The following is a 113,865-nucleotide window of genomic DNA, read 5'->3' on the forward strand; positions in this document are numbered from 1 at the left end:
CGGGCTTGGATCCTGCATCCACGCACCGAAACACACGCCGCGCGTGTCCGGAGTCCCGGCCACACGCGGCTTTTACACGTCTTACATAAGGAGAACCGAAAGTGCTGATTTCCAATGCCTTCGCTCAGACGGCAGGCGCCGCGAGCCCGACCAGCAACCTGATGAGCTTCCTGCCGCTCGTGCTGATGTTCGTGGTGCTGTACTTCATCATGATCCGTCCGCAAATGAAGCGTCAGAAAGAAACGCGCAACATGCTGGCGGCGCTCGCCAAGGGCGACGAAGTCGTGACCTCGGGCGGTCTGGCCGGTCGTATCACGAAGGTCGGCGAGACCTTCCTGACCGTGGAGATCGCCGAGAACGTCGAAATCAACGTGCAGAAGGGCGCCGTCACCACCCTGCTGCCGAAGGGCACCATCAAGGCGCTCTGAGCCTTCGCGCCACCGTACGCGGCCGCCCACCGGCGGCCGCTGTGCATGGCGACGCCGGTCGTGGCGACCCTCGTTGCCATGCACAGCCGGTCTGAAGCACGGTTTGCCACATGGCATCACCCTAGCCCGCTGCTATGAATCGCTATCCTCTCTGGAAGTACATCCTCATTCTGGTGGCGCTTGCCATCGGGGTGTTCTATACGCTGCCCAACCTGTTCGGTGAAACACCGGCAGTACAGATTTCCAGCGTCAAGGCGACCGTCAAGGTCGATGCCTCGACGCTCGCGCGCGCCGAAGACGCGCTCAAGGCGCAGAACATCGCCTACCAAGGCGCCGTGTTCGACAGCACGGGCAACAACCCGAGCGTGCGCATTCGCTTCGCCGACACCGATACGCAATTGCGCGCCAAGGACATGCTCCAGACGGCGCTGAACAGCGACCCGACGGACCCGACCTACGTCGTCGCGCTCAACCTGCTCTCGGCCTCGCCGGAATGGCTCACCCGAATCCACGCGCTGCCGATGTATCTCGGTCTCGACCTGCGTGGCGGGGTGCACTTCCTGCTGCAAGTCGACATGGCCGGCGCCATCACCAAGCGCCTGGACGCGAGCGCCGCCGATGCCCGCACGCTGCTGCGCGACAAGAACATCCGCCACAGCGGCGTGACGCGCACGGACACTGGCATCGAAGCCGTCTTCAGCGACCAGAACGACGCCGAGCGCGCCCGCGGTGCCCTGACCGACGGCCTGCCCGATCTGTCCTACACCACGCAAGCCGGCCCGAACGGAACGTTCAAGGTCGTGGGCGCCTTCACGGAAGCCGCCCGTCGTGCGGTACAGGACAACGCCGTCAAGCAGAACATCGTCACGCTGCATAACCGGGTGAACGAACTCGGTGTGGCCGAGCCGGTGATTCAGCAGGAAGGCCCGGACCGCATCGTCGTGCAGTTGCCCGGCGTGCAGGACACCGCCAAGGCGAAGGACATCATCGGCCGCACGGCAACGCTCGAAGCGCGTCTGGTCGATCCGGACGCCCCCCGCCTCATCACGGCCGACACACCGGTGCCGCCGCAGGACGAATTGTTCCTGCACGGCAACGGCGCGCCGGTGATGCTCAAGCGTCAGGTGATCTTCAGCGGCGATCGCATCACCAGCGCGTCCGCGGGCTTCGACGATCACCAGCAACCGTCGGTCAGCATCAAGCTCGACGCCGCCGGCGGCCGTGTGCTGCGCGACGTCTCGCGCGACAACATCGGCAAGCCGATGGCCATCGTGCTGTTCGAAAAGGGCAAGGGCGAAGTGCTGACGGTGGCGAACATCCGCAGCGAACTGGGCCAGAACTTCCAGATCACCGGCATGGGCTCGGCGCAGGGCGCCAACGACCTGGCACTTCTGCTGCGCGCCGGTTCGCTGGCCGCCCCGATGGAGATCATCGAAGAACGCACGATCGGTCCGAGCCTGGGTGCCGATAACGTACACAAGGGGGTCGACTCGGTGATGTACGGCCTGATCGCCATCGCGTTGTTCATGATGGCGTACTACATGCTGTTCGGCGTGTTCTCGGTGATCGCCCTGCTGTTCAACCTGTTGCTGCTGGTGGCCGTGCTCTCGATGATGCAAGCCACGCTCACGCTGCCCGGGATTGCGGCGATCGCGCTCACGCTCGGTATGGCCATTGACGCCAACGTGCTGATCAACGAACGCATTCGCGAAGAACTGCGCGCCGGTGCGTCGGCACAGAAGGCGATTTCGCTGGGCTTCGAGCATGCCTGGGCGACGATTCTGGACTCGAACGTGACCACGCTCATCGCCGGTCTGGCGCTGCTGGCGTTCGGTTCGGGCCCGGTGCGCGCATTTGCCGTGGTGCACTGCCTGGGTATTCTGACCTCGATGTTCTCGGCCGTGTTCTTCTCGCGCGGTCTGGTCAACCTGTGGTACGGCAGCCGTCGCAAGCTCAAGACGCTGGCGATCGGTCAGGTCTGGCGCCCGGACGGTGCGAAAAACGCACCCGACGCAGGCGAGCAATAACCGCAGGCGCGAGAGGAAACAGTCATGGAATTTTTCCGCATCAAGAAAGACGTGCCGTTCATGCGGCACGCCCTGATCTTCAACATTATCTCGGCGCTCACGTTCGTGGCGGCGGTGTTCTTCCTGCTCACGCGGGGCCTGCACATGTCGATCGAGTTCACCGGCGGTACGGTCATGGAAGTGGCCTACTCGCAGGCGGCCGATCTCGAGAAGATTCGAGGCGAAGTCGGCAAGCTCGGCTATCGCGACGTGCAGGTGCAGAGCTTCGGCACCTCGCGCGACGTGATGATCCGCCTGCCGATTCAGAACGGCTCTGACGGCAAGCAGGTCACCAGCGCGCAGCAAAGCGACGCCGTGATGTCCGCCCTGAAGGCCGACGCCCCCGACGTGCAGTTGCGTCGCGTGGAGTTCGTCGGTCCGCAGATTGGCCACGAGCTATTCACGGATGGCCTGCTGGCGCTGACCTTCGTGGTCATCGGCATCATCATCTACCTGTCGTTCCGCTTCGAATGGAAGTTCGCCGTGGCCGGCGTGATCGCCAACCTGCACGACGTGGTGATCATTCTAGGCTTCTTCGCCTACTTCCAGTGGGAGTTCTCGCTGGCCGTGCTCGCGGGGGTGCTGGCGGTGCTCGGCTACTCGGTGAACGAATCGGTCGTGATCTTCGACCGGATTCGCGAGACCTTCCGAAAGATGCGCAAGGCGACGGTGCGTGAAGTCATCGACCACGCCATCACGACGACCATGTCGCGTACGATCATCACGCACGCGAGCACGGAAATGATGGTGCTGTCGATGTTCTTCTTCGGCGGACAGACGCTGCACTACTTCGCCCTCGCCCTGACCGTGGGTATTCTGTTCGGTATCTACTCGTCGGTGTTCGTGGCTGCGGCCATCGCGATGTGGCTCGGCGTGAAGCGCGAAGACCTCATCAAGCACAGCAACAAGGATGGTGAGGAAGGCGTCGATCGCAACGACCCGAACTTCGGCGCGCGAGTCTGACGGGCTCACCGCGTTCCATCAGGAAGACCGCCGGCATGTCCGGCGGTTTTTTTTCGCGTGCGCGTCGTGCGAACACCGTGTTCCTGTCGCCCTGGTCATCGCAGAGCGCGTTGCCACGGCCGCAGCTCCCGCCGCCGCGATCGATGCGGCCCTCACCATGCAAAACGGGCCGCAGAAGCGGCCCGTTTTGTTGTGTCATTGAGGCGATGAAAGCGCGCTTGAGGCCCTACGCCCTCAAACGCCTTCAACCGTCGTCAAACGCGCTTGGCGAGCGACTCGGCGATACCGACGTAGTTCGCGGGCGTCATTTGCAGCAGACGGGCCTTCGCGTCTTCCGGAATGGCCAGTTGCTTGATGAAGTCCTGCAGCGCCTCACGCGTGATGCCCTTGCCGCGCGTCAGCTCCTTGAGCTGCTCGTACGGGTTGGGAACGCCGAAGCGGCGCATCACGGTCTGCACCGGCTCGGCCAGCACTTCCCACGTGTTGTCGAGGTCTTCGTTCAGACGCTGCGGGTTGACTTCGAGCTTGTCCAGACCGCGCTTGCACGAATCGTACGCGAGCAGGCTGTAGCCGAACGCCACGCCGATGTTGCGTAGCACGGTCGAGTCGGTCAGGTCGCGCTGCCAGCGCGAGACCGGCAGCTTGTCGGCCAGGTGGCGCAGCACGGCGTTGGCCAGACCGAGGTTGCCTTCCGAATTCTCGAAATCGATCGGGTTGACCTTGTGCGGCATGGTCGACGAACCGATTTCGCCGGCCTTCGTCTTCTGCTTGAAGTAGCCCACCGAGATATAGCCCCAGATGTCGCGGTTCAGATCGAGCAGGATGGTGTTGGCGCGCGAGACGGCGTCGAACAGCTCGGCCATGTAGTCGTGCGGCTCGATCTGGATCGTGTACGGGTTGAACGTCAGGCCCAGGCGCTGTTCGATCACGGCCTTCGAGAAAGCTTCCCAGTCGTAGTCCGGGTAGGCCGAGAGGTGAGCGTTGTAGTTCCCGACCGCGCCGTTCATCTTGGCGAGCAGTTCGACACGGCGAACGCGCTCCAGCGCGCGTGCCAGACGCACGGCGACGTTGGCCAGTTCCTTGCCGAGCGTGGTCGGCGACGCCGGCTGACCGTGCGTGCGCGAGAGCATCGGCTGGGCGGCGTGCTCGCGGGCCAGTTCGCCGAGTTTGGCGACCAGCGATTCGAGCGCGGGCACGACGACCTTGTCGCGCGCACCCTTGATCATCAGGCCGTGCGAGGTGTTGTTGATGTCTTCCGACGTGCAGGCGAAGTGGATGAATTCACTCGCCTTCTCGAGTTCCGCCTGGCCCTGCACCTTCTCCTTGAGCCAGTACTCGACGGCCTTCACGTCGTGGTTCGTGACCTTTTCGATGTCCTTGATGCGCTGCGCATCGGCGTTCGAGAACTGGGTGGCCAGGTTCAGCAGGAACGTCTCCGCATCGGCCGAGAATGGCGCGATTTCCGCGAAACCGGCCTTGGACAGGGCGATCAGCCAATGGATTTCGACCGTCACGCGGTGGCGCATGAATGCCGCCTCGGACAGCCACGGACGCAGGGCGTCGGTCTTGCTGGCATAACGGCCGTCGAGCGGGGAAAGCGCGGTCAATGGGGAGAATTCGTCGGACATGGCACTGGGCACCGAAAAAGAAAATCGGGGGAGCCGGCGAGCCGCCAACTCGGAAAGGCCAGTATTTTACCATTCTCGGCCTCGCCCATCCCGGCGCGGATCCACGTCGTCGCAATTCCGGCCTCGCTCGCCCTGTGCTGAGGCATTCGCAACACGCGCACGCGACACCCCGGAGCGCACGTTATACTCTCCCCCGCGCTACCGCGATTTATCAAGGATTCACATGAAGTTGATCGGCGCCCTCGCCAGTCCCTACGTTCGCAAAGTCCGCATTGTGCTGGCTGAGAAGAAGCTCGACTACAAACTCGAGCTGGAGAACGTGTGGGCAGACGACACCCGTATCCAGCAGTCCAACCCGCTGGGCAAAGTGCCGTGTCTGGTCATGGAAGACGGCGAAGCCGTGTTCGACTCGCGCGTGATCTGCGAGTACCTCGACACGCTCTCCCCGGTAGGCAAGCTCATTCCGCCCTCGGGCCGCGAACGCGCCGAAGTGCGCTGCTGGGAAGCGCTCGCCGACGGCCTGACGGACGCCGCCGTGCAGATTCGCGTCGAAGCGATGTTTCACGACGAGGCCTCGCGCTCGCAGGCGCTCATCGACCGCCAGCGCAGCAAGATCGACGAAGGGCTGCGGGCGATGGCACGCGGACTCGACGAACGCCAATGGTGCGCGAGCAACCGCCTGACGCTGGCCGACGTGGCCTTGGTCTGCGCGCTCGGCTATCTCGATTTCCGGTATCCGGAGATCGCTTGGCGCGACACGCACCCCAATCTTGCGGACCACTTCGAGCGCATGTCCGCGCGCCCGTCGGTCGCCGACACCGTCCCCACCCTGTAGTCCACCTGTCCGCCGATCGCCGATACCGCCCCCGCGAGGTAGTCCACCCTATCCGCAGGTCGCTGACACCGTCCCCACGCGGTAGTCCACCCTATCCGCCGGTCGCCGACATCGTCTCCGCGAGGTAGTCCACCCTATCCGCCGATCGCCGACATCGTCTCCGCGAGGTAGTCCACCCTATCCGCCGGTCGCTGGGCCAGCGCTGCGCTCTTGCCCGCGCGCGGGCATGACGACCGCTGGCCGGTCGCGTCCGTGGCCGCCGGCGGCTTCCGCCGACGGGCTGCGCGTGAGCAGCGCCCCTACCCCTCGCAGCAAGCGCCAGGCGCGCGCCGTCGCGGCCGCGTCCGAGGCGCCATCGCCGCGTTCCGAGGCCGGCCGTGTCCTGCCGGACGAACGGGTGTCGTTGTTCGTGTCGACAAGCACGGTGGCTGGCTGCATGGGCTGCATGGGCTGTGTCGACGGTGTGGGCTGCATGAAATGTGTGGGACGCGCGGTCTGAACGGTCTGAACGGTCTGAACGGTCCGAACGGTCTGCATGGACTGCATGGGTTCCGTGGACTGTGCGGACTGCGTGGGCTGCCCGGACGGCACGGGTCGGATGCGCGGCGTGCTCTCGCCAGGCCGCATAGGCGGTGCGGACACGACAGGCGCTGAGTTCGCCTCGCGCAGACGCGTGTACCCGGCCATCACTTTGCGCACGTAATTCTGCGTCTCCGGGAACGGCGGGATCTGACGCCCGTAACGCAGCACGGCGCCCTCCCCCGCGTTGTAGGCCGCCAGGGCCAGCGTCAGATCGTCATCGAAGCGCGACAGCAGCCAGCGGATGTAGGACGCCCCGGCTCGCACATTTTCCGCGGGATCTTCGAGACGTCTTACGCCGAAGCGCTCACCGGTGCGCGGCAGCACCTGCATCAACCCGATCGCGCCCCGCACTGAGACCGCCTGCGGGTCATATCCCGACTCGGTATCGATAATGGCGTGCAGCAGCGCGGCGTCGACCGACGCCACCTGCGCCGCGCGTTGTACCAGCGAGTCGAAAGGCAGCGCGGGCTCGGCAGACGTCAGTGCCGCCGTGTCGCGAGGGCTGGCGATGACGGAGGTCGGTGCCCCCGTGTCGCGGGGGCTGGCGACGACAGACGTTGGCGCCATCGTGTCGCGGGGGCTGGCGACGATAGACGTCTGTGCCGCCGTGTCGCGCGGGCTAGCCACGACTGGCGCTTGCGCGGGTCGCGCCAACGCCTCTGGCGTGGCGCGCGGCACGGGCACCACAAGCTGTGCCTCAGCCACTCGCGGGTGACGCGGCAGCAATCGCGCGTCCATCGCCCAGGCCGACATTGACGGCCCCAGCACGCTCAACACACTCAGTACGCCGCCCGCGAGCCGAGCGTTCCACCAGCGAGAATTCCGAATCGAACGCCCACTCATGCGCCGTCTCCCGAGGTCGAGCACGTGGGCGCGTCCTGCGTGTCGCGTCCGATGCAACCGTCCTGCGGCATCCCATCGGCATCCAGTGTGGCTTTCGCCGCTTGCACTTCATACGGCAGGTCGAGCGCGAGCCGCAGAATCGCGGCCACCGCATCGAACAGATCGGCGGGAATCGGGCCATCGATCTCGACGTCGTCCATCAGCCGACGCGCCACCGGCACATGCTCGACCACCGGCACGCCTTCGCGCTCGGCGAGGCGCACGATGGTTCGCGCGCGCGCGTTGCGACCCTTCTCGATCACGAGCGGCACGGGCGTCTCGCCGGGCACATAGCGCAGGCAAATGGCCAGTCGCGTCGGGTTGCGCACCACCGCCGTCGAGCGCTTCACGTTGTCGGACAGACTGCCGCTCTCGATCGTCTCGCGGTGAATGTCGCGCCGCTTGTTCTTGATCTCCCGGTCGCCCTCGACCTCCTTGGATTCCCGCTTGATCTCGTCATGAGACATCATCAATTGCTTGCGCAGTTGATACTTCTGATAAGCGAAGTCGAGCCCGCCAAACACCACATAGGCAACGACCAGCACCGCCATCAGCCAAAACAGCAACCGGGCCGTGAGAGCAAGGCCGCACGACGGCCCGCACTGCGGCAGCGCGGCCAGCGACGGCGTGTACTGTCGGATGAGATAGAAAAAGACCACGGCCAGTACCGCCACCTTGACGAGCGACTTGCCGAACTCGAAGAACGACTGCATCGAGAACAACTGCTTGGCCTTGGCGATGGGGTCGATACGCTCGTACTTGGGACGAACGCTCTCGGGCGCCACGAGCATGCCCACCTGCAGCACCATCGCGAGCCACGTGGTCACGATCAACAGCACGGCGAGTCCGCCGGCGAAACGCACGAAGAGCAGCAGCGATGGGCCGAGCATGCCGTGCACGGCATCTTCCACCGGATCGTTGAGCCCTCCCAGCATGCGCGATACAAGGGCTTGCAACGCGTCGTACAGCGCCGGGCCTTCGAAGGTCAGCCACGCCAACACCACACCGAGCTGCATGCACACGGCAAGATCGGCACTCTTCGCGACGCGCCCCTTCTTGCGCTCGTCCTCGATTTTCTTGGGGGTAGGCGGCTGGCTCTTTTCGCTCATGTCGACCTCACGACGCGGGCAGCGCCAACGCGGCCCAGGCGCGAAACACGTCGGGCAGGCGATACCAGCTCTGCAGCGGCACGGCGATGGCGAACGGCAGGCTGGCCACCGTCACCAGCAGCGCCATCGCGCTTTTCACGGGCATGGCAAGAAAGAACACGTTGAGCTGCTGCGCGGCGCGGTTGATAAAGCCCATCGACATATCGACGAGCACCATCACGACCATCGCAGGCAACGCCACCGCCACGCACATCACCTGCATCGCCTGCCAGAGCGCGAGCAGCCAGGCAACGCTGTCGTCATGCCATTGCCACGGCTGGCCGACCGGCAGTGCGGCGTAGGAGTCATAGAGCGCGGTGAGTAATGCCTGCGCCGCCGGGGTGACAAAGAACAACACACAAAGCATTTGGGTAAGCGCAATGCCGAACACCGACGACTGCGCCCCCATCAGCGGATTGAGCACACTCGCCATGGACGCGCCGCGCATCGTGTCGATCACGTACCCCGCCATATCGACGGCCCAGAAAGGCAGCGCTGCGGCAAATCCCAACAGGCCGCCAATGCACAGCTCGCGCAAAATCATCATGCCCCACGCGCCCCAGTGCGACGGCATGTCCGGGCTCGCATGCACGAGCGACACGACCGGCAACGCAAGCGCCAGCACCAGCGCATTGCGCAGCATGCCGGCGCCAAGCATGCCCACGGAGAACACGGGCAGCAGCATCGCGATGCCCAGCGGGCGGAGCATCGCCACGCCCCACGCCACCAACCAGCCGTACAGGTCGGCCCACAACGGCGAAAGCAAGGTGTCGACGCCAGGCGCCATGCCCGGCACGAGGGAGGACGTCATGGCACTCACCGCATCCGGCTGATCTGCTCGAACGCGTTACCCGCGTAATGCAGCAGCACGTGACCCATCCACGCGTAGGTGGCGGCCAGCGTGACCGACACCGCGATGAGTTTGATAAGGAACTGCACGGTCTGGTCCTGCACCTGCGTGAGCGCCTGGACCAGCGAGACCAGCACGCCGACCGCCGCCGCCACCGCCACGGTGGGCAGCGACATCAGCAGCGTGAGCCAAAGCATCTCGCTCGTGAGATTGACGACGATGGCTTCGCTCATGGACGCGCTCCGTGATCCGTCATGCGTAGGAGAGCATCAGCTGACGCACCAACTGCTCCCAACCGTTCATCATCACGAAGATCAGCAGCTTGAACGGCAGCGCAATGGTCATGGGCGAGACCATCATCATGCCCATCGCCAGCAGGATGTTCGAGATCACCAGATCGATCACGACGAACGGCAGGTACAGCAGCAGCCCGATCTTGAAGGCTTCGGCCAATTGGCTCAGCGCGAATGCCGGCATCAGCACGAGCAGGGAATCGCTTCCCAGTCGGTCGCGATGCGCCTGCGGCCACGTCTCGCGGCCAACGCTCGCGAAGAAGTCGCGTTGTCTCGCATCGGTGTGACGGGTGAGAAACGCGCGGTAGGGCGACAGGATGCTCGCATCGACATCGGCCACGAAATCCTTGGACGACAGCGACACGGGACGCGCCTCGAGATTGGCCTCGATGTCGAAGGCTACCGGGGCCATGATGAAACACGTGAGCACGAGCGACAGGCCGTAAATGGCAATATTGGGTGGGATCTGCTGCGTGCCGAGCGCATTGCGCAACAAGGCAAACACGACCGCCAGCTTCAGAAATGCAGTCCCCAGCACCACCAGCAATGGCATGATCGAGAGCAGCGACAGCAGGACGATGAGCTGCACCGGGTGGTCGAGCAGGGACATGCAAACTCCAATGAGCGTCGTTGACTGCCGGGCTAGGTCTTCGGTCAGCGCTGACAAGGCAGAACGGGGACGGGCGACGCACCCTGCGCCAAACGCAAACCAAATGCCGACGAACGCCGACGAATGATGTCGCCGGAAGGGTTCACCGCGCACCCGGTCGGCGTTGCGCAACGCAAGCGACGCGCGCACGCCACAACCTTCCGTCGAAGGATGTTAGGTCGTCTCCGAATGCACGCCCATCCGGTCACGACCCGAAATATCGCTGGGAAAATCGTCGCAAATGGGCATGCCGTGTTCGGGTGGCGCGGCGTCGATCGCGCCGTCGGCGGTGGGCGCGCCGATCATGCCGTCGATGCACACCGCGAGTCCCCCGTCTTCGAAACGCAGCAAGCGTCCGGTGGCCCACGGGGCATCGTCGCGCTGGAGCGTGATTCGATCGGCAGGCAGCGCGCAGGCGGTGGCCTCGCTTTGGGAAACCGCATCGTTGCCTGAACGCCAGGCGGTCAGCCACGGAATGGGAAATTGCCTCTCGGCGACAAGGGCAGCCAACCGCACGATGACGGCTTCGGGGTGCGATGCAGCGCCTGTCGACACGGTGTCGCCGGAAGGGTCGGCGTCAGTGCCATCGAGGTGAACGACGCGATGATCCAGCGGCGATCCACCGCGCATGGCGATGGCGCGGTCACCGTCCACCAGCCAGTACTCACCACTCGCGATGTCGGCCGCCACGTCGAGGAGCACGGCATCTCCCACCTGGAGCCGCTCGCATTGCGCGCGGGGCAGTGTCGCCCATCCAGCCACCAGCGCACATCGACGCGCCGGCAATCCCGACGGATCGAGCGCGGTGTCGCGGGGCGTCGCCCGTCGGCAGCGCTCTCGCAACCACGACGTTGCGCCATCGACGTACATCAACACCAACCGCCGCCCGTCTCGCCGCAACACCATGCCCACGCGCCACGCCGTGTCCACCTGTGCAGGCGCGACGGCTGTCGCGCGCGGCCATGACGCGGTGTCGGAGGCGGCGTCCGTGGCATCGGTCACGTATGCGCCGTTGCCCGCGCGCTCCGTGTCGCCCGCATTTCCCGCATTTCCGGCATCTCCCACCCCCCAGACAGTGCCCTCACCTCCCTCACTTCCCTCACTTCCCTCACTTCCCTCACTTTCCTCACTTTCCTCACTTTCCTCACTTTCCTCACTTTCCTCACTTGCAGCACGTCCAGCACGTCCCTCACCCCGCGCGCCGCCCGCAGTATCGGACAACGTGTCCGTACGCTCCTCGCTCACCGCCAGCGTGAGCGATGCCGCACTCGCCTGCCACGCAGGCGGCAACGCGTCCCACGACGGTACCGGCAAGCTCGGCGCGAGCCAGTCGCACCACTGCTGTGCGTCGCACCAGAAGCGCGTCTCGCCGACGACACCGTCGTCGACACGCGCCGTCACCATGAGCCCCTCCCCGCCCGAACGAAGCCAGCCGACGCAGACTTGGGTATCGCCTTCGACAAACGCCACGCAGGCAACGCCCGCGAGCGCGTCGTCCAGCGGCCCCGGCCGTGGTGTGACCTCGACGTCTGGCTCAAGGCGCATAGCGCGCCTCGACTTCGATCATGACGGGCAACTTCAGCCGCGACGTCAGCGCGCGCTCGAGCCGGCCGCGATGCGCGAGCAAGCGACGGTACATCGTGAGCTGCACACATAGCAAACTCACCGTGACGCCCTGCCGTCCCCGCCGCGCTTCGACGACCAACGTATCGAGCGCGCCGCCATGCACCAAGACACGCAACGAACTGCCGCCGTCCCAGTTGGCCTCCTGACGCGCGTGCCAGACGCGCAGCCAGCGCAGCACATCGGCGGGACCGGACACGCACGCAGCAGGCTCGCACGCCAGGCTGAATGTCCGTTCGCGACGGTTGTCGCTTCGACGAACGCCGGGCGTCGTGGTATCACGTCGAGGCGAGGACGATCGGTCGCCCGCGCTGACGAACGCATCGGCCGACAGGCCACTTCGGTGAAGGGTACGCATCGTGAAGTCCTCTTGATGGCAAACGTGATGAGCGCGTTTCGTTCGACATGGGCGCGCAATCCCCTTGATTCCCTTGATTCCCCTGGCGACGGGCAATGACGCCGGGCGTCGCTCGCGCCCTGCAGCGCATTCACCGACGGTAAAGCGTCAGCAACTCCCGCAACTTCTCCTGCTTGCGTGCATTCGCCTGTAGGCGCTCGCGCTGCTGGCGCACTTCGGCGTCGGCGAGCTGCGCATGCGCGAGCGCGGCGCTGTGACGGTTGCGCGCCTCGCCCAGCGCCGCGCGTAGTGCTTCCACCGCACTCGGTGCGCCGGCGGCTTCGCGTCGTCCGTAGACGCCACCACGCGACAACGCGTCCTGCCACACGCGACGTTGCGCGTCGCACGCCTGCTCGCACGCCGTGACCACCGCCTCTGCCTCGCGCGCGGCGACCGTCATGCGGGCCAATGCGGCGCGCAGGCCGGCTTCGCGGCGTCGAGCGAGAGCGGCCAGCGCGGCGAGGCGCTCGCCCGCTTTCAGTTCGCCAGATGTTCGAGCCATGCGCGTGTGTCGTCGAATGGCGCCACGTCATGCCGCGCCTGGCAAAGAAAGGCGCGGATGTCCGGGGCGCGGGCCAGCGCGTCATCGGTCTCGGGATCGTGGCCTGGCTGATACTCGCCAACGCGAACCAGCAACTCGACCTCCGCCGCGAGCGCCATCGCGCGTCTGACGCGCGCTGCCGCGTCAACATGCGGCGCGTCGGTCACCGCCGCCATCACGCGCGAGAGGCTCTTCGCGACGTCGATGGCGGGATAGTGATTTTCCTGCGCGAGACGCCGCGACAGCACGATGTGGCCGTCGACGATCGAGCGCACCTCGTCGGCCAGCGGCTCATCCAGGTTGTCGCCTTCGACGAGCACCGTGTAGAACGCGGTGATGCTGCCGCGCGCTCCGGTCCCTGCGCGCTCCAGCAACCGCGGCAGACGCGCATAGAAACTCGGCGGCAGGCCGCTCGTCGCCCCAAGCGGCTCACCCGCCGCCATCCCGATATCGCGCACGGCGCGACCGAAGCGCGTCAGAGAGTCCATGAGCAACAACACGTCCTTGCCGTCGTCGCGAAGCGCCTCGGCGATGGCCGTCGCGGTGTAGGCCGCTTTCATCCGTTCCAGGGCGGGACGATCGGACGTCGCCACGACACACACGGTTCGTGCGCGTGCCTCGGGGGTGAGGGCCGTCTCGAGAAACTCTCGCACCTCGCGCCCGCGCTCGCCGATCAGGGCGACGACGATGACATCGGCCTGCGCCCCCTGGCACATCATTGCCAGCAGCGTGCTCTTGCCGCCGCCCGCCGCGGCGAAGATGCCCAAGCGCTGGCCGCGCCCGCAGGTGAGCATGCCGTCGATAGCGCGAATGCCGATGGGCAGGCACGTGGTCACGAGCGCACGCGTCATGGCCGGCGGCGGCTCGCCGTCCAGGGACCGCCATGCAACGCCGGACATCGGCCCCTCACCGGTTGCCGTCGCGGCTTCGGTTGCGGTTGCGGTTGCGGTTGCGGTTGCGGTTGCGGTTGCGGTTGCGGGAACCAATGGTCGCCCCAGCCCGTCGAGCACCTCGCCGATGAGGTGATCGCCCACGGCCACGCGCGAGGACGTTCCCAGCGCCTGCACCAGCGCACCATTGGCTACGCCGTTCGGCTCGGCATACGGCGCGAGCCAGACGTGCCGCCCTTCCACCGCGATGACCTCGGCGTCCAGCGACGGCGAGACCACGCGGCATTGCTCGCCGAGCGCCGCGCCCGGCAAGCGGGCGCGCATTGCGTTGGGGGTGATCTTGTCGATGCGCCCAAAGCGCCCTTCGCCACCCGACGTCGCACGCCACGCGTCACACGCCTTGCGCCGGGCATCGAGCGTTCGGCCAAGCCCGTTGGCGATGCGGGCGGCGTCCGGGCGACGCATCTCAGTACGCTCCCTGCATGTCGATGGTGCCCAGCACGCGCACGTGCGGTTCGTCGGCCACTTCCTGGAACGACAACACCGCCAGATCGGCGCGCTCGCGCTCGACGAGCTTGCGCAGAAAGCGGCGCACGTCCATCGCGGTGAACAGCACCGCCGGCGTGCCGTCATGCGGGGCCAGGGCGGCGTCGATGGCGTTCAGAATCGCGTCGGTCTGCGTGGGGTTCAGATCGGCGTAGGAGCCCGACGCCGTTTGCCGCACGGCAGCGCGCACCGTATCTTCGATACCGCGCCCCACGTTCCATCCCGTGATGTGCTCGGCGCCACGGCGAAAGCGTCGCGTGATGTGGCGCCGCAGGCTGAGCCGCACGTGCTCGGTCAACATGATCTGATCGCGCTCGCGCGGCGCCCATTCGATCAGGGCCTCGAAGACGCGCCGCAGATCGCGGATCGACACCCCTTCGGCGACCAGCCGCTGCAAGACTTCGGCCGTGCGGCTGATGGGCAATTGACGTTGCAGTTCCTTGACGAGTTCGGCGTAGCGATCCTCCATCGCATCCATCAGGAAACGCGCCTCCTGAACGCCGAGGAAATCGGCGGCATGCGCGTCAATGACCAGCGACACGCAGTGCGCCACGCGATCTGCGCCCTCGATCACGGTGCCGCCTTGCGTCTGCCACGCCTGGCGTTGGGCGTCGTCCAGCCAGAACAGGATCTGCCCGCCGAACGGCAATGCCGTCTCACGCGGCGCGCCGGCATCGAGCCGACGCAGGGCGGGAATCGGATGCGCCGCATCAGGGTGTGCCAACGCGGCGTCAGGGGCCACATCGATCGTCATCACGCTCTCGTGATAGAGCTGAATGTCCAGCGCGTCGCCAGCGAGGGCGGTGTCGACGACCACCTGCACCTCGGGCATCGGCACGCCGAACTGCTCGAACTTCCGTTCGCGCAAGGCATCGATGCGCGTGGCCAGCGCCGCGGTGCCGCCCCCCGCCTCGGCCAGCGCGGCACCCACGCGCGCCTGCAGTGGCTGTGCGCCCGGGCGTCCCGGTTTCGCCTTCGCGCCGCCGGCCTCGCCCTTTGCGCCGTCCTTGTCCGCGTTGCCCTCGCGTGCGGCGCGCCCCACCCACCACGCGGCGACCCCTGCCAGCGCTGCGAGCAGCAGGAAGTAATGCATCGGGAAGCCGGGAATCAGGCCGAAGAGCACGAGCACCACAGCGGCCAAGGTCAGCGAGCGCGGCTGAGCGGCGAGTTGATCGGTGAGTTCGCGTGCCAGATTGCGTCGCTGTTCGCCAGGCACCCGTGTGACGATGATGCCCGCCGTCACGGAAATGAGCAGCGCGGGAATTTGCGACACCAGTCCGTCGCCAATGGAGAGAATCGCGTAGATCGCCGCGGCATCGCCCGCGCTCATGCCGCGCATGAAGACGCCCACCCCGATGCCTCCCAACAAGTTCACCACGATGATGACGAGGCCGGCGATGGCATCGCCCTTGACGAACTTCATCGCCCCGTCCATCGCCCCGTAGAACCGACTTTCCTTCTGTACGATGCGGCGCAGGCGCTTGGCCTCGGCCGCGTCGATGGTGCCCGCGCGCAAATCGCCGTCGATGCTCATCTGCTTGCCCGGCATGCCGTCGAGCGAGAACCGGGCGCCGACTTCGGCCACGCGCTCCGAGCCCTTCGTGATGACGATGAAGTTGACAACGGTGATGATCAGAAACACGATCATGCCGACGACAATGTTCCCGCCCGCCGCAAAGTCGCCGAACGTGTAGACGATGTCGCCCGCGTCGGCGCGCAGCAAAATCAGGCGGCTGGTGCTGATCGTGAGTCCCAACCGGAACAGCGTGGTCATCAGCAGCACGGATGGGAATGCCGAGAAATCGAGAGGCTCATTGATGTAGAGCGCCACCATCAGCAGCAGCAGCGACACGCCGAGATTGAGCGCGATGAGCAGATCCATCACCGACGGCGGCATCGGGATGATGATCATCAGCACCGTGATGAGCAGCAGTGCGGCCAACACGATGTCTTGCCGGCCGGCAGCGGCGCGAAGCCAGGGCAGGAGTCGCGTCACGGGCGGACCTCCCGCGTTTGCTGTGCATCGATCCTTTCCAGCAGGCGACGCATGCGGGCGAGGCAAGCCAACCAATCGACCGCCTGTGAATGGCCGCTCGCCGGCGGCGTGGCGATCAGCATCGGCCGCCCCTGCGCCACACACGCGCGCACGGGAATGCCGAGACTCCACTCCGGCGCGCAGGCCTGCAACATCATGGGCAAACACTGCTGCGCGCGGGCGACGCGATCCATCAGCGTCAACACCAGCGTGACGCCCTGCGCATCGACCTCGATCATCAGGACGCAGGGCGCGAGCGCCAATCGCATGCGATCGGCGACGCGCTGCGGCGGCAGCGCCAGCAATTCGAAGAGCTGCTCGAGCTTGCGTTGGGTCTGGGTGTCCATCGGCGATCTTGCGTTGGGAACGTGCGCGCCAAGCACGCGAGGCGCGGAGGGCGTTCGGGAAGCGGCAGCGGGCATCGTCGCGCATTCACGGCCGCGGCGGCTATCCGGCGCAGACCTGAATTTCACGGCGGATGTGCCGGCGAGGCGCCGCCATCGTCACAGCATCATGCGCAGGCGATGCGCCCAGTTCACAATGTCGGCCACGTTGTGCGCATCGAGCTTGCGCATCATGTTCAGCCGGTGGGTCTCGACCGTCTTCACACTGATCGACAACAGTTGTGCGATGTCGCGGTTGCGTTGTCCTTCCGCGACCAGTTTGAGCACCTGGCGCTCACGCAGCGTCAGCAGCCGCTCGGGCATCTCGACCGCGCATGGGCGGGGCACATGCCGCGCGCCCCCCGGATCGTGCATACCGCCGAACACGGCCGGATCGACGAAACGCTCGCCGCGGATGACCTGGTACGACGCGTGGATCAACGTTGTGCGCGGGCTGCTCTTGAGCACGTACGCGGCTGCCCCGGCCTCCAGCGACTGGCGTGCCCGCTCGCTGTCGTCGCTGGCCGAGTTGACGACGATGCGCAGATCCCGCCAGCGCTGGGCGCATTGGCGTATCACATCCACGCCGTCCATGCCGGGCAGGCCAAGATCCAGCATCATCAGGGCGGGTCGATGCACCACGCAGGCCCGGTAGACGTCGAGCCCGTTGACGACCCGAGCCAGCACGCGCCACCCGAGATCTTGCTCGATCAGCAAGCAGAGTCCGTCGGCCAGCAACTCGTGATCTTCGACAACGACGACACCGATACACCCCGTCATTCCCAGCTCCTCGACAGTTGGTCATAAGCACTCACGCAAGCACTCATACGGATTTTTGTTCACTCTTTATCGACTTCGGGCCACTTGCGCGAATCTTGTGCCTTCGCCTGACACCCGACGTGGGAAAACAACCCGAACCACACCGCCCAAGCGTCACTTCAGGTCTGCGCCGGATTGTGCCGGCATCACAGCGCTTGATAATGACAAACCTTGTGTGCCGCCGTGTCGATCGACGGCGACCCCGTGATGGCGTGTGCCGCCGATGCCGCATGCGCTTCGTTCCCCGTGCCCGTGCACTGCCTCCTTCAGATACCTATGCGTTTGCCATTTGCGCTTGCCGCGCTCGACTGGATTGCCCCGCGCGACGTACAGGGCGCGCGCATTGCACTGGATCTCGACGGCCAGCGCGGCTGGACGTGTCCGGTCGTCGGCGGCTATGTCGTCGCGACGGCGCTGACATTGCCGACCGCGCATCGCCAGACACACGCGCATGTGCCATCGCGCTTCACTTCGTTCTCCACCTCGCGCGCCTCCTCGCTGATTGCCGCGCTCGGCGACGATCCGGCACTCGCCCGCTGGATCACGCGGCTATCGCTGGTGCTGGCCGGTCAGCCCGCGTTGCGCGACGACAACCTGTGCCTGGCGAACGAGACCCTCTGGTGGGTTCACCGCTTCGACGCCAGCGAGCCGACGGCGTGCGTGGAAGCGCAACTTCGCCGCCAACTGCTGGCCTGCACGATGGTGACGTCGCAAGGCCTCCATGCCGCCGCGCCCGCGTCTGATCGGTCCCACACGGCCGGTCATCCTGCCGGGCCGGCAGACGTCAGCCGCCGTCTTCAAGCACTGCGCCGCGGCTGACCATGCGGTCGCTCTTCACGCCGCGCGCCACCGCCCTGCTTGCCGGGTGTCTGTGCGCCACACCTGTCGTCGCGCCGTCTGCCGCACCCCTGGCCGAACGCGCGCCGCTGGCGTCGCCCGTGGCGCCCGTGTGGCGCGGCGGCCCCTTCGTTTTTCAGAGCGCCGGCACGCCCCTTGCGGAGTTGTTGCGCGACTTCGGCGCGCACCACAGCATTCCGACCGTCGTCAGTCCACTCGTCGACGATCGCTTCGTCGGCACGCTACCTGCGGGCACCGCTCAGGCGACCCTCGACGCACTATCGGAACGTTATCGGCTTTCGTGGTACTTCAACGGCCAGACACTGAACGTCTACAAATCCAGCGAGGCAACGCGGCGCATCATGTCCGTGCGCTACGCCTCGCCCGGCGACCTGCTCGGGCACCTGCGCGACGCCGGTGTGTTGCACCCGCGGCACTGCGTGGCACGGGCGATTCCGACCACGCATGCGCTCGAGATCGCGGGCGTGCCCGCCTGCATCGAGACCGTCGTCATGCTCGCCGACTACCTCGAACGCGACGCTCGCGATCAGCAGGAGAGCGAAGAGACCATCAAGATATTTCCCCTGAAATTCGCGACAGCGGACGACACGAGGTACTTTTATCGCGGGCAGGAAGTCGTTGTGCCGGGCGTTGTCAGCGTACTGAAGGATTTGATTCTCGGCGCCGGGCCGCTCGGTGCCACGGCGGGCACGTCAGCCGGCGCCGGCATCGATGCCACCCGCTCGCTGGCGACCAGCACGGGAACTGGTGCGGGAAGCGGCACGCCACGCTTCTCGGCCGATCCCCGTCGCAATGCGGTCATCGTGCGCGAGCGTCGACGCAATCTGCCGATCTATGGCGACTTGATCGCGCAGCTCGACATCCGGCCCCGTCTGGTCGACATTTCGGTGGCGATCATCGACGTCAATGCCAGCGATATCGCCGAGCTTGGCGTCGACTTCTCCGGCAGTGCGCGTCTGGGCGGCTTCGGCGCCGTGTCACTGAACTCGCAGACGCAAAGCGGAGACACCGGCACGTTCACGACACTGGTCGGCGACACCAACAAGTTCATGCTCAACCTGAGTGCGCTCGAGCGTAACTCCAAGGCCCGCGTGCTGTCCCGGCCGTCCATCGTCACGCTCGACAACATGCAGGCTGTGCTCGATCGCAGCGTGACGTTCTACACCAAGGTCTCCGGCGAGAAGGTCGCCAAACTGGAGAGCGTGACGTCGGGATCGCTGCTGCGCGTCACACCGCGACTCGTCCCCCAGGAAGGGGGCAGCGACGCTCGCGAGCAGGTGATGCTCACCCTCAATATCGAAGACGGCGGCGAGGTACGCAGCGAGCGCAACAGCCGCAACGAGGTGCCGACCATCCGCAACTCCTCGATTGCCACACACGCCACGCTGCAAGCCGGGCAGAGCCTGCTGCTGGGCGGCTTCGTGCAGGACGCGCAGCACGAGCAGGAGCGCAAGATTCCGCTGCTCGGGGATCTGCCGCTTATCGGTCGGCTGTTCAGTTCGACGAGCAACCGGAGCGACAGCGTCATGCGCCTGTTTCTGATCAAGGCCGAGCCCGCGGCCGACCTGCCGAGCGCATGAGCATGTTGACGCTGACCCTGCTCGACGGCCCGCTTGCTGGACGGCCCATGCCGCTGCCTCCGGGCGCGCTCACGATCGGCGACGGCGATTCCGACATCGCGATGGCGCTCGACCATGATGCGCCGATCATGCTGGGCGTCGACGACGACGGCGTGCGACTGCTCACCCCGGCGCCCGTCTGGGTCGACGGCATGCCCTTCGCCGCGTCGAGCGATCGCGCGGCCGACCCGCTCAGGCTCCCGCTGCACTCTGCGATCGACCTAGCGGGTCTCGGCATCTGGCTCGGCGACGGCAGCGAACGCGTGCCCGTGCCGATACCCAAACGCCCCGAGCGGCGAGCCGAGCACGCACCATCGCCCTATTCAGCGCAGGCGACTCCGGACAGCCATGCGCTTGCGAGGCCCACGCGCCGAGCGCGATCCCGGCGCACCTGGATCGCCGCCACGGGCCTGTCCTTGTTGATCGCGGCGACCGGCGTGGCGATCTGGCGCACCGGGACCGCCAACGTCATCGCTGCGCCCCCACCGCCCGATTCGCTCAAAGCGCTCGCCGCGCACCTCGCGCCCGGTGTCGTGCTGCATCCCAGCGGCAACGCACTGCGTCTGTCCGGCGGCTGCATCGACGACGACGCGCTCGCCCGGCTGCGGGCCGAAGCCCGCTGGCTCGGCAAAGCATTGAGCGACGACACCTGGTGTCCCGCGAAATCGATACAGACCGTCAGCACGCTGCTGCGGCTGCACGGCTTCGGCACCGCACAGGTGAGCGTCACGCCGGATGGCGAGGTGATCATCGGCGCGCCGAGCGTCGCCGACGCCCGCTGGCGCGCAGCGGCCAACGCCCTCGATGCGTTGGCGCTGCCGCATGGCTGGCGCGTGGCTGAAGGCACGGCCAACAGCTTCGAGCGGCTGTTGAAGACGCTGCGCGACGCCGGCCAGCTGCGCGGCATCGAGATATCCCGCGATCGCAACGGATGGCGGCTCACCGGGGCGCTCCCCGTGGGTCGTCACGCGTCGTTGAAGGGGATTGCCGACACATGGAATACCGGCGCCAACGCGATGCCCGTGCGCATCGAGCCGCTGCCGCCCCAGATCCCGACACTTGCCGAAACGGGCTTTTCCGCACCGCTCGTGAGCATCGGTGGCTCGCCCGACGCCCCACAGATCACCCTCGCCGACGGCACGCGTCTGGTGCAAGGGGCGCGCCTGCCCGGCGGCACACGCGTGATCGCCATTCATACGGACGGCGTGTCGATCGGCTCGCACGACCGACTCTTCTACTTACCCCTGTCTCCGGAGACGCTGCATGACGATTCGCCTGACCCGGCTTGAAGACCGCCTCGCCGACTCGCCCGAGGCCGCCGCGCATGACATCGGCGCACAGCTCGATGCCGCACGTCGCGCGCTGCAACAGGCGCTGCATACGCCGCTGACGCCCGCCCAGCACGCGCTCGCGCAAACGCAAATGCAAGCCGTGCAAGCCGCCCAAGCAATTCTCGACAACGTTGCGCGACGGTACGACACGTCTTATGGGCGTTCGTCGTCACCTTCGTCGCCATAACGAACGCGAGCGACGATGAACGGCATCGAGGCTCGCGCGTGCGCAGAAGCGACAACTCGGCTCGCGCGACCAAAGTCTGCGCGGCCCAATCGTGGGAACCTTCGGCATCGCGCGCCCCGCGCGAGCCGCTTTCGTGGCCGCGTTGTCGCCGCGTTGTCGCATGACGCTGGCTTGGGGCGCGTCGTCGATTTCTTCCACTCTCCACGCATATCATGCCAAGTTACGACCTAGCGCAAACTCTCGTCGAAGCTCTGAAGTTGATCGGCTGCGACCCGGGCAAGATCGATGCCGTCGACAATCACTCGCCTATCGAGCTGACGTTCACCGCCTCGCCCAGCATCATCGTGGAAACGCTGAAAAACCAGGCGTGCGGTATCCACGCCGTCGTGGCCACTGACGAAGCCGCGCGTCTGCATCGCGCCAACAGCGAGCGACTTCTGCAGTTTCTTATCGAACCGGCCGAATGGGCCGTCACCGGGCACGTGCAGTTGCGTGAGCGCAACCGTCGTCTGATTCTTCACGCCCTGGTAACCGAGGAAGCCGCCGCCGAACCTGAGCCATTCGCGCAAGCGCTCACCGACTTCTACGATCGCATCAAGCTCTGCCGGGAGCATCTGCGCGCCTGAACCACGCCCGCGCCCGCCTTCCCTTCGGCCCACGCATTATGTGCAAGCCCCGCCCCCCGACCCTCACTGCCCCGCTTCCACGCTTCCTCTCGCCCCCCTCTTTCCCTCATCCCCACTACGCCCCGGCCGCCTCCCCCTCGTGGGCGATCTCGGCACGCCAGACATCGAGCGCCTCACCCAGCGTCTCGCGTTGGGTCTCGTCGCGAAAGCAGCCCTCATGCGCTGCCTGCACCAGACGCGTCAGTTCGCGCGCAAACGCGTAGCGCGCGTCGATCGTCACCATGCCAAGATAGGCAGCGCGTTGCGCGAGCCATTGCGCGCCCACCCACGGCTGATCCAGCAATGTCAGCATCTCGGCGATCATCGCGTCCGTCTCGAACGCACGAACGCCCGCCGCGCGCAGCGTCTGTGCCGATTGTTCGCACGCCGACTCCAACGTGAGAAACAGTGTCACCCGACGAAGGTCGTCGACGACGGCGACCAGTCGCTGGACGTCCGCGTCGGTCTGCTGCGCTCCCAGTTCCAACCCCAACGCCTGCAGCAAGGCGCGCAACCGCGCGCGACGCTGCGGGAGTCGTCGGCATTCGTCGAACCATTGCGTCAACGAACGCTGCGGTCCCTGCGACTGCCGGAACAGCGACTTGAGTTGTTGCATCAACGCCATGCCCGGGTTTTGCCCGCCCCCGCATTCCAGCGCCGCGAAGGCTTCGATCGCCCATGTCTCGGACGATGTCAGTTCGTCCAGCGTCCGGCGCAAGCGGGTGCGCGTTGCGCTGTCGAGTCCCTCGTCGGCCAACCAGGCGGCAACGACGAGCGCGGCGTGCCCGGCCGACATATGCGCCTGCCGAATCAAGGCGTGCGGGTCGGGAACGAACGGAAGATCACGCAACTGCCCTCGCATCCGCTCGAATTGCGCCGCGCTCACGCGCGCCAACCGATGCATCTGCTGCTCGAACAGGGCACGCGCACGTTGTTTGTCGTCGCGCACGTCGCGCTCGCCCGTTCGGCGGAATCGCACGCCGAGGGCGAAGCTGAGATTCTCCTGCGATTCGGCGACCGCCGCCTCTTCGTTCTGCGCGAGGGTCGCTTCGATGAGCGCGATGTGCCCCGGCACGTCGGCGGGCAACGCGCGCGCCGCGCTTGCCTCGCCATCGAGCGGCAGCCATTCGTGCGCGAGTCGGCGCTCGAGCGTCAGGTTGTCTTGCGGTGCCCGACCCGCCGAGGTGCCGGACGATGGCAGGCGCTCAACCATAAGCAACCTCCCGATCGGGACTGAGATGCAGGCGCGCGATGATCGCCGCGAGATCCGCGTCGAGGTCCAGGCAGACGGTCACCCATTCGCTTTCGATGCGCGCCTGTCGGCCGACCAGCGTGGTGTCGGCGGTGCAGGCCAGCACGACATCGGCGGTGCGCAGGGCGTCGGCCACGCTGTCGCGATGCGCGGGGGGCACCCGCAACACAAGCGCCCCCTCGCGCACCAGGGTGGGCAATGCACGGCCGACGCGTTGCGCGAAGCGCTCGCCGACATCGAGCGGGTCGACGAAGTTCGACAGTGCGGCGCTCAGGGCGTCGGCTACGCGACGCTCCAGCGAGCGAACGATTTCGCGCTCGAGCGAGGCCTCGTCGACGAGCCATGCGACCGCCTTGGCCACGGCCTCGCGACGGGCCGCCTCCGCCAGCGCCGCCGCCTCCTGCCCGGCCTGCTCGCGGGCAGCGGCTTGCCACGCGTCGCGCTGCGCTTGCGCGTCGATGCGCGCCTGTTCACGTTCGGCCAACGCGGCGTCGCGCTCGGCCTGTGCGTGCGCCATCCAGCGCGCGCGCAGGCTCGCCTGTTCGCGAAGCCGCTCGAGCGTCTGGCGCGAAATCACCGGCCCCGCGGGCGCGGGACCATCCATCGTCTCGATGGTCGTCAAGGCAAAGTCGACGACATACATAGCATCTTCTCCAGCGCTGCGAGCCGCAGCCAGATGTCCTCGTTCATCTCGCGCGCCCCCAGTGAGCACGACGCGACGTCGGTGGGCGGGGGCAACAGGATTCGGGCGGCCTTGCCCACCGTCGCCACGTCGACGCACGGCGCTTCGGGCGCGCCATCCAGGCACGTGCCGGTGGCGGCCAGCGCCGCCCGAACGACCTGCTCGGGCGACAACGTGGAACGGGCGGGCCAGTCTCGGCGCGTGAGCATCAGGCGATCGCAGTGCCAGGGATCGAGCCATGGCGACAGCACACGACGATACCTGCCGAGCAACAGATAGTCAGGACATCCCATTACGCGCAAGCCGTGGGCCAACGAAACGCGTCGCAGGCTTGGCAACAGCTTCAGCCTCGCATACGCGGTGTCGCTCTGCGGCGGTGCGCAGTCGGCCGCCGCCGGGCCAGGGCGGCTCGGCCATCCGCGGCGCGCGATCAGCAAGCGGTCGATTGGCGCACGGCACACGGCGTGCCGCCGATAAGGCGCTTGCCACGGCATCATGTCGAAAGCGCGCCACCAACCGTCGTCCATGTGCAAGCCGGGCCGCCAGATCAGGCGCGCGAGTTGGGTGGCCCCCTCGTTGCGCGCAGGCGTCACGATGCCTTCGATACGCGCTCGCGCAAGCGCCGCACCCACGATGCGCGCCGGCGCCACGCCACGACGCCGGCAGCGACGAGGCCGACGCATGCCACCGCGACCATACCCCAGCCCAGCGCGGGCGCCCACCGTCTGCCGGCAGCAGACGCGCTTGCCTGCCCGCCTGAGGACGCGTCGATGGACGCCCGGGGCAAGCGATAATCGGCGGGCTGCAACACGATGCTGATGCGCTCGGGCGCCACGCCCGGCACGCTGTCGTGCACCAGACTGCGAATGTCAGTCATGCGCTGCGTCATGTTGATCTCGGGGCTGTACTTCACGAAGACGGCCACGCCGGGCGGCAGGGTCGCGCGCCCGGCCGAATCCGTCGGCACTTGCGCGATGGAGACCTCGGCCACCATCACGCCGTCGAGCGAGGTGAGCATGCGCTCCAGGCGTTGCTCCTTGAGATAGACGAGCTTCGCCTGCTCCTGCACGGGCGAGCTGACGAGTTGTCCGGGCGGAAAGACATCCTCGACCGACGCGCGCTTCTGGCGCGGCAAGCCGTGCTGACGAAGCACCTCGACACCCCGCACGAAATCGCCGCGCTCGATGCGAACCGTCATGCCGGTGGTGTCGGCACGCTTGTCGGCCTGCAGCCCGGAGACGAGCAACAGCGCCAGCATCTGGTTGGCCTCTGTCTCGCTGAGCGAGCGGTGCAATTCGATCTTGCATCCGGCAAGCGAGATCACAAGCACGCCACCAAGCAGCCATCGGCCCCGCCAGCGACCTGGAACGATGGACGTTGCGCGACTCGCCGATCCGGTCACGGCGCGAGCGCTACGACGGCCGCACCTCATTGCATGTGCACCAACTTGTTCACGCCTTGCGTGGTAGCGCCCGCGGCCTTCGCCACGAATTCCAGCGCCAGCACGCGTTCGGTCAGGATGCGCTGCGCCGCGAGCATGCGAGTAGGATTGTCCAGCGTGCGCTCGTCGATGGCCACCCGTTCGACCAGACGTTCGGTGTTACCCGCGAGCTTGCCCGCTGCGCTGAGCAAATGATGCTCCGGTAGCGACGGCGCACTTGCGAGGGCTTGATCGAAACGAACGGCGGCATCGCGCTCGCTGGCAGTGGCCGGCGCGAGCGTGGCTTTCGCGGGCGTCGCCATGGCAGACGCCTGCGCGACAATATCGGGAATCTGGGAAATCGTCATGACGAGGGAGGGCGAGAGCGGGAGGAAGACGAGGCGGAAGACGCCGCGGGAAGCGCCTTAGGTGCGGCCAGCGCGACAGGCGCAATGGACTGACAGGTGTCCATCGCGTCGAGCCAGCGGGCGAGCACGTCGGCCGTCGGGTTGCCGCCATGCCCGGCCGGCCCGATCTCGGCAATCTCGGCAAGATGGGCGCGCGCCGCGCGCGTGTCGCCAAGCGCGATGAGCAACGCTGCGTGCAGCCACTGACACGTCTGGCGATCCGTCACGAGCGACGGCAATGCCTGAAGGATCACGCGGGCTTGCGAATACATGCCGTGATGCGCGCCCGCCAGTGCCAGCTCGACGACGACTTGCCGGACCGGCGCATCCAGCCATTGACCGACGGCGGCGCACGGTGTGGGTTCCGCGCGCGTCATGCGATCTTGGCGATGATGCCCATCAGCGTGTCCTTGATGAGCTTGATCGCGGCGCTATGCAGCCCGACCATCGTCGAGAATTGCTGCAACTTGAATTGGACATCGAGCATATGCCGGGGATCGTTGACTTCCCGTGCGCGGACCGCTTGCGTAGCCTCGTCCGACATGTGCCGCACGCCTTCGGCCATGCCGCGGTGAATCTCTTCGACGTTCATTGCATGCCTCCCTCGGTAAGGGCACCGTGCCCGGCGACCAGATCCGCACGCATGGCCGCGTAGGCATCCGCTTGCGGCATGGCGACACGACGACTACCGCGCTGCGGCGGCGTGCCCATCCGGATTTCGGTCGGCGCGCAATCGAAGCGTTTGCGGAAGGTATCGGTGAAATGCGCGTGGTTGGTGAAACCGCATTCGAGTGCGATGTCGAGCACCTTGTGGCGTGTGGACAGCAGCAGATCGCGTGCGAGCCGCAGTCGTCGCTCCAAAAGCCACTGCTTCGCCGGCATGCCATACGTCTGCTGGAACAGGTAGCGAAACTTGCGCAGCGGCATGCCGAACTCTTCGGCGAGCCGTCCGACCGGCCACGGCCGATGAAAATTCGCTTCCACGAAATCGAACAGCGAATGGCTGCCCGCGATGGTCTGACGCAACATGGCCGAGAAATACCGCTGATCGCGACACAGGCAATAGACGTAGAAGAAGCGCAGCATCGCCATGCGGTCGACGCTCTGCAGCGTCATGGCCACATCCACCATGCTCGGTTCGAGAATCAACGTGCGCGCTGCCTGGCGATGGAAGACGCCGAGCGGTCGGCGGTCGAGCAGATCCACGACATCGGGGTACAGCGCCTGCAGATCGCAGGCGTGAAAGTCGTGCGACATCACCGGCCCCGGGGCATCGATCGTCGCGTCCGAATGGGTCGCGGTCATGCCACCGGCGGGCAGCGTGTGCACGAGACCGTTCACATTCAGCTTGACGTCGTGGTGGCTGATCAGAAATCGCACCGTACTCATAGGCTCCTCCTCTGACGACGCTCGGCCGACGGGATGACAAAGTCGAAGGCCACACCTTAGGCGAGTCCGCGCGCGAGCATCATCCGGTGGAGACCTTAATGTGCGACGCCGCCCCGCGGCATTGTCGAATTTAGGAAGAAGACTGTCGGAAGCCGTAAAAAAACCCGGCGCATCATCGCGCCGGGTTGTCGTGGGAGGCCCTTGCCTTGCGCCGGTCGATCAGGCAACTTCGGCCGGAGAGAAACTGTCGGCGCGGGCCATCGGCCAGTACTTCTCGTAGAGCTGGTAGCGGAACTGCCCGCGCAGCAGATCACCCGGGGCGAGGAACTTGAGCGACTCGGACATCAGGCGAATCTCGTTGGACGACACACGCTTGACGATGTGATGCGCACGCAGGTCCGACGGGTGCGACAACCCTGCCGCCTGAATCAATTCCTGCAACGCGTGCAACGTATGCGCATGGAACTGCTGCACGCGCTGCGCCTTGTCCGGCACCACCAGCGCGCGTTGACGCAACGCATCCTGCGTTGCCACGCCGGTCGGGCAGCGGTCGGTGTGGCATTTCTGCGACTGGATGCAGCCGATGGCAAACATGAAACCGCGTGCGGAATTGCACCAGTCGGCGCCAATGGCCAGCGTTCGGGCGATATCGAATGCGGTGACGATCTTGCCCGACGCACCGATGCGGATCTTGTCGCGCAGCCCGGCCCCCACGAGCGTGTTGTGCACGAGCAGAAGCCCTTCCTGCAGCGGCGCGCCCACGTGGTCGGTGAACTCCAGCGGCGCGGCGCCGGTGCCGCCTTCCGAGCCGTCCACGACGATGAAGTCGGGCAGGATGCCGCTGTCGAGCATCGCCTTCACGATGCCGAAGAATTCCCACGGATGACCGATGCACAGCTTGAAGCCGGTCGGCTTGCCGCCCGAGAGCGTGCGCAGACGTTCGATGAATTGCAGCAAGCCGAGCGGCGTCGAGAACTCACTGTGGCGCGACGGCGAAATGCAGTCCTGCCCCATCGGCACCCCGCGCGTGGCGGAGATTTCCGGCGTGATCTTCGCTGCGGGCAACACGCCGCCGTGTCCCGGCTTCGCGCCTTGCGAGAGCTTCACCTCGATCATCTTCACCTGCGGTGTCGTCGCCTGCGCCGCGAACTTCTCGGCGCTGAAGGTGCCGTCGTCGTTGCGGCAACCGAAGTAGCCCGAGGCCACCTCCCAGATCAGGTCCCCGCCCTGCTCGCGGTGATGCGGCGAGATCGACCCCTCGCCGGTGTCGTGGATGAAGTTGCCAAGCTTCGCCCCGCGATTGAGCGCGCGGATCGCATTCGCCGACAAGGCGCCGAAGCTCATGGCCGAAATATTGAAGATCGATGCCGAATACGGTTGTGCGCGATCCGCACCGATGGTGATGCGAAAGTCGTGATCCTTCAGGACGGTCGGCGCAAGCGAGTGGGCGATCCATTCGTAGCCGGTCGCCTTGACGTCGATCTCGGTGCCGAACGGGCGACTGTCGACGTCGCCCTTGGCACGCTGATAGACGATGCTGCGCTGGGCGCGCGAGAACGGCGTCTCGGAAGTATCGTCCTCCACGAAATACTGGCGGATCTCGGGCCGGATGAACTCGAACAGAAACCGGAAATGTCCCCACAGTGGGTAGTTGCGCAGCACGGCGTGACGCTGCTGCACGACATCCCACACGCCGAGCGCCACCAGCGCCGCGAACGGCAACGGCCAGAGCGGATGCCAACCGTCGAGCAGCACGCCCGCCAGCGTTGCCACGAGCAACGCCACAACGAGCCACAGAGCCAGGAATCGGCGCGAGAACATGTTACCTCCTTGCTTTAGGGGGACACTCGCCGGCACGCTGCCGGGTGTCCCCCGGCGAGCGCCGGCGGCTTCAATGCGTGTTGAGGATGGCGTGCTTGGCGGCCGCGTCGGCCTGGGGGTTGGAGGTGACGTTGGCGCTGCCGGCGACGGCCGGCGTCGTGGCGGCGATGATGCCGCCACCCAGACAGACCTCGCCGTCATACAAGACGGCCGACTGCCCCGGCGTGACCGCCCACTGTGCATCGGAGAACGACAGCGTGAGCGCGCCGGCGTCGGCGCGCTCCACTTCGCAAGCGGCATCGGCCTGGCGGTAGCGGGTCTTGGCGCCGCAGCGCGTGCCCTCGGCCGGCGGCTCGCCCGCGACCCACGACAGGTCTTCGGCATCGAGCGTGCCCGAGAGCAGCCACGGATGATCGTGGCCCTGAACGACGTACAGCGTGTTGCTCGCCATGTCCTTGCGCGCCACGAACCACGGCTCGCCGGAGCCGTCGCGGCTGCCCCCGAGACCGATACCCTTGCGCTGACCCAGCGTATAGAACGCCAGGCCCACGTGCTCACCCACGACGGTGCCGTCCGGCGTCTTCATCGGCCCCGGCTGGGTCGGCAGATAGCGATTGAGGAAGTCGCGAAACGGCCGCTCACCGATGAAGCAGATCCCGGTCGAGTCCTTCTTCTTTGCGTTCGGCAAGCCGATCTGGGCCGCGATCTCGCGCACCTTTGTCTTGGGCATGTCGCCGAGCGGGAACATCGTGCGCGAGAGCTGCTGCTGGTTCAGCCGGTGCAGGAAATAGCTCTGATCCTTGGTGTGATCGAATGCCTTGAGCAGCTCGAAGCGCCCTTCGCGCTCGCGCACGCGGGCGTAGTGACCGGTGGCGATGGTCTCGCCCCCCAGCGCCACGGCGTGATCGAGAAACGCCTTGAACTTGATCTCGGCGTTGCACAGCACGTCCGGATTGGGCGTGCGGCCCGCCGAATACTCGCGCAGGAACTCCGCGAACACGCGGTCCTTGTACTCGGCGGCAAAGTTTACGGCTTCGACGTCGATGCCGATCAGATCGGCGACCGAGACCACGTCGATCCAGTCCTGCCGGGTCGAACAGTATTCGCTGTCGTCGTCGTCTTCCCAGTTCTTCATGAACAGACCGACGACGTCGTAGCCTTGTTGTTTGAGCAGCCATGCCGTGACCGACGAATCCACGCCGCCCGACATGCCCACCACTACGCGTTTTTGACTCATGTGTTGCCTTGCCCGCCGGCGATCGCCGGATGGGTCAGAAGTAGGGCGAGGTCATAACGTACGCCCCGCAGATAATCGTCCATGCAGCGCTCGAGAATGGGCGACCGGTGCCGCGCGCGCTGGGCGCGCACGTCGTCCGGCGTCAGCCAGACGGTGCCGACAATGCCGTCGTCGAGCGTGCGCGACGCGTCGAAATCGCCCAGCGTGCCGGTGAACGCGAAGCGCAGATAAGCGATGTCGTCCGGGCCGGGGGCGAGATAGATGCCGAGCAGATGCTGCGGCACGAACCCATAGGCCGTCTCTTCCAGCACTTCACGGCGCACCGCGTCGACAATCGACTCACCCGGCTCGAGGTGACCGGCCGGTTGGTTGATCAACAGGCCCTCACGCTTTTGCTCTTCGACAAACAGAAAACGGCCATCGCGCTCGATGACCGCGGCAACCGTCACGTTGGGCTTCCAGCGTGCATTCATGGCACATCCTTGCAGGACACGGAACCCGATGGCCCCCATGGACCTTGGCGCGGCACGTCGGCCTGTGCGGTCGGTCCGGAACGTCACCCCGATAAAACCGACATTTTACCGTCTGGCGGGGTTTGGCGCTGACGACGGGCGGCCGTGGTGACCGTGGTGACCGTGGTGACCGTGGTGACCGTCGTGGCCGTGGTGGCCGTGGTGGCCGTGGTGGCCGTCGTGGCCGTGGCGGCCCAGATGACCGACCGGTCGGTCGGCCGCAATGGCGGATATCCGTGCCCATCGGCATATTCATATGCCGTTTCGTGCAATAGGCGCGTCTGTCATCTTCGGGTAAGCTTCCAGCACCAGCAATGTGCAGCATGCAGTGGCAGTACCGCATCACCGGTTTGTGCAGTAGTTCGTTTGCAGTGGTTTGTGCAGGACTAATGTCATCAGCGGCGAAACAGGTAATGCGCCTGCCCCGGCAGCGCACGCGCTGCGGCTCCTTGGCCGCTGATGAGATCAGTTCACAAACCCAAGGAGAGACGTAATGAGAATCGGCATCCCCGCCGAGACGCTTACCGGCGAATCCCGTGTCGCGGCCACGCCCGAGACGGTGAAGAAGCTGGTCGCGTCAGGACATCAGATCGTGGTCGGCCGCGGTGCAGGCGACGCCGCCAGCGTCCCCGACGCGGCCTTCGAGGCCGCCGGCGCTACACTGGGCAACGCCGCCGACGCGCTGGGCGCAGAACTCGTACTCAAGGTACGCGCCCCGTCGCCGGACGAACTCGCGCTCATCCCGCGTGGCAGTGTGGTGGTCGGCATGCTCAATCCGTTCGATGCCGAGAACAACGCGCGCATGGCGGCCGCTGGCATTACGGCGTTCGCCCTCGAAGCCGCGCCGCGAACCACCCGCGCGCAAAGCATGGACGTCTTGTCCTCGCAGGCCAACATCGCCGGCTACAAGGCCGTGATGCTTGCCGCCAATCTGTATCAGCGTTTCATGCCGATGCTCATGACAGCGGCCGGGACGGTCAAGGCCGCGCGTCTGGTCGTGCTGGGCGCCGGGGTCGCCGGGTTGCAGGCGATTGCCACGGCCAAGCGTCTCGGTGCCGTCATCGAAGCCTCGGACGTGCGTCCCGCCGTGCGCGAGCAGATCGAGTCGCTCGGCGCCAAGTTCATCGACGTGCCCTTCGAGACCGACGAGGAACGCGAGATCGCCAAGGGCGTGGGCGGTTATGCGCGTCCGATGCCCGCGGCTTGGCTCGCGCGTCAGGCGCAGCTCGTGCATACGCGTCTCACGCAAGCGGACATCGTCATCTCCACCGCGCTGATTCCGGGACGTGCCGCGCCCACGTTGATCGCCGAAGACACCGTCAAGGCCATGAAGCCCGGCTCGGTGATCATCGATCTGGCCGCAGGGCGCGGTGCGAACGGTGGTGGCAACTGCCCGCTGTCGGTGGCCGACGAGGTCGTCAAGGTGCATGGCGTGACGATTGCCGGCTACACCAACCTCGCGGGCATGGTGGCGGCCGACGCCTCCGCGCTATACGCACGTAACGTGCTCGACTTCCTGAAGCTGGTGATCGACAAGGAAGGCAAGCTCGTCATCGATACCAACGACGACATCGTTGCCGCGTGCCTGATGTGCCGCGACGGTCAAGTGCTGCGTGCGGCATAAGGGGGAGACACGACCATGGAAATGATCAATCACACGGTGATCAATCTGATCATCTTCGTGCTGGCGGTGTACGTCGGCTACCACGTGGTGTGGAACGTCACCCCGGCGCTGCACACGCCGCTCATGGCGGTAACGAACGCGATCTCGGCCATCGTGATCGTGGGCGCGATGCTCGCGGCGGGCCTGACCGAAGGTGCGCTCGGCAAGACGATGGGCGTCGTGGCCGTGGCGCTGGCCGCGGTGAACGTGTTCGGGGGCTTCCTCGTCACGCAACGCATGCTCGAAATGTTCAAGAAGAAAGACAAGCCGGCGAAGGCGGAAGGGGACAAGCAATGAGCATGAATCTCGTCACGCTGCTGTATCTGGTCGCGTCGATCTGTTTCATTCAGGCGCTCAAGGGGCTGTCGAATCCGAAGATGGCGCGGCGCGGCAACGCGTTCGGCATGATCGGGATGGCGATTGCGGCGCTCACCACGCTTGCGCTGATCTACGAACTGCGTCGTCTGATGGGCGGCGGCTATTCGGGCCTCGGGCTGATTCTCGCGGGCCTCGTGGTCGGCGGCGGCATCGGTGCGTTTGTCGCCCGCAAGGTCGAGATGACCAAGATGCCCGAACTGGTCGCGGCCATGCACTCGCTGATCGGTCTCGCGGCGGTGTGTATCGCGGTGGCCGCCGTGGCCGAGCCGGCCGCGTTCGGCATCGTGCCGGCCGGGGAAACGGTACTGCCGCCTGGCAACCGCATCGAACTATTCATCGGCACGTTCGTCGGTGCGATCACGTTCTCGGGGTCGGTCATCGCCTTCGGCAAGCTCTCGGGCAAGTACAAGTTCCGTCTGTTCCAGGGCGCGCCGGTCCAGTTCACGGGCCAGCACACGATCAACCTGCTGCTCGCCATCGCAATGCTCGGCTTCGGCGTCATCTTCTTCCTGTCGCAAAGCTGGCTGCCGTTCGTTCTGATGACGGCCATCGCGTTCGTGCTCGGCGTGCTCATCATCATCCCGATCGGCGGTGCCGACATGCCGGTCGTCGTGTCGATGCTGAACTCGTACTCGGGCTGGGCGGCCGCCGGGATCGGCTTCTCGCTGAACAACCCGATGCTCATCATCGCGGGCTCGCTCGTGGGGTCGTCAGGCGCAATCCTGTCGTACATCATGTGCAAAGCCATGAACCGCTCGTTCTTCAACGTGATTCTTGGCGGGTTCGGTGCGACACCCGGTGCCAGTGCGGCTGGTGGCGAGCAACAGCAACGTCCGGTGAAGTCGGGCTCGCCTGACGACGCGGCGTTCCTGATGAGCAACGCCGAATCGCTGGTGATCGTGCCGGGTTATGGTCTGGCCGTCGCCCGTGCGCAGCACGCGCTCAAGGAGTTGGCCGACAAGCTCTCCGAGAAAGGCGTGAATGTGCGCTACGCCATTCACCCGGTGGCCGGTCGCATGCCGGGTCACATGAACGTGCTGCTCGCCGAAGCCGAAGTGCCGTACGACCAGGTGCTCGAGATGGACGAGATCAACGGCGAATTCGGTCAGACCGACGTGGTGCTGGTGCTCGGTGCGAACGACGTGGTGAACCCGGCAGCGAAGAACGATCCGACTTCGCCGATCGCCGGCATGCCGATTCTCGAGGCGTACAAGGCCAAGACAATCATCGTCAACAAGCGTTCGATGGCCGCGGGCTATGCGGGGCTGGATAACGAGCTGTTCTATCTCGACAAGACCATGATGGTGTTCGGCGACGCGAAGAAGGTCGTCGAAGAGATGGTCAAGGCCGTCGAATAAGGCGACGCGCAGGCGTCACCGGCGAAGCGGGGCTGCATCGCACGGCAAGGCGCAGCCCCGCGCTACAATGCGCGCTTCTCATTGCCCGCTGGAATCGCGTCATGACGCTCGGTATCGTCGCTGCTCTGCATGAAGAAATCGCCGATCTGCTCGCCGAAATGGCCCCCGGGGCCCACGTCGAACACATCGGCATGCGCGACTACCATGTGGGCACGCTGCACGGACACGACTGTGTCATCGTGCTTGCACGCATCGGCAAGGTCGCGGCGGCGGCCACCACCACCGCACTTATCCACCGGTTCAACGTCGATGAAATCGTCTTCACCGGTTTGGCGGGCGGTCTCGCCCACGGGTTGTCCGCCGGCGACGTGGTGATAGCGGACACGTTCGTGCAGCACGACATGGACGCCAGCCCCCTCTTTCCTCGCTACGAAATCCCGCTGCTCGGCCGCGCCGCCTTCGACACCACACCCGCACTGCGCGACGCGCTCGCACAGGCCACGCGCGAATGGCTCGCCGATGAGATGGCGGCACAGGTGTCGTCCACGTTGCGCGACGAATTGCAGATGACCACGCCGCGCGTGCACATCGGCCAGATCGCGAGTGGCGACCGGTTCGTCTCAAGTGCGCAGGAAGTCGACCGCCTGCGCGCTGCGTTGCCCGAGGCACTCGCCGTGGAGATGGAAGGCGCGGCCGTGGCACAAGTGTGTCACGAGTACGGCATCCCATTCGCGGTCATGCGCACGCTCTCCGATGCGGCCGACGACGACGCCCACATCGACTTCGCACGATTTCTGCGCGACGTGGCCAGCCACTACTCGCACGGTATCCTCCGCCGCTTTCTGACGGCAAAGCCGGCGTAGGCAGGCGAGCACGCCATCGGCGGCGCCTCGCGGCATCCGCGCCGGAACACGGCGTGCGCATCACCCGCCCCGTTTCGACAATTCCGGCGTGCGATCTCGACATCGTGCGCCGGCATCCTTCCCGACAATGCCTCCTCTCACATTGTCGGAAGGAAAACTGTCGATGAACGTTGGAAACTGTCACGTCGCGCCAGGCACGGCGGCGCACCTGAATGCGTTGGCCCTCGAGCCGATCTATCGGTCGCTCAGTTGGAGCGACGTGGTTCAGATCCGGGCCCTCAATCCCAAATGCAATCCAACAAAAGAGGCGGTCGCACTCGCCGCCGAGCATCCGGATAGCGTGTTCGGACGCGAAATCGAGCCTTACATTGGCAAGACCCCCATCGGCGAGTTCGCACGCGATGCGCAACAGCGGCTTGCGCTGCGTCGGCTTGCGGTGCTGGAGGACCATGAGGTAACGGTAGACTTGCTCAGAGATGCCGGCCTGCCGGGGGCGATTGCCGTCGACCTCCTGCAACGACTGCTCGCGCGTCCGACGCAATGGACGATCTTCGAGCGACTCGTGTTGACGCCGAATCTCAACGCGTGGGCACGATCGGTGCTGGAGCGAGACGAGACCGTGCATGTGGCCGACGACGTCCTGACACTACGCATCCTGCAGGCTTTCGGTCATGACGTCGCCGTGCCGTGGTCGTTCGACGTCACCAACAAGTGGGTGTATTTCTACAGCGCGTCGACGAGTGAGACGGGAAGTCTCAGGGAACTGCTTGAAATGGCGACCATGGATCGGACGGACGACGACTGCGTGCGCGACGCCTGCCGCCGGGCGTATCAGGCGTTGGCGCACACGCATCACGGCACCACCGGGCAGGTCTGGCCGCATTGGGAGGTGCGTAATGGTCTCTGGGAGATATCTCCGGACCCGCGCGGTGCGACCTTCCGCGACGACATCGTGTCCCACCATCCTGTGACCTGCGAAACGGAGCGTTGGCTCAGGAACGTGACGCTGATCGGTTACCTCGACCTTGCGGGCCATCCTGCCCGCACCGGCCCCGACTACGACAGTGATCTATCCGACCCCGACAACCTGACGTTCGATCCGGCCCAAGCGCCCATCCAGCCGAGCGAGTTGCGGAACCGCCGTAAGGCGTCGCCGTCCCGGCGACGGGCAGTGCGCGTCGCGCCGCCGCCGATCTTATCGCTAAACTCATCGGCAAACGCATCGCTGGCCATATCCCCGGCCCGCGGTTATCGACTCACGGTTTCCTCCGACGATAGCCGGTAACCTCGCCCGATTCGCGTCGCTCGGAAAGCAAAAAGACCGGCAATCACCGGTCTTTTTTACTCTCGAGCAACGACGCGCTTACGCTTGCGGTGCGCTGTCTTCGCCCTTGCTTTCGCTATCGCCGCGCTTGCGCACCGAACCGGCGATCAGGTCGAAGCGGAACAAGCGGCATTCGAGCGCACCGTTGTACAGCGGCGTGCGGCGCGATTCGCGCAGACGCATCTGGCCCGGCAGGCTCATGTCGGCCGTCAGCAGATAGGCGCTCCAGCCCGTGAAGCGTTGCTTGAGGGCGTCGCCGAAGGCACGGAAGAACTCGGCATCCACGCCATCCGGCTGGTTACGCTGAAACCCGCCCCGATTGCCTTGCACTTCGGGAGAATAACGCTCGTCGTCATCACGACCGTCACGACCATCACGCGGCCCACGGCGCCCGCGCACTTCGATACGCTCGCCGTACGGCGGGTTCGCCACGATGATTCCCGGACGATCCACCGGCGGCGACATGTCACGTGCATCGACCTGCTTCAGGCCAATGTCGCCCACGCCCGCACGCTCCAGATTGGCACGCGCCTTGACCAGCATGTCGCCCGAAATATCGCTGCCGAAAATCGTTGACGGCACACCACGCACGCGGGCGTCGCGCTGCGCTTCGGCGGCCTGCACCTTCAGCGTCTGCCACGCCGTGATGTCGTAGCCCTTGAGCTTCTCGAAGCCGAAGCGTCGGCCCGCGCCCGCAGGCACGCCCAGGGCGATCTGTGCGGCCTCCGCGAGGAACGTGCCGCTGCCGCACATCGGGTCGTACAGCACCATGTCGGCGGCCGTATCGGTGCGCCAGCCGGCCAGTCGCAGAATGCCGGCGGCCAGATTCTCGCGCAACGGCGCGGCGCCCTTGTCCAGACGCCAACCGCGTTTGAACAGCGCTTCGCCCGACGTGTCGAGATAGAGCGTGGCGTCGGTCGCGGTCAGGAAGGCGAACACGCGAACATCAGGCTCCGACGTATCGATGTTCGGCCGCGCACCGGTCTTCTCGCGCAGACGGTCGCACACGGCGTCCTTGATGCGCAACGTAATGAACTCGAGGCTGCGCACCGGCGCCTTGATACCGGTGACATCCACACGCAGGGTCTGCTGATAGCCGAACCACTCTTCCCAGCGCTGACGCAGGGCGAATTCGTAGATGTCCTGTTCCGAGCGATAGCCCTGCTGGGCCACGCGCAGCAGGACACGGCTCGCGATGCGCGAATGCAGGTTGGCAGCCATGCCGGCCGCCCACGGACCGGCGAAATGCACGCCACCGGGCACCTGTTTGCCGACCGACACGGGGGCCAGACGCCCCAGTTCAGCCAGTTCGGCGGCAAGCGCCTCTTCCAGTCCGCGAGGACAGGGCGCGAAGAATTCGAAGGATGCCATTTCGATGCGTACGACCGGCACGCGAGGTGCCGGCGGAGGGAATAAACCGCTATTGTACGCGCGCCGACCCGGCAGGCGTCAGCGCCGCGCCGCCAGGGCAGGCGGCAAGTTTGTGCAACAGCGTCTCGACGATGGCATCGGGCGACTCGCGGATATCGATCACCAGCGCGTCGCGCGGCTCTTCGAGCGTATCGAACTGGCTTTGCAGCAGCGCGGGGTCGAAGAAATGCCCGCCGCGCGAGGCCAACCGCTCGCCGATGACCTCGGGGGCGCCCTTCAGGTAGACGAACACGACGTCGCCGTCGTGCTCGCCAAGCACGTCGCGATAGCGCGAGCGCAACGCCGAACACGCGAACACGTGATCACGTCCAGCCACACGACGTGCGACGATCGCCTCGCGAATCGCCGCCAGCCACGGGGCGCGGTCGTTATCGTCAAGCGCCTCACCGCGCCGCATCTTTTCGATGTTCGCGGCGCTGTGAAACGAATCCGCGTCCGAAAACCCGCAGCCCAGACGCTCGGCGAGCCGTTGCCCGACCGTGCTCTTGCCGCTGCCCGATACGCCCATTACCACGACGATCATGGCTCGCCTCCTTGTCACCTGCTGACTCGCGTCAGCGTATTGACGCTGTTGCACGCCCCGCATCGCGACCTCACACCACCGTGGCGAGGCCGAGCGTGAGCAACAACGCCACAACCGAAATGATCGTCTCGCAAACCGTCCAGGTCTTGAAGGTCTGCGGCACGGTCATGTTGAAATACTCCTTGACCAGCCAGAAGCCGCCGTCGTTGACGTGCGACAGGATCAGCGACCCCGCGCCCGTGGCCAGCACCATCAATTCCGGCTTCGCCGTGGCGCCGGCGGCCGCCGCGATCGGGGCAACGATGCCGCACGCCGTGGTCATCGCCACCGTGGCCGAGCCCGTCGCGATACGGATCAGCACCGCCACCAGCCAGCCCAGCAACAGCGGCGAGAGGTTGGCGTGCGTGGCCACATCGACGATCGCCTTCGACACGCCGCTGTCCATCAGAATACGCCCGAAACCACCGCCTGCCCCCACCACCAGGGTAATGGTGGCGATCGGCGCCAGACACTCGTTGGTGAACTTCAGAATCTGGTCGCGGTTGAAGCCACGCTGCTTGCCGAACGTGAAAAAGCTCACGAGCGTGGCAATCAGCAACGCCATCACCGAATTGCCGATCAGGCGCAGGAAATCGTTGGCGAACGTCTTCGGCGTGAAGAACAGGTCGGCCCAGCTACCGATGAGCATCAGGATCACCGGCAGCAGGATCGTGAACAGCGTAATGCCGAAGCCCGGCAGTTCGTTCGACGCACGGTCCTTTTCGACGAACTGCGCGAGCAGCGGATTGTCCGGATTGGGCACCACGTGGCGCGCCATGAGCTTCGCGAACAGCGGGCCGGCAATCGCCGCCGTCGGAATGCCGACGATCAGTGCGTACATGATGGTGTGACCGATGTCCGCGTTATAGGCCGTCACGGCCAGCAACGCGGCCGGGTGCGGCGGAATCAGACCGTGCACGACCGACAGGCCGGCCACCATCGGAATGCCCACGAGCACCATTGACGTGCCCGTGCGCTTGGCGACGTTGAACGCAATCGGAATCAACAGCACGAAACCGACTTCGAAGAACACCGGCAGACCGACGATGAACGCGATCACGACCATCGCCCAGTGCACGTTCTTCTCACCGAAAGCGCCGATGAGCGTGCGCGCAATGCGCTCGGCCCCGCCCGACTCGGCCATCATCTTGCCGAGCATCGTACCAAGCCCCACCACCAGCGCGATGTGCCCCAGCGTGTTGCCCACCCCCGTCTCGAACGCCTTGACGATACCGCCCATCGGCATGCCCACCGCCAGCCCGAGCACGAGCGAGACGACGATCAACGTGATGAACGGATTCAGTTTGAAGCGCGCGATCAGCACAATCAGCGCGATTACCGCGACTAGCGCGTACACCAGCAGCAAGTTGCCTTGCACCGCGACCATGGGGGGGTCTCCTCGTTTGGCTAGATGGGCGAATGCCCGAAGGGCTTGCGCCCGATTATTGGAATTGTGGGATGTGATGCGTTGCTTCGATGAAACCGGCCTTGCCTCGCCTAGCGGCGCGGCAAGGCACTCGCCGCACGCGCAAGACGGGTAATGCCGTCCCAATCCTTCGCGTCCACGAGCGCCTTGGGCGTCAACCACGAACCGCCCACGCACACCACGTTCGGCTGCGAGAGATACGACGGCGCCGACTCGGCGCTGATACCGCCCGTCGGACAGAAGCGCACGTGCCGGAACGGCCCGTACAGCGCCTTGAGCATCGGCACGCCCCCCGACGGTTCGGCCGGGAAAAACTTCACCATGTCGTAGCCGTCGGCGAGCGCGGCGAGAATGTCGGACGGCGTCACCACGCCCGGCAGCAGCGGCAGCCCTGCCGCCTTGGCCGCCGCGCCCAGCGCGCTCGTGTAGCCCGGCGAGACGCCGAAGCGCGCGCCGGCCGCCACGGCCTGCGCCATTTCTTCCGGGCGCGTGAGCGTGCCCACGCCGACAATCAGTTCGTCGGACAGCCCCGCCACATGGCGAATGACGTCCATCGCCGCCGGGGTGCGCAGTGTGATTTCGAGTACCCGCACGCCGCCCGCGAGCAACGCGCGAGAGACCTGCTCGCCCTGCTCGACGCTGTCGAACTGGAGCACCGGAACCACGGGGCCGGCACGAACGATGTCATTGATGTCCATTACGTTTTCCTTGAATGCTGCGACGTGACCGGCACGTCACTCAGAACCGAAGAACACGGATGCGCCGGCTTCAGCCGCGCCCACGGCCGCGCGCATGTGACCGAAAAGCAGACGCCCGGTGTCGTCGCCCGAGGCCGGCACCTCAACCGTCTCGCGCGCCGCCCATGCCTGCGGGGACACCTCGGCGTGCAGCATGCCGGCGTTCGCGTCGAGCACAATCAGATCGCCGTCGCGCACCCGCGCCAGCGGCCCACCGCCCGCCGCTTCGGGCGACACGTGAATCACGGCGGGCACCTTGCCCGAGGCGCCGGACATCCGGCCATCGGTCACGAGCGCCACGGCAAACCCTTCGTCCTGCAAGACACCGAGCAGCGGTGTGAGGCGATGCAGCTCGGGCATGCCATTGGCGCGCGGGCCCTGGCCGCGCAGCACCACGACCACGTCGCGGCGCAATTCGCCGGCGTCGAACGCGGCCTGCACCGCTTCCTGCGACGAAAATACGCGTGCCGTTGCGGCCACGCGCCGATGTTCCGGCTTGACCGCCGACACCTTGATGACGCCGCGCCCCAGATTGCCGTGCATGAGCCGCAACCCGCCATCGGGCGCGAACGCTTCGGCATGGCCGCGCAGGACGTCACGATCACCACTGTAGGCGCTACCGGCGCGCCACGCCAGTCCGTCGGGCGAGAGCCACGGTTCGGCGCGGTAGCGTGCGAGGCCCGGACCGGCCACGGTCTTGACGTCGCCGTGCAGCAGGCCGGCGTCGAGCAATTCGCCGATCAGGAAACCCATGCCGCCTGCCGCATGGAAATGGTTCACGTCGGCCTTGCCGTTCGGATAGACGCGTGCCATGAGCGGCACCACCGCCGACAAGGCGTCGAAATCATCCCAATCGATGACGACGCCCGCCGCGCGGGCCATCGCCACGAGGTGGAGCGTGTGATTGGTGGAGCCGCCCGTGGCCAGCAGGCCGACGATGCCGTTGACGACGGCACGCTCGTCGACCACGTGGCCGATGGGGGTGTAGTCGGGCGTGTCGGCGCCGATGGCCAGCACGCGCGCCAGCGCAGCATCGGTCAGCGCGTCGCGCAACGGCGTATGCGGATGCACGAAGGCCGCGCCCGGCAGATGCAGGCCCATGATTTCCATCAGGAGCTGATTGCTGTTGGCCGTGCCGTAGAACGTGCAGGTGCCCGCGCCGTGATAGGCCTGGGATTCGGCTTCGAGCAGCGCCTCGCGGCCGACCTTGCCGGTGGCATACGCCTGGCGGATCTTCGCCTTCTCGTCGTTCGACAAGCCGCTCGCCATCGGACCGGCCGGCACGAAAATCGTCGGCAGATGACCGAACTGCAACGCGCCGATCACGAGGCCCGGCACAATCTTGTCGCACACGCCAAGCATCAGCGCGGCGTCGAACATGTTGTGCGAGAGCGCGATGGCCGTGCTCATGGCGATGATCTCGCGCGAGAACAGAGACAGTTCCATGCCCGCGTTGCCTTGCGTAACGCCGTCGCACATCGCCGGCACACCGCCCGCGACCTGCGCCGTGGCGCCGAGCTTGCGCGCGGCCTCGCGCAGTCGCGCCGGATACGACTCGTACGGCTGATGCGCCGAGAGCATGTCGTTGTAGGCCGTGACGACGCCGACGTTCGGGCGACGCTGTTCGCGCAGGACGAGCTTGTCGTTGGCCGGCATGGCGGCGAAACCGTGCGCGAGATTGGCGCAGGACAGCGCACCGCGCTGCGGGAAGCGGCCGGCGCTCGCGTCGATGCGGGCCAGGTACGCCGCACGCGTGTCGCGGCTGCGCGCGGCAATGCGCGCCGTGACAGCCATTACGGTCGGGTGCAGGGGCTTCGTTTGCTCAGACATCATGCCGGGGGACAGAATTTGCGACGCACCCAGGGCAGGTGCGATTCGGAGCGGAGTTTAGTAGAAATTCTACATCGCATCAATCGAAAGACGTCGGCATCCGGGCTTGTACCTATTAATTTCCAGTAGTTACGCGAATTATTGCCGTATTGAGAAATACAAACCCATAATGCGGAATGATGAATTTCTGTAGTTTTTGTACATTCTCATCGGATCTCGCCCACGCCGATACCGGCTTCGGCCCGATAGCGCCGGGGCCGGCGGGTGCTATAGTGGGCGCCTGCTTTTGTCGATGCCTGCCATGCTGAACCGAATCGAAGCCACGCTGACCCAATTGCGCCCGTCCGAGCGCAAGCTCGCGACCTATGTGCTGGACGCACCGCGCGAAGTCGTCGATCTGTCGATGAACGAACTCGCCGAGCGCGCCAACGTCAGTCAGCCGACGATCGCGCGGTTCTGTCAGGCGGTGGGATGCAGCGGTTATCGCGAGTTCAAGATCCGGCTGGCGCAGGGCATCGCGCAAGGGGTGCCATTCGTACACCGCGACGTCCGACCCGACGAGCCGGTGCCGGGCATCGCCAGCAAGGTGCTCGACCGCACCATCGGCAGCCTCATGCAGGTTCGCAACAACCTCTCGCCCGACAGCATCGGGCAAGCCATCGAACTGCTCGCCGGGGCACGGCGCATCGAGTTCTACGGCGCGGGGGCATCGGGGATTGCCGCACAGGACATGCAGCACAAGTTCTTCCGGCTCGGGGTGCCGGCCGTGGCGTACAGCGACCCGCACGTCTACGGGATGTCGGCCGCGCTGCTGCGCCAAGGAGATGTGGTGGTGGCGATCTCCAACACCGGACGCACACAGGATCTGCTCGAAGCCGTCCAGTTGGCGCGCACGGCCGGCGCGAGCGTGATTGCGATCACGCACAGCAACTCGCCGCTGGCGCGGCAGGCAAGCGTGGCGCTCTTCGCCGACGTCGACGAAGACACCGATGTCTACTCGCCGCTGACCTCGCGTATCGCGCACCTCGCCATCGGCGACGTACTCGCCGTGGGCATGGCGCTGCGTCTGGGCGATCGCCTGCCTGCACAACTCGCCCGCGCGAAGGAAGTCATCAACCGCCGCAGGACGACGAACGAGGGGCGATAGCCACTGCGATCGCCCATCCCCGTCGTCTCACGCATCTCACGCATCTCACGCTGCACAGGCGCCTCACGCTCACGTCGCTCACGTCGCTTACGCGCTCCGCGCCCTCGCTCTCGCGCGCGCTTTCAGCGTGGCTGCGCCTGCGGATTGACCGCGTTGCGCAGCGGTTTGCCGGTCAGCGCGGCGATCAGGTTGTCCGCCGCGCACGCGGCCATGGCATGGCGCGTCTCGTGCGTTGCCGAGCCGATATGCGGCAGCGCGACCACTTGCTTCATCTTCAGCAACGGCGAATCGACCGACACCGGCTCGCGCTCGAACACATCGAGCCCCGCCCCGCGCAGATGGCCCGACGCCAGCGCATCGATCAGCGCCGCCTCGTCGATCACCTTGCCGCGTGCCGCGTTGATGAAGATCGCGCCCGGCTTCATCTGCGCGAACTCCTTTTCCCCGAGCAACCGTTCAGTCGCCGGCGACAACGGCACCAGCGTCACGACGAAATCGGCTTGCGCCAACAACGCCGGCAGCGTGCAATGCTGCGCGCCATACGCCTGCTCGGCGGCTTCGTTGCGCGAACGATTGCTGTACAGCACCTTCATGCCAAAACCGAGTGCGGCGCGACGTGCGACCGCGCCACCGATGCGGCCCATGCCGACGATGCCGAGCGTCTTGCCTTGGACGTCGGTACCGAAATGCGCCTCGTCGAGACTCGCCGTCCAACCGCCGGACTTCACCAGCTCAGCCAGTTCGACCACGCGCCGGGCACTCGACAGAATCAGCGCAAAGACAGTGTCCGCCGTGGTTTCCGTCAACACATCGGGGGTATTCATCAGCACGATGCCGCGACGCGTGAGATCCGCCACGTCGAACTGATCGTAGCCCACGGAAATGGTGGCCCAGGCCTTGAGCCTGGGCGCCGCGTCCAGCAACGCGGGCGTGACGTTCATGCCCCCGCCGACGGCGCCCTCGGCGCGGCCCAGCGCCGCCAGGAATGCCGCACGATTGCCCTCGTTCACGCCGTCGAATTCCGCCAGCGTGAAGGCCTCGGCCAACCGCGCGCGCACGTCTGGCGGCACATTCTTGTACAACACCACTTCCGGACGACTCATCCGCTTCACTCCTTCGAGGATTGCCGCTGCCAGCACGCGCGGGCAGCGGGCGACATGATCGGTTTGCCGGGTCAGCGCCGAGCGCCCTGCGCGTCGGCAAAAGCCCGTTCGAGAAAATCGAGACGGTCCTGGCCCCAGTAGGGCTGGTCGTCGAACACGAACCACGGCGCGCCAAAGACGCCGGCGCGTTCGGCTTCGTCGGTATTGGCGTCATAGGCCGCCTGCACGCCAGACGTCTTCGACGCCGCGAGCAGCGATGCGCCGTCGAGCGCCAGGCTGTCGGCGATGGCCAGCAACGTCGCCTCGTCGGCGATGTTGCGCTCCTCGGCCCACAGCGCCTTCGAAATGGCCGCCGTCAGCGCGAGCGCCTTATCCGTGCCATGCGCGAGCTGCGCGGCGACGATCAACCGCGCCGCCGGATCGCCGGCCACCGGGAAGCACTTCGGTTCCAGGTTGAGTGGCAGGCCGAGATATCGGGACCAGCGCGCCAGCTCAACCAGACGATACGCTTGGCGCTGCGGCGCACGCTTGGCCAGCGGCAGGCCGCCCGAGCCGGCAAAGATGCGGCCGATATCCATCGGCTTCAACTGGATCTGCACGTCATAGCGACGTGCCAGCTCGACAAAGCGGGCGTGCCCCAGGTAGACATAGGGCGACGGCGGCGCCACGAAATAATCACAGGTCAGACTCACGGCAGACTCCTTTCGGCTATCGGGGGTTGGCGTCGGTGGGCGCTGGACGGTGCGGCGGCCAATGCGGGCAATGCGTGACGACGTGCGTGAATGATGGCCCGGCCCGTCAGAACGGCTTGACGACCACGAGGATCACCGCCGCAAGCAGCGCCAGCACCGGGAATTCGTTGAAATAGCGATACCAGCGATGTGAATGGGTGTTGCGTCCGGTTTCGAACTTTCGCAACAAGCGGCCGCACGCATGGTGGTACCCGAGCAGCAACACCACGACGAGCAGCTTGGCGTGCAACCAGCCGCCGTAACGTCCGATCCCGTAGTACAGCCAAAGGATCAGTCCGAAAGCGAGCGCGGGCACCGCCAATATCGTCATGAAGCGATAGAGCTTGCGGGCCATGAGCAGCAAACGCTGCGTGGCGGCGGGATCGCTCTCCATCGCGAGGTTGACGAAGATGCGCGGCAGATAGAACAGGCCGGCGAACCACGAGGCAACGAAAACGATATGAAGCGCTTTGATCCAGAGCATCGGGGACGGGCGGCCCGCACGCAGGCCATCGAATATTTTGAACAGCAAGCAATGTACAACAATCCGTCGCGTCGCGAAGGGCAACGTGCTGCGCGCTCAGGCTCTGGCACCGCGACAAATCGACGCGACGCGGCCTGCGGCGTCATCGTGCGTCGGGTTGTGATCCGTTGGCGTGCGGCGTCATCGCGTCTCGCCCGACGAAACACGACTTGGGCGACGCGTTCTCGCGGGTGTGCCAGAATACGGGCCATATTGGCGTCTTCGCCCCGCATCGGTCGGCTCCCCGATCATTGGCCCCTGCATGAGAATTCTTGGCATCGACCCCGGGCTGCGTGTCACGGGCTTCGGCGTGCTCGAAAAGCACGGCAACCGTCTGCAATATGTGACGAGCGGCGTCATCCGCACCGGCGAAGGCACGCTGCCCGCGCGGCTGCGCATCATCTTCGAGAGCGTGGCGGAACTGGTCGACACGTACCGGCCCGATCAGGCCGCCATCGAGAAGGTGTTCGTCAACGTCAATCCGCAATCCACGCTGCTGCTCGGACAAGCGCGCGGGGCGGCGATCACAGCGCTGTCTGTCGGCGGCCTCGAGGTCTTCGAATACACGCCGATGCAGCTCAAGCAGGCGGTGGTCGGCTACGGACGCGCCCGTAAGGAGCAGGTCCAGGAGATGGTCACGCGCCTGCTCACGCTCACGGGCACGCCGGGCAAGGATGCGGCCGACGCGCTGGGCGTCGCCATCTGCCATGCGCACAGCGGCGAGACCTACTCGGCACTGGCCGGCGTCGCCCCGACCCTTGCGGCCAAGGGCCTGCGCGTGCGGCGCGGCCGCCTGGTCGGCTGAGCGGCATCTCCGCGGTTGCGGTTGCCATCACGGTCATCGTCGTACGTCGCGGTATACCGTGCTGCCTCACCCCGGCGAGCGACGTCCGAAGCGCTACAATGCAGCCATGATCGAAACCGACAAACTCGCCGCCGAGCGCATCATTGCGCCGACCCCTGCCTCGCCTAACGAAGAAGCCTTCGAGCGCGCGCTGCGTCCCAAGCTGCTCGACGAATACGTCGGCCAGCGCAAGGTACGCGGCCAGTTGGAAATCTTCATCGAGGCGGCGCGCAAGCGCTCGGAACCGCTCGACCACGTGCTGCTCTTCGGCCCGCCGGGCCTGGGCAAGACGACGCTCGCCCACATCATCGCCCGCGAAATGGGTGTGCATCTGCGCCAGACGTCGGGCCCCGTGCTCGAGCGTCCGGGCGACCTCGCCGCGCTGCTGACCAATCTCGAAGCCAACGACGTGCTGTTCATCGACGAAATCCACCGGCTCTCGCCGGTCGTCGAGGAAATCCTGTACCCGGCGCTCGAGGACTATCAGATTGACATCATGATCGGCGAAGGCCCGGCCGCGCGCAGCGTCAAGCTCGATCTGCAACCGTTTACGCTCGTGGGCGCGACCACGCGCGCCGGCATGCTGACGAATCCGCTGCGCGACCGCTTCGGGATCGTGGCACGCCTGGAGTTCTATACGGCCGAAGAACTGGCGGGCATCGTGCGCCGCTCGGCCGGCCTGCTCGGCGCGGCCATCGTCGACGACGGCGCCTTTGAGATCGCCCGTCGCGCACGCGGCACGCCGCGTATCGCCAACCGGTTGTTGCGACGTGTACGCGACTACGCCGAAGTGAAGGCCGACGGGCGCATTACCGCCGCCGTGGCCGACGCCGCGCTCTCGATGCTCGACGTCGATGCGGTCGGCCTGGACGTGATGGACCGCAAGCTGCTCGAAGCGGTGCTCCACAAGTTCGACGGCGGGCCGGTGGGGGTCGACAACCTCGCCGCCGCCATCGGCGAAGAGCGCGACACCATTGAAGACGTGATCGAGCCTTACCTGATTCAGCAGGGTTTCCTGCAACGCACGCCTCGCGGACGCGTCGCGACGCTCGCGGCGTATCGTCACTTCGGCCTGGCGGCACCCGGCGGTGCGCCGGACAGCGGCTCGCTCTGGTCGCCCGACGCCCCCGGCAAGTGATACCGGCCGCGATGCCCACGATGCCCACGTCGCACTCGTCGCGCACGTTACCCTCGTTGCCCACGCCGACCAAGTCGCGCTCGTCGCTTTCCTCCCTCGCCTTGCGCTGAGCCTCGCATGTCTTCGCACGACGACCTCCCGACACCGCCCCCGGCAACACCCCTGCGGCCTGCCGGGCCGGTCGTGGGCGTGTCTGGACGTGTGCGGCACGCCATCGCCATGCGGCTGGTGAGCCTGACCTCCGGCCCCGGCGCACCGCGTCTGAACTACGACACCCCGGCCGGCGACCCCGGCCTGTTCGGCCCGGACGCCGCCTGCTGGCACGTGCACGGCGACTTCACGTCGATGATGATCGGCGGCATCAGCGCGCTGCTGATGCAGTCGTTGCACCCGCTCGCGATGGCCGGGGTCTGGGACCACTCGACCTTCCGGCAGGACGTGATCGGCCGTCTGCGCCGTACGGCAACCTTCATCGGCGGCACGACGTTCGGCAATACGGCCGACGCGCAGGCGCTGCTTGAACGGGTGCGGCGCATCCACCTGCAGGTCAAGGGCACCGCCCCCGACGGGCGCCCCTACGCGGCGTACGATCCCGATCTGCTGACGTGGGTACATGTGGCCGAGACGTCGAGCTTCCTGCGCAGCTATCTCGTCTACAAGGATCCGGCGTTCGACCGAAGCGAGCAGGATCGCTATTACGCGGAAGTCTCACGCATTGCCGTGGCGCTCGGCGCTCGCGACGTGCCGACGAGTGTCGCGCAGATCGACGACTATCTCGCCGCCATGCGCCCGGCGTTGTGCGCGAGCGAGCGCACCGACGAAGTCGTGCGCGTATTGCGCAATCTGCCCGCGCCGTTCACGGGCGCGCGCCTGTTCAGCGGCGTGTTGTTTCGCGCAGGCATCGATCTGCTGCCCGACTGGGCGCAAGCGATGCTTGGCTTCGAGGAGGGGGCGACGGTGCGCCGCCTGACGGTGCGGCCCGCCGTGCGTCACATGGCGCAGGTCGCCCGTTGGTCGATGCGCAACAGCGTGGCGCACCGCGCGCGACGCCGTGCATTGGCGACGCCCGATGTCGCGATCGTGCAGTCGTCGCTGGAACGCTAGGCGCACCTGCGTCACGGCCCTTAGCGGACTTAGCGGACTTAGCGGACTCAGCGGACCCAGCGGACTTAGCTGCCCTACCCGCCAACGCCCTTACCCGAGCGGCCAGCTTGTCACACCACCCGCGGATCGACGCGGTCTATGGCGGCAGCGCCGTCCGGCCGGTCGTTGCTTTCGTCACGCACGGCGGCGTCCAGATGCGTGACATCCCCCCAACACAGCACGTGCCAGCGCTGGCCATCGAAGGCCAGGCGGTTCACGCTCGCATTGAGCAGCGGATACGCCCGCGGCTCGGTCAGGGCAAGCCGCGTTGCGAGCCGATAACAGCAATCGAGCACACCGCCGTGCGCCACCAGCGCCAGATGCTGACCCGCATGGTCGCGCAGCAGTTGCGCGACGGACTCGGTGATACGCGTGTAGAAGCCGCGCGTGGACTCACCGCCGGGAATCACGAAATCAGGATCGCGGCTCTGCCAGCGCGCATAGTCCTGCGGAAATTCTGCCTGGATCTCGTCGGGCACACGCGTTTCGAAGACCCCGTAGTGACGCTCCCGCAGACTCGCCGTGCGCACCAGCGGCAAGCCGCACGCGCGAGCGACGGGCACGGCCGTCTGCACCGCGCGTTGCAAGTCGCTCGTGAGCACCTGATCGAACACGCGCCCGCGCGCCGCCACCTCGCGCGCGATACGCTGCCCCAACAAGACCGCCTGATGCTCGCCCTCGGTCGACAGCGGGATATCGGTGTGCCCTTGAATCCGTTTGGCGCGGTTCCAGTCAGTCTCGCCGTGGCGAATCAAAGTCAGGGTAGTGGTCATGCCAGTCATCGATGCCGTTGCGTGTTGCACGTTACGTGAGCCGAAGCGTATGCGCTGAAGCGAATGAGTTAACTCGAATGAATCATCGCGAATGAAGCATCGCGGGTGAGTCCAAGTTAGTGGGCCGCAGGCGCCGCCGGCTCAGGTCAGCGCCGGATTGAGCGTGTAGGTGCCGGTCACGCGCGCCTGCCCGAGCACATGCGGCTGGATCGCCGCAAGGACGTCGTCGCCCCCGAAGCGGCCGTCGAGCGGCACACGGGCGATATCGAGCGCGTACACGGTGAAGTGGTAATGGTGCACGATCGTGTCGTTCCACGGCGGGCACGGGCCGTCGTAGCCGTAGTAATCGCCGCGCATCGTCTCGTCGCCCGCAAACCAGGCGGTGTAGTCGTTGATGCCGTGACGCATGCCATCGAGCGCGTCCGGGCCGAACTTGCCGCGCGGCGTGACGTGGTTGCTGTGGCTGGCCGCCGGGATCTCGGACACCGACGCCGGCACGTCGACGAGCACCCAGTGGTAGAAATCGACGCGCGGCAGATTCGCCGGCACTTGGCGCCCCTCCTGGTTGACGTCGTCGCCCTGGCTCGGCACATCGCTGTCGGTGCAGATCACGACAAACGAGCGCGTACCCGCGGGTACATCGGACCACGCCAGATGGGGATTCTTGTTCTGCGACAGCGCCACGTGCGCCTGTGCATCCGGTTTGCCGAAGGCGAACTGTTCATCTATCGCCGCATTATCGGCAAACGAGTCACTCCAGACTTTCATCGGTTTCTCCCAAGCATTGTCGTTTCGGAACTCGACGACGGTATCACACCGATGCGAATCGCGTGCGGGCGCGCGCGCACATCCGGACGATTCCGAGCAATTTTCGGGATAAGACCTGGTCGGAGACGGTAGGGCCAGCGGGAGCAAAAGATGACACGCGACGCCGAAGCGCCGCCATGGCCCCGCCACGCATGTCAGTTGGCGTGCGCACGCGTCTGAAGCCAGAACGTGACGGGTCCGTCGTTCACGAGCGAGACGCGCATGTAGGCGCCGAATTCGCCGGTTTCCACGATCGGATGGCGCGCACGCGCCTGCGTCACGAAATGGTCGAAGAGCCGCTTGCCGTCGGCCGGACTGGCCGCCGGGGTGAAGCTCGGCCGGGTACCGCTGTTGGTGTCGGCCGCCAGCGTGAACTGCGAGACGAGCAACAAACCACCGGGCGCGCCGTTGCCGTCGAGGCTCGACACGCTGCGGTTCATCTTGCCGGCCTCGTCCGAGAACACGCGATAGCCGAGCAGCTTCGCGAGCAGTTTGTCCGCGCTCGCTTCGGTGTCGCCGCGCTCGGCGCACACCAGGGCGAGCAGGCCAGGCCCGATGGCGCCCACCGTGCGGCCGTCGACCGTCACGGCGGCTTCGAGCACGCGCTGGATGAGCGCAATCATCGCGCGACCGGCGATCCGACGGTGGCGCTCACGCGAGCGTCACGCGCGCGAAGCGGCGCTTGCCGACTTGCACGACATAAGTACCGGCGTCGATCTTCGCGCCCTTGTCGGACACGGCCTCGCCGTCGATCCGCACGCCACCCTGCTCGATGTTGCGGTTGGCTTCGGACGTCGACGGCACCAGGCCAGCCTGTTTGAGGAGCTGCGCGATCCCCAGCGGCGCGCCGTCGAGGGAAACTTCCGGAATGTCGTCCGGCACGCCGCCCTTGGCCCGCGCGTTGAAATCCTCGAGCGCGCGCTCGGCGTCGGCCTGCGAATGGAAACGGGCCACGATCTCCTGCGCGAGCAACACCTTCACGTCGCGCGGATTGCGCCCGCCCTCGACGTCCTTGTGCAATTGCGCGATCTCTTCGAGCGAACGGAACGAGAGCAGTTCGTAATAACGCCACATCAGGTCGTCCGAGATACTCATGAGCTTGCCGAACATCTCGCTCGGCTTCTCGCTGATGCCCACGTAATTGCCCTTGGACTTCGACATCTTCTCGACGCCGTCCAACCCTTCGAGCAGCGGCATCGTCAGAATGCACTGCGGCTCCTGACCGTATTGCTTCTGCAGCTCACGGCCCACGAGCAGGTTGAACTTCTGGTCGGTGCCGCCGAGTTCCAGGTCCGACTCCAGGGCCACCGAGTCGTAGCCTTGCATGAGCGGGTAGAGGAATTCGTGGATGGCGATGGGCACGCCGCCCTGGAAGCGCTTGGTGAAGTCCTCACGCTCGAGCATGCGCGCCATGGTGTAGCGCGACGCAAGCTTGATCATGCCGTCTGCGCCCAACTTCATCGACCATTCACTGTTGTAGCGAATTTCGGTCTTATTGCGGTCGAGCACCAGCGCGGCCTGCTCGAAATAGGTCTTGGCGTTCGACTCGATCTGCTCACGGGTGAGCGGCGGACGCGTGCTGTTGCGGCCCGACGGATCGCCGATCAGCGACGTGAAATCACCAATCAGGAAGATGACCGTATGCCCCAGATCCTGCAACTGGCGCATCTTGTTGAGCACCACGGTGTGGCCGATGTGGATGTCCGGTGCAGTCGGATCCAGACCCAGCTTGATGCGCAGCGGCTTGCCGGTCGCTTCGCTGCGCGCCAGCTTCTGGAGGAACTCCTCTTCCACGAGCAGCTCGTCGCAACCGCGCTTGGCAATCGCCAGCGCAGCCCGCGCGGCGTCAGTCACGGGATACTTCTTTTCCGAGGTAAGTGCGTGTTCACTTGTCATAACATCGTTGTCCGGACTGGTTCAGGGTTTCCCTTGAGCAGTCAGTAAAGGCGGAGGCCGCGGCGGCTCTGCTATAATCGCGGCTCGATTCTCGGCTCGGGCCGAAGCAACGCCGGGTTGCCCCGGAATTCCGGCAGGCAATCTCGAAGCGTGTCGCTTCGCCCGGGCTTTTTTGTAAGTTGCGCAGAATTTTACGTGATGTGGCCAAAACTCCGTGATTTTTTTGCGCGTGAACTGCTGACCCTGATCGATCCCACCCAGCCCAAGCACCGTCGCAGGAAGGTGCAAATCGTGGCAACGGTTGGTTCGACCCTGACGTTGGGCATGGTGACTGCTTTCGGCGTGGCACCGATGGTGCCCGACGCGGCCCGTATCGGGGCGAGCGTGACGCTACCGCTCACCTTCCCCGACCTGACCAAACAGATCCAGCAGCTCGACGCGCAATCCCAGACCTTTATTCATCAGGTGGCCCTGCGCCGCGGCGAAACCCTTGGCGACATGCTCTCGCGGCTGTCGATCCAGGACCCCGCGGCCGAGCGGTTCATTCGCGATAACGCCGTCGCCCGGCGTCTGATCGGCGTGCCCGCGGGCAATGTCGTGCAGGCCGAGACCGACGACGACGGCAAGCTCGTCTCGCTCTCCACCGTGCTCTCGAACGGCAGCACCGCGGCCCAGCAACTGGTGATCGATCGCAACGATGCCGGTCGCTTGCGCGCCCGTATGGAGCAGCTCGCCAACGATACCGAATGGGCCATGCGCTCGGGGGCCATCGCAGGCAATTTCTTCACCGCGATGGACGACGCGGGCGTGCCCGATGCCGTCGTCGCGCAGATGGTGAACATCTTCTCCGGGGTGATCAACTTCCAGCGCGACGTGCGCCGCGGCGATCGATTCCGCCTCGTGTACGAGGTGATCAAGCAGCAGGACCGCACCGTTCGCACCGGCCGCGTGCTGGCCATCGAGTTCATCAATCAGGGCAAGACGCACCAGGCCATCTGGTACGCCGATCCGAAGGGCTCGCCCGAGGGCGCGTATTACGGCTTCGATGGCCGCAACCTGAAGCAGGCGTTCCTGCGCACGCCGGTCGAGTTTTCGCGAATTTCGTCGGCCTTCGGTGGTCGCGAGCATCCGTTCCAGCACAAGTGGAAGAAGCACGAGGGCGTGGATCTGGCGGCGCCTATCGGTACGCGCGTGTTTGCGGCGGGCGACGGCGTGGTCAAGTTCGTCGGCAAGCAAAACGGCTACGGCAACCTGGTCGAAATCGATCACGCGGGCAATTACCAGACGCGTTACGCCCACCTGTCCGCCTTCGGCCAGGGCATGAAGGCCGGCACGCGTGTCACGCAAGGGCAAGTCATCGGCTTCGTCGGCCAGACGGGCTGGGCTACCGGCCCGCACCTGCACTACGAGCTGCGTTTCAAGGGGGTGCCGCGCAACCCGTTCTCGACCGACGTGGCGGCCGTCGCGCCGCTCTCGGGCTCGCGCCTGAAGCTGTTCGACATGTACGCCGAGAACCTCCTCAAGCGCATCGACCTGATGCGCACCGTGCAGGTCGCCGAGCGCGATTAAGGTATGCTGGAGACCGCGCCGTGCGGGTCGATGGGTGATTCACCTGTCGACGCCGCCAGCGCGGATTCGATTCCTCCGCCCGCTCGCTCCGCCCATGACCGACATCGCTCGTCACCCCGACGCCCCGGCATCTCCCTCCCATTTCATCGGCCTGATGTCCGGCACCAGCCTCGACGGTGTCGATGGCGTGCTCGTCGCGTCGGCCACCGGACAGGTGCTCGCAGAAGCCTATCTTCCGTTTCCGGGCGACTTGCGTGACACGTTGATGGTGTTGCAGGCGCCTTCGGAAAACGAGTTGCATCGGGAGGCGTTGGCAGCGAATGCGCTGGCACGCGTGTATGCCGACTGCGTGCGCGAGCTGCTCGCGGCAGCGGAATTGCCTGCGTCGGCCATTGCGGCCATCGGCGCGCATGGGCAGACAATCCGTCACCGTCCGGGCGAGTTCGATGGCATTGGCTATACGCGCCAGCTCAACGCGCCCGCACTGCTCGCGGAATTGACCGGCATTGACGTCGTGGCAGATATCCGCAGCCGGGACGTCGCGGCGGGCGGCCAGGGCGCGCCGCTCGTGCCCGCCTATCATCAGGCAATGTTTTCGGACGCCGGGCAAACGCGCGTCGTCTGCAATCTCGGCGGCATCAGCAATGTGACGATTTTGCCGGCAGCGGCTACCGGCCAGTCCGTCTCCGGCTTCGATTGCGGCCCTGGCAATGCGCTACTCGACGGCTGGGTGGCGCGCCATCTCGGAACGACATATGACGACGGCGGCGCCTGGGGTGCCAGCGGACACGTCGACGATGCATTGCTGGCCACCTTGCTGAGTGAACCCTACTTCCGCCAGGCACCACCGAAAAGCACCGGGCGTGACCTGTTCCACGCCGAATGGCTGGAGGCACGTCTCGCGACCGTGCCGGGCGTGTCGCCCGTCGATGTCCAGGCCACGCTCGTTGCGCTCACCGCGCAGTGTGTGGCCGACGACGTGTTGCGCTACGCGCCCGACTGCCGGGGCTTGTACGCCTGCGGCGGGGGAACGCGCAATCATGCGCTCATGCAGGCCATTGCTGCCCGCCTGCCGGGCGTGACTGTCGCGACGACCGAGGCGCTCGGCGTACCACCGCAGCAGGTCGAGGCCCGCGCCTTCGCGTGGCTCGCGCAGCGCTGCGTGGTCAGGCAACCGGGGAATCTTGCGTCGGTCACCGGCGCGCAGGGCCCTCGCATTCTCGGCGCGATCTACCCACACTGAGTCAGGTTCGCCACGCACGCCATGACAGCACTGGAAGCGCTGAACGTGATAGAGAGGAGGATAAGGTGACGAGGGTGACGAAGGCAGCGGATGCAGCGAAGGCGGCGGATGAGGTGCAGGCGAAGAAGGCGGTGAAGGCGAAGAAAGGCTGTGAAGGCGACGAAGGTGACGATGGTGACGACGGCAGCGGAGGCGCCCCGCCAATGAGAAAGGGCCCTTGCGGGCCCTGTCTCATACTGCATCCAAATATAACGTTCGTGCGGCTCAGACCGAGAACGAAGAACCGCAGCCACAGGTCGTGGAGGCGTTCGGGTTCTTGATCACAAACTGCGCGCCGTTGATATCTTCCTTGTAGTCAATCTCGGCGCCGACGAGGTATTGATAGCTCATCGAGTCAATCAGCAGCGACACGCCATTCTTGTCGAGCACGGTATCGTCTTCGTTGACGTCTTCATCGAAGGTGAAACCATACTGAAAGCCGGAGCAACCGCCGCCCTGCACGAAAACGCGCAGTTTCAGCTCAGGGTTGCCTTCCTCGTCGATCAGTTGCTTGACCTTGTCCGCGGCGCTGTCGGTAAAGACCAGGAAAGCGGGCATTTCCGTGACGGCGGCCTCAAGCGGTGCGTTCATCGCAAATCTCCAAATATCGGTTCGGTACCATTCTAGTCTCTAATCCAAAATTGTGCCGACGGCAGAAAAATCAAGGGCTTAGAGACGACAAATACCGTTACGGCAGTACGGGAATATGGGTCAGCCCCATGTTCTCCGGCAAGCCGAACATCAGGTTCATACACTGCACGCCCTGACCGGACGCGCCCTTGACCAGATTGTCCTCGACGACGAGGATCACCAGTGTGTCTTCATTGCCCGGGCGATGCACCGCCATACGGACATAATTCGATGCGCGCACCCAGCGCGTTTCCGGCATCGAGCCGGCCGGCAGCACGTCGACAAACGGCTCGCCAGCGTAATACGTCTCGAACAGCGCCTGGAAATCGGTGTCGCGCGCTTCGGGCAGGATGGTTGCGTAAAGCGTCGAGTGAATGCCGCGAATCGTCGGCAGCAGATGCGGCACGAACGTCAGGCCCACGTCGTAGCCCGCAATCGCCTCCAGACCCTGCTTAATTTCCGGGTGATGGCGATGGCCCTTCACGCCGTAGGCCTTGAAGTTGTCGGCCGTCTCCGCGAGGATCAGCGACGTCTCACCCTTGCGGCCGGCACCGCTCGCGCCCGACTTGGCGTCTGCGATCAGATGCTTCGGATCGACCAGTCTGCGGCCACCGGCAAACAGCGGCGCGTAGCCCAGCTGCACGGACGTCGGGTAGCAACCCGGCAGACCGATCACGCGGGCGCTCTTGATCTTGTCGCGGTTGATTTCGGGCAGGCCATAGACCGCTTCTTCGAGAATGTCGGGACAGGCATGGGGCATGCCGTACCACTTTTCGAACGTGGCGATGTCCTTGAGGCGGAAGTCCGCCGCCAGATCGATCACGCGCACCCCCGCGGCCAGCAGCTCGCGCGCCTGCGCCATGGCCACGCCGTGCGGCGTGGCGAAGAACACCACGTCGCAATCGGTCAGCCGGGCGTCGTCGGGCGTGCAGAATGCCAGGTCGACACGGCCTCGCAGGTTCGGATACATATCGGCGACCGGCGTACCCGCTTCCTTGCGCGAGGTGATCGCCGTCAACTTCACTTCCGGGTGCTGCGCCAGCAACCGGAGCAGCTCCACACCGGTATAGCCGGTGCCGCCTACGATACCTACCTTGACCATGTCCTACCCCTTTCAATCAGAACCGCGATTCTATCAAGCTTCCACGACACGTGTGGGACGGCGACGTGCCTGAGGCAAGGCCGGGTCGTGTGCACCGAAGGCGCAGCAAAATAGAAAAAGGCCGCACGAGGCGGCCTTTCCTTGCATCCGCCAGCGGCAGATGCGAACAAGCACCCGGGCGATTAACGCTTCGAGAATTGCTTGCGACGGCGTGCCTTGTGCAGACCCACCTTCTTACGTTCGACTTCACGAGCATCGCGCGTGACGAAGCCAGCCGTCGACAGCGTCGGCTTGAGCGTTGCGTCGTAGTCGATCAGTGCGCGGGTGATGCCGTGACGAACCGCACCAGCCTGACCCGTTTCACCGCCGCCCGACACGTTGACCTTGATGTCGAACGTTTCAGCGTGGTTGGTCAGCTCGAGCGGCTGACGGACGATCATCAGCGACGTTTCGCGAGCGAAGTACTCTTTGATCGGCTTGCCATTGACGACGATGTCGCCCTTGCCAGCCTTGATGAACACGCGAGCAACAGCGCTCTTGCGACGGCCGGTGCCGTAATTCCAATCGTTTTTGAACATGGCGTGGCCCTTAGATCTCGAGCGACTTCGGTTGCTGCGCTTCGTGCGGATGGTTACCGTCGGCGTAAACCTTCAGCTTCTTGATCATCGCGTAGCCCAGCGGACCCTTCGGCAGCATGCCCTTCACAGCCTTCTCGAGCGCACGGCCCGGGAAACGCTCTTGCATTTTGCCAAACGTGGTTTCGTAGATACCGCCCGGGTAGCCCGTGTGACGGTAGTACTTCTTGTCGGTTTGCTTTGCGCCCGTGACTTTCAGCTTGGCAGCATTGACGATGATGATGTAATCACCCGTGTCAACGTGCGGCGTGAATTCCGGTTTGTGTTTGCCGCGCAGACGGCGTGCCACTTCGCTGGCGACACGGCCGAGGACTTTGTCCGTCGCGTCAATCACAAACCATTCGCGCGTCACCTCTGCCGGCTTAGCGGAAAACGTCTTCATGATCGATCCAAATAAAATGCATTTGCCCCATTAACATCAACTTCCTGCTTGTCTGCCGGCCGCGTCCTGGCGATTTGCGTCGCATGGCGCAGTCCTGTGCTTGCAGGCTCTCCCTGATGCATCTTCCGTGGGCATTTCCGGAAAAGCCGTTGATTATACAGAAAAAACCACCGGCTGGTAAACGACGTTTCCGGCCGCACAAAAAAAAACCCGAACCTCATGGGTCCGGGTTAAATCCACCAAAGGAGGAGGGTGGAGGAGACACTTGCAGAATTGCTGTGAAGCACAACAATCAATGACTGCAGTCTAGCAAATTCGATGCTGCGACGCAAGAAAATTTATAGTGCGAAATCAATAACCATAATATGAAATGCACAGAGAATGAGCAGAAATTTATAATTTTTATTAAAATCAGCAGGTTGCAAGGCGGCATCTTTGCCAGACGGCCCGTTCACTAGAGTTCACCATCTAAATTTAGGGTTTATCCGCCTGAAATGGCGATCAAAAAACCGCCAATATTGCGACGCAGCAACCCGGGTTTTCATGGCCGGCAGCCGGGGGCCGCGCTCGGCGTCGTACGCGCCTTGGCGTAAGCCGTTACAATTTTCGCTTGAACGGGATATCGGGGTTACGGAATATGGAATGCAAGGTGAGTTGGATGGGCCAGGACGGTATGGCCTTCGTAGCGCAGACGGGAAGCGGCCACATTGTCGCGATGGACGGTGCGCCGGAAGGTGGCGGCCACAATCAGGCGCCGCGCCCGATGGAAATGCTGCTGGTCGGCACGGGCGGTTGCACCGCGTATGACGTGGTGCTGATTCTCAAGAAGAGCCGCGCCGAAGTGAAGGATTGCAGCGTCACGCTCAAGGCCGAGCGCGCCAGCGAAGACCCGAAGGTCTTCACCAAGATTCATTTTCATTTCACGGTCACGGGTCGCAATCTGAACCCCGCCACGGTGGAGCGCGCCGTGACGCTCTCGCACGACAAGTACTGCTCGGCGTCGATCATGCTCGCCAAGACGGCGGAGATGACGCATAGCGTCGAGATCGTCGAAGGCTGAGCGCCACGCACGCGCGTCGCCACAGCGACAGTGCCGGAAGCACAAAAGGCTCCCACCGGGAGCCTTTTGCGTTTTGTTCGGATGCAGAGCCAGCCGGTAAGCCGGATTCTGTGAACGCGACTCGCGCCGCGCCTGACAATCATTCCTCTAGGCGACGCATCACTGCGCCGCTCAAGCTTCCTACCCGCAGGCTCCCGGGGGCCCCGTTGCCGGCATCCGCACAAGGCGCATGCCGTTCACCTGCCTATTTGGAATTGCTCCGGGTGGAGGTTACCGTGCCGTGTGCGTTGCCGCACGCCGCGGTGCGCTCTTACCGCACCGTTTCACCCTTACCTGATCCGCCTGGCTTGCGCCAGGGGCCATCGGCGGTCTGTTCTCTGTTGCCCTGTTCCGCGTCTCGCGACGGATGGCCGTTAGCCATCACCCTGCCCTGTGGAGTCCGGACTTTCCTCCCCCTCCCGAATGGGAGGCGGCGATTGTCTGGCCGACTCTGCGGGCCGAAGTGTATCACGCGCGCCGCCGTGCCGCCGCCCTTCCTCCGCCCGATGCCCGCCCCTCCCGACTCGCTTGCCACCGGGACATTCAGCCCGTCCGACGCCGGCCGGGCCGGAATACCGAGGTATCCCGATAATAGGCAGGGTCGTGATTGGCCGGCCACCAGCCGGGGATGCCCAGCACCGGCAAGGGCGCGAAGTCGCGTGTCGTGAGCGGCCCACTGGCGAGCCTCGGCGCGATCCGGGCGTCGAGCCAGGCGCGGCGCGCAAGAGGCGTCCAGCCGAAGTAGGCTTGTGGCACGTCGACGATCCAGGCGTGCGAGGTCACCGAGGGGTACGGCGCAACGAGCTTCTCCAGCAACGCATGTCCGAACGGCTGCACCTCGCAGGCGCGGCCCCAATCGGCGCGCCGTGCGACGAAGAGCGTGTGCCAGTCGAACGCCCGAAGCGCCTTGCCCAGCGCGGGGTCGCTACACGCGAAGAGGACGGCATTTTCGTCGAAGAGGGTGGCGGCGTCGCGCGTGGCACCGCGCGTGGATTGCACGCCATCGGTAGCAATGGCGACGGCCTGACGGGCGTTGAGCGCCGCCTTGCCGAGCGGATAGGCCAGCCAGATCAGCGCATTGAAGAAGTCATGCAGGTTCGGGCGCGTCGGCACGCCGCCCGTGGCCGCGATGAAGGCCTCGTAGGCCGTGTCGGCGGGAAGGTCCTGCGGCGCGACGAATCGCAGCGCCCGTCCCCGCCCGCTCACCAGTCCGGCCGCCTTGGCGTACGCCGACAGTGCCTCGCGCCATTCGGCGCACGCCAAGGCGTCCCGCCCTCGCCCGGCAATCGCGTCAAACCACGGAGCGTGCCAGTCAATGGCCGGCAGGCCTGTGCGCGCGGACGGCGAAGGCGCCGACGCGCCGTCCGGACTCACCCCTTGAATTTCCAGCCGATGACTTCACCGCCGCGCAGCGGCACCACGGTGGCATCGCCCATCGGCAACGCTGCCGGCAGTTCCCAGTCTTCGCGCACCAGGGTGATCTTGTCGGTGTTGCGCGGCAGTTCGTAGAAATCCGGACCGTGGAAGCTCGCGAAGCCTTCGAGCTTGTCGAGCGCGCCCGCCTTGTCGAACGCTTCGGCGTACAGCTCCACCGCGTGCAGCGCCGTGTAGCAGCCGGCACAGCCGCAGGCGGCTTCCTTCGCTTCACGCGCGTGCGGGGCACTGTCGGTGCCGAGGAAGAAGCGCGGACTGCCCGAGGTGGCCGCCTTCACGAGTGCGTCGCGATGCGTCTCACGCTTGAGCACCGGCAGGCAGTAGTAATGCGGTCGGATTCCGCCCGTGAAGATCGCGTTGCGGTTGTAAAGCAGGTGATGCGCGGTGATCGTGGCGGCAATGGGGCCGTCGGCCTGCGCAACATACTCGGCTGCGTCCTGGGTCGTGATGTGCTCGAATACAACCTTGAGGCCCGGGAAATCGCGGCGCAGCGGCGACATCACTCGGTCGATGAAGACCTTTTCGCGATCGAAGATATCGATATCCGCACTCGTCACTTCCCCGTGCACGAGCAGCGGCATGCCCACGTCCTGCATCGCTTCGAGCGCGCTGCGGCACTTGGCCAGATCGGTCACGCCGGCGTCGGAGTTCGTCGTGGCGCCGGCCGGATAGAGCTTGACCCCGTGCACGAAGCCCGACGCCTTGGCACGACGGATCTCGTCGGCGGCCGTGTTGTCGGTCAGATACAGGGTCATGAGCGGCTCGAACGCGTTGCCGGCCGGGCGTGCGGCGAGAATCCGCTCGCGATACGCCGCGGCGAGTTCGGTCGTGGTGACCGGCGGCTTGAGGTTCGGCATGATGATCGCGCGCCCGAACTGGCGGGCGCTGTCGGGCAGCACACTCTTGAGCACGTCGCCATCGCGCACGTGCAGGTGCCAGTCATCGGGACGGGTGATAGTCAGTTCGTTGGTCATGGGCGTTTTCCGGGAGCTGGGGGGCGGCCAGCCCATGAGGCCGTGGCGGCGCGGTGACGCGTCGGCGCGACGGACAGATGGGGCGGGAATGTACGTACACAGGGGCCGGTGCTATGCTTGTGCAACCCCATATTGTACTGGTTGTGGCGCTCCGACACGACGTGCGCAACCCCTCTTCGATTTGCCCGCCCCATGTGCCAACTGCTCGCAATGAATTGCGCGGAACCGACCGACATCACGTTCTCATTTACCGGTTTCGCGGCGCGTGGGGGCGGCACGGATCACCATGCGGACGGCTGGGGCATCGCCTTTTTCGAGGACAAGGCCTGCCGGCTGTTCATCGATCATCAGGCCGCGGCGAATTCGCCCATCGCCGAACTGGTGAAGAAATACCCGATCAAGTCCAAAAACGTCATTGCGCATATCCGCAAGGCGACGCAGGGCATCGTTGAGCTGGAGAACTGCCACCCGTTCCAGCGCGAACTGTGGGGACGCCACTGGATCTTCGCGCACAACGGCGATCTGCACGACTATGACCCATTTCTTTCGGGCGTCTACCAGCCGGTGGGGACGACCGACAGCGAGCGCGCCTTCTGCGACATCATGCAAGGCCTGCGCAAGCGCTTTCCAGGCTCGCAACCGCCGCTCGACGAGTTGTTCCACGCGGTCGAGGACATTACGCGCACGATCACGCGCCATGGCGTGTTCAACTTCGTCCTCTCGAACGGCCAGGCGCTGATCGCGCACTGCTCGACGCGGCTGCACTTCATCGCCCGTCAATGGCCGTTCACGAAAGCGCATCTGATCGATGCCGACTGGGAAATCGATTTTGCCAAGTTCACGACGCCTGCCGATCGCGTGGCGGTGATCGCCACGGCGCCGCTCACGGACAACGAAGTCTGGACGACCTTCGCGCCGGGTGAGTTGATTCTGTTCGAGAAGGGGGCGCCGTCGCTGCGCACCGTGGTGCCGATTCCCGAAGCCGTTCGCCTGCGCAACGAGCAGAACACGGCCTGCCAGTAAGGCTGGCGGCGCCGACGGCCATAAAAAAAGCGTGCCCGAAAGCACGCTTTTTCATGCCAACAACGACGACGATCAGTGCAGGATCTTGGCCAGGAAGTCCTTGGCGCGGTCCGACTTCGGGTTCGCGAAGAACTCGTCCTTCTTGTCGTCTTCGACGATGATGCCCTGGTCCATGAAGATCACACGGTTCGCGACCTTCTTGGCGAAGCCCATTTCGTGCGTGACGACCATCATGGTCATGCCTTCCTGCGCCAGTTCGACCATCACGTCGAGCACTTCGTTGATCATCTCCGGGTCGAGCGCCGAGGTCGGCTCATCGAAGAGCATGGCGATCGGGTCCATGCACAGGGCACGGGCGATGGCCACACGCTGCTGCTGACCGCCCGAGAGCTGGCCCGGGAATTTGTGGGCATGCGCTGTCAGGCCCACGCGCTCGAGCAATTTCAGCCCTTTCTCACGCGCGGCTTCCTTGCTGCGGCCGAGCACCTTGACCTGCGCGAGCGTCAGGTTTTCGGTGATCGAGAGGTGCGGGAACAGTTCGAAGTGCTGGAACACCATGCCGACGCGCGAGCGCAGCTTGGCCAGGTTCGTCTTCGGGTCGGCGACCGATGTGCCATCGACGATGATCTCGCCTTGCTGGATCGGCTCCAGACCGTTGACGGTCTTGATGAGCGTGGACTTGCCCGAACCCGACGGGCCGCACACCACCACGACTTCACCCTTCTTGACTTCAGTGGAGCAGTCCGTGAGCACCTGGAACTGGCCGTACCACTTGGAGACGTTTTTAAGGGTAATCATTTCGCCAACCTCTTCTGAAGACGTTTAACCGACATCGAAACCGTGAAGCAGATCACAAAGTAGACCGCTCCGGCAAACACAATCATGGCAGGCAACGTGCCGTCACGCTGGCCCACTTGATACGCCATGCCGAAGAAGTCGGCCAAGGCGATCGCGTACACGAGCGAGGTGTCCTGGAACAGAATGATGCCCTGCGTGAGCAGCAACGGCACCATGTTGCGGAACGCCTGCGGCAGCACCACGAGCGCCATCGCCTGCCAGTACGACATGCCCAGCGCGTAGGCGGCGGACATCTGGCCGCGCGACACGCTCTGGATACCTGCACGAATGATTTCCGAATAATACGCCGCTTCGAACAGCGAGAAGGCGACGAGGGCGGAGACCATCCGGATGTCCCACGTCGGCGGCACATCGAGTACCGAGCGCAATACCTGCGGCACGATCAGGAAGAACCACAGCAGCACCATCAGCAGCGGGATCGAACGGAACAGGTTCACGTACAGATCCGCGAACCACTTCAGCACCGTCACGCCCGACAGGCGCATCATGGCGAGCAGCGTGCCCCAGATGATGCCCACGATCACGGCAAGCACCGTGATCTGCAGCGTGGTGATCATGCCCTTGATGAGCAGCGGCATTGCGTCGATGGCGCCGCCCCATGCGAAGATCTCACCCATTATTTGCCCCCGATGTAGCCCGGCAGGCGGGTCTTGGCTTCGATGAAGCGCATGAGCACCAGCACCGCGACGTTGATGACCATGTACGCAAGCGTCACCGCGATGAACGACTCGTAGCTATGCGCCGTATAGTCGATGAGCTGCTTGCCCTGCCCCGTCAGTTCGAGCAGGTTCACCGTCGAGATCACGGCCGAATTCTTGAAGATGTTGACGAATTCCGACGTGATCGGCGGGATCACCACCCGGAAGGCCACCGGCAGCAGCACGTAGCGATACGTCTGCGGCAGCGTGAGCCCCATGGCCAGCCCCGCATTCTTCTGGCCCTTGGGCAGCGAATTGATACCCGAGCGCACCTGCTCGCAAACCCGGGCGGCGGTAAAGAGCCCCAGGCCAATCACGCCGGTGAGCAGCGAGACGTTTGCCGGATTGAGCGCGAACAGCCACGTGCGAACCGATTCCGGCAGGAAGTCGGGCGCCACGTAGTACCAAAAGAACAATTGCACGAGCAACGGGATGTTCCGGAACAACTCGACGTAGGCCGTCGCGAAGCCGGAGATCCATTTGTTAGGGATGGTGCGCATCACGCCGAGCACGGAGCCCACGATAAGCGCAATGATCCAGCCGCCGAGCCCGACCTCAAGCGTGAGCTTGAAGCCCGAGAGCAACCACCCGAAATAGGTCGTCCCCTCGCCCGTTGCCACTGGCTGGAAGAAAAAACTGAAATCGAGACCGAGAGCCATGATCTCCCCTTTTCTACTTGTCTTGCTTAAAAAGAAGCGGAAGGAATGACTCCTTCCGCTTCAGCATTACGCGCTAACGGTGCTCAGCGATCCATGAAGCCCGCGAGGCTTACTTGGCGCCTTGAACGTCGGCATGGTCGTTCGGCGACTTCCACAGCGCGGCCATTTCAGCCGACGGGGGGAACTCCATATTCACGCCGCCCAGTGCCGGGATCGGCTGCTGGAACCACTTGGCGTAGTCTTTCTGCGCCTGGCCCGACTTCTGATAATCGGCAACGGCCTTGTCCACCAGCTTCTTGAAGGCCGGATCGTCCTTGCGCATCATGCAACCGTAGGCTTCATACGATTGCGGCTTGCCGACAATGCTGTAGTCCTTGGCGTCCTTGAACTTGGCGCGCTCGCCGGCGAGCAGGGCGTCATCCATCATGAACGCCACGGCACGGCCCGAATGCAGCGTAATGGCTGCTTCGCCGTGGTCCTTGGCGCTGATGATGTTCATGCCCATGTTGTCCTTCTGGTTCATCTCGCGCAGCAGACGCTCGGAGGTCGTGCCCGCCGTGGTCACGACGTTCTTGCCCTTGAGGTCGGCAAAGTCCTTGATGCCCGAGCTGTTCTTCGCCAGCAGACGCGTGCCGATGATGAAGAACGTGTTCGAGAACGCGGCCTGCTTTTGACGCTCGGCATTGTTCGTGGTCGAACCGCACTCCATGTCGATCGTGCCGTTCTGAACCAGCGGAATGCGGTTCTGCGACGTGATCGGGGTCTGCGTGACCTTCAGGTTCGGCAGCTTCAGTTCTTTCTTGACTTCGGCGACGACGGCCATCGCCACATCATTGGCATACCCAACGACGTTGTGGTTGTTGTCATAGAACGAGAACGGGATCGACGACTCCCGGTTACCCAGCGAGATGACGCCGGTGTCCTTGATCTTCTTGAGCGTACCGGTTTCCTGCGCCTGGGCAGCACCTGCCATCAAGCCAACACAGCACATCGCCAATGCAATTTTCGAGAGGGTCATTCTTTAGTCTCCTTGGCAAAAAACAGATGCATTTTAGCACCGCATTTGCCCATTTTTTTATTATCGAATGTTCGGAACGTACGTCTTTCTTAACGCAAATCGCCCCGAACATTCTGTTTTACGCATTATTGCGTATTACTACTTAGCCGGACAGCACCGCCCGATCAGGGGTACAGACCGCGCATCTCACGGGCTTGCAGAATCCGCGTACATGCCACGATGAATGCGGCGGTACGCAGCGAAACCGTGTGTTCCTGGGCGATATGCCACACGCCGTCGAACGCTTCGCGCATGATGCGCTCCAGGCGGTGGTTGATCTCCTCCTCGGTCCAGAAGAAGCTCGAGAAGTCCTGCACCCACTCGAAGTACGAGACCGTCACGCCGCCGGCGTTGGCCACGACGTCCGGCACGACAAGAATATTCTTGCTGCGCAGGATGTCGTCGGCCGCTGTCGTCGTCGGACCGTTGGCGCCTTCGACCACGATCTTCGCGCGGATCTTGTCGGCGTTTTTCTCGGTGATCTGGTTTTCCAGCGCCGCCGGAATCATGAATTCGCAGTCCAGCGACCAGAACTCGTCGTCCTTGATGGTCTCCGCCGCCGGGAACCCGCCCACACCACCGGTCTCGGCCACGTGCTTGAGCAGGTTCGGCACATCGAGGCCGTCGGACTTGTAGATCGTACCGGTGTGATCTTGCACGCCGATGACATGCGCGCCAGCCTCGTGGAACAGGCGGGCGGCAATGCCCCCCACGTTGCCGAAGCCCTGCACGACCACGCGCGCGCCGCGCACGTCGAGGCCCAGGCGGCGAGCCGCTTCGCAGCTCACCACGAACACGCCGCGGCCAGTGGCTTCGCGACGGCCCAGCGAGCCACCCAGCGAGATCGGCTTGCCAGTCACCACACCGGTGGCCGTGGACCCCTCGTTCATCGAGTAGGTGTCCATCATCCACGCCATGATCTGCTCATTGGTGTTGACGTCCGGTGCCGGAATATCCTTCGTCGGCCCGATGATGATGTTGATTTCGCTGGTGTAACGACGCGTCAGGCGTTCGAGTTCGCCGCGCGAGAGCTTGCGCGGGTCGACACGGATACCGCCCTTGGCGCCGCCGTAAGGCACGTTCACTGCCGCGTTCTTGACCGACATCCAGGCCGACAGGGCCATGACTTCCGAGAGCGTCACGTCCTGGTGGAAACGCACGCCGCCCTTGCCGGGGCCGCGCGACGTGTTGTGCTGGACGCGGTACCCCTCGAAATGGGCGATGGTGCCGTTGTCGAGTTCGATCGGGCAGTCGACGATCAGGATGCGCTTCGGGCGCTTGAGGGTTTCGACCCAGCGCGAGAGCGTGCCGAGGTAAGGCGTGACGCGATCGACCTGTTGAAGGTAGTTGCCCCACGGACCGAGATCATCGGCTTGCAGGTAGGAAGGCACGACATGTGACGTTTGCGACATTATGGAATTCTCCGGCTTAAATCTGCGCCGCACGCACATACCGTGCTTGCGACACGAATGGCTGGCACTTTACCGAGAACCCCCAAGAACAATCCAATGCCGAATAAACATGTAACTATGCATTTTGCGCATAGTTGTGAGACCCAGGTAATTTCACCCAGAGATCCCGTGAATCGCTACAAATCGACCTGCGCAATCTGAGCAATCTGAGCAATCTGAGCAATCTGAGCAATCTGAGCAATCTGAGCAGTCCGAGTGGTCCGAGTGGTCCGAGTGGTCCGAGGGGTGTTAGCGGTCCGAGCGGTCGGAAAGCTTTATGCGATTCGCACAATCCGAATCTCCCTGAATCGGCCCGAACGCCGCTCAGCCCTTGAGTTGATCGCGCACGGCCTGCCAAAACGCCTCGACCGCATCGCGTTTGGTCAGCTCACGGCGGTTGCTGGCGTCGGTATAGGCCAGTCGATCGCGATACAGGCGAATCTCCATGTCCAGATGCCACGGGGCCACGGCCTTGCCCCCCGAAGGCGCGAGATCGACCAGCTCGCCGCGCGCGACCGAATCGACTACGGCGCTTTCCGGCAGAAACGCCACGCCATGCCCCGCGAGCACCATCGCCTTGAGGGCTTCGGCCATGTCCGTCTCATACACCTTGTCCAGATGCGGGGGACTCGGCGCGCCCCCCATGAGCAGATCAGCCATCCGACCGAGATAGGCATTCGCCGTATAGGCCAGATAGGGCACCGGCGCGTCGGGCGTGCCGGGCAGTTTGAAGCGGGCGCGCTTTTGCGGGGTCGGGGCACTGTAAGGGCTGAACCGCTCACTGCCGAGCACGATCATCTCGTAACGCGCAGCATCGAGTTGCAAGGGCTGGCTCGGGTGGTAGTAGCACATCAGCAGATCGCAGCCGCCGTCGGTCAACGACATGGCCGCATCGTGCACGTTGAGCGCACGCAGACGGCTGCGCAACAGGCCCAGACGCTTCTCCAGCGCCTTGAGCCAACGCGGGAAAAACGTCATCGACAGCGTATGGGGCACCGCGAAATCGAGCACCGAGTGGTCGGCCGAGCGCTGTTCGCGCAGCAAGGCGCGCGCTTCCTGCGCCTGCGAGAGCAGCGCCAGCGCCTGCTCGTAGAACACTTCGCCGGCCGCGGTCAGGCGTGTCGGGTAGCTTGAGCGGTCGATCAGTTCGCTGCCGAGCCACGCTTCGAGCGACTGGATGCGGCGCGAGAAGGCCGGCTGTGTCACATGCCGCAACTCGGCCGACCGGCTGAAACTGTTCGTCTTGGCGAGCGACACGAAGTCCTCGAGCCATTTGATTTCCATGCGGCACTCCCGCGTCGGCGATGTCAGCGCGCTAGTCTACTCAATCGCCGGTCGGTAGGACAGGCCCGCGCCCCGTCGCCTATTCATGCAATCGCCCTGCCTGCTGCCTGCTGCCTGCTGCCTGCTGCCTGCTGCCCACTGCCCGCTGCCTGCACCGCGCCAGCGCTCAGGACACGACCGTGGCGAAGTGCGACGCCTCGGCATCCCCCTCCCCGCCGCGACGCTGCTGCTGCAACGCCCACATCTGCGCGTAAAGTCCTTCGGCACGCAGCAGGTCGTCATGCGTGCCGCGCTCCACGATACGGCCCTTGTCGAGCACGATGATCTGCGCGGCGTGCACGATCGTCGAGAGACGGTGGGCGATGACGAGCGTCGTGCGCTCGCGCGCGATATTGCGCAACTCCGACTGAATCGCCTGCTCGGAGCGCGAGTCCAGCGCCGAGGTCGCCTCGTCGAAAATCAGAATGTGCGGATTCTTGAGGATGGTGCGCGCAATCGCCACGCGCTGCTTCTCGCCGCCGGAGAGCTTGAGCCCGCGCTCGCCGACCATCGACTCGTACCCGGCCGGCAGGCTCTCAATGAAGTCGTGGATATGGGCCGCACGCGCCGCGGCGATGACCTGCTCGCGTGACGCCGACGGATTGCCGTAAGCGATGTTGTAGTAGATCGTGTCATTGAACAGCACCGTGTCCTGCGGCACGATGCCGATGGCCGCGCGCAGCGAGTCCTGCGTGACGTCGCGAATGTCCTGCCCGTCGATGGTAATTCGTCCCGCAGCCGCGCCGGGGAAGCCGACGTCGTAAAATCGGAACAGCAGTCGCGAGAGCGTCGATTTGCCCGAGCCGCTGTGGCCGACGACGGCGGTGGTCGTGCCCGCCGCGACCGTGAAATCGACCTCGTGCAGAATCTGTCGCGATGCCTCGTAGCCGAAATTCACATGATCGAACCGCACGGTGCCGCCGTGACAGACAAGCGGCTTCGCGCCCGGCGGATCGGCCACTTCTCGATTGACGTCGAGCAGCGTGAACATCCGATCCATGTCGGTCATCGCCTGCTTGAGTTCGCGATAGATCACGCCGAGGAAATTCAGCGGAATGTAGAGCTGCAGCATGAACGTGTTGACGAGCACCAGGTCGCCGAGCGTCATGCGTCCACTCATCACACCTTGGGTGGCATGCCAGAGAATCAGGATGAGCCCGGTCGCAATGATCGCCTGTTGCCCGAAATTCAGCACCGAGAGCGAGTTCTGCGACCGAATCGCGGCGGCGCGATAACGTTTGAGGTTCTCGTCGTAACGCTGCGTCTCGAACGCCTCGTTGCCGAAATACTTCACCGTCTCGTAGTTGATGAGCGAATCGATGGCACGCGCATTGGCTTTCGAATCGAGTTCGTTCATCGTGCGACGGAAGTGCGTGCGCCACTCCGTGACCTTCACCGTGAACACGATGTAGAACGAGAGCGCCACGAGCGTGACGATGGCGTAGAACGCGTCGTAGCGCACCACGAAGAAGCCGAGCACGAGCGCCACTTCGATGAGCGTGGGCAGAATGCTGTAGAGCGAATACGAGATCATCGACTGGATGCCTCGCGTGCCGCGCTCGATGTCGCGACTCATGCCGCCGGTCTGACGCTCCAGGTGAAAGCGCAGTGACAACGCGTGCAGGTGGCGAAACACCTTGAGCGCGATTTGCCGCACGGCACTCTCGGTCACCTTCGAGAACAGGATTTCACGCAACTCGGTAAAGAGCGACGTGGACAGGCGCACCAGCCCGTAAGCCACGACCAGCAGACCGAGTCCGCCGACCACGATCAGGCTCGCATCGCCCGACGCGCGCGCCGTGGCCGAGAGCGTTGCCACGGGGCCGAGCCCATCGACGATGTGCTTCATGATGATGGGCACGCCGAGGTTGGCGACCTTCGCCATGACGAGGCACGACAGGGCCAGCGTGACGCGTCCGCGGAATTCGAGCAGGTACGGCAGCAGCGATTTGATGACTTGCCAGTCGCCGCGTGGGGGCCGAGCGGCGTCGGAGGCCGCCGGTGCAGGCTCGGCCGAAGCATAACGTCTCATGATGGGGAGGGGCGGCGTCCGGCTCGTTCGAGGGCTTTCCGCTAAAATCGTCGATGGCGTATTTTCGCAGAACCCGGCGTCTCATGCTGAGCCGACGCCGGGCGGCTCTGCGCCCCGTGGAAAACCTCGGAACGACCGGCGACGGCCTGCCGCCCCCCCGTCTTTCCCGAGGTTTCCGGCTTTTGCAGTCTTTCCGGCTCACGCAAGGATCCTCATGAGTCCCTCGACCCCCGCCCTCACGGCCCTGCCCGACGAAAAAGAACTGGCGTTGCGCGTGCTGCCGATGCCCGCCGACGCCAACGCCCACGGCGACGTGTTCGGCGGCTGGATCATGTCGCAGGTCGACATTGCCGGCTCCATCCCCGCCGCGCAGCGCGCCAACGGCCGCGTGGCGACCATCGCCGTCAACTCGTTCCTCTTCAAGGAGCCGGTGTTCGTCGGCGACTTGCTGAGCTTCTACGCCACGATCGTCAAGACCGGCAACACGTCGATCACCGTCTACGTCGAGGCGTATGCGCAACGCATGCGCCTGTCGCACGAAATCGTCAAGGTGACCGAGGCCATGGTCACGTACGTGGCGACCGACGAAGATCGCCGTCCGCGCCCGCTGCCCAAGCTCGACACGGCAAGCTGAGCGTCCGCCAATGAAAAAAACGCCGCCGTCTCGCAGAACGAGGCGTGCGGCGTTGATGCGCCTGCTGTGCCGCCGAGTCTCCCCGGCGACGCCGCGCGTTACGAGAACTGACTGAAATCCGGCTTGCGCTTCTCGAAGAACGCCGTGAACGCCTCGCGCGCTTCAGGCGACACGAGCCGTTTGCCGAACTCCAGCGCCTCGTCTTGAATACGCGTCTGCACGTCGTGCGCGCTGTCGCCCTTCATCAGTTGCTTGGTCGCTCGCAGCGAACCGGCCGGCATGGCCGCCAGTTGCGCGGCGCGCTTGGCGGCGTAGTCGGCCAGTTCGTCCGCCGGTACAACGCGGTTGACGAAGCCCATCGCCACCGCCTCTTGCACATCGAACGGCTCGCCGAAGAGCAGCTTCTCGGCGGCACGCTGGTAGCCCGCCACGCGCGGCAGCAGCCAGCTCGACGCCGCTTCCGGGCACAACCCCAGTTGCGCGAACGGCAAGGAAAAGCGTGCCGTTTGCGTGGCGTACACCACATCGCAATGCAGCAGCAGCGTCGTGCCCACGCCCACCGCGTTGCCCGCCACGGCCGCAACAATGGGCTTGGTCGCCTGGCTGATCGCGCGCAGAAACTGGAATACCGGGGCGTCGCCGTCCTTCGGTGGGTGCTTCAGGAAGTCTTCGAGATCGTTGCCCGCCGAAAAAGCCTCCGGCTGCCCCTGAATCAGGATCACGCGCAACGACGGATCGGCCTCCGCCTCGGCAATGCCATCGGCCATCGCCTGATACATTGCAGCGGTAATCGCATTCTTCTTGTGCGCGCGATTGAAGGTCAGCACCTGCACCGCACCCTGGCGCCGCACCAATACGTCTTCCACGTCTTCCATCTCGTGTGTCTCCTCGGGATTGCCCGGCGTCTGACGACGCCGGATCACTGCCCCGCCGTAAATGACAGCGCCGGGGGCGTCAGCGCGTTCGCGCCTTCACACCCGGCGCCATGGGCTGCCGTCTGCCTTCTGCCTCCCACCGTCTGTCGGCCGGAAAGACGTCCGTGGCCGACAGGCGCGCAGACGACGCGCCCGCTTACATGCGCTCGAGAATCCCCGCCGCGCCCATGCCGGTGCCCACGCACATCGTCACCATGCCGTACTTCAGGTTGTGACGGCGCAGCGCGTGCACCACGGTCGCGGCGCGGATCGCGCCGGTCGCACCCAGCGGATGGCCCAGGGCAATGGCGCCGCCCATCGGGTTGACCTTGCGGGTATCGAGGTCCAGATCCTTGATGACGGCGAGGGCCTGCGCGGCGAACGCCTCGTTCAGTTCGATCCAGTCCATGTCCTGCTGCGTCAGGCCCGCCGCGCGCAGTGCCGCCGGAATCGCTTCCTTGGGACCGATGCCCATGATCTCGGGCGGCACGCCGCGCACGGCGAACGACACGAAGCGGGCAAGCGGCGTGAGATTGAACTGCTTGAGAATCTTCTCGCTCACGACGAGCAGCGCACCGGCGCCGTCCGACGTCTGCGAACTGTTGCCGGCCGTGACCGACCCCTTGTTCGCGAACACCGGACGCAGCTTGCCCAGCCCTTCGATCGATGTATCCGGCCGGGGACCTTCGTCAAGCGAGAGCGTGCGCGTCTTGATCGACACTTCGCCGGTGGCCAGATTCGGGAAGCGCTCGACGATCTCGATCGGCGTGATCTCGTTCGTGAACTCGCCGGCCTGTTGCGCCTGGATCGCCTTCTGGTGCGAGGCCAGCGCGAAGGCGTCCTGCGCGTCGCGCGTCACGCCCCACTGCTGCGCCACCTTCTCGGCGGTCAGCCCCATGCCGTAGGCGATGCCCACGTTCTCGTCGCGCTCGAAGATCGACGGCGAGAGTGACGGCGTGTTGCCCATCATCGGCACCATGCTCATGCTCTCGATGCCCCCGGCGATCATCGCGTCGGCTTCGCCCACACGAATGCGGTCGGCGGCCATCGCGAGCGCCGTGAGGCCCGAGGCGCAGAAGCGGTTGACGGTCACCCCGCCCACTGTGTTCGGCAGACCCGAGAGCAGCGCGCCGATACGCGCCACGTTCAGGCCCTGCTGGGCTTCGGGAATGGCGCAGCCGATGATGGCGTCTTCGATCACCTTCGGATCGAGATCCGGCACCTGCGCGAGCGCGCTCTTGAGGATCGTCGCGAGCAGATCGTCCGGACGCGTGTTCTTGTAGCTGCCCTTGGGTGCCTTGCCGATCGGCGCGCGCGTGGCGGCAACGATGTAGGCGTCTTGCAGTTGTTTGCTCATGTCAGTCTCCGATCGGCTTAGTTACGCACCGGCTTGCCGGTTTGCAGCATGCCCATGATGCGTTCCTGGGTCTTCGACGTGCCCAGCAATTCGATGAAGGCGCGACGCTCGAGCGCCAGCAGCCATTCTTCGTTCACGAGGCTGCCCGCTTCGACGTCGCCGCCGCATACGGCTTCGGCGATGCGCGAGGCGATCAGGAAGTCGTGCGCCGAGATGAAGTTACCGTCGCGCATGTTCACGAGCGACGCCTTGATGGTCGAGATCCCCGAGCGACCGGCCACAGGAATGCCGGCCGGCTTGAGCGGCGGACGATAGCCGGCAATGGCCAGCGCACGCGCTTCGTTGCGGGCGACCGACAGCAGTTCATGCACGTTGTACACGACGGTGTCCGTCGGCTTCAGATAGCCCATGTCGCGGGCGTCGAGTGCCGAGGCCGAGACCTTCGCCATTGCCGCGTTGGTGAACGACTTGGTGACGAACTGGAGATACTGCACACTCCCCGCCGCGTTCGCCGCGTCGGCCGCACGGATCGCGGCTTCCTTCAGACCGCCGCCGCCCGGCACGAGACCCACGCCGACTTCCACGAGACCGATGTAGCTCTCGAGCGCCGCCACACGCTTGGCGCTATGCAGCAGCAGTTCGCACCCGCCGCCCAGCGCAATGCCGGAGACCGCCGAGACAACCGGCACCTGCGCGTACTTCACGCGCATCATGCCGTCCTGGAATTTCTTGATGAAGGGTTCGATCCCCTTCGCGCCGCCCATCATGAAGGCCGGCATGGCGGCTTCCAGATCGGCGCCGGCAGAGAACGGGCCGCCCGGCGCGCCGAGTTTGAGCGACGTCGGCTGCCACACAACCACACCGCGATATTGCTGCTCGGCCAGATCGATCGCGCGGGTCAGACCGTCGATCACGGCCGGCCCGATGGTGTTCATCTTCGACTTGAACGAGACGATAAGCACATCGTCCTGCCCTGGGGTTTCGTCGACCCACAGGCGCACGGCGTCGTTCTCTTCAATGGTCTTGCCGAACTTGCGCGGGTCGGCGCTGGCGTCGCCCACGAGCGAGGCCGGGAAGACCTGACGCTGATACACCGGCAGCGTGCTGCGCGGCGCGAACGCATCCTTGGCCGGCGCGTACGAGCCTTCCGCGGTATGCACACCGCCGGCCTCGGCGACCTTGCCGCTCGTCACCCACGCAGGCAGCGGCGCGTTCGACAGCGCGTGGCCCGCATCGATATCTTCCTGCACCCACTGGGCGATGTCCTTCCAGCCTGCGGCCTGCCAGTCCTCGAACGGACCGGTGCTCCAGCCGAAGCCCCAGCGAATCGCGAAGTCGACTTCACGCGCGTTGTCGGCGATCTGTTCGAGATACACGCCGATGTAGTGGAACACGTCACGGAACACGGCCCACAGGAACTGAGCCTGCGGGTTGGTCGATTCGCGCAGCAGACGCAGACGTTCGGCCGGGGCCTTCTTCAGAATGCGCACGACCATCTCATCGGCCTTCTTGCCCGACTCGACGTACTCGCCCGACTGCGGGTCGAGCACCTTGATGACCTTGCCTTCCTTCTTGTAGAAACCCGCGCCCGTCTTCTGTCCCAGTGCGCCCTTCTCGACGAGGGCTTTCAGCACCGGCGGCGTGGCGTAGGTCGACGCGAACGGGTCGTCCTTGAGGCCGTCCTGCATCGTCTTGATGACGTGCGCCATCGTGTCCAGGCCAACCACGTCGGCCGTGCGGAACGTGGCCGACTTGGCGCGGCCCAGCTTGCTGCCGGTCAGGTCGTCGACGACATCGAACGGAATACCGTACTTTTGCGCTTCGGCGAACACCGCCAGAATCGAGAACACCCCTACCCGGTTGGCGATGAAGTTCGGCGTGTCCTTCGCGCGCACCACGCCCTTGCCGAGCGTGGAGGTGAGGAACGTTTCGAGCTGATCGAGGATGGCCGGCGCGGTGGTCGCGGTCGGAATCAGCTCGACCAGATGCATGTAGCGCGGCGGGTTGAAGAAGTGCACGCCGCAGAAGCGCGACTTGAGGTCGGCGTCGAAGCCTTCCGAGAGTTCGGTGATCGACAGACCCGACGTGTTCGACGCGAAGATCGCGTGCTTGGCCAGATGCGGCGAGACCTTCTTGTACAGGTCGTGCTTCCAGTCCATGCGCTCGGCGATCGCCTCGATCACCACGTCGCAGCCGGCGAGCTTCTCGAGGTCGTCCTCGTAGTTCGCCGCCTCGATGTATTGCGCGTCGGCCTTGTCGGCGAACGGCGCGGGGCTCAGCTTCTTCAGGCCATCGACGGCACGCATGACGATGCCGTTCTTCGGGCCTTCCTTGGCCGGCAGATCGAACAGCACGACGGGCACTTTCGCGTTGACGAGGTGGGCAGCGATCTGCGCACCCATCACGCCGGCGCCGAGCACAGCGACCTTGCGTACGACCAGGGGTTTATTGGTTTGGCTCACAGTGATCTCCTCCGCTCTCAGAACAGGTCGACGTCGACTTCCATCAGCGTCTTCGCACCGGCACGGGCCATGCGGATTTGCGACGCGGTCTCCGGCAGCAACTTGGCAAAATAGAAACGCGCCGTGGCGAGCTTCGATTCGTAGAACTTGTCGCCGCTGCCTTGCTTGTCAAGCGCAATGCGCGCCATGCGTGCCCAGAAGTAAGCGAACACGAGATGGCCGACCACGCGTTGATACGGCACCGAGGCAGCGCCCACTTCGTCGGGATTGGCCATGGCCTTCATGCCGATTTCCATCGTCAGCTTCTGCACCTTGTCACCAATGTCCGCGAGCGGATTGACGAACTCCTGCATGGCTTCGTTCGTGCCTTCGGCCTCGACGAAGTCCTGCACGAGCTTGCCGAACTTCTTGAGCTTCGCCCCCATGTCGCCGAGCACCTTGCGGCCCAGCAGGTCGAGCGCCTGAATCGAGTTCGTGCCCTCGTAGATCATGTTGATGCGTGCGTCGCGCACATACTGCTCCATGCCCCACTCGGCGATATAGCCGTGACCGCCGTAGATCTGCATCGCGTGGTTGGTGCACTCGAAGGCGTTGTCGGTCAGGAAGGCCTTGATGATCGGCGTGAGTAGCGCAACCAGATCCGCCGCCTCGCGGCGCTCGGCTTCGTCACCATGCGACAGTTCCTTGTCGATGTGCAGCGCGGTCCAGTACGAGAACGCACGACCGCCTTCCACATAGGCCTTTTGCGTGAGCAGCATGCGGCGCACATCCGGATGCACGATGATCGGATCGGCCGGCTTGTCCGGCGCTTTCGGGCCGGTGAGCGAGCGCATCTGAATGCGCTCCTTCGCGTACACCAGCGAGTTCTGGTAGGCGACTTCCGTCAGGCCCATGCCCTGCATGCCCACGCCCTGACGCGCGGCGTTCATCATCACGAACATGGCGTTCAGACCCTTGTTCGGTTCGCCGACGAGCCAGCCGCGCGCGCCGTCGAGGTTCATCACGCAGGTGGCATTGCCGTGAATGCCCATCTTGTGCTCGATGGACCCGCACTTGATGCCGTTGCGCTCGCCCGGCGCGCCATTCGCGTCGGGGATAAACTTCGGCACGACGAACAGCGAGATGCCCTTCGTTCCCGGCGGGGCATCCGGCAGTCGGGCCAGCACCAGGTGAACGATGTTGGCGGCCATGTCGTGCTCGCCCGCGGAGATGAAGATCTTGGTGCCGGAGATCGCGTACGAGCCGTCGCCATTCGGCTCGGCCTTCGTGCGCAACATGCCCAGGTCGGTACCGCAATGCGGCTCGGTCAGGCACATCGTGCCGGTCCATTCGCCCGACACGATCTTCGGCAGATAGGTGGCTTGCAGCTCGGGCGTGCCGTGGGCATGCAGGCATTCGTAAGCACCATGCGACAGGCCGGGATACATCGTCCAGGCCTGGTTGGCCGAGTTGAGCATTTCGTACAGGGCGTTGTTGACGACCTGCGGCAGCCCCTGGCCGCCGAACGCCGGATCGCACGCCAGCGAGGGCCAGCCGGCCTCGACGTATTGCTGGTACGCCTGCTTGAAACCGGTCGGCGTCGTGACGACACCATCGCCTTCGTACTTGCAGCCTTCGCGATCGCCCACCTGGTTCAGCGGGAAGACGACTTCACTACAGAACTTGCCGGCTTCTTCGAGCACCTGGTTGATGGTGTCGGCGTCGATGTCCGCGTGTTTCGGCAATGCCTTCAATTCGTCTTCCACGCCCAGCAGTTCGTGCAGAACGAATTGCATGTCGCGCAGCGGCGCGTTGTACTGTCCCATGACCTACTCCTCCGAACAAATCGAATTGAATCGCGGACGGCTCGCGCCTCACCCGCGCTGATAAGACGAAATCAGTTTTTCCAATGCCACCCGGGTCATCTCGACCGCCCCCGGCTCCCGAAGGAACCGCGCGTCGTGATGCAATCCGAGCGTCAGGCTGTACATTTCAAAGAGCATCAGGCGCGGATCGGTGTCCGAGCGCAGATGCCCCTCCTCCTTCGCTTGCGTGATCGCGCGCAGCAGGGCCGATCGCCACAACCGCACGCTCTTCACCAAGGCCTCGCGCACCGGGCTGGCCGCGCGATCGTCGTACTCGACGGCACCGCTGATATAGATGCAGCCCGTCGTCACCTCGCGAATGCGCTTGTCCATCCAGCGATCCACCAGCGCCCTGAGTCGCGGCAAGCCGCGCGGCGCTTCCATGCCGGGCGCAAACACCTCTTCCTCGAAACGCCGGTGATATTCGCGCAGCACTTCAATCTGCAAGTCCTCTCGCGAACCGAAGTGCGCGAAGACACCGCTCTTGCTCATCTGCATACGGTCGGCCAGCAAGCCGATCGTCAGCCCCTCGAGTCCATCGCGCCCCGCGAGTTCCAGCGCGGCATTCAGGATTGCGGCTCGTGTCTGTTCACCCTTTCGCATGTGTTTGGCATCGCTTTGGTTATCCGTTCTCCGATGCTAACCAAAAAATCGAACGGCCGTCCTATTATTGAGGGACACCCTGGGGCGAACAAGGAATTTATTAGATCGGAATACCTAATCGGTATCGTCGAGCGGGCGGGCTTCGGCGGCGTCGGCGCAAGGCCCCACGCGCGTTGAGCGGCAGGAAAATCGGTCGACGTCCGGCCGAAAATCAGTCGTATTTGCCGCGCGTGAGCAGACGCATCACGAGGCGGTAGAGACGGTACGCCGCCCATTGCCGAAAGCGACGCCAGCGCGAGCGTTCGCCGTATCGGGCAGGGTCGATGAGGCGGGCCTCGGCGAAGGCCTGGCGGATATGGTCGCGCAGTTCGATGACCAACGGGTCGTCAAGCACCACCACGTTGGCTTCGTGATTCAGGAACAGGGACAGGGCGTCCAGGTTGGAGGAGCCGACCGTCGCCCACACATCGTCGACGACGGCTACCTTGCCATGCAGTTGGCGCACGTCGTACTCGCCGATGCGCACGCCCGCGTCGAGCAACTTGGCGTAAAGCCAGGGCACAGCCGTATCGAGCAGGCGGAATTCGTTGCGCCCGATCAGCAGATGCACCGCCACGCCACGCTTGGCCGCCTGCGTCAGCGCGCGCCGCAGACGTCGGCCGGGCACGAAGTAGGGGTTCGCCAGCCAGACCTCGTGGCGCGCGCGGCCCAGCGCCATCAGATACGCCTTCTCGACCGAGCGGCGATTGTGCAGGTTATCGCGCGCGACGAAGGCCGCCTGACCGGCGTAAGGCGCATGCATGCGCCCCCGTTGCCCGCGGCGCCGATGACGAAACGGCGTGCCCAGATAACCCGGCGCGAGGCGCAGCCACTGAATGTGAAACGCGATGGAGATCTCGGCGACGACGGGTCCGCAGCATTGCACCGCAAAGTCCCAGCGCGGATCGTCCATGCGCGCGCCGCCACCGGCATTGTCGTCGTCGATGATGTTGATGCCGCCGACGAACGCGACCGCATGATCGATGACGGCCAGCTTGCGGTGCGTGCGCGAGAACCCGAACTTGCCGAACAACCGCGGATTGTAGATGCGATGCATCACCCCGCTCTCGCGCCAGTCGGCAAGAAATGGCAGGCGGCGGCTTGTGCCGATGCCGTCGAGGATGACACGGACCGCAACACCGCGCAGTGCGGCGCGGTTCAGCGCATCGGCGACCTGCTGCCCGGCGGCGTCCGCCTCGAAAATATAGGTCTCCAGTACCACTTCGCGCGTGGCGCGGTCGATCGCGGCGACCAGCGCGGTGAAATAGCGCTGACCGAGATAAAGCAGCGTCAAATCGTTATCGCGGGAGAACGGCAGGTATTTGCTCATCGGCGCGCGGTGCCGCGGCTAGCGCACGCGCAACGGCAGTTGCCGGATGGCATCGCCGTTCGAGGGAGAGAAACAGCGCGCAGCGGCTGCTTCCCACGGCAGCCACGCGTAGGCGACGTGCTCGCGTGGCGAGAGCGTCACGGCGGTGTTCTCCGGCACGCACAAGCCGAACCAGTGTTCCGTATTGCGCGTGACGCCCGGCGCATAGCGATGCGCCCAGCGCGGATAGATGTTGTACTGAATTTCGTGCTGCCAATCGCTCAGGGCCGCGGCGGGCACGGGCGAGCCGTTCGCCACGCGAATGCCGGTCTCCTCGAAGACTTCGCGCACGGCCGTCTCGACCAGCGGCTCGTCGAGCCGGTCCTTGCTGCCGGTGACCGACTGCCAGAAGTTCTCGGCATCGGCGCGCTCGATGAGCAGGACGTCGAGTGCCGGCGTATAGATCACGACGAGCACGGATTCGGGAATCTTGAAGGGCTTCATGCAGGCGGCATTCGATAACAGCACCGACGACCGGCACCGATGATGCATTGTATAGGGCAAACGCCGCGCGTTGCGGTGCGCGCGAGGCGAACTGCCGTCCACTGCCGGCCTTGCTCCGGCCCCGCGCATCGCCCCCAAAAAGCGAAAACCCCCTCGCCTGACGGCAGAGGGGGCTGGCATCGTGCGAGCGGGACCGCTGATCGGCCCCGTCGGCCACGTCAGATCTTCGGCGCTTCCGGCTGGCGCAGGCGGATATGCAGATCGCGCAGTTGACGCTCGTCGACCGACGACGGCGCCTGCGTGAGCAGATCCTGCGCACGTTGCGTTTTCGGGAACGCGATCACGTCGCGGATCGAATCGGCACCGGCCATCATCGTAATGACGCGGTCCAGACCGAACGCGATACCACCGTGCGGCGGCGCGCCGTACTGGAGCGCGTCGAGCAGGAAGCCGAACTTCGCACGGGCTTCTTCCTCGCCGAGATTGAGCGCGCGGAACACCTTGCTCTGCACGTCTTCCTGGAAGATACGGACCGAACCGCCGCCGATTTCCCAGCCGTTGAGCACCATGTCGTAGGCCTTGGCGAGGCACTTGCCCGGATCGGTCTCGAGGTAGTCGATGTGCTCGTCCTTCGGGCTCGTGAACGGGTGATGACACGCGACCCAGCGGGCGTCTTCTTCGTCGTACTCGAACATCGGGAAGTCGACGACCCACAGCGGGCGCCAGCCGGCTTCGAACAGGCCGTGGCTCTTGCCGAATTCCGAGTGACCGATCTTCAGGCGCAGCGCGCCGATACCGTCGTTGACGACCTTGGCCTTGTCCGCGCCGAAGAAGATGATGTCGCCGTCCTGCGCACCGGTGCGCTCGAGAATCGAGGCGACAGCGGCGTCGTGCAGGTTCTTCACGATCGGGCTTTGCAGACCGTCGCGACCCTTGGCAACTTCGTTGACCTTGATCCACGCCAGACCCTTCGCGCCGTAGATCTTCACGAAATCGGTGTAGGCGTCGATTTCGCTTCGCGAGATCTCCGCGCCACCCGGCACGCGCAACGCGACCACGCGGCCGCCTTCGGTCGTGGCCGGCACCGAGAACACCTTGAAGTCCACGTCGCCCATCACGTCGGTCAGCTCGGTGAATTCGAGCTTCACACGCAGATCGGGCTTGTCGGAGCCGAAGCGACGCATCGCTTCCGCGTACTCCATGACCGGCACCTTGGCGTCGAGTTCGACGTCGATGGCTTCCTTGAACACGTGACGAATCATGTTCTCGAACAGATCGCGGATTTCCTGCTCCGAGAGGAACGAGGTTTCGCAGTCGATCTGCGTGAATTCCGGCTGACGGTCGGCACGCAGGTCTTCGTCGCGGAAGCACTTGGTGATCTGGTAGTAGCGATCGAAGCCGGCCACCATCAGGAGCTGCTTGAAGAGCTGCGGCGACTGCGGCAGCGCGAAGAACATGCCGGCGTTCACACGCGACGGCACGAGATAGTCGCGCGCGCCTTCCGGGGTGCTCTTCGTGAGCATCGGGGTTTCGATGTCGATGAAGCCTTGCGCGTCCAGATACTTGCGCACTTCCATCGCCACCTTGTAGCGCAGGCGCAGGTTGTATTGCATCTGCGGACGACGCAGATCCAGCACGCGATGCGTGAGGCGCGTGGTTTCCGACAGGTTTTCGTCGTCGAGCTGGAACGGGGGCGTAACCGACGGGTTGAGCACTTCGAGGGCGTGGCACAGCACTTCGATCTTGCCGCTCGTCAGGTTGGCGTTCTCGGTGCCCGCCGGACGGCTGCGCACCAGGCCCGTGATCTGCACGCAGAACTCATTGCGCAGGCCTTCGGCGGCCTTGAACATCTCCGCTCGGTCCGGATCGCACACGACCTGCACCAGACCTTCGCGATCGCGCAGGTCGATGAAGATGACCCCGCCGTGATCACGGCGGCGATTGACCCAGCCACACAGCTTGACCGTTTGGCCCAGTTGTTGCTCGGTCACCAGACCGCAGTAGGAGGTACGCATGGACATTTTGCTGTTCCGATTTTCAAAAAATGGCGCCGGCGATTCCCGGTGGCTCAGAGGAGCGGGCCGGGACGTTGCTGGCGCGGGTTGTGGGCGGGCGCCACCACGCCCATCGATACGATGTACTTGAGGGCGGCATCGACCGTCATGTCGAGTTCGATCACGTCGCTCGTCCGCATCATCAGGAAGAATCCCGACGTCGGGTTCGGCGTCGTCGGAACATAGACGCTCACGTACTCGCCCTGCAAGTGATTGACCACGTCGCCACCCGGCGCGCCGGTCAGGAAAGCGATGGTCCAGGAGTCCGCGTGCGGATACCGCACGAGCAACGCCTTGCGAAACGCGTTGCCGTTGCTGGAAAGCAAGGTGTCGGAGACCTGCTTGACGCTACCGTACAGCGGTCCGACGATGGGAATGCGCGTCAGGATGGCTTCCCACCAGCCGACCAGCTTCTGGCCGATGAAATTATGCGCCAGAAGACCGACGACGAACACGAACGCCAGCGTCACCACCACGCCGAAACCCGGCACGCGCATGCCGATGAGGTGTGACGGCTGCCAGTCGTCGGGCAGCAGCAACAGGGTCTGGTCCATCGTGCCGATGATCAGGCCGAGCACCCAGAGCGTGATGGCGAGCGGCACCAGCACCAGCAGGCCGGTGAGGAAAATCGTCTTCAACGCGGGTTTTTTGACGCGCATGGCAGGGCTCGCGAATGTGGGCGGCTACGGGGTGTCAGCGGGCGTATCGGTGTGTCGGCGTTGGCGCATCGGTCATGTCGCGCCCGCACGCACACCGGTCTCTCTATCTCAGTGGCAGGCGCAACCGCCGCCACAGCTTGCCGCCGGCGCGCTCGACGACTCGCCGCCGGACGACGAGGCCGCCGAGGACGACGACGCGCTCTCGCCCGACGCTGCCGCCGGCGCGCCCGACGACGCGCCCGAGGCCGGAGCGCTCGTGCCGCCCGAACCGCCACGGAAATCGGTCACATACCACCCCGAGCCCTTGAGCTGGAACCCGGCCGCGGTGACCTGCTTGCGAAACGAGTCCTTGCCGCATTCTGGGCACTGGGAGAGCGGATCATCGCTCATTTTTTGCAGCACATCCTTGGCGAAACCGCATGTTTCGCAACGATAGGCATAGATAGGCATGGTACTTTCCGACGGAAAAAGGCGCGCAAAGCCTTGAATTATAACCGCTTCACAAGGCTTTCGGGATTTGTCCAGCGAGATATGGGGCTGCAACGCCCCAAGATCAAGGTAGCCCGTGACCGTAATCCACGTAGCGGAAGGCTTTCCGGCCCGGACCGTCAGACCGTCGACACCCGTGGCTCGGACGACGGCGTGCGCTCTGCGTTGGGTTGGAGCAGCGAGCCGACCACCATGCCGGCGATCGAGGCGGCCAGGCCCGCCAACTGCGCCGGCACCACGGCCTCGGGTGCCAGCCATTCGCAACCCATCCAGACGCCCAGGCCGAAGAGCACGGCGAGCGTGCCGCCGAGCGAACTCGAACGCTTCCAGTACAGACCGAACGCCAGCGGCACGAAGCAGCACACCAGCGTGACCTTGTACGCGCTCTCGACCATGTGGAAGATCGACGCGGTGGAGTTCAGCGCATACACCAGCACCAGCGCCGTGAAGCACAGCACGACGATACGCATCAGGCGCAGCAAGTGCTTGTCGTCGATCCGGCCACGCAGCATCGGGCGGACGATGTTCTCGGCGAAGGTCACCGACGGCGCCAGCAGCGTGGCCGATGCACAGCTCTTGATGGCCGAGAGGAGCGCACCGAAGAACATCACCTGCGCGACGACCGGAACACTAGTGAGCACCAACTGCGGCAAAATCTGTTGCGGATCGGTACCGATGTACTTCTGCACCATCGACGGGGCGATCAGCAGCGCCGAGTAGGCCAAAAAGATCGGGATGAACGTGAAGAAGAAGTACAGCACGCCGCCCGTGACCGATCCGGCGACCGCCACATTTTCCGACTTGGACGACATCACGCGCTGGAACACGTCCTGCTGCGGAATCGAGCCGAACATCATGGTGATGCCCGCGGCGATGAACGCCAGCACTTCGGCGGGATTCAGCGCCGGAAGGAACACGAACTTGCCGGCGTCCGCCGCGTGCGCGATCACCGCGCTCGCGCCGCCCGGCACCATGCCCGAGACTTGCACGGCAATGTACACAAGCCCCACGACGATGATGATCATCTGGATGAAGTCGGTGACGGCCACCGAGATCATGCCGCCGAGCAGCGTGTACGCCAGCACCGAGACCGCGCCGATGACCATGCCCATGGGCTCGGACATCGCGCCGCCGGACACCGCGTGAAACACGAGACCCAGCGCCTTGATCTGCGCGCCGACCCAGCCGAGGTACGAGATCACGATGGCGATACTCGTCACCACTTCGACCGTACGGTTGTACTTGAGCTTGTAGAAGTCGCCGATCGTCATGAGGTTCATGCGATACAGCTTGCGGGCGAAGAACATGCCAACGAGCACCAGGCACATCGACGACCCGAACGGATCCGAGACGACTCCGCGCAACCCCTCGCCGAGGAAGGTGGCGGGAATGCCGAGCACCGCTTCCGAGCCGAACCAGGTGGCAAACACCACGGCGATGACCATCCCGTAGGGCAGGCGACGGCCGGCGACGGTGAAATCCTTGGTGTTGCGGACCTTGAGGGCGGCCAACAGCCCGATGGCCACCGAAATGACCCAATACAGAATGACAAACCAGATCAGCATAACGCGGCCCCCGCCAATCCCCGGGGCGGCAGTCAGGGCGTGGCGACGTCGGTGTTGCGCGGGCCCCGGCCACCCAGAGCCGCGACGCTGCACAAGCGAACGATGCCGCGCCTTGGGCCGCAGCCTTCCGGGCAACAAGAAATCAGGTCGTGCATGACGGGGCCGATGCGATGAAGCGCTTTTGTCTGCCCGCTGTGCCACCTGGCGAAAAAATTTCGGCCGATTATAGCGGCGCAAGCGCCACGCGGGGAGGAAAAATCACGCCGGTCTTGTTCGATGACGGCAAATATCGGGAATTGCCTATCGTCTGAGGTGACGTTGCGCGCTGATGGTGCCAGCGCGCAGTCACCGTCGACACGTCGAATCGAGCATCCGACGCTCAGCGCCGACGCCAGACCATCCAGTGTTCGGCCCCGGCGAAGACCGGCACCGAGTCGTCGACCAGCCGATCCGCCTCGCAGACGAAGTCCTGACCGAGCAACGCGTTGAGGGCGTCCGGCGCGACACCGAACGGCGGGCCCTTGGGCGTTTCCTTGAGGAAGAAGAGTCCAGCCAGACGCGCGCCGTGCGGCAGCAGCTGCGCCATCCGGCGTGCGTAGTCCTGCCAGAGCGTGCGGGGCAAGGCGCAGAGAAACGCCCGCTCGTACACCACCTCGAGCGCGAACGGCGGCGCGTAGGTGAAAAAATCGGCCTGTTCGACGAGCGCAGCCTGGGGACCGAGCCGTGCCTTGGCCGCAGCGACCGCCGTTGGCGAGAAGTCGATGGCCCGCACCGGCCAGCCCTGTGCGTCGAGCCAGGCGGCCTCGTATGCCGAGCCGCAGCCCGGGATCAGCGTAGCGCGTGGGGCGCCCTCGCCCGCCACGAAGTCTCGCAGCGCCTTGGGCACCCCGGCCGCGTCCCAGGGCATGAAGGCGCTCGCAAAGCGCTCGTCCCAGAATTCCGCGCGCGACGGATCGCGATGGGAGAACGTTGGCACCGTTGGCACCGTTGGCACCGTTGGCGCCGTCGGTACACCGCCCGCCTCCGGGCGGTCATCCTCGCGCGGGGCGGCGAATGTGACGTGAGACGGTCGGACGATAGGCACCGTGGGCTCCTCTATTTTCAGAATCCGCCGTAGAGCCAGATGAACGCGGTCAACACGCCGATGGCGACACCGCCCACCAGACAGAACGCGCCCGTGAGCAGCCGATTGGTGCGGCGTTGCTCCTGCAGTAACGCGAGCAGCACGGCGTCGTCCTGAGGACGCGCGTGCGCGGCAAGCGCCTGATGGATGAGCCGCGGCAGTTGCGGCATCGTCTTGCTCCACTGCGGAATTTCGGCCTTGAGACGCTCGAGCCAGCCGCGCGGGCCGATCTGCTCGGCCATCCATCGTTCGAGGAACGGCTTGGCGGTCTTCCACAAATCCAGATCGGGGTCGAGCTGACGGCCGAGGCCTTCGATATTGAGCAGCGTCTTTTGCAGCAGCACGAGCTGCGGCTGAATCTCGACGTTGAAGCGGCGCGACGTCTGGAACAGGCGCATGAGCACCAGCCCGAGCGAGATTTCCTTGAGCGGCCGGTCGAAGTAAGGCTCGCAGACGGCGCGAATCGCCCCTTCGAGTTCTTCGACACGCGTATCCGCCGGCACCCAGCCCGACTCCAGGTGCAGCGAGGCGACCCGGTGGTAATCGCGACGGAAGAACGCGAGGAAGTTCTGCGCGAGGTAGTTCTTGTCGAATTCGGACAGCGCGCCCACGATGCCGCAGTCGAGCGCGATGTAGCGGCCGAACGTCGCGGGGTCGAGGCTGACCAGGATATTGCCCGGATGCATGTCGGCGTGAAAGAAGCCGTCGCGCAGGAACTGGGTGAAGAAGATCTCGACGCCCTCGCGCGCGAGCTTCTTGAGGTCGACACCCGCCTCGCGCAGCACCTCGATCTGGCTGATCGGCACCCCACGCATGCGCTCCATCACCAGGACCGCGCTGGAGCTGAATTCCCAATAGATTTCGGGCACCATCAGCATGCCCGAGTCGATGAAGTTGCGACGAAGCTGCGCGGCGTTGGCGGCCTCGCGCATCAGATCGAGTTCGTCGTGCAGATACTTGTCGAACTCGGCGACCACCTCGCGCGGCTTCAACCGCTTTCCGTCCGGCCACAACCGCTCGACCCAACCGGCGAGATCCCGCATGAGCGCCAGATCGCTGTCGATTACGCTGAGCATGTTCGGGCGCAGCACCTTGACCGCGACTTCCTTGCCGGCGTGCTCGCCATCGCGAACGCGGGCGAAGTGCACCTGCGCGATCGAGGCGCTCGCGACCGGCGTGCGCTCGAATTCCACAAAAACATCTTCGAGCGGATGCCCCAGCGACTTCTCGATGCTCGCACGGGCGACGTCTGGATCGAACGGCGGTACCTGATCCTGAAGACGCGCCAGTTCCTGGGCGATATCGGGCGGCATCAGGTCGCGACGCGTCGAAAGCACCTGCCCGAACTTCACGAAAATCGGCCCGAGCGATTCGAGCGCGAGGCGCAAGCGCTCTCCACGTGGGGCTTTGAGCCCGCTGCGCCCGAACGACAGCACGCGCATCAGAGCGCGTGCGAGAGGATGGGGAATGCTCGAGAGCACCAGCTCGTCGAGCCCGTATCGATAGCAGACGAAGAAGATCTTGATCAAACGCAGGAGGCGCATCGGTCAGCGGCCTCCGTGGGGGTGGGCGGTCGAGGCCGGCGCGCCGCCGCCCCCGCCCGTGCGGCGTTCGAGCTTTTCGAGGCGTTTCTCCAGCCGCGCGAGATCGTCGCGAAGCGTGCCGATGCCGGTGCGCATCGCGTCGAGCCGCCCGCGCCCGACCAGCAGCGGGTTCTCTTCCACGAGGTAATCGGCGAGCGAGCGCGCCAGCGTGCCGCCCGTGCGGCGCGCCGTGGCAACGGCCGCCTTGCCGGTCTCGGTCACCCGATGTGCCGCCGCGTCGCCGATCACCTTGCTCAGGTCTTCGGCCACCTCCCAGCGCAGGTGCTGGGCGAGATACGAAACCGTATTGGCAAATTCAGCATCGCCCTCGATCTTGACGTGCCGCATGACGGCGGCCTGACCGCCGCCCGCGAAATCGGCCAGCGCGGCCGGCGGCACCGAGATGCTGACGTCGCAAGGCAGGTCGGCATCGGCGGCGGCCAGGTAACCGTCGTCGCCCACGCGCAGACGCAGGTCGATGGCCGACATCGCCAGCCGGGCAGACGCACCGATGTGATGGCGCAGACGGTCGCGCGCCCACGGTTCTCGGGCGAGCAAGTGGTTCACGGTGGCGGCAAAGGCTTTGGCGGCTACGGTCATGAGCTTGGCGGCCGGCCGGCGAGGAGCGCCGGTCGCACCGAAAGACGCCGCCCGGCAACGATCGGCGGACGGCAAAAACAAAAGAGCCCGCGCTCTAGACGCGGGCTCTCATTGTAAGGCAGGTTACGGCAAAAACGTCGGGCGCTTAGCTCAGCTGCTGAATCCCGGCGAGCACCCAGCCACCGCTGCCGGTCACCGGCTTGGTCAGGTTCCACACCTCGTTGAACGGTTCAGCTGCGGCACCCTCGGCTTCGCGGATCAGGCCCGAGAAACGAACGCTTGCCACATACTCGACGGCCGATTCCTCGATGCCGAGCAGTTCCGCATTCAGTTGCACGACGTCCGTGCGGTTGGCCGACTTGCCGCGCTCTTCGAGGTCCATCTTGATTTCCGCGAACATCTGCGGCGTGGTGAACTCGTTGATGTCGGCCTGATCGCCCTTGTCCCAGGCGGCTTGCAGACGGTTGAAGTACACCTTGGCGCTGCGCAGGAAACCGTCGACATCGAAACCGGCCGGCACACCGAACGGCGCAGCGGCGGCGGCACCAGCAGCGGCCCCGATGGCCGGTGCGGTAGTCGACGGCGCCGGCGACGACGGTTGCGACGATTGCGACGGCGGTTGCGGCTGGCTGTCCCACGACTGACGCAGCGTGTTGTTCGAGGCGTCGTTGCCCGCCCCTGCATAGGCCGGCGTCTGGGACTGCGACTTATTGCCGCGCAAGCGACGGATGAGCCACATCACGGCAAACGCGATCAGCGCAATCACGATGACATTGGCCATCATGCTGGCGAACGCGCCGCCCAGGCCGAAGTGCGAGAGCAGTGCCGCAATGCCGAGACCGGCCGCCAGACCGGCGATCGGGCCGAGCCAGCGGTTGGCCGGCTTGGCGGCGGCCGCGCCGGCGGCACCGGCACCCGCGGCCGCCGGGGCGGCCTGCTGCGGAGCGGCGCCCGGGGTGGCCTGCGACGGTTGTTGCGGCGCCTGCTGGCGCTGCGTCACGGTGCTGGACTGCTTGCCGATGCTCCGGCCGCCGCCAACGCGCTTGGCATCGGCGTCCGCGATCGTCATGCCGACCGCCACTACGCCGGCCACCACGCCCAACAACAGCTTGTTTTTCAGGAACTGGAACATCGCTCTGGTCTCTCCGTGGAGTTTATAGGTTGCTGTCTACTGACAGGTGTCAACCGGAATGGTTCAGCACTTTTTTACGTACTGAAACCAGATGAGGCGACGGCCGATTCTGCCACAGCAAAATTAGCTTGTTCTTAGAGAAACTAGAGAAACGCCCCGGCGCGGCTTTTTTCCGCGGTCTGGGGCGTTGGGGTGCGTCAGGTAAGTGAGCGCGAACTCAGAACTTGCGTCCGATATGCAGCGCAACCACGCCTGCGGTCATGTTGTGGTACTCCACGCGCTCGAGACCGGCCTGCTCCATCAGGGTCTTGAGCGTTTCCTGGTCCGGGTGCATACGAATCGACTCGGCCAGATAGCGGTAGCTGTCGGCGTCGCCCGCGATGCGCGAACCGAGCCACGGCAGCACCTTGAACGAATAGGTGTCGTACGCCTTCTCCAGCGGCTGCCAGACTTTCGAGAACTCCAGCACCATGACCTTGCCGCCCGGCTTGATCACGCGACGCATTTCGGCGAGCGCGGCGTCCTTGTGCGTCATGTTGCGCAGACCGAACGCCACGGTGACCACATCGAAATAGTTCGACGGGAACGGCAGTTTTTCGGCGTCGCACAGCAGGGTCGGCGTGACGATGCCTGCGTCGAGCAGGCGATCGCGCCCCACGCGCAGCATCGATTCGTTGATGTCGGTGAGCCAGACTTCGCCGGTCGGGCCGGCCGCACGCGCGAACGCCTTCGAGAGGTCGCCCGTGCCGCCCGCGATGTCGAGCACCTTGAAGCCGGGGCGCACGGCGGCGCGTCCGATCGTGAAGGCCTTCCAGATCCGGTGCAGCCCGCCCGACATCAGGTCGTTCATGATGTCGTACTTGCTCGCGACCGAATGGAACACCTCGGCCACCTTGCCGGCCTTTTCCTTCTCGTCGACGGTTTCATAACCGAAGTGGGTCTGTTGGCCCATTGCAATCTCCCAAATTCATGTAAGCGGGCGCCACACGCGCACGTGTGTGCCCCGCCGGGGCCTCAATGGTGGTGACAGCCACCCGCCGCCGGCGACGACATCGGCGTGTCGCGATCGACCCCCGCTGCCGCGAGCTTGTCCAGGTATTGCTGCCACAGGGCGTCCTGACGCACGCACAGCTCGTAGAGGTAATCCCACGAATAGATGCCGGTGTCGTGTCCGTCCGAAAACACTGGGCGCACGGCGTAATTGCCGATCGGCTCCAGGCCATTCAGATCGACGTCGCGCTTGCCGGTCTGCAGCGTCTCCTGCCCCGGGCCGTGGCCGCGCACTTCCGCCGACGGCGAAAGCACGCGCAGGAATTCGAACGGCAGGCGGTAGTGTGTGCCGTCCTCGTAGCCCAGTTCCAGCACCTTCGATGTGCGATGCAGCGTCAAGGAAACGGGAATCGGCGTGTCTTTCTCCAGCCCAGCCATGGTCTTGCTCCAGAAAAATCGGTCGGTGCGCCCACATGCGACACATCGGCCGGCAGTATAGCCGCTCAGGCCCCGGCGGTCATGCCGACCATGCCGGCAAACGGTTCAATTCCGCCACGAGGGCCTCGCGCAGGGCGGGCATCCCGGCGGCACGCTTGGCGAGCACTTCCTGCGGTACCTCGCGCTGCGGCGCGCTCCAGACCGAGCCGGGGAAGTGGACGTCGTCGCGATACCGCGGAATCACATGCCAATGCACGTGCGGCACCATGTTGCCCAGACTCGCCACGTTGACCTTGTGCGGCGACATAACCGTGCGCTGGGCCGTCTCGACGGCAAACACCGCGCGCATGACATGCTCGCGCGCCGCCACGGGCAAATCGCTCATTTCGGCGACGTGGGCATGCCAGATCACGCGCGCGAAGCCCGGGTAGCCGCTCTCGTTCGCCAGCACCACGCGCAGCACCGGGTCGCGCCATATGACTTCGCCGCCCTCACCCGCGCAAAACGGACATTCCATCATGATTCTCCTCTCGTTGGCCCGCCCATCCCGGCATGCGCCGCAGACGGTTCGGATCGGTGCTGTGTCGGTGCCGTCATTGCTGTCAGTACGGTCAGAGCTTGTTGCGCTTGTGACGTTTGCCGGTGGCCGGATCGACCGGGCCGAGCGCGAGTTCGGCGAAGTCGATCTCGCCGAGCAACTCGCGCAACGTCTCGTCGTTGATGCGGTGGGTCACGCGCAATCGCGACAGTTCGCCGCGCTCGGCCTGCAGCGCCGCGGCACGCAACCGACGTTCGACTTCGACCTCACGCACCGCGCGCTCGCGCATCTCGTCGTCGGTGGCGCTCGAAGCATTCAGCGTGCGGCGATACCGCCCCATCACCCGTGCAGCGGCTTCGGCGCACACGGCAGTGTCGAGTTCGTCGCCCGACTTCGCAATGACTTTCTGCAACGACTCGACGGTGCGGATCGCCGCCTCCGACGCCGCCAGGCGCGCCTCGCCCATCTCGCGATTGCGCGGGTTCTCGAGCGGCCACCGCAAGCCGCGCAGCAGGAACGGCAGACCAAGGCTGCCGCCGATCAGCGAGAGCAGGATCACACCAGCCGCCACGAAAATCAGCAGATCTCGCCCGGGGAACGGCGCGCCGCCCGGCAGGGCCAGCGGCACCGAGAGCGCGCCGGCGAGCGTCACCGCACCTCGCACGCCCGAGAGGGCCGTCACGCCGGTAAAGCGCATGCCGGGCTTCACCGTGATTTCGCCGCGCCGCATGCCGAGAAAATACATCACCCGCCACGCCAGCCACACCCAGCAGAACCGCAGCACGATGAGCACCGCTGAAATCGCGCCGACGTAGCCCATCAACTCGCCGAGGTTGAGCAGCGTTGCCCAATGCGGCTCGCCGGGACGCAGCACGGCGCGCACGATGTCGGGCAACTGCAGACCAAGCAGCACGAACACCGCGCCGTTGAACACGAATTCGAGCATCGACCACACGCCGTTACCGAGAATGCGCGTGGCCGTTCGGGTATTGAGCAGATCGGTCGAGCTGACCGTCATACCGGCGGTGACTGCCGCGAGAATGCCCGAGAAACCAAAGTGCTCAGCCAGCAGATAGGCGGCGAACGGCAAGAGCAACAGCAGCAGCACGACGGTCGCCGGCTCTTCGGTGGATGCGGTCATCACGCGGCGATGGAACTGCGTGAACAGCCACGTCACAGCCCAGCCGGCGAGCAAGCCGCCCAGCGCGATGACGAAAAACGAGAACGTGGCGTTGCCGATGGAAAAGAGGCCCGTGGTCGCGGCCACAATGGCGAACTTGAACGCGACCAGCCCCGACGCGTCGTTCATCATCGCCTCGCCTTCGAGCACGTGCATGAGCCGCGTGGGCATCTGCAGGCGTGCGGTGAGGGCGGAGACGGCCACGGCGTCGGTCGGCGAGAGCACGCCGCCGAGCGCGAAGGCCACGGCGAGCGGAATCGACGGAATCAGCCAGTGGATGAAATAGCCCACGCCGAGCACCGTGAAAATCACGAGGCCGAGCGCCATCGAGACGATCGGCACGCGCAGGTGCCAGAACTCGCGCTTGGGCATGCGCCAGCCGTCGGCGAAGAGCAGCGGCGGGATGAACAGCAGGAAGAAAATCTCGGGATCGAGATCGATGTGCAGCCCCGCGCCCGGATAGGCGAGCGCGGCACCGACAGCGATCTGCACGAGCGGCACGGGCAGGACTTTGACGTAGCTGACCAGCACGCCGGTCAGCGCCACGACAAACAGCAGGATCAGCGCGGTAAGGACTACCTCCATACCGCCGCCATGGTCCATCGGTCACGCATCGGCCGCGTCCCCGAGCGGTGCATCAGACCAGTACGCGCTCGATGCCGCCGTGGTTCGCATCCTTGACGTAGTCCACCAGCCACTCGTCGCCCAGCACATGCTTGGCGATTTCCACGACGATGTAGTCCGCCGTGATGTCGGCGTCGTCGTTGTAGCGCGACAGCCCTTGCAGGCACGACGGGCAGCTCGTCAGAATCTTGACGTCCTCGACCTTGCCGTCCGCGCGCAGCTTCGCCGCGCCCTTGCGCATTTCCTCTTCCTTGCGGAAGCGGATCTGCGTCGAGATGTCCGGACGCGTGACCGCGAGCGTGCCCGACTCACCGCAACACCGATCGTTCTTCTCGATCTTGTAGCCGTCGTGCTCGCTGCCCATCAACTGGTTCACGAGCTTGACCGGGTCCATCGTCTTGATCGGCGTGTGGCACGGGTCGTGATACATGTAGCGCGTGCCGCTCACGCCTTCGAGCTTCACGTCCTTCTCGAGCAGGTATTCGTGGATGTCGACGATACGGCAGCCCGGGAAGATTTTCTCGAATTCATAGCCCGCGAGCTGGTCGTAGCAAGTGCCGCACGACACGACCACGGTCTTGATGTCGAGATAGTTCAGCGTGTTCGCCATGCGATGGAACAACACACGGTTGTCCGTCACAATCTTCTCGGCCTTTTCGCCCTGCCCCGAGCCGCGCTGCGGATAACCGCAGCACAGGTAGCCCGGCGGCAGCACCGTCTGCACGCCGACATGCCAGAGCATTGCCTGCGTGGCGAGTCCGACCTGCGAGAACAGGCGCTCCGAGCCGCAGCCCGGGAAATAGAACACCGCTTCCGAATCGACCGTGGTGGTCTTCGGATTGCGAATGATCGGCACGACCTTGTTGTCTTCAATGTCGAGCAGTGCGCGCGCCGTCTTCTTCGGCAGATTGCCCGGCATCTTCTTGTTGACGAAGTGAATCACTTCCTCGCGCAGCGGCGGCTTGCCCACAGTCGCAGGCGGGCGCGCCGTCTGCTTCTTCGCGAGCTTCTTGAAGATGTCCGCGCCGAAGCGCTGTGCCTTGTAGCCCCAGTCGATCATCACCTTGCGGGTGATGTTGATCGTCTCCGGGTTCGTCGCATTCAGGAAGAACATCCCGGCGGCGGCGCCCGGATTGAACTTCTTCTTGCCCATCTTGCGCAACAGGTTGCGCATGTTCATCGTCACGTCGCCGAAGTCGATCTTCACCGGGCACGGCGTCACGCACTTGTGGCAGACCGTGCAGTGATCGGCCACGTCGTTGAACTCGTCCCAGTGCTTGATCGACACCCCGCGGCGCGTCTGCTCTTCGTACAGGAACGCCTCGATGAGCAGCGACGTTGCGAGAATCTTGTTGCGCGGGCTGTAAAGCAGGTTTGCGCGCGGCACGTGCGTGGCGCACACCGGCTTGCACTTGCCGCAGCGCAGGCAGTCCTTCACGCTGTCGGCGATCGCACCGATGTCCGACTGCTGCATGATGAGCGACTCATACCCCATCAGCCCGAAGCTGGGCGTATAGGCATTGCGCAGGTCGGCCGGCAGTTCCGGCAGGTCGAGCAGCTTGCCCTTGTTGAAGCGCCCTTCCGGGTCCACGCGTTGCTTGTACGCGCGGAATTCGCCGATCTCGGCCTCCGTCAGGAACTCCAGCTTGGTGATGCCGATACCGTGTTCGCCCGAGATCACGCCATCGAGCGAGCGGGCGATGGCCATGATGCGTGCCACTGCCTTGTGCGCATCCTGGAGCATCTCGTAGTTATCCGAGTTCACCGGGATGTTCGTGTGCACGTTGCCGTCGCCCGCGTGCATGTGCAGGGCGACGAACACGCGCCCGTGCAGCACGCGCTTGTGAATCGCTTGCGCTTCCTCGAGGATCGGCTTGAACTCGCCGCCCGAGAAGATCTTGCGCAGCTCGGCGCGGATCTCCTGCTTCCACGACACACGCACCGTACGATCCTGCAGCAGGTCGATGAGACGCGTTTTCGGCTGCGCGTTCAGGCGGTCGTTGAGCGCCACGTTGAGATCGCGAATGCCGTGACGGTTGAGCAGCGGAATCGCCTCGGCCAGCGGCAGTTCGAAGTGATCGCGCAGGAACACCCAGCGCGCGCGCACGTCGCGCAGCAGCGTGAGCGCCGTCTGCACCCGGTCTTCGAGCAGCTCCGCCGACGCAATCTCGTTGGCGTCGTCCGTCTTGCCCAGCGGCAGATTGCCGGCGTCGAAGAAGGCTTCGAGCGCGTCGACCAGTTGCAGCTTGTTCTTGAGCGACAACTCGATATTGATGCGCTCGATGTGATCCGTGTACTCGCCCATGCGTGGCAGTGGGATCACCACGTCTTCATTGATCTTGAAGGCGTTGGTGTGGCGCGCGATCGCGGCGGTGCGCGAGCGGTCGAGCCAGAACTTCTTGCGGGCCTCGGCCGACACCGCGACAAAGCCTTCGCCGCTCTTGCCGTTAGCCATGCGAATGACTTCCGACGTGGCCTGTGCGACGGCGTTGTCGTCGTCGCCGACGATATCGCCGATCAGCACCATCTTCGGGAACGCATTGCGCTTCGACTTCGTGGCGTAGCCCACGGCGCGCAGATAGCGCTCGTCCAGATGCTCCAGGCCGGCCAGAATCGCACCGCCGGCGGCCGTCTGCGCGAACATGTAGTCCTTGATCTCGACGATGCTCGGAATCGCTTCCTTCGCCTGACCGAAGAACTCCAGACACACCGTGCGCGTGTGTGCGGGCATCTTGTGCAGAATCCAGCGCGCGCTCGTGATCAGACCGTCGCAGCCTTCCTTCTGGATGCCCGGCAGACCCGCGAGGAACTTGTCCGTGACGTCCTTGCCAAGGCCTTCCTTACGAAAACGCTTGCCTTCGATGTCGAGCCTTTCCGTCTTGAGCAGCACAGCGCCCGGCGCGTAGTTGCCGTCGAACCATGTCAACTCGAAGCGTGCGACCGGAATGTCGTGAATCTTGCCGAGATTGTGATCGAGACGAGTGACCTCAAGCCAATTGCCCTGCGGGTCGACCATGCGCCACCACGCGAGGTTATCGAGCGCGGTTCCCCACAGCACGGCCTTCTTGCCGCCGGCGTTCATTGCCACGTTACCGCCGATGCACGATGCGTCGATCGACGTCGGGTCGACCGCGAACACCAGACCGGCGCGCTCGGCGGCCTCGGCCACGCGACGCGTCACCACGCCGGCGCCCGAGAAAATCGTCGGCACCGGCTGGTCGACCCCCGGCAGCGCCGAATACTCGACCTCATCGAGCTGCTCGAGCTTTTCCGTGTTGATCACGGCCGAGAACGGCGTGAGCGGAATCGCGCCGCCCGTGTAGCCGGTGCCGCCTCCGCGCGGGATCACCGTCAGTCCCAGTTCGAAGCAACCCTTCACCAGCGCCGCCATTTCGGCTTCGCTGTCCGGCGTGAGCACCACGAACGGGTACTCCACGCGCCAGTCCGTCGCGTCCGTCACATGCGAAACGCGCGACAGGCCGTCGAACTTGATGTTGTCATGCGCGGTCGTGCGGCCGAGCACCTTCTTCGCGCGACGGCGCAACTCGGCCATCTTCGCGAACTCCTCGGCAAAGTCCGCCACGGCGCGTCGTGCCGCCGCTTCCAGTTGCTCGACGCGGGCGGCGCGTTCGCGGCCATTCGCATCGGCGTTCGCGGCCACATCGGCACGGCGACGCTTGTCGATCTCGTTCAGGCGGTGATCCAGCGCGTCGATCAGCAGCTTGCGGCGCTTCGGATTGTCGAGCAGGTCGTCCTGCAGATACGGATTGCGGCGCACCACCCAGATATCGCCGAGTACCTCGTAGAGCATGCGGGCCGAGCGGCCGGTGCGGCGCTCCGCGCGAAGTTCGTCGAGGATTTGCCAGGCGTCGGCGCCCAGCAGGCGGATGACGATTTCGCGGTCCGAAAACGACGTGTAGTTATAGGGGATCTCACGCAGTCGCGGCGGCTGGGCGGCGACCGCGTGCTTGGCGTCGTGCGGCTCGAAGGCGGGCAAGGGTGCGTTCATCTTGTCGGGCTCGTCAATGCGGCGGTGCATCCGCCGTCGGCGTTCGTCTCGCGAGACGCGCCGAAAGTCAAAATCGGGTAAGCGCAAGGGTTGCCGACGGCGGGCGCGATGGGTGCGCGCGCGCCGGCATCGGACGATCTGCGGTCAGCGAGATCGACGACTGCCGTGCGAACACATCGATGACGAATCGTGTCCGATCATCGAGTCAAAGCACAGGGGGGTGAGGCAGTTGGTGCGCATGCCCAGATCTTTCTTCCGGCTTGGGAAAGTGTTGGTAGGGGAATGTAGCCAGAATTGTACTTCATTGCACCGCAACACGTCGGCGCCGCCCCGAATTCGCCCCGAAGCGCGAGATTCCCCTCCTTGGCGACGCCCCGGCACGTTCACCGCCGCGTTGACCGCTCCTTCACGACCGCGCCGCCTTTGCATTCCTGCCCTGTCGCCGCCCGTTCTGTCCAGCGCTATATCCGAATGGATACAACGGCTTATGGCGCGCACCTGCGCTGAAATTTGCACCGAATGGGAGTATGGTTTGCCGATCCCCGCTTCCTCCACCCGTCAAGAGGTGTCTCTATGGTCTCGTTTCAACTGAACGGCCGTACCGTGCAGGTCGATGTCGACCCTGCCACTCCCCTGCTCTGGACCCTGCGCGACGCGCTCAACATGACCGGCACCAAGTTCGGCTGCGGCATGGCGCTGTGCGGCGCCTGCACTGTGCATCTCGACGGCGCGCCCATACGAAGCTGCGTCACCCCGGTCTCCGCCGTCGCGGGCAAGACAATCACCACCATTGAAAACGTCGGGGCGGACGCCGTCGGGCGTGCCGTGCAAAACGCCTGGGTCAAGCACGACGTGCCCCAGTGCGGCTACTGCCAGAGTGGCCAGATCATGTCCGCCACGGCCTTGCTGCGCGAGAACAAACAGCCCAACGACGAACAGATCGACGCCGCCATGGCCGGCAACATCTGCCGTTGCGGCACCTACGCCCGCATTCGTGCGGCCATCAAAGACGCCGCCGCGTCGCTGGCCTGAGGCGAGGAGACACCCCCATGCGTGAACTTCGCTTTTCCTCGCGCCCTGGCGTTGCCGTGGGCGACTTCGCCGGCCTGACGCGCCGCGTGTTCCTCAAGACCTCCGCGCTGGCGGCGGGCGGCCTGATGCTCGAAATGTCGCTGCCCGGCGCCATGCGTGCCGCCAGCGCCCAGGGCGCGGCCGCCAAGCCCGTCGTGCCGTCGGCCTTCGTGCACATTGCGCCGGACGACACCGTCACCATCCAGGTCAACCGCCTCGATTTCGGACAAGGCGTACAGACCGCGCTACCCATGCTCGTCGCCGAAGAACTCGATTGCGACTGGGCCAAAGTGCGCAGCGAGCTGGCGCCGGCGGCCGACGTCTACAAAGATCCCCTGTTCGGCATCCAGATGACCGGCGGCTCGGGTTCCGTCGCGCATTCGTGGCTGCAATACCGGCGCATTGGCGCGTCGGCGCGGGCCATGCTCATCGCGGCCGCGGCGCAGCAGTGGAAAGTGCCGGCCGCGCAGTTGCGTACCGAGAACGGCGTCGTGCTCGGCCCGAACGGCCAGCGCGCCACCTACGGCAGTCTTGCCGCGCGCGCGCAGGCACAGCCGGTGCCGACGGATGTCGCGCTCAAGGCACCGTCGGCGTTCCGCCTGCTTGGCAAGCCGACAGGCCGGCTCGACGCGCGAGCCAAGTCCATGGGCGTGCCGATGTACGGCATGGACTTCAAGCTGCCGAACCTGAAAGTCGCCGTGGTGGCGCGAGCGCCTGTCTTCGGTGCCAAAGTAAAGCAGTTCGACGCCAAAGCCGCGCGGGCGGTCAAGGGCGTGCGCGATGTCCTTGAGATCCCGGACGACCGGGGCGGCACGGCCGTGGCCGTGGTCGCCGACGGCTACTGGCAGGCCAAGACCGGGCGCGACGCGCTCAAGGCCACGTGGGACACGACGGGCGTCGAGCATGTCGACACGACCGCGCAACTGGCCAGATACGTGGAAATGGCCAAGACGCCGGGCACGGTCGCCATCGAAGCGGACATCTCCAGGCTCAAAGGCGCGCCCAAGACCCTCGTCGCCGAATACCGATTCCCGTACCTGGCGCATGCCCCGATGGAGCCGCTCAACTGCACCGTGCAGTTATCCGACAAGGGGGCGCAGGTGTGGACCGGCACGCAGTTCCAGACCGTTGACCAGGCGGCCATTGCGCGCACGCTCGACCTCAAGCCCGAGCAGGTCAAACTGCACACGCTCATGGCGGGTGGCGGATTTGGCCGCCGCGCGGTCCCGACGTCCGACTATGGCGTCGAGGCGGCCCAGGTGGCGAAAGCGTGGCGGCGTGCGGGGCATCGTGAGCCGGTGAAAGTGATCTGGAGCCGGGAAGACGACATCCGTGGCGGCTACTACCGTCCGATGTACGTCCATCGTGCCGAGATCGGCCTGGATGCCAAGGGCAACGTGCTGGCGTGGGATCACACCATCGTGGGTCAGTCGATTTTGCAGGGCACGCCGTTCGAAAAGATGATGGTCAAGAACGGCATCGACGGCACCAGCGTCGAGGGCGTTGCGGGCACCCCATATGCGGTGCCGTTGCGGCTCACGTTGCACAGTCCGCAGGTCAACGTGCCGGTGTTGTGGTGGCGGTCCGTAGGCAACACGCATACCGCCTACGTCATGGAGACATTGATTGACGAATTGGCGAAGGAGGCGGGTCAGGACCCGGTGGCGTATCGCTATGGGTTGATGGGTGACAAGCATCCTCGGCACCGGGAGGCGTTGGCGTTGGCTGTCGAGCGTTCCGGCTATGGAAAGACGGCATTACCGGCGGGACGCGCGTGGGGTGTGGCGGTGCATGAGTCCTTCGATTCCGTGGTGGCGTACGTCGTCGTGGCCGAGATGCACAATGATTCGCCGCGATTGGTGAGTGTGACGGCGGGGGTGCATTGCAATTTCGCGGTCAACCCGTTGACGGTGGCGGCGCAGGTCGAGGGGGCGGCCTTGATGGGGTTGGGCATGACGATACCGGGTGCGGCCATCACGATGAAGGATGGGGAAGTTGAGCAGAGCAACTTCCATCAGTACATGGTGGCGCGAATGCCTGATATGCCGGCGATCGGTGTGCACATCGTGGCGTCGGGGGAGGCACCGACGGGCATGGGCGAGCCGGGTTTGCCGCCGTTGGCGCCGGCGTATGCGAATGCGGTATTCGCATTGACGGGGAAGCGAATGCGGACGTTGCCGTTCGACCTGACGAAGGCGTAACGGAAAAGGAGGCAAGGCGTAGCGCAAGCCCACGTCGGGCGGGGTGGGCCTGGGCAAGCGTGACGGCGGACCGGACCGGGGCCCCTTTCTGCAGCGAGTTGGGTTGATGTCTGAGAGGCGGAAAGGGGCTCCGGTCCGGCCTCTCGGGCATGAGAAGAAGGAAGCGCGGGGCATGACCACCGGCGTGTGTGTCGGCCCAGGCGTCAGCCCGGTCGTCAGCCCGGTCGTCAGCCAATGAGCAGGTGTTTAAAGGGCGCAAAGATGCCGTGCCAAAACGACTCGGGCACGCGCAGCATCAGAAACGTGACGGCGACATAGCGAAGCGTCTTGCCGACGGCGATATAGAAGAGGCATTCGCGCCAGGAGAGTCGCAGCCATCCGGCGAGGGTACAGAACGGGTCGCCGATCACGGGTAGCCAGGAGAGCAGGAGCAGGGGTGGGCCGAAGCGGCGCATCCAGCGGTGATAGCGCTCGTTCATCGGGGCTTGTCCGTTGGGGCGCTTCGTGCTGGCGGGCTCTGGCATCGGGCCGCCCGCGGGTGCGGCGGTACGGGCGTGCGCACGTCGGCGGGCTTTCAGGCGAACGAAGCCGCGGCGAGCGGCGAAGCCCATCCACCAGTCGAGCATGCCACCAGCGGTATTGCCTATGCTGGCCACAGCGATGGCGGTCCAGAGCATATGCGGATTGAGCGTCACGTAGCCGAACAGGGCGGGCTCCGAGCCCATGGGCAAAAGCGTGGCCGACAGAAACGACACCAGGAAAATGGCCGGCAGGCCGACGCCGGGCAGGGCCAGCACGCCGAGAAGCCAGGTGATGAACGACTCCATGCAACTCCGGGAAAAGACAAAAAGCGACCGAAAAAAGGGGGTGGCGCCACCGCCATGACCGACCGGACGGTCGGCGCATCCCGCGCGACAGTACACGCACGCGTTTGGCAGAAACAAAAAGTCTGGCGCATAATGCACGACCATGACCCGACCCTCGACGCCGCCCGTGGCCATTCTACTGGCAGGCGGACTCGGTACCCGCTTCGATGCGGCAGGGCGCAGGAACAAGCTGCTCGCGCCGCTGCCTGGCGATCCCCTGAACCGACCCGTTGCCCTCGCCAGCGCCCACGCGCTGCTGGCGGTGTTGCCGCGCGTCATCGCCGTGGTGCGTCCGGACTCAGCCGAGTTGGAGAGCGTGCTGTTGCAGGCCGGGTGTGAAGTCGTCATGAGCCACGCCACCCAACGCGGCATGGGGGCAACGCTGGCCGCCGGCATCCGGTCCGGCGTCGACGAAGCGCCGCCCCCGGGGCTCGAGCATCTCGACGGTTGGCTCGTCGCGCTGGCCGACATGCCCTACATTCATCCGAACACCATTCGCGCGATTTCCGGCGGACTCACGTCGCCCGAGGCCATCGTCGCCCCGAGTTACCAAGGACAACGCGGCCATCCTGTCGCGTTCGGTTCCGCCCTGACATCGCGCCTGAGCGCCCTCGATGGCGACATTGGCGCGCGCGACCTGTTGATTGGCGGGCACATTACGATCGTCGATGTCGACGACGCCGGAATCGTGCACGACATCGACACCCCAGACGACCTTCGCTAGGGCGCGCACTCTCCTTTCCCGTTTTTTCCCGAGAAACCAAGCGCGACCGCCCCGGCGGACGTGCTGGTCTATCATTGTCCTTTCGTTCCTCGATGTGCCTAACCTGAAGACGCCTTAAATCATGTCCGACGCAGCTCCCGATTATCTGAAGAAGATCCTGACCGCCAAAGTCTACGACGTCGCCAAAGAAAGCGAACTCGAACTGGCACGCACGCTCTCCATGCGGCTGCACAATCGAATTTATCTCAAGCGCGAAGACAACCAGACGGTGTTCTCCTTCAAGATTCGTGGCGCGTACAACAAGATGGCCAACCTGAGCGAAGCCGAGCGCGAGCGCGGTGTGCTCACGGCCTCGGCGGGCAATCATGCGCAAGGCGTGGCTTACTCCGCCGCCCGCCTGGGGTGCAAGGCAGTCATCGTCATGCCCGTCACCACGCCGCAGGTGAAAATCGACGCCGTGAAGACCCACGGCGGACGCGCCGTCGAAGTCGTGCTCGCGGGCGATTCATACAGCGATGCCTACGCCCACGCCATGACGCTGCAGGAAGAACGCGGCCTCACCTTCGTGCCCCCGTTCGACGACCCCGACGTCATTGCCGGCCAGGGCACCATCGCCATGGAAATCCTGCGCCAGCACCAGGGGCCGCTGCATGCCATCTTCGTGCCCATCGGCGGTGGCGGTCTGGCCGCCGGCGTTGCCGCCTACGTCAAGGCCGTGCGCCCCGAGATCAAAGTCATCGGTGTGCAATCGGTCGACTCCGACGCCATGGCCCAATCGATCCACGCCGGCGAACGCGTCCTGCTGAGCGACGTTGGCCTATTTGCCGACGGCACTGCCGTCAAATACGTCGGCGCCGAGACCTTCCGCCTGTGCGAAGCCCATCTCGACGAAGTCGTGCGCGTGGACACCGACCAGCTCTGTGCCGCCATCAAGGACGTCTTCCAGGACACCCGCAGCGTGCTCGAACCGTCGGGCGCCTTGTCCGTGGCTGGCGCCAAACTCTATACCGAGCGCGAAAAGCTCAAGGGCGAGACGCTCGTTGCGATCACCTCCGGCGCCAACATGAACTTCGACCGCCTGCGCTTCGTGGCCGAGCGCGCCGAAGTCGGTGAAGCCCGCGAAGCCGTGTTCGCCGTCACCATCCCCGAAGCGCGCGGCAGCTTCAAGCGCTTCACCGAAATGGTGGGCAGCCGCAACGTGACCGAGTTCAACTACCGTATCAGCGAAGCGTCGAGCGCCCACATCTTCGTGGGCATCCAGATGCACAACCGCGACGAAGGCGAGCGCATCAAGGCCGGCTTCGAGCGTCACGGATTCCCCACGCTCGACCTGTCCAACGACGAACTCTCCAAGCAGCATATCCGCTACATGGTCGGTGGCCGTTCGTCGCTCGCCAGCCATGAAGTGCTGTACCGCTTCCAGTTCCCGGAGCGTCCGGGCGCGCTGATGAAATTCCTCTCGGCGATGAGTCCGAACTGGAACATCAGCCTGTTCCACTACCGGAACCAGGGCGCCGATTACAGCAATATCCTCGTGGGGATCCAGGTGCCCGACAACGAGAAGGCCGCCTTCCGCGACTTCCTCGCCACGCTCGGCTATCCTTACTGGGACGAAACCGACAACCCGGTCTACAAGCTGTTCCTCGGGTAAGCCGGCATCCGGTAGACGCCGCCACTCACCGCCTCACGACAGGACTTCGCTGCCCTCATGCCGATCACGCTCGAGAACAAACTCGTTGTCGCGATATCCTCGCGCGCGCTGTTCGACTTCGAAGAAGAGAACCGCGTGTACGAGGCCGGCGTGGCGGGCGGCGACGACCGCTCGTACCGACAGTACCAGCTCGACCGCCTCGACGTGCCCGCGCGCGTCGGCGTCGCCTTCCCGCTCGTGCAGAAGCTCCTCGCCTTCAACCAGGGCAACGAGATCGACAGCCATCGCGTGGAAGTCGTCGTCCTCTCGCGCAACGACCCCGTGAGCGGCATGCGCGTGTTTCGTTCGGCGCGTCAGGTCGACCTCAAGATCGAGCGCGGCGTCTTCACACGCGGGCGCGACCCGTTCGGCTATCTCAATGCGCTGGGTGCGCACCTGTTCCTCTCCGCCAACGAGCGCGACGTGCGCAGTGCGCTGGTGGCGGGCTTTCCCTCGGCGCGGGTCTATCCCGACTCGGCAAAAAAAGCCGAGCTGCATCCCGACGAAATCCGCATCGCGTTTGACGGCGACGCCGTGCTCTTCTCCGACGAAGCCGAGCGGGTCTTCCAGCGCAACGGCCTCGACGCGTTTCAGCAGCACGAGACAGAACGGGCCGCGACCCCGTTGCCGCCGGGCCCGTTCAAGCCACTGCTGCAGGCACTGCATCGCCTGCAGGGCCTGGCGGGCCACGAAGTGCCGGTCAAGATCCGCACCGCGCTGGTCACGGCGCGTTCGGCCCCGGCGCACGAGCGGGCCATCCGGACGCTGATGGACTGGAAAATCGACATCGACGAGGCGATGTTCCTGGGTGGGCTCGACAAAGGCGCGTTCCTGCGCGAATTCGAGCCCGATTTCTTCTTTGACGATCAGACACGCCACTGCGAGTCCGCCGCGCGGGTGAGCCCGACCGGACACGTCATCAGTGGCATTGCCAATCATGACCACGCCTGACCAATCTCCGCTCGGCAAGGAAGTTGCCTACACCGAGCAATACGACCCTTCCCTGCTCTTCGCGATCGCCCGTGCCCCGGCGCGCGCGGCCATCGGCGTGCCCGACGTCCTGCCGTTCTTCGGCGCGGACATCTGGAACGGCTACGAACTTTCGTGGCTCAATGACAAGGGCAAGCCGCAGATTGCGCTGCTCACCGCCATGGTGCCGGCCGACTCGCCGAACATTATCGAATCGAAGTCGTTCAAGCTGTATCTCGGCTCATTCGCCCAGACCAAGCTGGCGAATGCCGATGCCGCACGGTCGCTGATTCAGCAGGATTTGTCCGAAGCCGCGGGCGCGCCGGTGCAGGTGCGTCTCGTCGAGCCGGGTGGCTTCGCCAGGCTCGAACTCGACGAACTCGACGGCCTGCTCGTCGACCGGCTCGATATCGACACGGATATTTATTCGCCGGATGCCACCCTGCTCAAGGCCGCGCAAGGTGAAGCGCCCGTGGACGAAACCCTTGTCTCGAACCTGCTCAAGTCCAACTGCCCGGTGACGGGGCAACCCGACTGGGGCAGCCTGCAGATTCGTTACGTCGGTCCGCCCATCGACCAGGAAGGGCTGCTGAAGTACGTGATTTCGTATCGGCGCCACACTGGCTTTCATGAGCAATGCGTGGAGGGTATCTTCATGGACATCCTGCGCCAGTGCCAACCGACCCAGTTGGCCGTCTATGCGCGCTACACGCGCCGTGGCGGACTCGATATCAACCCGTTCCGCACCAACTTCACGTTGCCGATGCCGGACAACGCCCGTACGGCTCGCCAATAAGTCGGAAGCAAAAAAAGCGACGGGTTGATGAGACCCGTCGCCAATCCACGCACATCAAAAAGGGCTCAGCGCATGAAGCTGACCCGGGCCATCATTCGGCGGGCCGCGTTTCCCACGTTGGCATACTTGGGCTGGCCGGCACAGCGTTGCAGCGTTTCTTTCATGGCGCGATAGGCCGCGTCGAACTGACGCAACTCGATCAGGCACTCGCCGACCCGATACATCGGGCCGGGCGACGCCTCGTCCATTAACGCCGCCGCCATGAACAGCGACAGCGCCGCCTTGGGTTCACCGAGCCGTTGCACCGAGAGCGCCAGCGCCACCGCGTAGTCGGCTTCGAGCGGACACGCCGACAACAGCGGCGCAAAGCACTCGATCGCCTGCGCGTAGTCGCCACGCTCGTAAGCCCCATAGCCGCAGCGATATGCGGCATCGCACTGGATCGGGTCCCACGCGCCGGGAGTCGGCATGCCCATCGCCGCCTGCTGCTTTTGCGCGTCGCGCACCACCGCCAGCGCCTCGTCGATCTCCTTGGCGATATGCTGCGACGATGGTCGATTGTCCTGGGGAATCTCGAACGTGCTCACGCGCGGCGTCCTCCGATGGTCGACTCGAATCGCGCCGGCTCGCTAAGCTCCATATCTTCCCGTTCGGCACGTCGCTTCGCCGCGGCATAGCACACCTGACTGAGGCCATACGTCACCAGCATGCCCCCCAGGGCGCCCACGCTCCCACCGAAGCCATTTCCCAGCCATCCGACCCCGGACTCCCGGGAGGCGCTGCCGACCGGCTTATTGGCCTCGACGCAGACGTAGACGGCGGTCGCGATTCCTGCCAATCCGAAGACAAGCGTTACCAACCCCAGGAGCCCACTGGTACATCCCGCGGTGTTCACATGGCTCGCGCTTTGAGACCGTGAACGGACGTCATCTGGCGTTGGCGGAAAATCTATCGCGGCTTGCAGCACATCGAGCGCATCGACGTCCGTCCGAGGTGCTTGCATCGTCGGCGCGCTTCCGGAAATTGATCCTAATGTCACAGTCCACCTCCTTTTGAGTTAGGAGATTGAAGACTGCGCGCACTTGACGCCGCCCGCCATCGAAGTCAAACCGTAAACTTTGTGAAACGGGTACCGAAGTGTCCGTCAATGCATGGCCCGCATGCCGCGGCCCTTATGGATTGCGCCAAGCGTTTATCGCGCCCCATCAACCCGCCCGGAAAACTCTGGCTTTCCGACGAACTCGGCCAGATAGTCCGGCAACGTCTGCGGCGAAAATCGAGGATCTGGCACGGGCGATCGAAAGACTGTCGAGCATGGGAGGGTTCCGGTCCAAACCGGCGTTTCCGGCATATAACCCTCGTGATCCGAAAACTCGTTGCGAACCTTCGCAGCCACCTGATCGAGCGACAGCCGAAATACGGCCGTTGAATCAATTTCGTCGTCGCGAACGTCACGCAGCGTTTCCCATCGCCCAGGTAACGTATGACGAAAGAATTCGCGCATAGCGCCCCGCTTGCTTTCACGGCCATTTATGACCTCCGGTCTCCCATGCAGAATGACTGACCTGAAGTTCACCGAGTGATTCATGGGGCTATGACCAAGGACGAGTCCATCCATTAAGGTGACTGATAATGCAACGTCGCCTGATCTACAAGCATTCGCGAACCGCCCGTGTGCAGCGGAATGAAAATAGACGTGCTCCCCATTTCGCCAATAGGTCATGGGAATGATTTGAGGTAGGTCTGCTTCGATAAACGAAATGTGGCACACATAGCCCGAATCGAGGATTGCGTGAATAACTTCCGGTGCATATGATGCCCTGCACGCAACTCGCTTCACGCGATGCGCCTCGGTGGTTGGATAGAGTTTCTGGATGTTTGTACTCATTAATGGTCGCGATGAACGGTTAAACTGCGCGGCAAGTACGTATCTGCCAAAGATCAGTGATTTCTTCGGACGCTCCTTTTTATATTCCCGTCACCATCAAATTTGTGGCTGACAAAATCCAGTACGCCAAACCCTTCCAGCGCCACGGTTAACGCGCACCTCAACCAATCAGCGTCGAGAAGAAGACATGCCCCACAAAATTCTCATCGACGAAAGAAATTCATTCATTATATTTCGTTAGTTATACAAAATAATAATTACGAAATCCTTACGATTTTTGCAGAGAACAATGCGTCTCACGACAAGGTCAATCGTCGACGGGAATCGAGCAGATTCGAAGCCACGCATTGTGCAAGAAAGTGGCTGGCGTCGTATATGGGATGGCTCTTAATCCGATCAACATACCGAGAACCAACATCGGGGTACGTCCTCGGGGATTGGCATCCTGTTCGGCCGACATCTCGTGTCAGCCCGGGAAGATGGCGGCAATCGGAATCGCGGACATGGCGTCACGTTCAATCCAAAGTTACACGTGGAGTCAAGAGACCTTTCCGGCACAACCAGCCATGTCTGCGACGTCGGAGACTACGTCAAGTCACGCACGAAAAGATCGCGAGGCCGGTAGAGTCGAATTGCTGTGGGTACGTCAGTGCAGGGAGGGTTCGGGCACATGGAGTCGTATGGAGTCGCGCTTCGATGCGAGAACCGAAGCGGGTTATGCAAAATTTTCGCCCGATGAAGCACTCGCTCAGAAGCGGTTGCACACCGCAACTCACGCGGCGCCGTCAGCGTAACGCGTTTCACTCAGATGACGGCGGGACACTTGAACGTGGTCGGGCCGCGCCACGCTTGACCGCACCGCGACGCTCCGCCGCAACCCGGGAGATGCGGGCGAGGTATCTTGCAAGACGTAACCCCGGTCAGCGCCATCACGTCGCGTGATGCGCCGGCCGTCGCCCGCGCCTTCAGGCGGCAGGCTTCTTGTATGCCACGCAGTCCACTTCCACCTTGCAGTCGATCACCATGCTCGACACCACGCAGGCGCGCGCGGGCGGATGATCGCCGAAGTATTCCTTGAACACCTTGTTGAACGACGCAAAGTCACGCGGATCGTCGAGCCACACGCCAATGCGCATTACATGCTCGGTGCCGTAACCGGCCTCGGTGAGAATCGCCAGCATGTTCCGGATGGCCTGATGCGACTGGGCGACGATGCCCCCGTCGATCACCTCGCCGTCTTTCATCGGCGTCTGGCCCGAGACGAACAGAAAGCCGTCGGCTTCGGTCGCGCGTGCGAACGGCATGCGCTGCCCGCCAGTGCCCTGCCCGCCTTCCACGCCATATCGTTTGATACTCATCATTGTTCCTTTCGACTAAACGGTTTCACTCACACGAATTCATAGCACCGCCTGCGGCGTGCCGCGACGCACGAAGCGTCCGGCTCGTGCATTCTGCGTAGGTGCGCGATCCTGCCACGCCAGCACGCCGTTGACCCACACCGCTGCAATACCGTACGCAGGCTGCATGGGATCGGTGAAGGTCGCGGCATCCGCCACGGTGGCCGGATCGAACAGCACCAGGTCGGCCCAATAGCCTTCGCGCACCAGTCCCCTGTCCGTCAGACCGAAGCGCTCAGCGGAGAGCCCCGTCATCTTGTGGACGGCCTCGGCCAGCGGGAACAGTTGCTGCTCGCGGCTGTAGCGACCGAGCACGCGCGGGAATGCCCCCCACAGGCGCGGATGCGGCAACGGATCGTTCGGCAGCCCGTCCGAGCCCACCACGGTCGTCGGATGCCGCAGAATGCGTCGCACATCGTCCTCTTCCATGCAGTGATACACCGCGCCCGCCGGTTGCAGACGCTTCGCGGCTTCCATCAGATCGACGTCCCACTCGGCCGCGATCGTCGCGAGCAGCTTGCCGCCCTGCTCCGGGTGGGATTGCGACCACGTCACCAGAATGTCGAAGTCGTCCGTCACTTGCTTGAGGTCAAGCGTCGACGAACTCGCCGTGTACGGATAGCAGTCGCAGCCGACCGGCTGAAAGCGCTGCGCTTGATCGAGCGCGTCGAGAATCTCCTTGCTGCGTCCCCAGTTGTCGACGCCCGCGCACTTCAGGTGCGAGACGACGACCGGCACGCGGGCATGACGACCGATGCGGAAGGCTTCATCAAGCGCTTCGAGAATCTCGGCGAACTCCGTGCGCAGGTGCGTCGCATAGAGACCGCCCGCGGCGGCCAGCGGTTCGGCGAGCGCGACCACTTCCTCGGTCGGTGCAGCGTTTGCATTCGCATAGGCCAACCCCGTCGACAACCCCAATGCGCCGTGCTCGAGCGCTTCGCGCAGTTGCGCGCGCATGCCTTCGATTTCGGTCTCGGTCGCGGGCCGGTCGAGGCGATCCATATGGTTGCTGCGCAGCGCCGTGTGGCCGATGAGCGCCGCCACGTTGATCGCGGGCTGTGCGGCGTCGAGCGCGGCGACATAAGCGGCGAAGGTCGGATATTGGAACGCGTCGGCGTCGCCCAGCAGGTTCATCGGATCGGGCGGATCGCCCTTGAGCGTAACCGGCGCCGCGCTGATACCGCAGTTGCCGACGACGACCGTCGTCACGCCCTGCGAGAGCTTCGGCGTCATGTCCGGCGTGCGCACGACATTCGTGTCGTCGTGCGTATGCACGTCGATGAATCCCGGGCTCAACACCTGGCCGTCGCCGCGAATCTGTTGCGCGGCGTGCCAGCCGGCAAGCGCACCGGCGGGGGCAATCGTGTGAATGCGTCCGTCGCGCAGCGCGATGTCGAAGCGCGCGTCGGTCATGGGCGCGCCGGAGCCGTCCGCCAGACGCACGTTGGTGATGAGGGTGTCGACCGTTCGGTTCGCGAGGCAGTCAGTCATGTCAGTCTCCGAGGGGCTGGCGATCGCCGCCGCCCCGATGCGTATCGAGCACGTACTTGATCCGCCGCAACAGCGCCTGGCTCTGCGGCTTGGCGAGCAACGCCAGTTCCGTGGCCAGCACGTCCATCGCCAGCAGCATCGCGTAGCGCGACGACGACGGTTTGAAAATGAAGTCCGTTTCCAGCGCACGGATCGGCAGCACCTCGTCGGCCAGCGCCGCGAGCGGCGAGCCGGTCGCCGTGACCGCCACCACCTGCGCGCCGTACTCGCGGGCGATCTCGCAGGCCGAGACCAGCTCCGGCGTGTGGCCGCTCACCGAAAAGGCGAGTACCACGTCTTCGCGCCCGAGCGTGCTGGCGACCATGCGGGCGAGCACGGCGTCCTGATAGCTCGCGACTGGGCGTCCCAGCCGGACGAGCCGGTAACGCGCTTCGTCGGCCATCATCGACGAGCCGCCCCCCATCCCGAAGGCGTACACCATGCGCGCCGACAGCAGCCGCGCCGCTGCACGTCGCGCGGTGTCCGGCTTGATCAGGCTGCGATGCAGTTGCAACGTGCTCTGGATATCGTCGGCAATGCGGTCGATGGTTTCCGTCGAGCCATCCGGCCCGCTCGTCGCGTTCGTGCCGAAGAAGCGCTGACCGACGACGGCGGCTTGTGCCAGACGCAGCTTGAGATCGCGCACGTCGCGACAACCCATCGCCTTCGCGAAACGCGTCACACTCGCCTCGCTCACGCCCGCGCGCTCGGCCAGCACATTGATCGACACCGCTGCCGCACCCGCGACATCGTCCAGCACCACCTGCGCGACCTTGCGCTCCGCCTGGCTCAGTGCGTCGCTGCGCTCGGCAACGCGCGTCACGATATCGAAGGTTTCGGGCATCTCGCGAGTCCATGCGGCCCCGCGACGGCTGCGCCGGGGTGCCTTGCTGATAGGTTTGGTGATTTTTTGGTACTTTATAACAAAATTGTCAAACACAGGAAATTAAAAGCTATTATAGGAGGCATCCAGCGGCCTACCCCGCATCTTCACGGAGAGAATTCTCGATGAATGATACAAACTATCAGCATGGCATGATCGATACCCTCAACAAGGGTCTTGGGGCGATGGAAGCGCCTCTCGCTCCGTCCGCGACGGCCGGATTGGGATGGAACCTGCTGGACGAAGATCTGAGCCTGCCTACAGCAGTGCTCTACGAGGAAAAGATCCGTCACAACCTTGCGTGGATGCAGCGCTTCGTGCATGAGTACGGCGTGAAACTCGCCCCGCACGGCAAGACGACCATGGCGCCGAAGCTGTTCCGTCGTCAGCTCGACGGTGGCGCGTGGGGCATCACGCTCGCGACGGCGCAGCAGACGCACGCCGCCTATCACCACGGTGTGCGACGCGTGCTCATGGCGAACCAGCTCGTCGGCAAGCGCAACATGGCGCTGATCGCCGATTTGCTGAAAGATTCCGATTTCGAATTCTTCTGTCTGGTGGACTCCGCCGCTGCGGTGGCGCATCTGGGCAAGTTCTTCCGTGCGCGCGGCCAGTCGATCCAGGTGCTCATCGAACTCGGCGTGACGGGGGGCCGTACCGGGGTGCGCGACGCTGCACAGCAGCAGGCTGTGCTCGACGCTCTGACGCATTACCACGACGCCGTCAAGCTCGCGGGCGTGGAAGTCTATGAGGGGGTGCTGAGCACCGAAGCGGACATTCGTGCGTTCCTGCAACGCGCGGTGAGCATCACGCGCGAGCTGGTGGCGGCGGGTCGCATCGAGCGCACCCCGGCGGTACTCTCGGGCGCCGGTTCGGCGTGGTACGACGTCGTCGCCGACGAGTTCGCGCACAAGGACGTGGGCGCGCCGCTGGACGTCGTGTTGCGCCCGGGCTGCTACCTCACACACGACGTCGGCATCTACAAGGCCGCGCAGGCGCAGATCGCCACGCGCAACCCGATTGCGAAGCAGATGCGCTCGCAACTTCAACCGGCGCTGCAACTCTGGGCGTATGTGCAATCGATTCCCGAACCGGAGCGCGCGATCATCGCGCTAGGCAAGCGCGATGCGGCATTCGACGCCGGCATGCCGGAACCGGCGCTGCAGTTCCGTCCGGGTGAGAGCAAGACACCGACGGCGACGCCAGCGCATTGGGAAGTCACGGGCATGATGGATCAGCACGCGTACCTGCGTATCGCCTCGGGCGACGATATCCGCGTGGGCGACATGATCGCGTTCGACATTTCGCATCCGTGCCTCACGTTCGACAAATGGCGTCATTTGCCGGTGGTGGACAGCGATTACAACGTCGTCGACATCGTGCAGACGTTCTTCTGATCGCGGACCGATAGCGCGAAGCGTTGCGCTTCAGGCGCGCTTCATTGCGCCGCAAGGCAGAAGCCGCCCGATGGGCGGCTTCTTTGCATTCCGGGTGTTCTGGATGTTCCGGATAGCCGTTGCAACGACGGGCTTACGCCTGACTTCGCGACACGCGTTTGCGGGCTGCGGCTGTGGGGGCCGGCGGCGTCTCGACAGGCACGGGGCGGGCCGCTTCCGCACTCGCCTTCACGTCCGAATCGGTCGCTTTCGCCCGGGACGCCACCGACTTGAACTGCGCTTCCAGATGGCCGAGTGCGCTCTCCAGCGTGGCGATCTCGGCGGGTGTCATGCCTTCGAGCGCGTCGTCGAAGAAGGCCTGGCGGCGGGGCGTCGCCTCGTCGTACACGGCCATGCCGGCGGCGGTAAGCGTGACGTTCGTGAGACGGTTGTCGTGCGGATCGGTCGCGCGCGAGATCCAGCCGAGCGCTTCCATCGATTTCAACTGACGCGTGAGCGACGCCGGATCGAGACGGCAATGTTCCGCGAGAAACTTCTGAGAACAGGTGCCCCGCTCGGCCAGCGCGAGAATGATTCGCCAGCGCGGCAGCGGGTGTCCGACCTTGGCGTCGAAGGCAAGCATCATCGCCCGATAGGTCTGGCCGAGTTGCTGGATAACGTTGCGTCTTTGTGGCGTGGGCATCGCGTCACTCCCCGACAGGCGGCCGCGGCTTTGCACCGCGCGTCAGCCGAATGAGCGGCACGCGCTTGACGAACCACAGACCGGCGAGCGCGGCCGCGAGCGACATCATCTGCCCGTTGTGGATAGCGGCGACGAGCGACGTGCGGGCCGATTCGATGAAGAGCGCGCCGTTCTGCCCCATGTGCGCGAGCGTCGTGAGGAAGTCGCCTTGCGCTTGTGCATTGACGAGGATCTGCGGATCGGCGAGTTGCGGGGCCCATTGCGTGCCGCCATTGGCGGCGAGGGCATCCGTCACGCG

Annotated in this window: 107 protein-coding genes and 1 other RNA gene (1 of these 108 running past the window's edge); 30 read left to right on the forward strand and 78 right to left on the reverse strand. The window is 64.9% G+C overall.

Annotation, left to right across the window (positions count from 1 at the left end; genetic code table 11):
* Window positions 1–161: 161 nt before the first annotated feature.
* The 3 genes from yajC to secF all read left to right on the forward strand — a co-directional run bounded on the left by yajC (window position 162) and on the right by secF (window position 3,457).
* On the forward strand, window positions 162–428 hold the full coding sequence (gene yajC, locus PEP31012_RS04585; protein ID WP_246171184.1) for a preprotein translocase subunit YajC: 267 nt from the start codon (window positions 162–164) through the stop codon (window positions 426–428).
* A 134-nt stretch (window positions 429–562) separates the two neighbouring features.
* Window positions 563–2,455, forward strand: a complete 1,893-nt coding sequence (gene secD, locus PEP31012_RS04590; protein ID WP_150588179.1) for a protein translocase subunit SecD — start codon at window positions 563–565, stop codon at window positions 2,453–2,455.
* A gap of 24 nt (window positions 2,456–2,479) precedes the next feature.
* On the forward strand, window positions 2,480–3,457 hold the full coding sequence (gene secF / locus PEP31012_RS04595) for a protein translocase subunit SecF (protein WP_130025002.1): 978 nt from the start codon (window positions 2,480–2,482) through the stop codon (window positions 3,455–3,457).
* A gap of 254 nt (window positions 3,458–3,711) precedes the next feature.
* On the opposite strand, the gene purB is transcribed toward secF, so the two are convergent.
* The gene (gene purB / locus PEP31012_RS04600; protein WP_150588180.1) at window positions 3,712–5,085 is read right to left on the reverse strand and encodes an adenylosuccinate lyase; all 1,374 of its coding nucleotides are present in this window, start codon (window positions 5,083–5,085) and stop codon (window positions 3,712–3,714) included.
* Between the two features lie 223 nt (window positions 5,086–5,308).
* Between purB and PEP31012_RS04605 the strand changes: the two genes are divergently transcribed.
* Window positions 5,309–5,920: a glutathione S-transferase family protein gene (locus PEP31012_RS04605; protein WP_150588181.1), complete on the forward strand. Its 612-nt coding sequence runs from the start codon at window positions 5,309–5,311 to the stop codon at window positions 5,918–5,920.
* Window positions 5,921–6,097: 177 nt separating this feature from the next.
* Here the strand turns inward: PEP31012_RS04605 and PEP31012_RS23810 are convergent, their stop codons facing one another.
* The 12 genes from PEP31012_RS23810 to PEP31012_RS04670 form a co-directional block, all read right to left on the reverse strand.
* Window positions 6,098–7,345 carry a lytic transglycosylase domain-containing protein gene (locus PEP31012_RS23810; protein WP_246171150.1) on the reverse strand — a complete coding sequence of 416 codons (1,248 nt, stop codon included), beginning with the start codon at window positions 7,343–7,345 and terminating at the stop codon, window positions 6,098–6,100.
* Window positions 7,342–8,493: an EscU/YscU/HrcU family type III secretion system export apparatus switch protein gene (locus PEP31012_RS04615; protein WP_150588182.1), complete on the reverse strand. Its 1,152-nt coding sequence runs from the start codon at window positions 8,491–8,493 to the stop codon at window positions 7,342–7,344. The genes PEP31012_RS23810 and PEP31012_RS04615 overlap by 4 nt, the downstream gene beginning before the upstream one ends.
* Before the next feature lie 7 nt (window positions 8,494–8,500).
* Entirely contained in the window at window positions 8,501–9,343 is an 843-nt protein-coding gene (sctT, locus tag PEP31012_RS04620) for a type III secretion system export apparatus subunit SctT (protein WP_150588183.1), read from the reverse strand.
* A 5-nt stretch (window positions 9,344–9,348) separates the two neighbouring features.
* Window positions 9,349–9,615 carry a type III secretion system export apparatus subunit SctS gene (gene sctS, locus PEP31012_RS04625; RefSeq protein WP_150588184.1) on the reverse strand — a complete coding sequence of 89 codons (267 nt, stop codon included), beginning with the start codon at window positions 9,613–9,615 and terminating at the stop codon, window positions 9,349–9,351.
* Between the two features lie 19 nt (window positions 9,616–9,634).
* Complete coding sequence (gene sctR, locus PEP31012_RS04630) at window positions 9,635–10,285, reverse strand: type III secretion system export apparatus subunit SctR (RefSeq protein WP_150588185.1); 651 nt, start codon at window positions 10,283–10,285, stop codon at window positions 9,635–9,637.
* 213 nt (window positions 10,286–10,498) lie between these two features.
* Window positions 10,499–11,869: a hypothetical protein gene (locus PEP31012_RS23585; protein WP_174978119.1), complete on the reverse strand. Its 1,371-nt coding sequence runs from the start codon at window positions 11,867–11,869 to the stop codon at window positions 10,499–10,501.
* A complete protein-coding gene (locus tag PEP31012_RS04645; RefSeq protein WP_150588187.1) occupies window positions 11,859–12,305 on the reverse strand; it encodes a hypothetical protein in 447 nt (148 codons plus the stop codon). Before PEP31012_RS04645 ends, PEP31012_RS23585 begins: the two co-directional genes overlap by 11 nt.
* Window positions 12,306–12,435: 130 nt before the next feature.
* Entirely contained in the window at window positions 12,436–12,846 is a 411-nt protein-coding gene (locus PEP31012_RS04650) for a hypothetical protein (protein WP_150588188.1), read from the reverse strand.
* On the reverse strand, window positions 12,822–14,240 hold the full coding sequence (locus tag PEP31012_RS04655; protein ID WP_150588189.1) for a FliI/YscN family ATPase: 1,419 nt from the start codon (window positions 14,238–14,240) through the stop codon (window positions 12,822–12,824). The genes PEP31012_RS04650 and PEP31012_RS04655 overlap by 25 nt, the downstream gene beginning before the upstream one ends.
* A 1-nt stretch (window position 14,241) precedes the next feature.
* A complete protein-coding gene (sctV, locus tag PEP31012_RS04660) occupies window positions 14,242–16,317 on the reverse strand; it encodes a type III secretion system export apparatus subunit SctV (RefSeq protein ID WP_150588190.1) in 2,076 nt (691 codons plus the stop codon).
* Window positions 16,314–16,703 (reverse strand): hypothetical protein, encoded by a 390-nt coding sequence (locus PEP31012_RS04665; RefSeq protein ID WP_150588191.1) that lies wholly within the window; start codon window positions 16,701–16,703, stop codon window positions 16,314–16,316. Before PEP31012_RS04665 ends, sctV begins: the two co-directional genes overlap by 4 nt.
* A 156-nt stretch (window positions 16,704–16,859) precedes the next feature.
* Window positions 16,860–17,519: a two component system response regulator gene (locus PEP31012_RS04670; protein WP_150588192.1), complete on the reverse strand. Its 660-nt coding sequence runs from the start codon at window positions 17,517–17,519 to the stop codon at window positions 16,860–16,862.
* A gap of 315 nt (window positions 17,520–17,834) precedes the next feature.
* On the opposite strand from PEP31012_RS04670, the gene PEP31012_RS04675 reads away from it, so the two are divergent.
* From PEP31012_RS04675 to PEP31012_RS04695, 5 genes are all read left to right on the forward strand, one after another.
* Entirely contained in the window at window positions 17,835–18,377 is a 543-nt protein-coding gene (locus PEP31012_RS04675; RefSeq protein ID WP_150588193.1) for a hypothetical protein, read from the forward strand.
* Window positions 18,378–18,379: 2 nt separating this feature from the next.
* The gene (locus PEP31012_RS04680) at window positions 18,380–19,996 is read left to right on the forward strand and encodes an EscC/YscC/HrcC family type III secretion system outer membrane ring protein (RefSeq protein WP_150588194.1); all 1,617 of its coding nucleotides are present in this window, start codon (window positions 18,380–18,382) and stop codon (window positions 19,994–19,996) included.
* Window positions 19,997–19,998: 2 nt separating this feature from the next.
* The gene (gene sctD / locus PEP31012_RS04685; RefSeq protein ID WP_174978120.1) at window positions 19,999–21,324 is read left to right on the forward strand and encodes a type III secretion system inner membrane ring subunit SctD; all 1,326 of its coding nucleotides are present in this window, start codon (window positions 19,999–20,001) and stop codon (window positions 21,322–21,324) included.
* Complete coding sequence (locus tag PEP31012_RS04690) at window positions 21,299–21,553, forward strand: EscE/YscE/SsaE family type III secretion system needle protein co-chaperone (RefSeq protein WP_150588196.1); 255 nt, start codon at window positions 21,299–21,301, stop codon at window positions 21,551–21,553. Before sctD ends, PEP31012_RS04690 begins: the two co-directional genes overlap by 26 nt.
* 212 nt (window positions 21,554–21,765) lie before the next feature.
* Window positions 21,766–22,179, forward strand: a complete 414-nt coding sequence (locus PEP31012_RS04695) for an InvB/SpaK family type III secretion system chaperone (RefSeq protein WP_150588197.1) — start codon at window positions 21,766–21,768, stop codon at window positions 22,177–22,179.
* Between the two features lie 115 nt (window positions 22,180–22,294).
* On the opposite strand, the gene PEP31012_RS04700 is transcribed toward PEP31012_RS04695, so the two are convergent.
* From PEP31012_RS04700 to PEP31012_RS04750, 11 genes are all read right to left on the reverse strand, one after another.
* Window positions 22,295–23,431 carry a TyeA family type III secretion system gatekeeper subunit gene (locus tag PEP31012_RS04700; RefSeq protein WP_150588198.1) on the reverse strand — a complete coding sequence of 379 codons (1,137 nt, stop codon included), beginning with the start codon at window positions 23,429–23,431 and terminating at the stop codon, window positions 22,295–22,297.
* Complete coding sequence (locus tag PEP31012_RS04705; RefSeq protein ID WP_150588199.1) at window positions 23,424–24,113, reverse strand: hypothetical protein; 690 nt, start codon at window positions 24,111–24,113, stop codon at window positions 23,424–23,426. The genes PEP31012_RS04700 and PEP31012_RS04705 overlap by 8 nt, the downstream gene beginning before the upstream one ends.
* Window positions 24,089–24,784, reverse strand: coding sequence for a type III secretion system domain-containing protein (locus tag PEP31012_RS04710; RefSeq protein ID WP_174978121.1), 696 nt, complete (start codon window positions 24,782–24,784; stop codon window positions 24,089–24,091). Before PEP31012_RS04710 ends, PEP31012_RS04705 begins: the two co-directional genes overlap by 25 nt.
* The gene (sctJ, locus tag PEP31012_RS04715) at window positions 24,742–25,482 is read right to left on the reverse strand and encodes a type III secretion system inner membrane ring lipoprotein SctJ (protein ID WP_217427111.1); all 741 of its coding nucleotides are present in this window, start codon (window positions 25,480–25,482) and stop codon (window positions 24,742–24,744) included. The genes PEP31012_RS04710 and sctJ overlap by 43 nt, the downstream gene beginning before the upstream one ends.
* Before the next feature lie 98 nt (window positions 25,483–25,580).
* The gene (gene sctI / locus PEP31012_RS04720) at window positions 25,581–25,940 is read right to left on the reverse strand and encodes a type III secretion system inner rod subunit SctI (RefSeq protein WP_150588202.1); all 360 of its coding nucleotides are present in this window, start codon (window positions 25,938–25,940) and stop codon (window positions 25,581–25,583) included.
* A complete protein-coding gene (locus tag PEP31012_RS04725; RefSeq protein ID WP_150588203.1) occupies window positions 25,937–26,356 on the reverse strand; it encodes a DUF1039 domain-containing protein in 420 nt (139 codons plus the stop codon). Before PEP31012_RS04725 ends, sctI begins: the two co-directional genes overlap by 4 nt.
* Complete coding sequence (gene sctF / locus PEP31012_RS04730) at window positions 26,353–26,571, reverse strand: type III secretion system needle filament subunit SctF (protein WP_150588204.1); 219 nt, start codon at window positions 26,569–26,571, stop codon at window positions 26,353–26,355. The genes PEP31012_RS04725 and sctF overlap by 4 nt, the downstream gene beginning before the upstream one ends.
* On the reverse strand, window positions 26,568–27,368 hold the full coding sequence (locus tag PEP31012_RS04735) for a helix-turn-helix transcriptional regulator (protein WP_150588205.1): 801 nt from the start codon (window positions 27,366–27,368) through the stop codon (window positions 26,568–26,570). The genes sctF and PEP31012_RS04735 overlap by 4 nt, the downstream gene beginning before the upstream one ends.
* Before the next feature lie 219 nt (window positions 27,369–27,587).
* Complete coding sequence (locus tag PEP31012_RS04740) at window positions 27,588–29,189, reverse strand: FMN-binding glutamate synthase family protein (RefSeq protein ID WP_150588206.1); 1,602 nt, start codon at window positions 29,187–29,189, stop codon at window positions 27,588–27,590.
* Between the two features lie 70 nt (window positions 29,190–29,259).
* Window positions 29,260–30,426: a tRNA 2-thiouridine(34) synthase MnmA gene (mnmA, locus tag PEP31012_RS04745; RefSeq protein WP_150588207.1), complete on the reverse strand. Its 1,167-nt coding sequence runs from the start codon at window positions 30,424–30,426 to the stop codon at window positions 29,260–29,262.
* The gene (locus tag PEP31012_RS04750) at window positions 30,423–30,899 is read right to left on the reverse strand and encodes an NUDIX hydrolase (RefSeq protein ID WP_150588208.1); all 477 of its coding nucleotides are present in this window, start codon (window positions 30,897–30,899) and stop codon (window positions 30,423–30,425) included. Before PEP31012_RS04750 ends, mnmA begins: the two co-directional genes overlap by 4 nt.
* Window positions 30,900–31,431: 532 nt before the next feature.
* Here PEP31012_RS04750 and PEP31012_RS04760 point away from each other — a divergent pair.
* The 5 genes from PEP31012_RS04760 to PEP31012_RS04780 all read left to right on the forward strand — a co-directional run bounded on the left by PEP31012_RS04760 (window position 31,432) and on the right by PEP31012_RS04780 (window position 36,485).
* Window positions 31,432–32,562: a Re/Si-specific NAD(P)(+) transhydrogenase subunit alpha gene (locus PEP31012_RS04760; protein WP_150588209.1), complete on the forward strand. Its 1,131-nt coding sequence runs from the start codon at window positions 31,432–31,434 to the stop codon at window positions 32,560–32,562.
* Between the two features lie 15 nt (window positions 32,563–32,577).
* Window positions 32,578–32,898, forward strand: a complete 321-nt coding sequence (locus PEP31012_RS04765) for an NAD(P) transhydrogenase subunit alpha part 2 (protein ID WP_150588210.1) — start codon at window positions 32,578–32,580, stop codon at window positions 32,896–32,898.
* Window positions 32,895–34,337, forward strand: coding sequence for an NAD(P)(+) transhydrogenase (Re/Si-specific) subunit beta (locus PEP31012_RS04770; protein WP_150588211.1), 1,443 nt, complete (start codon window positions 32,895–32,897; stop codon window positions 34,335–34,337). Before PEP31012_RS04765 ends, PEP31012_RS04770 begins: the two co-directional genes overlap by 4 nt.
* A 101-nt stretch (window positions 34,338–34,438) precedes the next feature.
* Window positions 34,439–35,200: a 5'-methylthioadenosine/adenosylhomocysteine nucleosidase gene (locus tag PEP31012_RS04775; RefSeq protein WP_150588212.1), complete on the forward strand. Its 762-nt coding sequence runs from the start codon at window positions 34,439–34,441 to the stop codon at window positions 35,198–35,200.
* A 163-nt stretch (window positions 35,201–35,363) separates the two neighbouring features.
* Window positions 35,364–36,485 (forward strand): hypothetical protein, encoded by a 1,122-nt coding sequence (locus tag PEP31012_RS04780; protein ID WP_150588213.1) that lies wholly within the window; start codon window positions 35,364–35,366, stop codon window positions 36,483–36,485.
* Window positions 36,486–36,563: 78 nt separating this feature from the next.
* Here PEP31012_RS04780 and PEP31012_RS04785 read toward each other — a convergent pair whose 3' ends face one another.
* The 5 genes from PEP31012_RS04785 to edd form a co-directional block, all read right to left on the reverse strand.
* Window positions 36,564–37,895 carry a THUMP domain-containing class I SAM-dependent RNA methyltransferase gene (locus PEP31012_RS04785; protein ID WP_150588214.1) on the reverse strand — a complete coding sequence of 444 codons (1,332 nt, stop codon included), beginning with the start codon at window positions 37,893–37,895 and terminating at the stop codon, window positions 36,564–36,566.
* A 49-nt stretch (window positions 37,896–37,944) separates the two neighbouring features.
* The gene (locus tag PEP31012_RS04790; protein WP_150588215.1) at window positions 37,945–38,478 is read right to left on the reverse strand and encodes a gluconokinase; all 534 of its coding nucleotides are present in this window, start codon (window positions 38,476–38,478) and stop codon (window positions 37,945–37,947) included.
* Window positions 38,479–38,548: 70 nt separating this feature from the next.
* The gene (locus tag PEP31012_RS04795; RefSeq protein ID WP_150588216.1) at window positions 38,549–39,904 is read right to left on the reverse strand and encodes a GntP family permease; all 1,356 of its coding nucleotides are present in this window, start codon (window positions 39,902–39,904) and stop codon (window positions 38,549–38,551) included.
* Between the two features lie 110 nt (window positions 39,905–40,014).
* The gene (gene eda, locus PEP31012_RS04800; RefSeq protein WP_150588217.1) at window positions 40,015–40,641 is read right to left on the reverse strand and encodes a bifunctional 4-hydroxy-2-oxoglutarate aldolase/2-dehydro-3-deoxy-phosphogluconate aldolase; all 627 of its coding nucleotides are present in this window, start codon (window positions 40,639–40,641) and stop codon (window positions 40,015–40,017) included.
* A gap of 36 nt (window positions 40,642–40,677) precedes the next feature.
* Window positions 40,678–42,510: a phosphogluconate dehydratase gene (gene edd, locus PEP31012_RS04805; RefSeq protein WP_174978155.1), complete on the reverse strand. Its 1,833-nt coding sequence runs from the start codon at window positions 42,508–42,510 to the stop codon at window positions 40,678–40,680.
* A gap of 301 nt (window positions 42,511–42,811) precedes the next feature.
* On the opposite strand from edd, the gene PEP31012_RS04810 reads away from it, so the two are divergent.
* Window positions 42,812–43,657 carry a MurR/RpiR family transcriptional regulator gene (locus tag PEP31012_RS04810; protein ID WP_150588218.1) on the forward strand — a complete coding sequence of 282 codons (846 nt, stop codon included), beginning with the start codon at window positions 42,812–42,814 and terminating at the stop codon, window positions 43,655–43,657.
* A gap of 122 nt (window positions 43,658–43,779) precedes the next feature.
* On the opposite strand, the gene PEP31012_RS04815 is transcribed toward PEP31012_RS04810, so the two are convergent.
* From PEP31012_RS04815 to PEP31012_RS04825, 3 genes are all read right to left on the reverse strand, one after another.
* Window positions 43,780–44,760, reverse strand: coding sequence for an NAD(P)-dependent oxidoreductase (locus tag PEP31012_RS04815; protein ID WP_150588219.1), 981 nt, complete (start codon window positions 44,758–44,760; stop codon window positions 43,780–43,782).
* Window positions 44,761–44,831: 71 nt separating this feature from the next.
* On the reverse strand, window positions 44,832–45,452 hold the full coding sequence (locus PEP31012_RS04820; protein ID WP_150588220.1) for a 2-hydroxychromene-2-carboxylate isomerase: 621 nt from the start codon (window positions 45,450–45,452) through the stop codon (window positions 44,832–44,834).
* A gap of 106 nt (window positions 45,453–45,558) precedes the next feature.
* Window positions 45,559–45,975, reverse strand: coding sequence for a CopD family protein (locus tag PEP31012_RS04825; RefSeq protein WP_150588221.1), 417 nt, complete (start codon window positions 45,973–45,975; stop codon window positions 45,559–45,561).
* 301 nt (window positions 45,976–46,276) lie between these two features.
* On the opposite strand from PEP31012_RS04825, the gene ruvC reads away from it, so the two are divergent.
* The 3 genes from ruvC to PEP31012_RS04840 all read left to right on the forward strand — a co-directional run bounded on the left by ruvC (window position 46,277) and on the right by PEP31012_RS04840 (window position 49,100).
* On the forward strand, window positions 46,277–46,819 hold the full coding sequence (gene ruvC, locus PEP31012_RS04830; RefSeq protein WP_017235658.1) for a crossover junction endodeoxyribonuclease RuvC: 543 nt from the start codon (window positions 46,277–46,279) through the stop codon (window positions 46,817–46,819).
* 106 nt (window positions 46,820–46,925) lie between these two features.
* Window positions 46,926–47,996, forward strand: coding sequence for a Holliday junction branch migration DNA helicase RuvB (ruvB, locus tag PEP31012_RS04835; RefSeq protein WP_150588222.1), 1,071 nt, complete (start codon window positions 46,926–46,928; stop codon window positions 47,994–47,996).
* Window positions 47,997–48,113: 117 nt separating this feature from the next.
* Window positions 48,114–49,100, forward strand: a complete 987-nt coding sequence (locus tag PEP31012_RS04840; RefSeq protein ID WP_425494923.1) for an oxygenase MpaB family protein — start codon at window positions 48,114–48,116, stop codon at window positions 49,098–49,100.
* Window positions 49,101–49,210: 110 nt separating this feature from the next.
* On the opposite strand, the gene PEP31012_RS04845 is transcribed toward PEP31012_RS04840, so the two are convergent.
* The 4 genes from PEP31012_RS04845 to tyrS all read right to left on the reverse strand — a co-directional run bounded on the left by PEP31012_RS04845 (window position 49,211) and on the right by tyrS (window position 52,615).
* Window positions 49,211–49,912, reverse strand: coding sequence for a histidine phosphatase family protein (locus tag PEP31012_RS04845; protein ID WP_150588223.1), 702 nt, complete (start codon window positions 49,910–49,912; stop codon window positions 49,211–49,213).
* A gap of 141 nt (window positions 49,913–50,053) precedes the next feature.
* Window positions 50,054–50,680 (reverse strand): YbhB/YbcL family Raf kinase inhibitor-like protein, encoded by a 627-nt coding sequence (locus PEP31012_RS04850; RefSeq protein ID WP_150588224.1) that lies wholly within the window; start codon window positions 50,678–50,680, stop codon window positions 50,054–50,056.
* 194 nt (window positions 50,681–50,874) lie between these two features.
* The gene (dtd, locus tag PEP31012_RS04855) at window positions 50,875–51,342 is read right to left on the reverse strand and encodes a D-aminoacyl-tRNA deacylase (RefSeq protein WP_150588225.1); all 468 of its coding nucleotides are present in this window, start codon (window positions 51,340–51,342) and stop codon (window positions 50,875–50,877) included.
* Window positions 51,343–51,370: 28 nt separating this feature from the next.
* On the reverse strand, window positions 51,371–52,615 hold the full coding sequence (gene tyrS / locus PEP31012_RS04860) for a tyrosine--tRNA ligase (RefSeq protein ID WP_150588226.1): 1,245 nt from the start codon (window positions 52,613–52,615) through the stop codon (window positions 51,371–51,373).
* A gap of 198 nt (window positions 52,616–52,813) precedes the next feature.
* Between tyrS and PEP31012_RS04865 the strand changes: the two genes are divergently transcribed.
* Entirely contained in the window at window positions 52,814–54,184 is a 1,371-nt protein-coding gene (locus PEP31012_RS04865) for a M23 family metallopeptidase (RefSeq protein ID WP_150588227.1), read from the forward strand.
* 94 nt (window positions 54,185–54,278) lie between these two features.
* Entirely contained in the window at window positions 54,279–55,427 is a 1,149-nt protein-coding gene (locus PEP31012_RS04870) for an anhydro-N-acetylmuramic acid kinase (protein ID WP_150588228.1), read from the forward strand.
* A gap of 264 nt (window positions 55,428–55,691) precedes the next feature.
* Here PEP31012_RS04870 and erpA read toward each other — a convergent pair whose 3' ends face one another.
* From erpA to rplM, 4 genes are all read right to left on the reverse strand, one after another.
* A complete protein-coding gene (gene erpA, locus PEP31012_RS04875) occupies window positions 55,692–56,057 on the reverse strand; it encodes an iron-sulfur cluster insertion protein ErpA (RefSeq protein ID WP_058377438.1) in 366 nt (121 codons plus the stop codon).
* Between the two features lie 97 nt (window positions 56,058–56,154).
* On the reverse strand, window positions 56,155–57,198 hold the full coding sequence (gene argC / locus PEP31012_RS04880) for an N-acetyl-gamma-glutamyl-phosphate reductase (RefSeq protein WP_150588229.1): 1,044 nt from the start codon (window positions 57,196–57,198) through the stop codon (window positions 56,155–56,157).
* Window positions 57,199–57,380: 182 nt separating this feature from the next.
* Entirely contained in the window at window positions 57,381–57,776 is a 396-nt protein-coding gene (gene rpsI / locus PEP31012_RS04885; RefSeq protein WP_010805092.1) for a 30S ribosomal protein S9, read from the reverse strand.
* Window positions 57,777–57,786: 10 nt separating this feature from the next.
* Complete coding sequence (gene rplM, locus PEP31012_RS04890) at window positions 57,787–58,215, reverse strand: 50S ribosomal protein L13 (RefSeq protein WP_010805091.1); 429 nt, start codon at window positions 58,213–58,215, stop codon at window positions 57,787–57,789.
* A gap of 637 nt (window positions 58,216–58,852) precedes the next feature.
* Here rplM and PEP31012_RS04895 point away from each other — a divergent pair.
* The gene (locus PEP31012_RS04895) at window positions 58,853–59,275 is read left to right on the forward strand and encodes an OsmC family protein (protein ID WP_150588230.1); all 423 of its coding nucleotides are present in this window, start codon (window positions 58,853–58,855) and stop codon (window positions 59,273–59,275) included.
* 81 nt (window positions 59,276–59,356) lie between these two features.
* On the opposite strand, the gene rnpB is transcribed toward PEP31012_RS04895, so the two are convergent.
* The 3 genes from rnpB to pyrC form a co-directional block, all read right to left on the reverse strand.
* Window positions 59,357–59,767, reverse strand: an RNA gene (gene rnpB, locus PEP31012_RS04900) — RNase P RNA component class A.
* A 90-nt stretch (window positions 59,768–59,857) separates the two neighbouring features.
* Window positions 59,858–60,577 carry a DUF3025 domain-containing protein gene (locus PEP31012_RS04905; protein ID WP_343039884.1) on the reverse strand — a complete coding sequence of 240 codons (720 nt, stop codon included), beginning with the start codon at window positions 60,575–60,577 and terminating at the stop codon, window positions 59,858–59,860.
* A 107-nt stretch (window positions 60,578–60,684) separates the two neighbouring features.
* The gene (pyrC, locus tag PEP31012_RS04910) at window positions 60,685–61,722 is read right to left on the reverse strand and encodes a dihydroorotase (RefSeq protein WP_150588231.1); all 1,038 of its coding nucleotides are present in this window, start codon (window positions 61,720–61,722) and stop codon (window positions 60,685–60,687) included.
* 192 nt (window positions 61,723–61,914) lie between these two features.
* Between pyrC and PEP31012_RS04915 the strand changes: the two genes are divergently transcribed.
* Entirely contained in the window at window positions 61,915–62,745 is an 831-nt protein-coding gene (locus PEP31012_RS04915; protein ID WP_150588232.1) for a class II glutamine amidotransferase, read from the forward strand.
* A gap of 72 nt (window positions 62,746–62,817) precedes the next feature.
* Here the strand turns inward: PEP31012_RS04915 and PEP31012_RS04920 are convergent, their stop codons facing one another.
* From PEP31012_RS04920 to PEP31012_RS04950, 7 genes are all read right to left on the reverse strand, one after another.
* A complete protein-coding gene (locus PEP31012_RS04920) occupies window positions 62,818–63,543 on the reverse strand; it encodes an amino acid ABC transporter ATP-binding protein (RefSeq protein WP_150588233.1) in 726 nt (241 codons plus the stop codon).
* Entirely contained in the window at window positions 63,540–64,220 is a 681-nt protein-coding gene (gene gltK / locus PEP31012_RS04925; RefSeq protein WP_150588234.1) for a glutamate/aspartate ABC transporter permease GltK, read from the reverse strand. The genes PEP31012_RS04920 and gltK overlap by 4 nt, the downstream gene beginning before the upstream one ends.
* Window positions 64,220–64,960 carry an amino acid ABC transporter permease gene (locus tag PEP31012_RS04930; RefSeq protein ID WP_150588235.1) on the reverse strand — a complete coding sequence of 247 codons (741 nt, stop codon included), beginning with the start codon at window positions 64,958–64,960 and terminating at the stop codon, window positions 64,220–64,222. Before PEP31012_RS04930 ends, gltK begins: the two co-directional genes overlap by 1 nt.
* A 109-nt stretch (window positions 64,961–65,069) precedes the next feature.
* A complete protein-coding gene (locus PEP31012_RS04935) occupies window positions 65,070–65,978 on the reverse strand; it encodes a glutamate/aspartate ABC transporter substrate-binding protein (protein WP_150588236.1) in 909 nt (302 codons plus the stop codon).
* A gap of 164 nt (window positions 65,979–66,142) precedes the next feature.
* On the reverse strand, window positions 66,143–67,429 hold the full coding sequence (locus tag PEP31012_RS04940; RefSeq protein ID WP_150588237.1) for a Glu/Leu/Phe/Val family dehydrogenase: 1,287 nt from the start codon (window positions 67,427–67,429) through the stop codon (window positions 66,143–66,145).
* Window positions 67,430–67,792: 363 nt separating this feature from the next.
* Complete coding sequence (locus tag PEP31012_RS04945) at window positions 67,793–68,752, reverse strand: LysR family transcriptional regulator (RefSeq protein WP_150588238.1); 960 nt, start codon at window positions 68,750–68,752, stop codon at window positions 67,793–67,795.
* A gap of 166 nt (window positions 68,753–68,918) precedes the next feature.
* Complete coding sequence (locus PEP31012_RS04950; RefSeq protein ID WP_150588239.1) at window positions 68,919–70,823, reverse strand: ABCB family ABC transporter ATP-binding protein/permease; 1,905 nt, start codon at window positions 70,821–70,823, stop codon at window positions 68,919–68,921.
* A gap of 214 nt (window positions 70,824–71,037) precedes the next feature.
* On the opposite strand from PEP31012_RS04950, the gene PEP31012_RS04955 reads away from it, so the two are divergent.
* Window positions 71,038–71,457, forward strand: a complete 420-nt coding sequence (locus tag PEP31012_RS04955) for an acyl-CoA thioesterase (protein ID WP_150588240.1) — start codon at window positions 71,038–71,040, stop codon at window positions 71,455–71,457.
* A gap of 98 nt (window positions 71,458–71,555) precedes the next feature.
* Here PEP31012_RS04955 and PEP31012_RS04960 read toward each other — a convergent pair whose 3' ends face one another.
* From PEP31012_RS04960 to PEP31012_RS05055, 20 genes are all read right to left on the reverse strand, one after another.
* Window positions 71,556–72,332, reverse strand: a complete 777-nt coding sequence (locus PEP31012_RS04960) for an enoyl-CoA hydratase (protein ID WP_150588241.1) — start codon at window positions 72,330–72,332, stop codon at window positions 71,556–71,558.
* Between the two features lie 196 nt (window positions 72,333–72,528).
* Window positions 72,529–73,728 (reverse strand): acetyl-CoA C-acyltransferase, encoded by a 1,200-nt coding sequence (locus PEP31012_RS04965; RefSeq protein WP_150588242.1) that lies wholly within the window; start codon window positions 73,726–73,728, stop codon window positions 72,529–72,531.
* Between the two features lie 17 nt (window positions 73,729–73,745).
* Window positions 73,746–76,190 carry a 3-hydroxyacyl-CoA dehydrogenase/enoyl-CoA hydratase family protein gene (locus PEP31012_RS04970; RefSeq protein ID WP_150588243.1) on the reverse strand — a complete coding sequence of 815 codons (2,445 nt, stop codon included), beginning with the start codon at window positions 76,188–76,190 and terminating at the stop codon, window positions 73,746–73,748.
* A 17-nt stretch (window positions 76,191–76,207) separates the two neighbouring features.
* Window positions 76,208–77,995, reverse strand: coding sequence for an acyl-CoA dehydrogenase C-terminal domain-containing protein (locus PEP31012_RS04975; protein WP_150588244.1), 1,788 nt, complete (start codon window positions 77,993–77,995; stop codon window positions 76,208–76,210).
* Window positions 77,996–78,043: 48 nt separating this feature from the next.
* A complete protein-coding gene (locus PEP31012_RS04980; RefSeq protein WP_150588245.1) occupies window positions 78,044–78,637 on the reverse strand; it encodes a TetR/AcrR family transcriptional regulator in 594 nt (197 codons plus the stop codon).
* Window positions 78,638–78,848: 211 nt separating this feature from the next.
* Window positions 78,849–80,006 (reverse strand): cardiolipin synthase ClsB, encoded by a 1,158-nt coding sequence (gene clsB, locus PEP31012_RS04985; RefSeq protein ID WP_150588246.1) that lies wholly within the window; start codon window positions 80,004–80,006, stop codon window positions 78,849–78,851.
* An 18-nt stretch (window positions 80,007–80,024) separates the two neighbouring features.
* A complete protein-coding gene (nudB, locus tag PEP31012_RS04990; protein WP_150588247.1) occupies window positions 80,025–80,489 on the reverse strand; it encodes a dihydroneopterin triphosphate diphosphatase in 465 nt (154 codons plus the stop codon).
* 218 nt (window positions 80,490–80,707) lie between these two features.
* Complete coding sequence (gene aspS / locus PEP31012_RS04995; protein ID WP_150588248.1) at window positions 80,708–82,510, reverse strand: aspartate--tRNA ligase; 1,803 nt, start codon at window positions 82,508–82,510, stop codon at window positions 80,708–80,710.
* Between the two features lie 47 nt (window positions 82,511–82,557).
* Window positions 82,558–83,202, reverse strand: coding sequence for a DUF502 domain-containing protein (locus tag PEP31012_RS05000; protein WP_150588249.1), 645 nt, complete (start codon window positions 83,200–83,202; stop codon window positions 82,558–82,560).
* 108 nt (window positions 83,203–83,310) lie between these two features.
* Window positions 83,311–83,652: an FmdB family zinc ribbon protein gene (locus PEP31012_RS05005; RefSeq protein WP_150588250.1), complete on the reverse strand. Its 342-nt coding sequence runs from the start codon at window positions 83,650–83,652 to the stop codon at window positions 83,311–83,313.
* Window positions 83,653–83,810: 158 nt separating this feature from the next.
* Window positions 83,811–85,256: a high affinity choline transporter 1 gene (locus PEP31012_RS05010; protein WP_150588251.1), complete on the reverse strand. Its 1,446-nt coding sequence runs from the start codon at window positions 85,254–85,256 to the stop codon at window positions 83,811–83,813.
* Window positions 85,257–85,635: 379 nt separating this feature from the next.
* Complete coding sequence (locus PEP31012_RS05015) at window positions 85,636–86,250, reverse strand: methyltransferase domain-containing protein (RefSeq protein ID WP_246171187.1); 615 nt, start codon at window positions 86,248–86,250, stop codon at window positions 85,636–85,638.
* A gap of 107 nt (window positions 86,251–86,357) precedes the next feature.
* On the reverse strand, window positions 86,358–87,923 hold the full coding sequence (ubiB, locus tag PEP31012_RS05020; protein WP_150588253.1) for a ubiquinone biosynthesis regulatory protein kinase UbiB: 1,566 nt from the start codon (window positions 87,921–87,923) through the stop codon (window positions 86,358–86,360).
* A gap of 3 nt (window positions 87,924–87,926) precedes the next feature.
* Window positions 87,927–88,562 (reverse strand): ubiquinone biosynthesis accessory factor UbiJ, encoded by a 636-nt coding sequence (locus PEP31012_RS05025; protein WP_174978123.1) that lies wholly within the window; start codon window positions 88,560–88,562, stop codon window positions 87,927–87,929.
* Between the two features lie 145 nt (window positions 88,563–88,707).
* On the reverse strand, window positions 88,708–89,694 hold the full coding sequence (locus tag PEP31012_RS05030; RefSeq protein WP_150588255.1) for a Tim44 domain-containing protein: 987 nt from the start codon (window positions 89,692–89,694) through the stop codon (window positions 88,708–88,710).
* A gap of 217 nt (window positions 89,695–89,911) precedes the next feature.
* Window positions 89,912–90,646, reverse strand: a complete 735-nt coding sequence (gene ubiE, locus PEP31012_RS05035; RefSeq protein WP_150588256.1) for a bifunctional demethylmenaquinone methyltransferase/2-methoxy-6-polyprenyl-1,4-benzoquinol methylase UbiE — start codon at window positions 90,644–90,646, stop codon at window positions 89,912–89,914.
* 62 nt (window positions 90,647–90,708) lie between these two features.
* Window positions 90,709–91,122 (reverse strand): gamma-butyrobetaine hydroxylase family protein, encoded by a 414-nt coding sequence (locus tag PEP31012_RS05040; RefSeq protein ID WP_150588257.1) that lies wholly within the window; start codon window positions 91,120–91,122, stop codon window positions 90,709–90,711.
* Window positions 91,123–91,201: 79 nt separating this feature from the next.
* Window positions 91,202–91,639 carry an HIT family protein gene (locus PEP31012_RS05045; protein WP_174978156.1) on the reverse strand — a complete coding sequence of 146 codons (438 nt, stop codon included), beginning with the start codon at window positions 91,637–91,639 and terminating at the stop codon, window positions 91,202–91,204.
* Between the two features lie 94 nt (window positions 91,640–91,733).
* On the reverse strand, window positions 91,734–93,425 hold the full coding sequence (locus PEP31012_RS05050; protein WP_150588259.1) for a Na+/H+ antiporter: 1,692 nt from the start codon (window positions 93,423–93,425) through the stop codon (window positions 91,734–91,736).
* A 52-nt stretch (window positions 93,426–93,477) separates the two neighbouring features.
* Window positions 93,478–97,473, reverse strand: coding sequence for a DUF3683 domain-containing protein (locus tag PEP31012_RS05055; protein ID WP_150588260.1), 3,996 nt, complete (start codon window positions 97,471–97,473; stop codon window positions 93,478–93,480).
* Between the two features lie 573 nt (window positions 97,474–98,046).
* Here PEP31012_RS05055 and PEP31012_RS05060 point away from each other — a divergent pair.
* Window positions 98,047–98,505 (forward strand): (2Fe-2S)-binding protein, encoded by a 459-nt coding sequence (locus tag PEP31012_RS05060; RefSeq protein WP_150588261.1) that lies wholly within the window; start codon window positions 98,047–98,049, stop codon window positions 98,503–98,505.
* Between the two features lie 17 nt (window positions 98,506–98,522).
* Complete coding sequence (locus PEP31012_RS05065) at window positions 98,523–100,745, forward strand: xanthine dehydrogenase family protein molybdopterin-binding subunit (protein ID WP_246171151.1); 2,223 nt, start codon at window positions 98,523–98,525, stop codon at window positions 100,743–100,745.
* Window positions 100,746–100,972: 227 nt separating this feature from the next.
* Here the strand turns inward: PEP31012_RS05065 and PEP31012_RS05070 are convergent, their stop codons facing one another.
* A complete protein-coding gene (locus tag PEP31012_RS05070; protein ID WP_150588262.1) occupies window positions 100,973–101,572 on the reverse strand; it encodes a YqaA family protein in 600 nt (199 codons plus the stop codon).
* A 142-nt stretch (window positions 101,573–101,714) separates the two neighbouring features.
* On the opposite strand from PEP31012_RS05070, the gene PEP31012_RS05075 reads away from it, so the two are divergent.
* The 4 genes from PEP31012_RS05075 to queF all read left to right on the forward strand — a co-directional run bounded on the left by PEP31012_RS05075 (window position 101,715) and on the right by queF (window position 105,790).
* Entirely contained in the window at window positions 101,715–102,335 is a 621-nt protein-coding gene (locus tag PEP31012_RS05075; RefSeq protein ID WP_150588263.1) for a nucleotidyltransferase family protein, read from the forward strand.
* 121 nt (window positions 102,336–102,456) lie between these two features.
* Complete coding sequence (gene ilvA, locus PEP31012_RS05080) at window positions 102,457–103,986, forward strand: threonine ammonia-lyase, biosynthetic (protein ID WP_150588264.1); 1,530 nt, start codon at window positions 102,457–102,459, stop codon at window positions 103,984–103,986.
* Window positions 103,987–104,043: 57 nt separating this feature from the next.
* Window positions 104,044–104,976: a 5'-nucleotidase gene (locus PEP31012_RS05085; protein WP_150588265.1), complete on the forward strand. Its 933-nt coding sequence runs from the start codon at window positions 104,044–104,046 to the stop codon at window positions 104,974–104,976.
* Entirely contained in the window at window positions 104,963–105,790 is an 828-nt protein-coding gene (gene queF, locus PEP31012_RS05090) for an NADPH-dependent 7-cyano-7-deazaguanine reductase QueF (RefSeq protein ID WP_150588266.1), read from the forward strand. Before PEP31012_RS05085 ends, queF begins: the two co-directional genes overlap by 14 nt.
* A 65-nt stretch (window positions 105,791–105,855) precedes the next feature.
* Here the strand turns inward: queF and PEP31012_RS05095 are convergent, their stop codons facing one another.
* The 5 genes from PEP31012_RS05095 to PEP31012_RS05115 all read right to left on the reverse strand — a co-directional run bounded on the left by PEP31012_RS05095 (window position 105,856) and on the right by PEP31012_RS05115 (window position 111,449).
* Window positions 105,856–106,377 carry a hypothetical protein gene (locus PEP31012_RS05095; RefSeq protein WP_150588267.1) on the reverse strand — a complete coding sequence of 174 codons (522 nt, stop codon included), beginning with the start codon at window positions 106,375–106,377 and terminating at the stop codon, window positions 105,856–105,858.
* A 605-nt stretch (window positions 106,378–106,982) separates the two neighbouring features.
* Window positions 106,983–107,678, reverse strand: coding sequence for a pyridoxamine 5'-phosphate oxidase family protein (locus PEP31012_RS05100; protein ID WP_150588268.1), 696 nt, complete (start codon window positions 107,676–107,678; stop codon window positions 106,983–106,985).
* 965 nt (window positions 107,679–108,643) lie between these two features.
* Window positions 108,644–109,030 (reverse strand): RidA family protein, encoded by a 387-nt coding sequence (locus PEP31012_RS05105; RefSeq protein WP_150588797.1) that lies wholly within the window; start codon window positions 109,028–109,030, stop codon window positions 108,644–108,646.
* Window positions 109,031–109,075: 45 nt separating this feature from the next.
* Window positions 109,076–110,566: an N-acyl-D-amino-acid deacylase family protein gene (locus PEP31012_RS05110; protein WP_150588269.1), complete on the reverse strand. Its 1,491-nt coding sequence runs from the start codon at window positions 110,564–110,566 to the stop codon at window positions 109,076–109,078.
* A 1-nt stretch (window position 110,567) separates the two neighbouring features.
* Complete coding sequence (locus PEP31012_RS05115) at window positions 110,568–111,449, reverse strand: MurR/RpiR family transcriptional regulator (RefSeq protein WP_150588270.1); 882 nt, start codon at window positions 111,447–111,449, stop codon at window positions 110,568–110,570.
* A 164-nt stretch (window positions 111,450–111,613) separates the two neighbouring features.
* Between PEP31012_RS05115 and PEP31012_RS05120 the strand changes: the two genes are divergently transcribed.
* Complete coding sequence (locus tag PEP31012_RS05120) at window positions 111,614–112,885, forward strand: amino acid deaminase (protein ID WP_150588271.1); 1,272 nt, start codon at window positions 111,614–111,616, stop codon at window positions 112,883–112,885.
* A 133-nt stretch (window positions 112,886–113,018) separates the two neighbouring features.
* On the opposite strand, the gene PEP31012_RS05125 is transcribed toward PEP31012_RS05120, so the two are convergent.
* Entirely contained in the window at window positions 113,019–113,567 is a 549-nt protein-coding gene (locus tag PEP31012_RS05125) for a MarR family winged helix-turn-helix transcriptional regulator (RefSeq protein ID WP_150588272.1), read from the reverse strand.
* Between the two features lie 4 nt (window positions 113,568–113,571).
* Window positions 113,572–113,865 carry the end of an MDR family MFS transporter gene (locus PEP31012_RS05130; RefSeq protein ID WP_150588273.1) on the reverse strand. It continues 1,302 nt past the right edge of the window, so only the last 294 of its 1,596 coding nucleotides appear in the window; its start codon lies off the right edge, out of view — the gene reads right to left on this strand; it ends in the stop codon at window positions 113,572–113,574.

This window comes from Pandoraea eparura, from assembly GCF_902459725.1.
In the GTDB taxonomy this organism is placed as follows: domain Bacteria; phylum Pseudomonadota; class Gammaproteobacteria; order Burkholderiales; family Burkholderiaceae; genus Pandoraea; species Pandoraea eparura.

Coding starts and splice junctions, on each gene's coding strand:
- ubiE (WP_150588256.1), bottom strand. CDS start 90,646: ATGGGCCAACAGACCCACTTCGGTTATGAAACCGTCGACGAGAAGGAA.
- PEP31012_RS04760 (WP_150588209.1), top strand. CDS start 31,432: ATGAGAATCGGCATCCCCGCCGAGACGCTTACCGGCGAATCCCGTGTC.
- edd (WP_174978155.1), bottom strand. CDS start 42,510: ATGTCTGAGCAAACGAAGCCCCTGCACCCGACCGTAATGGCTGTCACG.
- PEP31012_RS04665 (WP_150588191.1), bottom strand. CDS start 16,703: ATGGACACCCAGACCCAACGCAAGCTCGAGCAGCTCTTCGAATTGCTG.
- PEP31012_RS05060 (WP_150588261.1), top strand. CDS start 98,047: ATGGTCTCGTTTCAACTGAACGGCCGTACCGTGCAGGTCGATGTCGAC.
- ilvA (WP_150588264.1), top strand. CDS start 102,457: ATGTCCGACGCAGCTCCCGATTATCTGAAGAAGATCCTGACCGCCAAA.
- argC (WP_150588229.1), bottom strand. CDS start 57,198: ATGGTCAAGGTAGGTATCGTAGGCGGCACCGGCTATACCGGTGTGGAG.
- aspS (WP_150588248.1), bottom strand. CDS start 82,510: ATGTCCATGCGTACCTCCTACTGCGGTCTGGTGACCGAGCAACAACTG.
- PEP31012_RS04780 (WP_150588213.1), top strand. CDS start 35,364: ATGAACGTTGGAAACTGTCACGTCGCGCCAGGCACGGCGGCGCACCTG.
- eda (WP_150588217.1), bottom strand. CDS start 40,641: ATGGACATCAATGACATCGTTCGTGCCGGCCCCGTGGTTCCGGTGCTC.
- sctR (WP_150588185.1), bottom strand. CDS start 10,285: ATGTCCCTGCTCGACCACCCGGTGCAGCTCATCGTCCTGCTGTCGCTG.
- PEP31012_RS05030 (WP_150588255.1), bottom strand. CDS start 89,694: ATGTTCCAGTTCCTGAAAAACAAGCTGTTGTTGGGCGTGGTGGCCGGC.
- sctT (WP_150588183.1), bottom strand. CDS start 9,343: ATGACGTCCTCCCTCGTGCCGGGCATGGCGCCTGGCGTCGACACCTTG.
- PEP31012_RS04840 (WP_425494923.1), top strand. CDS start 48,114: ATGTCTTCGCACGACGACCTCCCGACACCGCCCCCGGCAACACCCCTG.
- purB (WP_150588180.1), bottom strand. CDS start 5,085: ATGTCCGACGAATTCTCCCCATTGACCGCGCTTTCCCCGCTCGACGGC.
- PEP31012_RS04750 (WP_150588208.1), bottom strand. CDS start 30,899: ATGAATGCACGCTGGAAGCCCAACGTGACGGTTGCCGCGGTCATCGAG.
- erpA (WP_058377438.1), bottom strand. CDS start 56,057: ATGAACGCACCGCTTGAGGCCGCCGTCACGGAAATGCCCGCTTTCCTG.
- PEP31012_RS04940 (WP_150588237.1), bottom strand. CDS start 67,429: ATGTCGCAAACGTCACATGTCGTGCCTTCCTACCTGCAAGCCGATGAT.
- PEP31012_RS04725 (WP_150588203.1), bottom strand. CDS start 26,356: ATGACGCGCGCGGAACCCACACCGTGCGCCGCCGTCGGTCAATGGCTG.
- PEP31012_RS05125 (WP_150588272.1), bottom strand. CDS start 113,567: ATGCCCACGCCACAAAGACGCAACGTTATCCAGCAACTCGGCCAGACC.
- ubiB (WP_150588253.1), bottom strand. CDS start 87,923: ATGCGCCTCCTGCGTTTGATCAAGATCTTCTTCGTCTGCTATCGATAC.
- PEP31012_RS04945 (WP_150588238.1), bottom strand. CDS start 68,752: ATGGAAATCAAATGGCTCGAGGACTTCGTGTCGCTCGCCAAGACGAAC.
- PEP31012_RS04790 (WP_150588215.1), bottom strand. CDS start 38,478: ATGATCGTCGTGGTAATGGGCGTATCGGGCAGCGGCAAGAGCACGGTC.
- ruvC (WP_017235658.1), top strand. CDS start 46,277: ATGAGAATTCTTGGCATCGACCCCGGGCTGCGTGTCACGGGCTTCGGC.
- PEP31012_RS05110 (WP_150588269.1), bottom strand. CDS start 110,566: ATGACTGACTGCCTCGCGAACCGAACGGTCGACACCCTCATCACCAAC.
- PEP31012_RS05005 (WP_150588250.1), bottom strand. CDS start 83,652: ATGCCTATCTATGCCTATCGTTGCGAAACATGCGGTTTCGCCAAGGAT.
- PEP31012_RS04935 (WP_150588236.1), bottom strand. CDS start 65,978: ATGACCCTCTCGAAAATTGCATTGGCGATGTGCTGTGTTGGCTTGATG.
- PEP31012_RS04930 (WP_150588235.1), bottom strand. CDS start 64,960: ATGGCTCTCGGTCTCGATTTCAGTTTTTTCTTCCAGCCAGTGGCAACG.
- clsB (WP_150588246.1), bottom strand. CDS start 80,006: ATGAGCAAATACCTGCCGTTCTCCCGCGATAACGATTTGACGCTGCTT.
- pyrC (WP_150588231.1), bottom strand. CDS start 61,722: ATGACCAACGAACTGACTATCACCCGTCCCGATGACTGGCACCTGCAC.
- PEP31012_RS04650 (WP_150588188.1), bottom strand. CDS start 12,846: ATGGCTCGAACATCTGGCGAACTGAAAGCGGGCGAGCGCCTCGCCGCG.
- PEP31012_RS04955 (WP_150588240.1), top strand. CDS start 71,038: ATGAGTCCCTCGACCCCCGCCCTCACGGCCCTGCCCGACGAAAAAGAA.
- PEP31012_RS05050 (WP_150588259.1), bottom strand. CDS start 93,425: ATGGAGGTAGTCCTTACCGCGCTGATCCTGCTGTTTGTCGTGGCGCTG.
- queF (WP_150588266.1), top strand. CDS start 104,963: ATGACCACGCCTGACCAATCTCCGCTCGGCAAGGAAGTTGCCTACACC.
- PEP31012_RS05085 (WP_150588265.1), top strand. CDS start 104,044: ATGCCGATCACGCTCGAGAACAAACTCGTTGTCGCGATATCCTCGCGC.
- PEP31012_RS04785 (WP_150588214.1), bottom strand. CDS start 37,895: ATGGCATCCTTCGAATTCTTCGCGCCCTGTCCTCGCGGACTGGAAGAG.
- gltK (WP_150588234.1), bottom strand. CDS start 64,220: ATGGGTGAGATCTTCGCATGGGGCGGCGCCATCGACGCAATGCCGCTG.
- dtd (WP_150588225.1), bottom strand. CDS start 51,342: ATGATTGCGCTCATCCAGCGCGTGCTCGAAGCCGCCGTGACGGTCGAC.
- PEP31012_RS05065 (WP_246171151.1), top strand. CDS start 98,523: ATGCGTGAACTTCGCTTTTCCTCGCGCCCTGGCGTTGCCGTGGGCGAC.
- PEP31012_RS04740 (WP_150588206.1), bottom strand. CDS start 29,189: ATGTTCTCGCGCCGATTCCTGGCTCTGTGGCTCGTTGTGGCGTTGCTC.
- PEP31012_RS04870 (WP_150588228.1), top strand. CDS start 54,279: ATGACCGACATCGCTCGTCACCCCGACGCCCCGGCATCTCCCTCCCAT.
- PEP31012_RS04950 (WP_150588239.1), bottom strand. CDS start 70,823: ATGAGACGTTATGCTTCGGCCGAGCCTGCACCGGCGGCCTCCGACGCC.
- yajC (WP_246171184.1), top strand. CDS start 162: ATGAGCTTCCTGCCGCTCGTGCTGATGTTCGTGGTGCTGTACTTCATC.
- PEP31012_RS23810 (WP_246171150.1), bottom strand. CDS start 7,345: ATGAGTGGGCGTTCGATTCGGAATTCTCGCTGGTGGAACGCTCGGCTC.
- secD (WP_150588179.1), top strand. CDS start 563: ATGAATCGCTATCCTCTCTGGAAGTACATCCTCATTCTGGTGGCGCTT.
- sctF (WP_150588204.1), bottom strand. CDS start 26,571: ATGAACGTCGAAGAGATTCACCGCGGCATGGCCGAAGGCGTGCGGCAC.
- PEP31012_RS04735 (WP_150588205.1), bottom strand. CDS start 27,368: ATGAGTACGGTGCGATTTCTGATCAGCCACCACGACGTCAAGCTGAAT.
- PEP31012_RS04920 (WP_150588233.1), bottom strand. CDS start 63,543: ATGATTACCCTTAAAAACGTCTCCAAGTGGTACGGCCAGTTCCAGGTG.
- sctS (WP_150588184.1), bottom strand. CDS start 9,615: ATGAGCGAAGCCATCGTCGTCAATCTCACGAGCGAGATGCTTTGGCTC.
- PEP31012_RS04865 (WP_150588227.1), top strand. CDS start 52,814: ATGTGGCCAAAACTCCGTGATTTTTTTGCGCGTGAACTGCTGACCCTG.
- PEP31012_RS04965 (WP_150588242.1), bottom strand. CDS start 73,728: ATGAGCAAACAACTGCAAGACGCCTACATCGTTGCCGCCACGCGCGCG.
- PEP31012_RS04705 (WP_150588199.1), bottom strand. CDS start 24,113: ATGTATGTCGTCGACTTTGCCTTGACGACCATCGAGACGATGGATGGT.
- tyrS (WP_150588226.1), bottom strand. CDS start 52,615: ATGACAAGTGAACACGCACTTACCTCGGAAAAGAAGTATCCCGTGACT.
- PEP31012_RS04695 (WP_150588197.1), top strand. CDS start 21,766: ATGCCAAGTTACGACCTAGCGCAAACTCTCGTCGAAGCTCTGAAGTTG.
- mnmA (WP_150588207.1), bottom strand. CDS start 30,426: ATGAGTCAAAAACGCGTAGTGGTGGGCATGTCGGGCGGCGTGGATTCG.
- PEP31012_RS04975 (WP_150588244.1), bottom strand. CDS start 77,995: ATGGGACAGTACAACGCGCCGCTGCGCGACATGCAATTCGTTCTGCAC.
- PEP31012_RS05025 (WP_174978123.1), bottom strand. CDS start 88,562: ATGACCGTAGCCGCCAAAGCCTTTGCCGCCACCGTGAACCACTTGCTC.
- PEP31012_RS05055 (WP_150588260.1), bottom strand. CDS start 97,473: ATGAACGCACCCTTGCCCGCCTTCGAGCCGCACGACGCCAAGCACGCG.
- PEP31012_RS04605 (WP_150588181.1), top strand. CDS start 5,309: ATGAAGTTGATCGGCGCCCTCGCCAGTCCCTACGTTCGCAAAGTCCGC.
- PEP31012_RS04980 (WP_150588245.1), bottom strand. CDS start 78,637: ATGCGAAAGGGTGAACAGACACGAGCCGCAATCCTGAATGCCGCGCTG.
- nudB (WP_150588247.1), bottom strand. CDS start 80,489: ATGAAGCCCTTCAAGATTCCCGAATCCGTGCTCGTCGTGATCTATACG.
- PEP31012_RS04895 (WP_150588230.1), top strand. CDS start 58,853: ATGGAATGCAAGGTGAGTTGGATGGGCCAGGACGGTATGGCCTTCGTA.
- PEP31012_RS04645 (WP_150588187.1), bottom strand. CDS start 12,305: ATGCGTACCCTTCACCGAAGTGGCCTGTCGGCCGATGCGTTCGTCAGC.
- sctD (WP_174978120.1), top strand. CDS start 19,999: ATGTTGACGCTGACCCTGCTCGACGGCCCGCTTGCTGGACGGCCCATG.
- PEP31012_RS04615 (WP_150588182.1), bottom strand. CDS start 8,493: ATGAGCGAAAAGAGCCAGCCGCCTACCCCCAAGAAAATCGAGGACGAG.
- PEP31012_RS04845 (WP_150588223.1), bottom strand. CDS start 49,912: ATGACCACTACCCTGACTTTGATTCGCCACGGCGAGACTGACTGGAAC.
- PEP31012_RS04655 (WP_150588189.1), bottom strand. CDS start 14,240: ATGCGTCGCCCGGACGCCGCCCGCATCGCCAACGGGCTTGGCCGAACG.
- PEP31012_RS04815 (WP_150588219.1), bottom strand. CDS start 44,760: ATGAGTCGTCCGGAAGTGGTGTTGTACAAGAATGTGCCGCCAGACGTG.
- ruvB (WP_150588222.1), top strand. CDS start 46,926: ATGATCGAAACCGACAAACTCGCCGCCGAGCGCATCATTGCGCCGACC.
- PEP31012_RS04690 (WP_150588196.1), top strand. CDS start 21,299: ATGACGATTCGCCTGACCCGGCTTGAAGACCGCCTCGCCGACTCGCCC.
- PEP31012_RS05000 (WP_150588249.1), bottom strand. CDS start 83,202: ATGCGCGTCAAAAAACCCGCGTTGAAGACGATTTTCCTCACCGGCCTG.
- PEP31012_RS05010 (WP_150588251.1), bottom strand. CDS start 85,256: ATGCTGATCTGGTTTGTCATTCTGTATTGGGTCATTTCGGTGGCCATC.
- PEP31012_RS04765 (WP_150588210.1), top strand. CDS start 32,578: ATGGAAATGATCAATCACACGGTGATCAATCTGATCATCTTCGTGCTG.
- sctI (WP_150588202.1), bottom strand. CDS start 25,940: ATGACGATTTCCCAGATTCCCGATATTGTCGCGCAGGCGTCTGCCATG.
- PEP31012_RS04775 (WP_150588212.1), top strand. CDS start 34,439: ATGACGCTCGGTATCGTCGCTGCTCTGCATGAAGAAATCGCCGATCTG.
- PEP31012_RS05120 (WP_150588271.1), top strand. CDS start 111,614: ATGAATGATACAAACTATCAGCATGGCATGATCGATACCCTCAACAAG.
- PEP31012_RS05040 (WP_150588257.1), bottom strand. CDS start 91,122: ATGGCTGGGCTGGAGAAAGACACGCCGATTCCCGTTTCCTTGACGCTG.
- PEP31012_RS04770 (WP_150588211.1), top strand. CDS start 32,895: ATGAGCATGAATCTCGTCACGCTGCTGTATCTGGTCGCGTCGATCTGT.
- PEP31012_RS05115 (WP_150588270.1), bottom strand. CDS start 111,449: ATGCCCGAAACCTTCGATATCGTGACGCGCGTTGCCGAGCGCAGCGAC.
- PEP31012_RS04700 (WP_150588198.1), bottom strand. CDS start 23,431: ATGGTTGAGCGCCTGCCATCGTCCGGCACCTCGGCGGGTCGGGCACCG.
- PEP31012_RS04960 (WP_150588241.1), bottom strand. CDS start 72,332: ATGGAAGACGTGGAAGACGTATTGGTGCGGCGCCAGGGTGCGGTGCAG.
- secF (WP_130025002.1), top strand. CDS start 2,480: ATGGAATTTTTCCGCATCAAGAAAGACGTGCCGTTCATGCGGCACGCC.
- PEP31012_RS05045 (WP_174978156.1), bottom strand. CDS start 91,639: ATGGAATGTCCGTTTTGCGCGGGTGAGGGCGGCGAAGTCATATGGCGC.
- PEP31012_RS04915 (WP_150588232.1), top strand. CDS start 61,915: ATGTGCCAACTGCTCGCAATGAATTGCGCGGAACCGACCGACATCACG.
- rpsI (WP_010805092.1), bottom strand. CDS start 57,776: ATGTTCAAAAACGATTGGAATTACGGCACCGGCCGTCGCAAGAGCGCT.
- PEP31012_RS04825 (WP_150588221.1), bottom strand. CDS start 45,975: ATGCTCTGGATCAAAGCGCTTCATATCGTTTTCGTTGCCTCGTGGTTC.
- PEP31012_RS04670 (WP_150588192.1), bottom strand. CDS start 17,519: ATGACGGGGTGTATCGGTGTCGTCGTTGTCGAAGATCACGAGTTGCTG.
- PEP31012_RS04795 (WP_150588216.1), bottom strand. CDS start 39,904: ATGGTCGCGGTGCAAGGCAACTTGCTGCTGGTGTACGCGCTAGTCGCG.
- PEP31012_RS04675 (WP_150588193.1), top strand. CDS start 17,835: ATGCGTTTGCCATTTGCGCTTGCCGCGCTCGACTGGATTGCCCCGCGC.
- PEP31012_RS23585 (WP_174978119.1), bottom strand. CDS start 11,869: ATGCGCCTTGAGCCAGACGTCGAGGTCACACCACGGCCGGGGCCGCTG.
- PEP31012_RS05070 (WP_150588262.1), bottom strand. CDS start 101,572: ATGGAGTCGTTCATCACCTGGCTTCTCGGCGTGCTGGCCCTGCCCGGC.
- PEP31012_RS05075 (WP_150588263.1), top strand. CDS start 101,715: ATGACCCGACCCTCGACGCCGCCCGTGGCCATTCTACTGGCAGGCGGA.
- PEP31012_RS04680 (WP_150588194.1), top strand. CDS start 18,380: ATGCGGTCGCTCTTCACGCCGCGCGCCACCGCCCTGCTTGCCGGGTGT.
- PEP31012_RS04850 (WP_150588224.1), bottom strand. CDS start 50,680: ATGAAAGTCTGGAGTGACTCGTTTGCCGATAATGCGGCGATAGATGAA.
- PEP31012_RS05100 (WP_150588268.1), bottom strand. CDS start 107,678: ATGAGTACAAACATCCAGAAACTCTATCCAACCACCGAGGCGCATCGC.
- PEP31012_RS04810 (WP_150588218.1), top strand. CDS start 42,812: ATGCTGAACCGAATCGAAGCCACGCTGACCCAATTGCGCCCGTCCGAG.
- rplM (WP_010805091.1), bottom strand. CDS start 58,215: ATGAAGACGTTTTCCGCTAAGCCGGCAGAGGTGACGCGCGAATGGTTT.